This window comes from Photobacterium obscurum (genome assembly GCF_026191635.1).
Lineage (GTDB): Bacteria > Pseudomonadota > Gammaproteobacteria > Enterobacterales > Vibrionaceae > Photobacterium > Photobacterium obscurum.
Map to the genome: position 1 here is coordinate 57,672 of NZ_JAKRRW010000006.1, position 115,343 is coordinate 173,014.

Here is a 115,343-nt window from a genome sequence, read left to right on the forward strand (position 1 = left end):
GTGATTTGGTATACGGCGAGTACCCTTGGACGACTTCATCCAATGTGATTTCAACCTATGCCGGTATCGGTAGTGGATTACCGGCACTTCGTCCTGAGCGGGTGATTGCTGTCGCTAAGGCATTCAGCTCATCAGTCGGCACCGGTACTTTGATCACCGCAATGGAAGAGCAAGATGCATTCCGTGAGTCAGCCAATGAATATGGTGCGGTTACCGGGCGTCCGCGTGATATGGGTTACTTTGATGCGGTAGCGACTCGCAATGGTGTAGAAATTCAGGCGGCAACTGAAATTGCCCTGACCAAGGTTGATTGCCTAAGTGGCATGTCAGACCTGAGAATCTGTGTCGCGTATGATGGCGACCATAGCGAAAACCCAATTTGGCCACAAACGGCAGCACTTGCACCAGTTTACGAGCAAATGGAAGGTTGGAGCGAGGACATCACTGGATGTCGTACGTTTGAAAGCCTGCCGGTTGCAGCGCAGAAGTATGTACTGCGCATTGAAGAACTCATGGGTGTACCGGTCAAGATGATCTCGGTAGGCCCTGAGCGTGAGCAGATGATTAATCGCTAAAGCTGATTGATGTAACTGCTTACATACCCAGGGAAGCAATCAGGCTGGCCAGCAATGGTCAGCCTGTTTGTCATTTACCAATCCACCAGTCAGTTTTTACACATCACCAACTACAGCGAGTATTGCTGCCAGCATATCCTGGCCATAAGCCACGCTGCGCTCTGGTGACCAGCCATAGAAGCTATCCGGCTGAAGGTTGTGATCCTTGAACGGCATTTCTACAGTGTAAGATAGACATTTGAACTGCTCTGCCACCCAACAGGAACCAACGGTAAGGTTGGCCTCGCCCGGTTTCTCTTTGTCATAGCCATGCTCGTCCTGAAACTCGGGGGTAATGGTTAGCAGGGCTTGCTTGAACTTGTACTCAAGGTTGGCCAAGCGCTCATCATATGACGGGATGCCTTCACTGCCTGCGACAAAGTTGTAAGGGATTGCCTCGTCACCGTGAATATCCAGAAACATATCCATTCCCGTCTTTAGCATCCGCTCACGAACCAGATAGACTTCTGGACTTTTCTCTATTGATGGCGTTTGCCACTCACGGTTGAGGTTTACCCCGATCGCATTGGTACGCAGGTGACCGCGAATACTGCCATCCGGGTTCATATTCGGTACGATATGGAATACCGCCTTGTCGAGCAGAGCGCGTCCGACAGTATCGGTTTCGTCCAGCAGGCGTTGTAGCAGGCCCTCGATAAACCATTCCGCCATCGTCTCGCCCGGGTGCTGGCGACCAATGATCCAGATGTTTTTCTTTTCGTCAGATGGCTCGCCAATAGTCAGCAGACTCATGTCATTGCCATCAAGTGTACTGCCTAGCGTTTCCAGTTGGCAGTTAAAGTGGGTTTGAGCTTGATGCAACAAGTCCTGGTGGCGATCGTAGCTATAAGGTGCAAAGTAGGCGAAGTACATCGAACCGTATTCGGGGATCACTTTGAAACTAAGGGTATCGCCGTCAAATTCGGTAGGAATACGGAACCATTCTTCGCGATCGTAAGAGGCGACCACATCATAGTCCTGCCATCCTTCAGGGTAGGCAGACTTGGCTAGATTCAGGAGCTTAATGTGGTGTTCTGTCTGCGCTTGGGTTTCCAGACGGAAGTGAAACCACTGGTAAAACTCAGACTGGTTGTCATTAGGTATTGTGAGCTGGATATCTTCCGGGTTGTTGGCGCTGACAACATGGATGTTGCCACTTTCAAAATTGCTGAATATTTTCATCGTTGTAGTTATCTGTCTGGGGTGAAGGTTCGAGACTAACATAACTATAGCTGCAGCTTACGTTTTCACGTTCATACACTGCTTTCAGCGGCGGTGTTGGCTGTCTCTAACGAACCTCATATTGAATGCTTGTGGAGTAGGTGTGCAAGATAAGTTGTTAGTAGAGCCAATTTAGAACTCTAAGAGTGTGTTATTTTTACTCTTGCCGGGTGCTAATTACTCAGTGCTAAATAAAAATAGGAAAAAAACAAGAAAATGGTTATCTGTTGAGCAGTTAGACGCTTGGCTACTTTACACATCCATAAGAGCTGCGTATTATTCACCGCACTTACGGAGAGATGGCTGAGTGGTTGAAAGCACCGGTCTTGAAAACCGGCATACGTTTGTAGCGTATCTAGGGTTCAAATCCCTATCTCTCCGCCATATTCTAGAAATTGGATGGTTACCATCGGATTTCACAAAGAATTGGAGCGGTAGTTCAGTTGGTTAGAATACCGGCCTGTCACGCCGGGGGTCGCGGGTTCGAGTCCCGTCCGCTCCGCCACTACAATGAAGCCTCGTCAGAAATGACGGGGCTTTTTTGTATGCGTTGAATCTGGTGTTTGCCCTGCGGTCGAATGAGTCCCGGTCGTGTGCGACCCCAGCCGTTCCGCCACTACAATGAAGCCTCGTCAGAAATGACGGGGCTTTTTTGTATGCGTTGAATCTGGTGTTTGCCCTGCGGTCGAATGAGTCCCGGTCGTGTGCGACCCCAGCCGTTCCGCCACTACAATGAAGCCTCGTCAGAAATGATGGGGCTTTTTTGTATGCGTTGAATCTGGTGTTTGCCCTGCGGTCGAATGAGTCCCGGTCGTGTGCGACCCCAGCTGTTCCGCCACTACAATGAAGCCTCGTCAGAAATGACGGGGCTTTTTGTATGCGTTGAATCTGGTGTTCGCCCTGCGGTCGAATGAGTTCTCGAAGAGTCTCGCTTGTGCGCAAATTACCGATTTATCTATCTGTGTGAGCCAGGTTAAGTTTCCTAAAAGAAACCTTTGTCTCAGTTAGTGGAATTTGTCTAATATGTTTTGCAATTGTTAAAGGTTGTGATGGGCTCAGTAGTCCAAGCCCGATAGATAAGCATGGAGACAGGTAAATGCCACATAGTATCTTTGAGCTATTCAAGGTTGGGATGGGTCCTTCCAGCTCCCATACTGTAGGACCGATGGCAGCGGCTGCAGGATTTGCCACTTTTTTAAAAGAGCAGGACCTACTAGAACAAACGTTTAAAGTCAGAGTTGACCTTTATGGTTCTCTGGCCCTGACAGGACTTGGGCATGCGACGGATATTGCCTGTGTGATGGGGCTAATGGGGGAGTTGCCAGAGACCATAGAAGCTGATGATATTCCTACCTTGGTGAGTATGGTGAAAGGCTCTCATGATCTGCCTCTGGCCGGTCAGCGCTTTGTCCCTTTTGATTGGTCTCAAGATATTGTTTTTCATAACGACACCTTTCTCCCCGAGCACCCCAACGGCATGACCTTTACGGTTTATGGCCGCCAGGGCGAAGTCATTGCCGAGAAAACCTACTTCTCTATCGGCGGTGGAGCGATAGTCGCCAAAGGGGAGGCAGAGCAAGAGATGGCTTCGTCATCACCTCTGCCTTATCCGTTTAGCTCGGGAAACCGATTGTTAGCGCTATGTAAGGAACATCAGCTTTCTATTGCCGAAATCATGTTAGCCAATGAACAAGCGCGTAGTGATGAAGACCCGCAAACTAAGTTGGATCATGTCTGGTCGGTAATGGAGCAATGCATTGAACGGGGTATTGCACAAACCGGGGTATTGCCTGGCAGCCTTAAGCTCAAACGGCGTGCGAACAAAATCCAGCAGGATTTGAAAGCAAGACAAGAACGTGGTGAGCAGGTCGACTCACAAGAGTGGGTAAACTTGTATGCCATGGCAGTTAACGAGGAAAATGCCGCTGGAGGCAAAGTGGTGACTGCGCCAACGAACGGAGCTGCTGGGGTGATCCCCGCCGTTCTGGCTTATTACATACGTTTTGTTGCTCAAAACAAGCAGGATAACGTGCAAAAGGGTATATATGATTTTCTGGCAACCGCTGCAGCAATAGGCTCGCTATATAAAGCCAATGCATCGATTTCTGCCGCTGAAGTGGGCTGTCAGGGAGAAATTGGTGTCGCATGCTCTATGGCGGCCGCGGGATTGACTGAAGTGTTGGGAGGGACACCAGAGCAGGTAGAAAATGCGGCTGAAATTGCGATGGAGCATAACCTCGGGTTAACTTGTGATCCGATTGATGGCTTGGTACAGGTACCGTGTATTGAGAGGAATACCATGGGGGCGGTAAAAGCCATTAATGCATGCCGTTTGGCATTGAGTGGTGACGGATCTCACCATGTTTCATTGGATGATGTCATCAAAACAATGCACCAAACCGGGTTGGATATGATGAATCATTATAAGGAAACATCACTTGGCGGGCTGGCAATTAATGTAACAGCTTGCTGAAGTAAATGACTCAGAGTTAAATGACCTCCGACAAAGCCTGAGGTCATTTAACTTCGTTTTACTACAGTGACGCTTTTAGTAGCTCAGCCCACTTGTCGACACGTTGCTGGGTAAGGTTAGCCTGGCGCTCAACATCAATAGCAAGACCTAAAAATTGACCGTCTTCTTCGGCGCGAGACTCACTATGCTCATAGCCTTCGGTTGGCCACTGACCAATAATCTCAGCTCCAGCGTCTTCACACACATCGGCAAGATCGGCCATGGCGTCGACAAACGTATCGGCATATTCCAACTGATCACCTAATCCGAAAATGGCGACTTTGGTCTCCGCTAGATCGAGATCTTCAATCTCATTTAAGGCGTAGTCCCAGTCAGACTGAACTTCCCCATGGTTAACAGTCGGCGTGCCCATGATAACCAGCTCGTACTGGGGCAGGTCATCGACATCAATGTCGGCAATATCCTGGCTGCTGACGTTAAACTTTTCAGCAATCTGAGCGGCTACTTTTTGGGTAGAACCTGAATCACTACCATAGATAACAGCGATATTTTCCATTGTTTTCTCTCTACTTTATTTAACTATTTCCAATCCGCTAGTTGATCTAGCAGTGATTGTTTATGTTCAGCTTGTGCCTGCAGGGAATCGATTCTCTCCAGATAGCTCTGGTGATCCCTTGCGGAAAGTTGTTTAAACCGGTTTTGCTGGCCAACAAAATCACTGATTGGGTGTTTGGCCGGACGGGAATCCAGTTGCAGGGCAGCCTTACCTTTATTTTTGCGGCGAGGGTCGAAGCGATACAGCGGCCATAAGCCACTTTCAACCAATAGCTTTTGTTGCTCGATCCCCTTCGACATGTTGATACCGTGGGTAATGCAGGATGCATAAGCAATGATCAAGGAAGGACCGGGATAGGCTTCCGCCTCCTGAATTGCTTTGAGGCACTGGTTCATATTGGCGCCAAGCGCGACGGTGGCGACATAGGCATTGCCGTTGATCATCGCCGTGATACCAAGATCCTTACCCGCATTGGGTTTACCTTCACTGGCAAATTTGGCGATAGCGCCGGTTGGTGTCGCTTTAGACTGCTGACCGCCGGTATTGGCATATACCTGGTTGTTCAGAACCACAATATTGACGTTTTTATCGCTGGCCAGAACATGGTCCAGGCCACCGAATCCGATATCGAAGGCCCAGCCGTCACCGCCTAAAATCCAGACGCTTTTGGCAACAAGCGCGTCCGCATGTTGCTGGAGAGGGTGAGCTTCACTGACCATTAACTTCAGCTGCTTGACGTTTTCACGTTGGGCACTAATCCCTTTTGTTGAGGAATCTGAAGCGAGTTCGACGAGATCCTTGTAGAGTATTTCCGGGATCTCACTTTTTTCCTTTTCCAGTAGGTGTAGAGCGATTACCTTGTCGCTATCCACTGCCATTCGCATACCCAGGCCAAATTCTGCGTTGTCTTCAAACAGTGAGTTTGCCCATGCCGGACCCTGGCCGTTGGCATTTTGAGCATAAGGGGTGGTCGGTAAATTGCCGCCGTAGATCGATGAGCAGCCCGTGGCGTTGGCGATCAGCATGTGATCACCGTAAAGCTGGGTCAGCAGTTTGATATAGGGTGTCTCACCGCAGCCGGAACAGGCTCCGGAGAACTCCAATAGCGGTTCCAGAAGCTGACTGCTTCTTGCATCAATGCGCTTGATATCTATTGGTTCAAGTTCAGGGAGCTGGGTGAAATACTCGAAGTTTTCTTGTTGCTCGGATGGAATGTTATCTCTGGCAACCATTGCCAGAGCGCTCTGAGTTTGCTCACCTTCACTTTTGGCTGGGCACATCTCGACGCAGAGCTGGCAACCGGTACAGTCTTGTGGGGATATCTGTAGGGTGTACTTTTCACCTTGGAAGTCGCGCAATTTGTAGTCGGTGGTCTTAAATGAGCACGGCGCATCGTCAAGATCGAGCTTGTTGCTGACCATTTTGGCGCGAATCGCCGAATGAGGGCAAACCAGGCTACAGGTGTTGCACTGGGTACAAGCCTCTTCGTTCCACTGCGGAACACTTGATGCGATATCCCGTTTTTCCCATTTGCTGGTTGCGGTCGGCCAGGCTCCGTCAACCGGGAAGGCACTGACGGGCAGCAAATCGCCTCGGCCATGCATCAGTTCTGCCGTGACCTTTTGCACAAACTCAGGCGCCTTGCTCGATACTGCTGGAACGATAATCGGGGCTTTCAGACTGGTTGCCTCAATTGCGACAGGGTGTAGCTTAGCGTCAGTCCCTTTCACGGCGGCAAGGTTTGAACACAAGACCGCTTTGCCTTTATTTTGATAGGTCTTAATGATGGCTTGGTTTTGCAGCTCCAACGCTTTGCCGGAATCCATCAGGTCGGTCAGCAGGAAAAAGGCGCGCTGCATAATGTTGTTGATTCGGCCTTTGATCCCTTTTTCATTCGCCAGCTTACTCGCATCAATGGTGTAAACCTTGAGGCCTTTTTTGATGATATGTTGCTGTTCTCTATAACCGAGTTGATGCCATAGTTCGCTCGCCGAGTAAGTGCTATTGAACAGGACGGTTGCACCTTGTTTGGCAAAGGAAAGCACATCGTTGTTTTTCAGCAGACTGAATTGATGACAGCCAAGAAAGTCCGCGCCTTCGATTAGGTATGGCGCATCAATAGGGGCGTCATCAAAGCGAAGGTGGGACGTGGTCATGCCGCCTGATTTTTTGGAGTCATAGACAAAGTAGCCCTGGGTAAACCAGCTGCTGTTGTTACCGACTATCTTGATGGTATTTTTGTTGGCACCGACTGTACCGTCTGAGCCCAGGCCAAAGAACATTGCATTGAGGTTGAAAGTGTCTTTAACCAGTGATTTTGTCGGTAGTGGCGGTAATGACAGACGGGTGACGTCGTCTTTGATGCCGACAGTAAAGTTGTGACTGAGGCTATTGGTAATGAGCGAGCTGAAAACAGCTTCGGCATGTTGGGGCGTCAACTCTTTTGAAGAGAGGCCATAGCGGCCGCCAAACACTCTTGGCATAGCGGTGTCGTAATACATGTTCCAGCTATGGCTGATTGCTGCCACGATATCCAGATAGAGTGGTTCGCCAATTGCGCCGGGCTCTTTGGTCCGATCCAGTACCGCAATGGTTTTAACACTGTCAGGAATACTCTTGATGCAGTGTTCAATGGCAAACGGCCTGAACAGGTGAACGCAAAGCACACCCACTTTTTCGCCTTGTTTTTGCAGCGCCGAGACCGTCTTTTTCACCGTGCTGCACGCAGAGCCCATTATCACAATTAAATGAGTCGCCGCTTCGTCACCGAAGTACTCGAAAGGCTGATACTGGCGTCCGGTGAGTTGGGTGAATTTATCCATCGCTTCGATAACTGCATCCGGGCAGCTGTCGTAATAAGTATTAACGGCTTCTCGGGCCTGAAAGTAGGTATCCGGATTTTGTGAAGACCCTCTTAGCATCGGTGCGTCAGGCGTTAGCCTTCTTGCATAGCTCTGGTCGACCAGCTGCGGATTGATCATCTGCTTGAGAATATCATCATGCAGGTAGTCAATATGGTTAAGCTCATGGGAGGTTCTGAAGCCATCGAAGAAATGGACAAACGGGATCCGGCTTTTGAGGGTTGCCGCCTGTGCTATCAGGGCAAAGTCATGTGCTTGTTGTACTGAGTTGCTGGCCAGAATGGCAAAACCGGTTTGCCTTACCGCCATCACATCCGAGTGGTCACCGAAGATAGATAGGGCATGGGTGGCGACGGTTCGGGCAGCAACATGGAGCACAAATGGCGTCAGCTCTCCGGCGATTTTGTACATATTCGGGATCATCAACAGCAATCCCTGAGAAGAGGTGAATGATGTCGCTAACGAGCCCGCGCTTAGGGCACCATGCAAAAGACCGGCCGCGCCGCCTTCAGATTGCATTTCATAAATGCTTGGTACTACGCCTCTACAATTTGGCTGCTTGTTATTGCTCCATTCTTCGCAATGTTCAGACATGGCAGAAGAGGGAGTGATAGGGTATATCCCAATCACATCATTGCAGCGATAGGCAACGGATGCTGCTGCTTCATTCCCATCCACGATACGGATATCAGTCTCACATTGCAGAGAGGCAGACTTTTCTCTGTTTAGATTGGTCACACCCTTTCCTTATTGGTATTTATTAGTTACTGAAGAGTCATACTCTTGGGCCCATTGAAGTACATCTTGTCGTAGTTGCTCTTTCTTTTCTTCTTCGCTTAGTTGAACGTCCAGAGAGAAGACATACTGAGGCTCTTGAGAGCGGTTTGCGTAGTAAGCAGCGCTAAGGTCTTCTTTCAGGGTCAGTAGAATTAAGCTGGCAACAACAAAATAGAAGGCGGTTAGGATTTTCTTTCTCATGGTTATGCCTCCTCGATTTTCACGGAGATAGATTGTGCCGCGGCCGGTTGCTTATTGCCGGTGGCCATTCTCTTTTTCTTCTTATTTGGTTTGGTTGCCTGTTTGTACCAATCTTTGAGAAAGACGATGTAATCCGTCATCGCTGTGATCGGGCACAGGGTCTTGCACCAAGGGCGGTGAACGAGCAAAGAAGTGATCAACACCAACAGCGTCAGGATAAATAGGTACAGCGAGCCGACCATGCCAAACATGATGCCGAATGGTTCGTAGCTAAATGCTGACGGGTTTCTGAAATACAGGCCGCACGCAAGCGTGGCGAGTAACAGAAAACGCGGGAACCACTGAAAGGCTTTATGTTTCAGGCTGATTGTCTTTGAGTTGGTAAGCTTGGACAGGCACTGTTGGGTGATCCCCATCGGGCATAGCATCTGGCAGTAGAGGTTTTTATTAAACAGCAAAATATAACCAAGACTCAGTACCAACAGGACGAAGGCGGTATAGTTACCTAAGCCGGATCTCCAAGATCCCGAAATCAAGATCCCCATGGTAGAGGATGAAATCAGCGAGGCAGAATAGAAGCCAAATATTCCCAGTGACGCTATCATCAGTGTCCACTGTATTTTTACTTTATGAATGCTGCCAGAGCGGCTGATAAATACAGCCAGGAAGAACATAACAACGGCCAGCAGATCCAGAAAGCCAACCGTATCTAATGGACTGGTTTGTTCCTTTAGCTGATAATTGAAAAGCTGTTGCCTGACGGGTTCGGCGGCCTCATTCACCCCTTGCAAAATACCGTTAGAAGAGAGAGTCGCACCACTGATACCATCAGCCTGGATCTGCTTGCGGCTGGTTTCACCCAATATTTTGTTAACCAGGCCGTTTTCAATTACTTTATTAACATAAGAAGACGTATCTTTTATCGATAAAATACTGGCTTGTTGAACGGTTCCTTTATTATCGAGTTTTAACGCAATATTCAGCTCTCCACCGTAGCCGATACCGGTCCCGATACCTAACCAGGATTTGATTTCTTCACCTTCAATAATTTGGAACAGGTTTTCTTCAATCTTTACCAGCTGCTGATTTTCCTCAATTAAAGACTCGAGCATCGTAAACTGGCGATCCGATATTTGTATTCCACCGAACCACCAAGCTGCAATAAGAATAAATAGCGACATTACTGAGGCTATTTTTTCAATTACCTGATTAGATTTTCTTTTAGATTTTCTGGCCATAATTTATCTACCAATGGGCTGAGTAGCGATTTCCCCTAGGTTTCGAAGGGAAAATATTTATCATCCATGGTAGTTAGTCGCTGAATGGTGAAAAGGTAAATATGGGACTTTTCCAGATACAAATAATCCTTAGAAAGTCACGGTTGATAAAGATCAATAATAAAGTTCATTGCATGAGTAATAGGGGCCTCAGCCCCTATAAATATTACTTGGCAGCTTTGAGGCCCGGGATGACCAGATGACGCCAGGTCATGATGATTATCAGCAAACCAGAGCCGGTGAAAATAGACAGTCCCATCGCGCCGGATTGCGGATAACCTTCGATGAACGAAGAGCCACTCCAGGCGATACCAAATAGCATATCCAACACCCCGGCCAGCAGCAGCGGAAGGGTATACCATTTAAGCTTGATCACCTGATGGGCATAAACCATGCCGTTGATTGCCAACATGCTGATCACGCCCAGCGAGAACCATTGCAGTGCTTCCATTAGTTATGCTCCTTAGGCTTTACCGGCTGTGCCGATGTTATTTTTCATAGAGGTGTTGGTACGCATACCTTCGCCGGATGCCCAGAATTTCTCTACCTTGACCGGGATCGGGGTACGGCTCTGGCCACCGTAGCCAAATGCCGGGTGCGCTTCTGCCATCAGGGAGTGAATGAATTTCGGCATCAGTGGGTTAACCGACATGATGAACCAGTGATGCCAGAAATCTGGCTCGTTAAAGGTACAGCTGGCCACACAGTTCAGGCATGACGTATCGTTATCCATCCAGAAGTTGAAGCAGCGCTTAGAGTCTGAGTGCCACTTTTTGATCCCGACATGGCTGTTCCAGGTGTAATCGGGTTCGTCGCTGAACTCATAGGTTGGGGTAAAGCTTGGCTCGACATCTTTACTGACGGCACCGGAAGGACAGGCTTCGGCACATTTCATGCAACTCTTACAGAACTCGCGAATCCCCCAGGTATGAGGTTGATCGTAAGCATCTTCAAAGTCGATGTTGGTAAAGACTTTACACAGACGGACACGCGGACCCACCCCCGGCATGATGCAAGAGCCGTTTCGGCCCCCTTCGCCTAAACCAGCCAAAATCGCGTATGCGACAGAGTTAGCCAGATCGTTGCCGGCACCCACAGCGTTGTAACCACAGCCGCGAATAAACTTGGCAACCTGACAGGCGATTTTACCCATGTCGCTATAGCCGTTACCGGTTGAGCCCTCGGAAGTCCATGACGGTGCGGTAGCCACGTTATCGTAGTCCATCGGCGTGGCGATAACGATCACCGATTTTGGTTTGAACGGGAAATCTTTTTCCCAGGAAAGGGTGCGCTCATCAACGGCGTCATACAGCGGATCATAAACAAAACGCTTGTCGAACTTGGCGATACCCACACGGACGGCACCAAACAGGCGAGCGGTAGAGCGGATCATATCAGCGGCACGTTTGCCGCTTCCCCAGTCAAATTTCTCCTCAACCACGTCAGTCTGATCCCAGCTGTGCATCGGGGTGTTTGGCTGGGTAAAGGCCGAAGCCCGTGATTTGGCAACAACCAACGGATACCAGGCGGCGTGGCCGATAGCGCGGTCAGCCTGACCGTAACCGACTTTATTGTTGTCGAAATGATCGCGGTTTTCGAAGGTCTGGATCGCGTCATTAAAATTGAAATCTTTTTTCCACAGACGGGCATATTGCTCGGCACGTTCAGGGTTTCTGACTTTTGACAGATAAGGGCTTGTTGCATGACACAGCATAACGTCACGCTGGTCTTTCGGCTTAAAAATGGATTCGTCAATTTCGATTCCTGGCGTATTGGTCGAGCCCTCAAGGGAGGCTTTCGAAGCACCCAATACGGCCCCGCCAGTCAGCATGGCCGCACCACCGCCCAGCACGGTTTTCTTAAAGAAACCACGGCGGGACATGTTCGGCAGATCGTCATCAATCTGATCGGCTACGTTCTGGTTTTCTACTTGATTTGTCATAAAGCACCATTCTCTTTATAGAAAAGGGAATTAAAAAATGTTGGAAAACAAAGGTTAAACAACTTGGATTAATTCGATATCGAAGATCAGGGCCGCGTTGCCCGGAATTTTCGGTGGCTTACCCATCTCGCCGTAAGCCAGTTCCGCCGGTACATATACGCGCCATTTAGAACCCTCAGGCATCATCTGTAAGACTTCGGTCCAGCCCGGGATCACGCTCTGGATCGGGAATTCAGCTGGTTCGCCTCGCTCATAAGAGCTGTCGAAGACGTCGCCGGTGATCAGCATGCCGTGATAATGGACGATGACGTTGTCGACCAGACCGGCCTGGCGGCCTTCCCCCATTTCCACCACCTTGTATTGCAGGCCGCTGTCAGTGGTAATGATTCCAGGTTTCAGCGCGTTTTCTGCCATAAAGGACTGGCTCTGCCCGGCGAGTTCTGCGGCTTCTTTCTGTCGAGCCACTTCCACTCGGGCGGCAATAGTCTTGAATGCAGTCTCCACTTCCTGCTCGGTGAGCGGGGCCTCTTTCTCATTGAAGCTGTCTAAGACACCGGCGAAAGCGGCTTCCATATCCAAGCCGTCAAAGTTGTGAGTCAGGAGGTGGCGGCCAAATTGCCACCCCATGCCGTAACTGACTTTTTGCTCATTGGTCTCGAGGGATATTGGCTTAATGTCTTTCATGGGAATTGCCTTTGGTTCTAAACGTAGATTTTGATCTCGGTTTTAATCAGCTGGTGATTAGTGTGCTGGTGCAGCATCCTGAGCCGGCAGCGGTAAGATCACTTCAGTACCTGGTTTCATAAAGCTCTGGTGACAGGCATTACAGGCTTGAATGGTAGAAACAAAACCTTTCATGCTGGCTGCAGGATCATGGTTTCGGACTGCCATACGCAGGCCGTAAGTTGCGTTTTGCAGGGCTTTAGACTGACTCTGAAATTCTGTTTTACGTTCAAGCAGATCATCAACGGTATTACTTTGCTCAAATGAACCTTCAACAAAGAAGAAGGCGTTGTACATTTGGGCGACTTGCGCCAGGCCATCGACACGGTTCAGCAGGGTAAAGCCGTTCCATTCTTTTTTCCCTGTCGCGATGGCACCTGCGTCCATTAGGGTGGCGCCCATCAGCTGGTGGATGCCTTGTCGAACTTGTATTGCCGGCCCGGCTTCGGTGTAGGGATCGGGCATTTCCTTTGCCACGGCAGAGCCACAGAATGCGGTGGTCGCCAGGGTAAGAGAAAGAACAGTCTTTTTCATTTTAAGAGTTTCCTCACTGCGTGCTTCCAGGGGAAAGCGTTTGGCCCATAAAATATTGTTGGTGTTGAGAAACGGGTTAACCATCTGCAACTAATCAGGGATAATGGACAAGATCGCTTACTAAATTACTTAAGTACCGCACGGTACATAGTGGGAAGAATATTACCTTTCTATGTACCGGCTGGTACATAGCAAGGTTCAAAAAAACGAGCATTCAATCTGAAAACAGATGTTTTTTTGATTTAGAGCAAAAACCACTTTTGGGGTATGGACATTAAGATGACGGAAAAAGTGAAACGTCAGCGTTTTTCAAAAGAAGAGTGGCTGGAAGCTGGATTGAAGATGCTGGCCGAGCAAGGGGTAGATAAACTCACGATAAGCAGCTTGTCGCGTTCGGTGGGCGTAGCCAAAACCAGCTTCTACTGGCATTTTAAAGATCGGCAAGATCTGCTGGACCATTTACTTGAGTATTGGGCCTCGGAGTTCACCTTTGTGGTGTCTGAAAACCCGCAACTGCCGCAGCTTGAGCCGATAGAGCGCTTGCGGGCTATTAATAATACCGTTATGGGGAATGACCTGCTGAAATATGAGTTGGCAATCGGTGCCTGGGCCAGTCATGATAAGTCAGCAAAAGCGATGTTCGAGAGTATTTACCGTCGGCGGATGGAGGTGTTCCGTCAGGCTTTTTCCGATGCAGGTTTTGATGAAGGGGAGCAGGAAGTACGTGCCCAGGCTTTACTCTGTCATCATGTCTGGGGCGGGGTGATGCAGGGAGATCCCCATGCACATAAAGAAATAGCTGAAAAGTTAATCCCAATCTTACTTAAAAAGTAACGTTATTGGGTATAAAGAGCCGCACTCACAGAGTGCGGCTCTTTGGTTCTGTCTGGCGAGATCGCTCATCACTTTTCTAGCTGAACTTGTTGTTCATAGTTAGCAATAGCCGCTTTGAGCGGATGTTTCTCGGCAATCAGTAAGGCAGACTGGACAAAGTAGAGCAGGATCAGGGTCAAGGTGGCGCCTGCCAATACCTTGACGAACGTTTGCTCGCTCTTTTTCGGTTTGTTCCGGGTGACAGTTGATTTAGCCATTGTTCCTCCGGGTTGTGCGGTTATCTTGGGGGGCTGCCTGGACTTCGATAGGTTCAGCTTTTGCCGTTGGCTTAGCTTTTGTCAGATCGCCGAATTTTGTTATTGCCTGGTTGCGAGTGCGGATCAGGCTATTGAGGCTGTAGCCGACCGGGCAAAATAGGCGACACCAGAAGTCTGGAATAAATAAAGCGCCGAACAAGGATAACGGCAGAACATACCATTGCATTCCCATTCCTTCGAGAGAGAACATCATAGAGAAGGGTTCGTAGGTACCCATGGCCGGATGATGCGACAGAAAGATCAGCATCAAAGAAGCCCAGACCAGGAATAAGATCCCGCGACGTGCATACTTAGTGACACCTCGGCTGATCTTAAATTTAAAACCGCTTATCTTATGCAGCAGCATCTGTACCGTAGAGAACGGACAGAGCTTGCCGCAATAGATATTTTTGCCCAGCAACAAAACGGCCCCCAGAACCGATCCCATCATGATCCACCAGGTAAGTTGTTGCTTCGGGCTTGGGATATACCCCATAACCAGCCCTGCCAGTGAACCAATGCTAAGGGAAGAGTTAATGTAAAAACCAATAAAGCCCAGGCTGGCAAAGGGGATCAGTAACCGGAGTTTGGTGCTGAGCTTGTTATTGGCATAAGTGGTGTAGAGTATCGCGGCAATCAGCAACAGCAGCAGGCCGTCATTGAGTTCCAGCTGCCATTTTTCCTCTTCCCAGCTTGACGATAATCCGAGCCGCTCCATGGCACTCAGGTGCATGGCTTCCTGTACCGCCTTGGTCACCCCCTGGGAAGAAATGGTGGCACCGGAAACGCCATCGATATCATCGCCGAGAATGAAGTTATCGCGGACATCCTTGCTGATAAATTCGCGGTAGAAATTGTGTTTGGCAAGGCGTGCAACGTAAGGCGGCGTTTCACGGTCGGAGAGCAGAATGACCTCGTTGATATAACTGTCGTTGCCTTTTTCGGTGGTTTTCACGGCTAGGGTGAGCGGCCCGCCAAAGCCTTGGCCTTCTGCAATAAGGAGCAACTCAGGCTCGGCCAGCTCTTCATGATGGCGCAGGAAGGCACGCGGGCCATTGTCGCTATTCGGCGCCTTGGAAAATGTAGAATCAGGAAAGTGCTGCGATAACAAGTGGATATAGTTGGTCTTTGCCGCGAAGTGGCCAACCAAGAAGGCGGATAACAAACTTAGCCAGGCTAACAGGGTAATTAGCTTGGAAGTTCTCGAATTAGAGCGTCTCATACTCAATTTCCTAAATAGAACTAATACCTTAGAGCTGTTCAGTGCCAAGTGTTCCTCTCTTATCGGTGACACCAGCAGCCCCATCAATCTATCGTTAAAGTTAAGTACCGATGGGTACATATTTATTTAGTTTAAACCCTATGTACTGATTGGTACATAGGGTTTTATTTTAATCTTAGCGAGTGAGGGCATTAATTCTGGTTGAATTGATCCAGCACAATAAATCACTATCTGATTAGTTAATTTATATGCATCAGTATGAGTTTGAGGCGCGTAAAATCTGCCGTTTGTTGTGTCACTGGGCAAATAATTGTGATGGTGATCACTAATTTGTAAATATCCAAATGTATCGGTGGAGCAATAATTCGACAGCGATAAAAATGGCGCTTACCCCAATGATATAAGGGGTCTATGGGTGTTTTTTCGTTGGGATTAAATGTATCAGTGAATATGAAAACAAGGGGGGTGAAATTTCACCTTTTTAATAAATTTGATATTAATCAAATTTATTTGCAATTCTCTGTGAGAGACTTTTTCACACTATTTAGTGCTCATTCGAGTTAAAAGTGAATTAGGTTAAAAGCCTAAGCTGTACCCGCAACTGTAAGCGGCGCTTCTGTTATTTAATTAACTATAACAGAGCCGTGAGCCAGAACCTGCTAATAGTATATGGCTCCAATAATCTGGGCGGGAACACTCAGAAATTGATAATTGTTGCTTTCATATGCACAGGATTATTGGGGGTTGTTAATGACTCAATTTGAATCGTATTATGAAAAAAACAATATTTTTTTCTGTTGTTGCATCCTTATTCGCCAGCCCTTATAGCTGGGGGCATTTTCTTGCTATTACCCCGCAAAATCAAGTCATTGAGAACGGAGCAGAACGTACTCAAGACTTTGATGTTTATTTTACTCATCCAATGACTCAAGGGCCAATTATGGCTATTGATAAGCCTGAGGAAATAGGCTATTGGCGACTTGGTAAAAAAGAAATTCTTTCCGAAAATTTGAAAGAAATATCTATTGAACAACAAAAGGCATGGTCTTTAAAACATCAGTTTAGACGCCCGGGAACATATACTTTTTACGTTAATCAAAAGCCTTATATCGAAAAAAGTGAAAATATTGCCATTGCCCAATATGCCAAAGTGGTCATGGATACTTTTGCTGCCGGGGAAGAATGGGCTCCTCAGCTAAATACACCGGTGGAAATTATACCGCTAACCAGACCTTTCGGGTTGTGGACAAATAGTGTGTTTACTGGCCGGGTACTTAAAAACGGAAAGCCGGCTGCGGGTGTGAGCGTTGAAGTTGAATATGACAATAAGTCCAATGTTCCAATTATCAAAGATGCTTACGCAAAACATATTACAACCACAAATGCCTATGGCGAATTTTCTGTAACACTACCAAAAGCTGGTTGGTGGGGGATTGCTGCCCTAGTTGAAGCGGATGAGCCTATCGAGATTGATGGTAAATCTTATCCTCTTGAGCAAGCGGGTGTGATTTGGCTGCAAGCGGTGGATTTTGAGTAGGAGCGCAGGATGCATATTGTTGATGGTGTACTGAGTATTCCTGTTTTAGCTATTGGAGCAGTCGTTTCTGTGGTTGGAACTGTATACGGATTGCGTCAGCTAGATGATAACAAAATACCTCAAGCTGCTGTTTTAGCTGCATGTTTTTTTGTTGCCTCATTGGTTCATATTCCGGTTGGACCTTCTAGTGTACACCTGATCTTTAATGGACTGCTTGGGCTGTTACTAGGCTGGTCGGCCTTTCCGGTTGTTGCGGTTGGTTTGGTTCTTCAGGGGGTTTTCCTGGGGTTTGGCGGCATCATTGTTCTAGGTGTGAATCTGGTCAATATTGCCTTGCCCGCGGTGTTAATTCACCTGCTTCTGTCTCCTCATATTCACAAATATTCGGGAAGTGTGATCGGATTTATGGCCGGTTTCGGTGCCGTAGTGCTTACCAGTGTACTGGTTGCATTATCCCTGACTTTTTCAGGAGACGTATTCTGGAACAGTGCCGCCTTGGTATTAACTTCGCACCTGCCGGTTGCACTACTGGAAGGGTTTATCTGCGCATATAGTTTTTCTTTAGTTAAAAAGGTTCGCCCCGAGATTGTGTACAACATGAATAAAGCGGCAGAGCCAGGAAGTGAAGGTTGAGCATTATGAGAGTTGATTTTCGGCTAATGAAGCCGCTTCTGGCCTTGATACTTTTGGGTGTAAGTCAATTTAGCTATGCCCATCAGATGAGGGTGTTTGCTTTCGTTGAAGGCAAGGATGTTATCGGTGAGACCTATTTTGTCGGAGGCGGAAAAGTTGCCAGTGCAACTATCGAGCTGATCCGTAATGATTCCGTTTTGGCGACGGCAACCAGCGATTCTGATGGTAACTTTGTGTTCAAAAATGTTGAGGCGGATTCTTATCAGATAAAAGCTGATGGTGGGCAGGGACACCAAGCCAAATTTGCTATCGACAGTAGTGAGTTTCCTTTTACTGCAACGGAAAATAAACCTTCGAGAGTCTCCAGTGTGGAGGCTAATAATACAGCTGTTAATAACGGAGCATGTAATCAGCCAAATAATGCTGAGCTTCAGCAGGCTATTGCACACGCGATCCGCCCCCTCAGAAGCCAAATCGAACAGTATGAAGCGAAAACACGGTTTCGCGATATTGCTGGCGGTATCGGGTTCATTTTTGGCTTCTTTGGCCTGTTTGTCCTTGTTACCAGGAAAAAGGCGTAACTGATGGATATCACTCTTTCCGGTCGGTCTTTAGTTAGTGATAACCGCTCACTGGCAATACATCACAGGTTATTTGTGGCGTTTGTTGTCGTGGCTGCAACTGTGTTGTCGGAAAGTAGTATCTCTCATCTCGGATATTTTCTGATGGCTCTGTGGTTTTGGAAACAGAGTGCGATGGGAGTGCGAGCAGGATTAAAGCGACTGCTGCTGATTGATAGTGTTGTTATTTTAACGGTGTTGCCTCTTCCGTTTTCCGTTGTCGGAAACGAGGTCATGATTGTCGGGCCATTTGAACTATCGGTTTTCGGCCTGGTAAAGGCCCAGGATATTTTTATTAAGTCGACGGTTTCGTCCATTGTGATGATTAGCCAGTGCCACGGCATATCGGGATTAGAGTTATCCAAGGCTCTGACCCGATTAAAGGTACCGGGTAAATTCATTCTCTTGCTTCAATTTTGCATTCGATACATCAGCGTCATGCAGCAAGAAATCTCCAGCCTGAGAATCGCCATGTTGGCAAGAGGTTTTGGCAACGGCCCAACCCTGCATAATTGGCGCAGCTATGGTTATTTGTTCGGGATGCTTCTGATTCGAGCCTTAGCCAGAGCAGACCGCATCTGGTTTGCAATGAAATGCCGAGGCTACAAAGGACAGTTTCCTGCAGCTTTAGAGCAAGGTAGCAAGGCATCGTTTAACTGGGAGTTAGCAGGCTATTTGCTGCTGACAATAACTATTTTTTGCGCAGAGATTTTGCGCCCGTATATCGAACACTATTTCCTGGCCGGAGGTGCCCTGTGAGTACGCTTATCGAGCTAAGCAATGTCGTCTTTAAAAGACCGAACGGTAGCCAATGCGCCGATGGCCTGAACTTCCGCCTGGAAGCATCGCAAAAAGTATCGGTCACAGGCAGTAATGGCAGTGGCAAGAGCACCTTGCTGCAGCTGATTTTGGGCCTTGTGCAGAATATAGAAGGTGAAATTAAGTTGTTTGGCCAGTCATGCTGCAAAGAAGCTGATTTTGCGGCGGTGCGAACACGTCTGGGATTGGTTTTTCAGGATCCTGATGATCAGCTGTTTTGTCCGACGGTTTTGGAAGATGTTTGTTTCGGGCCTATTAACCAAGGGCTATCTCGCGGTGATGCCGAGAAATTGTCACGACAGACGCTAACACGTTTGGGTATTGAACACTTAGCTAATGAGGTGAGCTACCGGTTGTCTGGCGGGCAAAAAAGGCTGGCCGCTTTGGCGACTGTGTTGGTAATGGAGCCTGATGTACTTCTTCTCGACGAGCCGACAAACGGGTTGGATGACAAAAACTATCAACTCTTAATCGATACCATCAACAGTCTCGACATGCCCTTGATATTAATAAGTCACGATCAGCAGTTGCGAAATGCCCTAACCGACATCGAGTACCGGCTGGAAAACGGCAGGCTGACTCTAGTGTCATCACGTGCCGGTGACTCGATTATTCAGGCTGTGCCGGAGAGTGTTCATTAATGGGTAAGCTAAAGCGCTCTCGTAAGAATTCAGACTTGCGTGGTGGCTATACTACCGGGGCATGCGCTGCAGCCGCTGCCAGGGCGGCGGTTCGCAAGCTGGTCTCCCAAGCGCATTTTTCCGAGATTGAAATAGAGCTGCCAAACCGAGAGCTCGCCACGTTTGAACTTGCGCGGCTAGATGGGATTGACGAAGTTGTCGCAGGCGTTATCAAAGATGCAGGTGATGATCCGGATTGTACTCATGGTTTAGAGATTCAATGTATTGCGCGTTGGAAAAATAGCCCAGGTATTCAACTTATTGGTGGCAAAGGGGTCGCAACCGTGACCTTACCTGGCCTTGAATTAGCAGTCGGTGAGCCGGCGATAAATCCGGTGCCAAGAAAAAATATCTATGAGATGGCGGAGCTTGAATGGTTAAAAGCAAGCGCCTTGCTACGTGAAGAAATTGGAATTGAACTGGAAGTTTGTGTGCCTGGTGGTGAAGAGGCCGCCAAGCAGACGATTAATGATCGTTTAGGCCTTCTTGGTGGCATTTCTATCTTAGGGACCAGGGGAACGGTTAAGCCATTTTCGACCTCGGCTTTTGCGGCATCAGTACGTCAGTCTATTGAGATTGCCAGGGCCAATGGCCGTGAGCACGTTGTATTAACGACAGGGAGCCGCTCCGAAAAAGCCGCCATGAAACTGCTTCCGGAACTATCTGATTTGGCCTTTATTCAGGCGGGAGATTTTATTGGTGTTGGTCTGCGAGCGGCAAAGCGCTATGAGATCCAACAAGTCACCCTGGTTGCCATGATTGGCAAGATGGCGAAGCTGGTCTCCGGGCGAATGATGACCCACGTATCCGGGCATGCAATCGACTTTGGGCAGCTCAGTGCTCTCGCTCGTGAGGAGAATATTCCTCAATCGGTTTGTGAACAAATTTCATCTGCAAATACAGGGCGACATGTTTTAGAGATGGTGCGCAAACTCAACGCTCAATCTTACCTCAATCGTTTGTGTCGCGAAGCACATGAACATGCCAACCAATACACAACAGAAGCGCTGGATATACAGGTTCTCCTTATTGATTTTGATGGCAACTTGCTAGCCAGCTTTCCTCGATTTTCACAGAAGAAAATCCAATAACAGGCGGAATAGAAGTGGACAAAATGAAACAAATGACCCGTCAGGGCCAGGCGATAGAAAGAGATTCATTCTTCATTATTGACCAGGAGATCCACGAATTTCGTGGCGGGCATCACTTTGATGCGATGCAGTGGCCTGTTGTCCGACGCGCCATTCATACAACTGGCGATTTTGAGTTCGCCAAGCTTTTTCAGTTCAGTGAGGGTGCAGTTGAAGCGGGGCTTGAAGCACTGAAACAGGGTTGCCCGATTATCAGTGATGTCACCATGATCACCAGTGGCCTCAGTGCCCAGCGCCTATCTGTTCATGGCAACAAGGCTTATTGCTTTATCAGTGATGAAGATGTGATTGCGACCGCTAAAGAGAAAGGGGATACCCGTGCGATTTGGTCAATGCGTAAGGCGCGGGACTTAGGGCTACTCGATGGCGCGGTTATTGGTGTCGGCAATGCGCCGACGGCACTTTATGAAATCTTAAGAATGGTCGAAGCCGGTGAAGCCAAACCGGCACTGGTTATCGGTATTCCTGTCGGATTTGTGAAAGCGGACGAGTCAAAAGACGCCTTGGTTGAACAGAGCAAAGTTCCTTATATCGCCAGCGTCGGACGCAAAGGCGGTAGCCCGATTGTGGTTTCCACCATCCATGCGCTTCTGGCCCAGACGGTGTGAGCAGTATGAGCAGTATTATCGTAGTCGGTGTACCGGAAGATGGTTGTCTGGGACTGACAAGTCGCGCCGTTAGCGCGGTCAGCCAGGCTCGTGTTGTTGCCGGACACCCAAGGCACCTTGAATGGTTTCCGCAATTTGAAGGCTTGTTTCTGGATATGACCCAGGGTTTCTCGCAGTGGATGAACCAAGTGGTTGATGAAAGCGAAGAAGGCGATGTTGTTGTTCTTGCTTCAGGTGATCCTCTGTTTTTTGGCATTGGCGCAACATTGAACAAGAGAGTGGGAGCGGAAGCCGTTTCGTTTATTCCATCGCTAAGTTCTGCCCAGTTGGCCTTTTCGCGACTTTCACTACCTTGGTCAGAAGCCCGGTTTTTATCTTGCCATGGCAGAGAGCTAAAAGGCTTTGTGAGCCAGATGCAGCAAGGCGATCTCTTTGCCGTATTAACCGATAGCAAAAATACTCCGCAGGCTATCGCCCGGCACATGCAGCAGTACAACGAAACCTGCTGGACGCTCACGGTCTGCGAACAGCTAGGTGGGGTGAACGAACAGCTAACGGTATTTAGCGTGGCAGACCTCGCCAAGTCAGAGGTCGGGTTTGACCCGTTAAACATCCTGGTTGCGCAGAGAACCGAGCAGCAATATTGGGGCGGAAACGGCCAGTTTGCCGACGACGAAAGTTTCCTCAAACGTATGCCGCAAAATGGCTTAATTACCAAGCAGGCAGTACGTAATTTAGCGTTGACGACATTGCGAATTAATCACTTGGATACCGTTTGGGATATTGGCGCGGGTTCTGGTTCTATTGCCATTGAATCGGCGAAACTTGGCTGGAAAGGCCAGGTCTTTGCGGTTGAATGCAACCCGGACTGTTTTGACAGTATTGCAGCCAATATCCAGGCACACGGGACAGACAATGTTCAGCTGGTAAAAGGCAAGGCACCGGATGTACTTTCCGAATTACCTGCACCTAATGCCGTCTTTATCGGCGGCAGCCGTGGAGCAATGGACGCCATCTTGTCCGAGGTTTGGGCACGGTTGGAAATCAACGGCCGATTAGTTGTTTCAGCCGTCACGCTAGACACCGTAGCCGAAATCTATCAGTGGGCAAAAGGACAAGCTCTCGCTTTTGATGTGCAGCTTGTCAACATCTCGCAAACCAAGCCTTTGGCACATTACCTTCGCTATCAGGCGGAGAACCCTATTCATCTATTTACCCTAACTAAGTCAGCATAAACAGCAATATAGGAGTACAACACTATGAACACAATTAAGCAGGGACACCTATATTCGGTTGGGGTCGGCACCGGAGACAGTGAGTTACTGACGCTTAAAGCGGCACGTTTGATCCAACAAGCTGATGTCATTGCGATCCCTGAAAAAAACAAAGGAAAAGCAGACTCGTTTGCGTGGGAAATTGTGACTGGTGCCATTTCTGAAGAGCAGATCCAAGGTGAGCGCTGCTTCCTGCACTTCCCGATGACGCGCGATGCCTCTTTGAATGTCCCGGCCTGGCAGTCGGCGGCAAGACAAATTCTGGACTTTTTGAACCAAGGAAAATCCGTGGTATTTGTGACGGAAGGTGATCCGTCGGTATTTAGTACCTGGGCGTACGTTCAGGAAGAGCTGGCCGAACTCAAACCGGAACTTAAGCCAACAATAGTTCCTGGTGTGACGTCTATTACCGCGGTACCTGCGGCAACTAAGATCCCTCTGGCTGATGGTCAGGAGAGGTTCTGTGTTGTACCGGCAACTTACGGTATTGAATGCTTGTCCGAACTTGTTCATGACTTCGATACCATCATGCTGATCAAAGCCGGTCGTATGATCTCCAAACTTGCCGCGAAGCTGGAAGAGCTTGGCCTGCAAGATTGTGCCACCTATGTTTCTCACGCCAGTACAGACAAAGAAGAGATCTACACCAACCTTAATGATGTCCCGCTGGAGCATCGCTATTTCTCAATGGTTCAGCTTTCTATTCGTTCTCGCAAAGGCATTTTACGAGGCACAGAAGCGACTGTCGCCCAAGCGAGTTGATCGATGATGAAGTTAGCTATTTACGCAATAACCGTGAATGGGGCAAAACAGGCTCAGCGCCTGAAACGTGCCCTGCCGTATGCGGATGTCTTTGTCTCTGAAGTTGGAATCAACGAGTGCGAATTTGCCCAGCCATTGGCGTTTCCGCTTTCTGGGTTTGTCGAAGAAAAATTCAGCCAATATGACGGCCATATCTTTGTTTTTGCCAGCGGCATTGTTAGCCGGGTAATTGCCCCTCTGCTTGGTGATAAACGTACCGATCCGGCTGTCGTATGCCTGGATGAACAGGCAAAGTTTGCTATTTCTCTGCTGTCTGGCCACCGTGGCGGTGCCAACGAGCTGACTGAGCGTGTGGCTTATATCGTTAAAGCCACACCTGTCGTTACCACGGCATCGGATGTCTCTGAAAGTGTGTCTGTCGATATGCTCGGCGCACCGTTTGGCTGGTATCTCGACCCGCAAACAGAAAATGCAATCACACCTGTATCTGCAGCCGTAGTGAATGAACAGCCGGTTGCCATCATCCAGCAAGCCGGTGAGAAGGGCTGGTGGAAGTATGACAAACGCATGCCTGCCCATCTCATCTGTCACGATAGTTTGGATGCGTTTAATGCCGATGACTACCAAGGCGCGATCCTGATCAGCGATGAGAAGCGAATCGAAATTGGGAAGTGGCATAACAAGCTGGTGCTTTGGCACCCCAAGTCGATTGTTCTCGGTATTGGCTGTGACCGCAATACACCTGTATCGGTTCTGAAAGCAGGCTTAGAGTCATTTAGTGATGAATTCAATATCAGTCTGGAGTCGGTTTACGGACTGGCCAGTATAGATCTTAAAGCGGATGAGACAGGGATCATTGAGCTTGCCGAAGAAAATCAGTGGCCATACCAAACCTATGCACCGCAAGTACTGGATAACGTCAAAGGTATCGAGAAACCGTCAGATTACGTTAAGAAAGTGACAGGCAGCTGTTCGGTTGCCGAAGCGGCGGCATTAAAGCTGAGTAATACCGAAAAGCTCATCGTTGCCAAATGGGCATTTAAGCAAGACGGTTTCAATATGACCCTGGCCTGCTGCCGCAGGGCGTTTTCTGAGCCTTTGGCTTGGCAAAACCGAAAGAACTGGCTGGGAAAAAACAAACACGGTAGCCATGGTCGTCACGGTATGACTGATCAACCAGGTGAAGCGCAGCATCAAGCAACGCCAGTCAAGGTTAACGCATACGGCAATGAAGTCGTCGAGGGTTACCAGTGCAAACCTAAGCACCCGGATCTAAACCGTCCCATGCTTTATCACCGTCACCATATTCTGGTGTGCGAAGGCGGTCGTTGTGCCAAAGCTGGCAGCAAAAACCTTGGCCATGAGCTGCGTGGACTGCTTAAAGAGATGGGATTGGCGTCAGGAAGCAAGCGTATCAAAGTGAGCAGGACTATGTGTGCGGGGGCCTGCCGTAACCGCTCGACAATGGTTATTTACCAGCGTGACGCAAGCGAGGCTGCCGCGGTGAACAATGCCCTGTGGTTGCGAAATATTGAAACGCTCTCTGAAACCCAGTGGCGTGAACTATTCCAGGCATTAGCCAATGACAAGCCAATAACTCAAGTACTCGATTCAGATTATTTTGCGCCGATAGCTGCGCCTTCAGGAGATGAACAATGAAAAGGCTACGACATTACACCAAAGGAACCGCGATTGTACTGAGTTGCTTTGGCTCTGTGGTAGAACAAAAACGCTACCTGGAATTGCAGCAAAGCGTTGCCGAGCGCTACCCCCACTGTGAAGTAAGAATCGCCCTTAGTTCACGAATGGTGATTAAAAAATTGAATCAAGGCGGGGAAGCGTATCAGCATCTTCCTGCTGTGCTGGCAAATTTGGATTTGGAAGGCTATCAGCGGATTTTGGTTGTCTCTTGCTACCTGTTCCCAACTGATGAGCATAAGCAACTGGTGCAAATGGTTGAGGGTTTCCGCCAGTTCTCTCTGTCCGATATCGAATATACGCCGGCGATAGTGCATCACACCCATATGGCAAATAAGTTACTGGCCGGGTTAAACAAACGCTTTGAAGATGGCAGTGATCTGAACTTGTTTGTTCATCATGGGGCTCCTTATCTGGACAACGCCGGTCACCAGTCCATTGGCTATTGCGACAGTTTATTAAGCCAGCTATCGGATAAAAACCTGACCTGTTCACTGGAGGGGGCATGGCCGTTTGACCTGCTTGCTCCTGCTATCAAGAAGCGTATTGAGCGAGTCGACACTCCTGAAAAGGCAATGCTGCGGATTGTTCCCTTGCTGCTGGTTTCGGGCAACCACTTTGTCAAAGACATGGTAGATATCAAAGCCAAGCTATCAGAGCTTTGTGATGTACAGCTTGCACAAAGCGAGAACGGCGAATCATTTAGTCTGCTTGAGACCAAAGAAGTGACCGATATTATTTTCCTGCAAATCGCCGAGGGGTTGGTTCGCTTAAAAGTACCTGCTGAGGAGGCCTATCGTGGCTAAGTTATCTCTTGTTGGCCTGGGGCCTGGAAGCCTTGACCTGATGTCTATCCGAGCGCAGGACGTGATCCGTAATGCGGATGTTGTTGTTGGTTACGGATTGTACGTCAAATTGATTGCCCCGCTTATTACTGACCAGGCTCTTGTTCGCAGCGGTATGACCAAAGAGTGGCAGCGCGCTGATTGTGCTATCAAGCATGTTCTGGAAGGGCAAAATGTTGCGCTTGTCTGTTCGGGTGATGCTGGCATGTATGCCATGGCGCCGTTGGTTTTTGAGCTTATCGCCAATCAATCTCTGCAAATGGAAGTTGAGACTATTCCAGGTATCACAGCGGCGAATGCCTGTGCCTCGCTGGTTGGTGCGCCTTTGGGACACGACAGCTGCACGATTTCGTTATCAGATCTGTTAACGCCTTGGGATGTGATCACCAAAAGGATTGAAGCCGCTGCAGTGGCAGACTTTGCTATCACCTTTTACAACCCGCGTTCTAGGAAACGCCAGAATCACATCATTGAGGCCCAGGAAATACTGCTAAAACATCGCGCGCCGGAAACACCGGTTGCCGTGGTTAATGCCGCATATCGAGGCGAACAATCGGTACAGCTTTCTACCCTGGATAAGTTTACCGAGCTGGTATTTGGCATGAACGCCGCCGTTATTGTTGGCAACAGTAGCAGTTACCGATTCGACGATTGGATCGTCACTCCACGTGGCTACAAGAACAAATACACGCTAGAAGATGGAGCGACCCTGGCGGGACAAACTCCGGGACGCTCATTAAAACAAGAAACTGAAAGCAGTAAGGAACGAGTATGACCGTTTATTTCATTGGTGCGGGCCCAGGTGATCCGGATTTAATCACTGTTAAAGGTGCAAAGCTTGTCGAAACTTGCCCGGTCGTTTTATACACAGGCAGCTTGGTGCCGAAGGCTGTGATTGAGCGTGCTCGTCCTGATGCATTGGTTCTGAACTCAGCCGATATGGATCTGGATGCGATCACCGCGGTTTATACCAATGCCCAGGAAAATGGTCATGATGTGGCCCGGGTACAAACGGGGGATCTTTCTATCTACTCTTCGCTTGCCGAGCAGACTCGCAGGCTGAACCAGCTTGGTATCGACTGGAAGGTGATTCCTGGTGTTTCTTCCTTTCAGGCTTCAGCCGCGGCGCTTGGGCAAGAGCTGACACTGCCTGAAGAGTGCCAGACCATTATCTTGTCCCGCGCATCTGGTCGCACGCCGGTACCGGAAAAGGAGAACCTGAAATCGCTGGCTGCCCACGAAGCGACACTTTGCTTGTTCCTGAGCGCGACCTTGATCCGAAAGGTGGTCAGAGAGCTCAGCGATGTTTATCCGCAAAACTGGCCGGTGGCGGTTGTAGAAAAAGCTTCTCATCCGGAGCAGCGGATCCTTCGCGGTACGCTGGCAGATATCGCGGACAAGATGCATGAAGCGAATATCAAATCTACTGCGATGATCATTGTCAGCAAGGTATTTGCCATCGACGATTTTGTCGACTCTAAACTGTACGACCCAAGCTTTTCACATGCTTGCCGTAAAGCGACTGTCGTTGAAGAGGTTGTTGTCGAAGAAAACAGCGTAACTAACCAAGCAACAAAGAGTGAAGACATCCAATGAGTAATGGCAAAGTCTATTTGATCGGTGCTGGCCCGGGCGATCCGGCTTTATTAACCTGTCGAGCCAAACAGTTATTGAGTGAGTGTGATGTTGTCTGTTACGACAAACTGGTTAGTGCCGCGATTCTCGCCAGCGTGCCGGCTCATGTAGAGCTTCATCAAGTGGGTTACCGGGGCTATCAGGGCTGTCATATTGATTACGGCATGCACCCTGATGTGATGGCGTTTGCTCTGGCCGGAAAAAGTGTTGCCCGTTTGAAAGCCGGCGATCCGTGCATTTTCGGACGTACGACGGAAGAGTGTCGTGACCTGATTGCTAATGATGTGCCTTACGAGATCGTACCGGGAATAACAGCTGCCTTGGGGGCGGCGTCATACTCTGGTTTCCCGCTCACAAGTGGCGGTGTGGCTTCCAGTGTGACATTCGTAAGTGGTCACCAACACTCAAAGACGATTGCTTCCTGGGGTGAACTTGGCCGTGCCGGCGGTACTTTGGTTCTGTACATGGGGGCGAAAAAACTGGCCGAGCATGCGAAAAACCTCATTGCCAATGGACGAAGCCCGGAGACATCCGTTGCCTTTATCTCCTCGGCAACAAGTGCCGATCATCACTGCATTACCGGTACTTTGGCGAATATTGGTGAGCGGGTCAATATGCTGGAGCAAACAGGCCCTGCTCTGGTTGTGGTGGGGGATGTGGTTGCTCAGAGTAAAGAGTTTGACTGGCGAAAAGACTTGCCGTTCGCGGGTTCACGTTTTCTGGTTTGCGGTTCGCATGATGACTTGAGCCAAATTAGCAACTGTGGCGGGGAAGTTATCAATATCCCTAAGCTCTCAACTGACTCTTTTATTGATGAAGAAGATTTACACTTCTTTAGTATTCAACAAGAGCTGGCTTTCGATGATCTGGCAACTTTCGAGCTTTGGTGGCAGGCATTAAATGATTACCAATGGGATATCCGCAAGTTCTCAATGCCAATCAGCAGCAACGATAAGTTTGTCCGTCAGGCACTGGCTCAATATGGGATCAGGGCAGAAAAAGCCAGTAAATATGCACTGATCCTGACACTCGATGCCGGCAAAGCCTTTGGTGAGCAAAATAACTTCTATCAAATCGGTCGCAGGATCAGCAAGCCTCTTGGGTATGACCTACCACCTGTTGATTGGGTACTGGTTGAAGATATTGCTGTCGTAGAGTCGATTTTTGAGCATCACCCCGAAGCACTGGCAAACGCCAAGATGGTTTCTCTCAATGAAGAGGTCAATCATTGGGCGCTTGCTAATGGTTATATTTCTGCGGAAGACATTCCATATTCGGAGCTAGTTAGCTATTCAAAGTTGATTGCGTCTAATCACTCGGCAGATAACGAGTGTACTCATGCTGCATGAAGCCTCTTTGACTACCGGTATGAGCTTGCTAATCAGTGCATTTAGTGTGGTCGCCAGTTTGTGGCTGGATAAATGGCTGGGTGAGCCAAAGCGTTTCCATCCTCTGGTGGGTTTTGGCCGACTCGCAAAAAAGTGTGAGTCTTGGTGTCGGGCTATTTCGTTTATCAGCACCAAGCAGCAAGGCATTGTTGCCTGGTGTTTATCTGTAATGCCACTAGTGCTACTTAGCTATTTGCTGCTTTCGCTTATTGCTCAATTTTCTGTCATTGCGTTGGTCGTTGGTAATGTCGTGATTCTCTATCTCACCATTGGTGGCAAGAGCCTGATAGAGCATGCAGAAAATATTTATGACCCGCTTCAGCGTGGCGATATTGAGCAAGCGCGTTACCAGGTTTCAATGATCGTCAGCCGCAATACCGAAAAAATGGGGGAGAAGGAAATCACTTCTTCCACCATCGAATCGGTACTGGAAAACGGCAATGATGCCGTATTCGGTCCCATGATCTGGTTTCTTATTTTTGGTGCGCCGGGAGCCGTGCTGTTTCGTCTTGCCAACACATTGGATGCGATGTGGGGTTACAAGAATGAAAAGTATATCGACTTTGGCTGGTTTAGTGCCAAAACCGATGATGTTCTCGGTTGGTTGCCAGCCCGGGTTACTGCTGTGGTTTACGCACTCCAGGGCAATTTCCAACAAGCATTAGCGTGCTGGCAGCAACAGGCTAAAGAGTGCAAAAGCCCTAACGGCGGCGTGGTGATGACCACAGGTGCTGGAAGCCTGAATATTGAGATAGGGGGGCCGACCTATTACCACGGTGTTTTGCACGATAAGAACCCCATGGGTGCCGGGGCGCCTGCAAGCTGGGATTCAATACCCAAAGCGAATCAGCTTGTCACCCGAGGAAGCTTTGCATTGAGTTATTTGTGGTTAGTTTGCGTAATGGTAGGAGTGAGTTAATGGCAGTAAAACATGGTGGAAACTTGCTGGCAATGGCAGGTAAATACGGCAGTGATCCTGCCGAATGGATAGATCTTTCTACCGGTGTCAGTCCTTTTACCTACCCGGTAGGTGATATTCCACTCGCCGCGTGGAATCAGTTACCACAAGAAAATGACGGCTTAGAGCAGGCTGCAGCAAACTATTACAACGCTTCGGTTGAACCTGTTGTGGTTGCCGGCTCTCAGGCCGCCATTAAGGCCCTGCCAGAGGTCATGACTGAAAAGCTGGGCCGTACAGGTACTGTTGCCTTGCCAAGTGTCGGTTATAAGGAACATCAGCATGCATGGGGGAATTACCGCAAGGATGGATGCTGTTGGCAGATTGAGTTTTATGACGGGCTGCCGAGTAAAGAACAGGTGGCTACGTGCGATGTGGTCCTGGTTATTAACCCCAACAATCCTACTGGCAAGCTGAGTCGAAAAGAGGAACTAACCGATCTCTATGTTGATTTGGCAAAGAGAAAAGCGACCTTAATCATTGATGAGGCCTTTATTGATTGTACCCCAAATGAATCCATGTTAAGCCCTAACAAAGACATGGGTAACTTAGTCGTGTTGCGTTCGGTCGGTAAATTCTTCGGTCTGGCGGGAGCCCGAGTTGGCTTTGTTTTTGCCGAACAGGCGATTAAAGATTCACTCTCAAACCTGATTGGCCCTTGGACGGTGACCGGCCCAAGCCGCTCGGTGGTAAAGCAGGCGCTGAGTGATTCAGCCTGGCAAAGCTCGGCTAGAGTGCTTATCCATAATAACTCGATACGCTTGAGTCGCCTTATCGCTGAAAGGCTCACCGCGAGAACCAGCGGCACCGATCTCTTCATTACCGCTTTTCTCTATGACGCGACTTTCTGTTACGACTTCCTGTGCCGGGAAAAAGTCCTTACCCGCCTCTGTGATGAAAAAAATGCCCTCCGTTTTGGCTTACCCGCCGATGAAAAGCAGTGGCAACACTTAGCCGTTGCCTTGGAGAAATTAGCTGAAATCCGGAATATGTCTGCGAATAAGGAGCTTGTGCATGTTAAATAACAAACCGACTATCGAACTGGTATTAGGCGGCGCCCGCTCAGGCAAAAGCAGTTATGCAGAAAAGCAGGCAAAAGCGTCTGGAAAGCCGGTTATCTATATCGCTACGTCAGAAGTTCGTGATGAGGAGATGGCGGAAAGGGTAAGAAAACATCAAGCGCAGAGACCTGACGAATGGCTGGTTATCGAAGAGCTATTAGCGCTACCCCAAGTGCTGCAAGAATTGAGTAAGCCAGATAACTGCATTTTGGTCGATTGCCTAACGTTATGGCTGAGCAACTGCCTGTTTGGTGAATCGAAAATCGGGTGGAAGGAATATAAAGCCAGCCTGTTATCGACACTGGAACTGCTTCCTGGCCAGGTGATCTTTGTTAGCAATGAAGTGGGTTCCGGTATTGTCCCAATGGGAGAAGTAAGCCGGAAATTTGTTGATGAAGCCGGATGGCTACACCAGGCGATCGCCGCTCGGGTGAACAAGGTGACGCTGGTGGTTGCCGGGCTGCCTTTATCGTTGAAATACGAAACTCAGGGGTAGCACAGATGACATGGCTTAACTTTGTAACCTTAAATGGCGTGGCGCCAATCAAAGATCTCCATCTTGTGAGTGATGCCGGAGCCGGTGAAGGTTTAATGCAGTATCACCCGACACGCGATACCGAGTTGATTGTGTGCGGAAGAGCCAATACTCGCCTTAATGGTGCTTATTTACCTTCCCCTGTACTTGGCAATGGCTCTGTGACTCCTGCGATTTTGGTGCATGGGATATTACGCGCCCTGCAAAAACGCGGATTTAAAATCAGGCTCCATTGCTATCAGCTCGGGCTGGATAATCTTCCCGATTTCTCCGGCTGCAAGTTGGATGATGTTGTCATTCATCAGTGCGAGCTGGGCAAAGAAAAAGCCTTAATAGAGACCCAGTTAATCCCTGAGCTAAAAAGACAAGCAGAGAGCGGCGAAAGACACCTTATTGCAGAATCAGGAATAGGTGGAACCACCTTTGCCATAGTGTGGCTCAAGTGCTGGCTCGGCAAGGAGATTATGTTTTCGGGCAGTACCAAAGATCCTGAAAAGCTGACCAGAAAAGAGCAGGTTATTAAGCAGTTATTGGTGATGTCTGAAACGCTGCCCGTTGAGGTCTCCCATTTTTCTGGCGATTTAGAGCTGTCTGATCCGGTTCAGCGAGCCACTTGCGCCTTATTGGATGCTGAGCTTAAAGAGCTGATATTAGCGGGCGGCACCATGATGTTTGCACCAGTGATAGCGATGGAGCGCGAAATCAGTACAGAGGCGCTGAAAATAGCCACTACTCGCTGGATATTCGATTCGCCCGATGCGACTTATGCGGCGTCAAAGCTGCCAGAACAGTGCAGTGTTTTAACCCCCAATGTGAATTTCAATCACTCCCGCTTTGCTGCTCTCAACAAGTACGAGCAAGGTTACGTTGTGGAGGGATGTGGCCTGGGTGCCAGCCTGGTCTTTGCTGAAGAGCAGGGCATGTCTGGTGAAGAGATTATCGATAGCCTGGACGATGCCGTATCGGCCTGGCTGAGTAAGTAATACTAAATTGTTCAGTTTGGTATTGTAGAGGAATAAAAATGCAGTCTTGTTCTCAAGCATTAATGGTTCAGGGTACTACCTCTGATGCGGGCAAAAGTGTCCTTGTGGCGGGTTTGTGTCGCGTACTGTCGCGAAAAGGCATAAAAGTCGCACCATTCAAGCCGCAAAACATGGCGCTGAACAGCGCCGTGACGGTTGACGGTGGTGAAATTGGCCGGGCGCAAGCCGTACAGGCGTATGCCTGCGGGCTTGAGCCGACCACCGATATGAATCCCATCCTCTTGAAGCCCAATACCGATATCGGTGCGCAGGTGATCATTCATGGCAAAGCTCATCAGGATATGGATGCCAAGGCTTATCACGCCTTTAAACCCAAAGTTATGCGCTATGTGATGGAGTCGTTCAATCGCCTTCAGGCAGAGTACCAAACCGTGATGATTGAAGGGGCTGGCAGTCCGGCTGAAATCAACCTGCGAGATCACGATATCGCGAATATGGGTTTTGCCGAAGAAGCGGACATTCCTGTTATTATCGTCGCCGATATCGACAGAGGCGGCGTATTTGCCCACCTGTATGGAACCCTGGCGTTATTGAGTGAATCCGAGCAGGCTCGGGTTGCCGGTTTTGTGATTAATCGTTTCAGAGGCGATATTGCACTGCTTGAAAATGGCCTTGAATGGCTTGAAGAGAAAACCGGTAAGCCGGTTATTGGTGTGCTGCCTTATCTTCACGGCCTGATGCTGGAAGCTGAAGATGCCATCAATGTGAGTCAGTTAAGTTCTGAGGGCCCCAAACTCAAAGTGGTGGTTCCTGTTGTCCAGCGCATAAGTAACCATACTGATTTCGATCCACTTCGTATGCATCCCAGTGTTGATCTGGTGTTTGTCGGGAAAAATCAGCCATTGCCACCTGCTGATCTCATCATTCTTCCAGGATCAAAGAGTGTCCGAAGCGACTTGGCATTTCTGCGTGCTCAGGAGTGGGACAAACAAATAGAACGTCACCTCCGTTTTGGTGGCAAAGTGATGGGGATTTGTGGTGGCTATCAAATGCTTGGTGAGTTAATTGCTGATCCGCAGGGAATAGAAGGTCCTGCGGGTGAAAGTCGAGGGCTAGGATACCTACCATTGGAAACAGAGCTTAAAAACGATAAGCAACTGAGAAGAGTCAAAGGTACGTTAACCCTGCCGGGACAAGAGATAGTTGATGTTTTCGGCTATGAAATCCACGCGGGTGTTACCAAAGGTATTGGGAGCAATGCGCCGCTAGCGTTGGAGTCCGGTGCAGATGGTTGTCTCGGTATGGAAGACGCAGTCTTTGGGACTTATCTGCACGGTATCTTCGAATCAGAGAAAGCATGTGGTGCGATTTTGCGCTGGGCGGGGTTAATGGGTGCCAAAGGGTGCGATTTCGAGCAGATGCGTGAAGACGGTATCAATCGGGTTGCCGATGCGATTGAGCAACATTTGGATTTGAAAAAGCTTTGGCCCGAGCTGGATCGAGAGGAGGCGTGTTTGTGATTGATGAGCATATCTCCTGTCCCGCACTGGTTGTTGCCGCGCCCAGTTCTGGTAGCGGTAAAACAACGGTAGTGGCGGCATTGGCACGCTACTTTACTAACCTGGGTAAAAAAGTCCGGGTCTTTAAAACGGGACCTGACTTTATTGATCCCAACTTTTTGGCCTTCGCGTCACATCAGCCGGTCTATCAGCTCGATTTCTGGATGTGTGGCGAGCAGCACTGTCGCCGATTAGTTGCCGAAGCGGCCAAAGAGGCCGATCTTATCCTGATCGAAGGTGTGATGGGGATGTTTGACGGCCAGTGTTCGAGTGCGGATATCGCGGCGAAGCTGGGTATTCCTGTCCTGGCCGTGATCAATGCCGGAGCCATGGCACAAACATTCGGTGCTATTGCTTATGGCTTGGCTAATTTCAGGCAAGATATCAGCATGTATGGGGTGGTTGCGAATCGGGTGGGATCCACCGGTCATGCTGAAATGCTCAAAGAAGCCTTGCCGGACACGCTGGAGTTTTGTGGCTATCTGCAAAAAGATATCGGACTGTCGTTGCCCGAGCGTCACTTGGGCCTGGTCCAAGCCCAGGAACTGGACGATCTCGATGATCGGTTAAACCTGGCTGCCGATCTTATCTCGCAGCATGTCAATCTTAAGTTACCGCCTAAAAGCCAGTTTGTGCCGGTAGCAAGTGCAAAGCCGGAGAGGAGACTCGAAGGAATCACCATTGCGATCGCGCAAGACACGGCATTTAGTTTTATCTATCAAGCGAACTTGGATTTGCTTACGGCGCTTGGTGCGAAGCTGAGTTTCTTCTCACCGATCCAGGGTGATGAATTGCCTGACTGTGATGCCCTGTACCTTCCCGGTGGTTATCCGGAACTTTATTTGAAAGAGTTGGCTGAAAATACGATCCTCAAGCAGCAAGTGCATGCCCACGTAAATAACCACAAACCTGTGCTGGCGGAATGTGGGGGAATGCTATATCTCAATAATTCGCTGACCGATATTGAAGGCAAGTCTGGTGAGATGTGTGGCATTTTGAATGCCAACTCAAGGATGCAGGGTTCGTTGGCGGCTCTTGGTCTGGTGGAAGGGGAGCTTTTACCAGGTGAAACGTTACGGGGTCACACCTTCCATTACTCGAAAACGGATTCTAGCGAAGAGATAGCCTGTCACCCGGTTTCGCAACGTGGGCGTAAGCTCGATCCGGTCTGGCGGCATAAACAGGTTATTGCCTCCTATATCCATTGGTATTTTCCGTCGAACCCAGAACTGGTTGCCAATATTTTCAAGGGCGCGCTATGAGGTTGGTGTTAATTCGCCATGGTCAGACCGAGTGGAATCGACAGAAAAGAATTCAGGGCTGGCTGGATAGTCCCTTAACTTCCTCTGCACTAATTGGGCTCCATAACTTGGATCTTCCGTTATTGCAGGCTCCTGTTGTCTACAGCAGCGACCTTGGCAGAGCCTTCAATTCTGCGGCCATTGTTGCGAAATCCCTCGGCACAGAGGTGGTGGTAGATAAAAGACTGCGCGAGCGGCAATTCGGGCTTCTGGAAGGCGAGGTGATTGATCATGATGATGCTCTTAAATCGTACTGGCAGCGTTACCATCAGCGCTATGAAATACAACTGAACGACCTGTTTGGTGCCGAGCCGGAGCAGAAATTTGAGCAAAGAATTGTTTCATTTTTCGATGATCTGCATCGCTTACATGCGATGTCTGATGTTGTCCTTGTTAGTCACGGCGAGTGGCTAAGGGCTTTTTTGAACCTGATGAATGACACCCCCTCCTGGCATAAAGGTGACGGTATCCAGACTAATGCAGCGCCTATTGTGCTGGAATGGTCACCATCAATACCGGCGATTGCATAGTGGATTAGTCGATAAATGGATAAGAGATGACAATAACCCGAGTTGAACTGTTGCGTCATGGTTTGCCTGAGGGGGATGACTGTTTTCGCGGCCATACCGACTTCTTGCTCACAGAGGAGGGGGGCAGCCAAATGCACAAGGCCGTCGCCGGCAGTGATGCCTTCGATCTGGTGGTGACCTCTCCCTTGCAACGCTGTGCGGATTTTGCTTACCGGCATGCAGAGCAATACTGCACCCCTGTGGTTGAGGAGTCTGATTTTATAGAGCTCAATTTTGGTGACTGGGATGGTCGGTCGAGAGATGAGGTATGGAAAAGCGATCAAAAAACCTTAAGTCAGTTTTGGTCAGAGCCATGGAAGACAACTCCGCCCAACGGAGAAAGCCTGGAAGAGTTCGACAGTCGTATCCAAGCTGCTTGGTCGAGCCTGCTTGATGAGTATCAGGGAAAGCGTATTTTGTTGGTGACTCATGGGGGAGTTATCAAACAGATATTGCGGTTGGTCCTTGATATGCCCAAATCAGAAGGCTACTTGCAACGAATCAAAGTGCCTTACGCGGCAAAATTGACTATCACCGTTTATCATGATGACAACGGGCGACAGTGGCCGGAATTGCATTGGCCCACTCTGTAATCCGAATAAATCTTCAGTAGGTTCAGTAGTAACATGAAAAGAACACTCTTGCGTGAGTGGCAGGTATTTCTGCTATCACTGGCTATTTTTTCAAGGATCCCGGTATCTGAATCGGTACCTTATAGTGAAGAGAGGAAGAACGAATCCTATAAATATTGTGGGCTGGTGGGCCTGGTTGTGGGCTCGCTGACTGCTTTGCTCTATTACCTGTCTTCGCAGCTTTGGCCTAATGACGTTGCTGTCGCCTTGGCAATGATCTTCAGTGTTTATATTACAGGGGCATTCCATGAAGATGGCTTTGCCGATACTTGTGATGGCTTTGGCGGTGGCGTGACCCCTGAGAGAAAGTTGGAGATCATGAAAGACTCCAGCGTTGGGGCGTACGGGGTGCTGGGGATTGTTTTGGTCTTGCTGCTGAAATTTACCCTCCTGACCTCATTATCTTCTGTCCCGGTTGCGTTGGTTGTTGCGTATGTCGTCAGTCGCTCGTTAGCGGTGAGCTTTATTTATACCCACGCATATGTGCGCCAGACGGAACAGTCGAAGCTGAAAGTGGCCCAGAGCCCTAGCAGTAAAAATGACGCTATCACCCTGTTGGTAATTGCTCTGGCGATAATTATTGGGTGTCTAAGCGTTAAGGTGGGCTTGACATTGGTAATAACGTTGCTTTTATTCCGTGTGGTTTTTAGCCGCTGGTTGATCAGGCAAGTCGGTGGTTACACCGGTGATGCACTAGGTGCTATTCAGCAAATGTCCGAGGTAATCTGCTATTTCATCCTGCTTTCTTTTTCTTTCTAGACTTCTCGGTTCTGGTCCTGGTAGATAACTACGCCATTTTAATTTATTGATGGAAATCAAGATAAATTAAAGTGGCGTAAATGTATCTATTCTTGGGCAATTTCTACCTTTTGGCCTTTCTATTCTCATATACCCTGTTTTTTATAAGGATATAGAAGGCAAAAGGCTCATGAACAACCCAATAAAAAACAATCAGTGGCTAGAAGAGCTGTTCTTGCTTCTTGGCTTGTCTGACAGGCTTCCTGATTACTACAAAAAATATGAAGAAACTTTAGCCATGTTGAAAAATGAAATTCAATATGTTGTTTCGACATTAAGTAATAATGAACATCAGCTGATTCAGGAATCACAAAAGAGAGCTGCTACTTATTTCATCAATGGCCATAAGATGGATTTAAGCCATGATCTGCGAGTCAGTGCTAGTGAATTACTGTTAAGGCATCGGCAACCTGAAATAGCTCTTTCGGTTTTGCAACCATTAGATATGGAGGCATCGGCGGCTTACTTCATTAACTTTGGCCGGGCTTTAATGCAAATTGGTGTTTTAGGCCAAGCCGAGCAATGCTTTATCAATGCCTGTGAAAAAGAGCAGGACTCAGCCGAGCCGCTGTTCCACCTTGCCTTTCTTTCCGGGTTACAAGGTGAAGTGAAAAAAGCCGAAAAGTATTATCTGGCCAGTCTTAAGAAAGACGAAAAGCATAAAGGAAGCCTACTCAATTTATCCTACCTCTATTTTCAATTGGAACAATTCTGGAAAGCGAAAAAATACGCAGACCAGCTTGTTGTTATTTCGCCAGAACAGGTGGGTGCCTATTTGATTTTAGCCTCTTGTAATAACGCCCAGCGAAATTTTGAAGTTAGTTATACCGTTATCCAACAGGCTAGGAGGTTATTTAACCAGACGGTATCAGAGTTAGATGAATTAGAGGCGATAGCGTGTTTTGAGCTGGGTAAATATGAAGAGGTAGTCATTCTTGTATCCCGATTTATTCAATCTCACCCGATGGCGACAGATTTAAAATACATTCGGGCCAAATCTTATATTGAGCTGAAAAGCTGGGAACAAGCTCTGGATGATATTACAGAACTATTAAGCATCGAACCATTTGATGCCGACAGCCTTGAGATGAGGTTCATTGTTCTATACGCCATGAATAAATGGAGCGAGGCAGAGGTTGCCTATGTGAAGTTAGTCGAAACGGCGCCTCAGCTACGACTGAAATATCAACAACAGCACAAAACAATACTCAGAAATATGGCACTCATCATTAGTTAGAATAGGAAGCAATAGTGATGAAAAAAGAAAAAGATGAAGAGACTCAGAATCCGAGTCGCCGTAACTTCTTAAAAATAGGAGGAGCAGCGGCCGCTGCTGCGACTGTGGGAGTTGGTGCATCAACCGGTTTTGTTCTTGGTCGAGAACCTGATCAGGATACCGGCTGGGGAAGAACGGCTGCGGGTAAGGATATGTTCTTTGATCGGGAACCGTTCCGAGTCGATACTGCACCAACACTGATTAAAGCTGGTAAAACGTCTAGACCTGAACGGGAAGATTTTCTGTTTAAGCGTCTTGATATGATTGGCAAGGCCATCAAGCAAGGGTGGAACCCTGCTGACGGCTGGGAATCATGTCCGGATCTGCGCGTCGTTAACTATTATCGTCAATGGCCAAAACGATGGCCTGAAATGATGGAAGCGCTTAGGCAGCGAAGCCTTTCGGTCAAAATGCAGCACAAATATATCGACCGATATGTCATTGCTCATGCTTATGATCATGCTAACAATGCATCTATGTATGGTCAGAATGGGGTACCGGTAAACTGGCCACTTCCGCCGGAAGGTGAGCCTGATGTCGCTGATTTTAAGAGTATCTACGATCCCATGTATGGCGATCCTGAAGCTGAAGCCCGCTTGAATTTCGGCTCAACGCGCGCGGGAGGAGAGGAGAAAGCGATACCTGTTGTTAAAAAGCGCCACTTTAAGACTCCGGCTCATGCCACAAAACTGATCAAGAAAGTTGCTCACCAGATGGGATGCAGTTTTGTTGGTATTACAAAAATGGATCCGGACTTTGTTTTTAAGAACATCATGCGGGGCACGCCTGATGATGGTGAAAACTGGGGGGATAAAATCCCGGAACACTGGAAATCAGTGATTGTTCTCGGTGTTCCAATGAGCTGGGATGCTATGTACGCTGCACCTGCGTATGGTACGTCTTATGAAGCGTACAGTGTGGTTCGATTTGCGTCAGGAAAGTTAGAAGTCTTCCTGAACCGTTTAGGTTGGGCGGGTCGGGCAATGGTTCCGGGCGGTGACTATGAAATGACGTTGCCTCCGCTTGCGGTTAAGGCGGGTTTGGGAGAATCAGCCCGCAATGGTTGCTTGATCACTCCTGAAGTCGGCCCCAACATCCGTCTTGCTTGTGTGGTCACAGACCTTGAATTTGAATACGACAAGCCGATTGATATCGGTATCCGTGAATTTTGCAAAGAATGTAAGATCTGTGCCACGTCTTGCCCAAGCGGCTCAATCAGTATGGCCGATGAGCCTGATATCGTCGTTCGCGGCTATAAGGTGTTTGAGTTCAACCAGGACAGTTGCTTCCGTATGTGGTCATCACTCCCGTCAAATGGTCAACAGGGCTGCCGGGTATGTGTTTCAGTTTGCCCTTATACTCGACGAAATAACTGGATCCACGCTTTGGTTAAGGAGGCGGATCCACGAGATCCAACGGGGATGACTCGCAAAGCACTGCTCGCTATGCAGCATAACTTCTTCTATTATCCTGACGCAGAAGCTTATGCGGCACCTCATAACGGCGGTAGATTAGCGAACTACCACCAACCACCAGAGTGGTTACGTTCTGAAGAATTCTTTACGGATATTAAGAAAGACTGGGAATATGATGGCAACTGGGAGGGATTCTAAATGTTTCCACAATCAACAGTATTAGATCCGCTGTTTTGGATGATATTAGGTGCGCTACAAGTATTCATTTTTCAGAGTGCAAAAGTATGGGCCGAAGATTTTCAGCTTCGCATGAACTGGTGGAAGTGGTCGCTGGCAGGCGGCTGGTGGTTTTCTTTCATACTCACTATTGCCGGGGCATTTACCCTGCTTGGTGAAAATGAGGGTAATGCCGGTTGGTATTTTTTGGGATTCGTTGGCACGGCAATCATCGTTGGTGGAGCAGTCCTTTTGAAGATACTGCTCGTGTTAAGCGACAGAGAAAAAATGACTCAGCAATAAGATATACAATGCTTAAATAGAAAGAGAGGGCATTTTGCCCTCTTATTTCGTGGGCAATATTAGGCGCAGAAGCAGAATATATAAAATGATAAATACAATACCTTTTGATAACGAAAATTATGTGCAAGGGATCAGGGCGGATTCTGTTAAATACTTGCTTGCGAGAAGGGGAAGTGAAGAGCTCGCTAATCCTCACAGGGTTGATTTTTATGCATTAATACTCGTTACAGAGGGGAGTGGTTTTCATTATATCGATAACAAAATGTACCACTGTCGCCCCGGTACCCTGTTTGTCTTAAGTCCCCAGCAGGTACATTACTTTGAATCTAAGTTTCAGTGGAATGGTTATGTCGTCACTTTTGAAGACTCCCAGGTTTTTCCTATTGATAACCTTGATGCCAACTATGCGATGACGAAAGCGATACGAAGTGTTGACGTAATGACGGAAGTGCTAGATGTTGTCGGTAAGGACTTTGATTCGCTGTATGAAGAATTTCACCAACCTGTAGATATTGCTTCTGGACATATTCAGCGAAATTTGTTGCAAAACATTCTTTTTAAAATCTTTTTTCGAACCAATTACAGCCTGCAGAAAATATCAAAAAGTAAAGAAATGGAAGATTTTCAGTTGTTCAGTGATGAAGTGGAACGTGCTTATATGACAAAGCACAATGTGAGCGAATACACTGAAAAATTACGAATGACGGCTAAGCGACTAAATACTATCTGCAAGAAAGTCAAAGGGATGTCGGCGAAGCAAGTTGTCGATGCCAGGCTGCTACTGGAAGCCAAACGCTTGCTGGGCTATACCTCTACACCAATCTCTGAAGTTGCTTTAATTCTGGGTTTTAATGAGCCGACTAACTTAGCAAAGTTTTTCCGCCGTCATACAGATATTTCACCAACAGAGTTTCGTAACATGTCTAAGTTTTTCGCAGATAATAATTAGGCTGTGAGCATACAAAGCTGTTTTCAAGGTGGAGTTTCTTCACCTTATTTCTTCACTAATGGCGTATTTAGGATTGTTGCCAAAGATATTGTTAACCTCATCACAAAATCTCAGGAAGTATCGTTTTTGCGACTAAATGGTCATGTAGGGATGGTTTGTCAGGCTTTTTGCGCATCATCAAAAAATGACCTAAAAAAATCATTTTTTTAATGAGCAAAATCAATTTACAGTAACCCGTCTGCACGATTCCATACCGACAACTTAGGTATTGTTCCACAATCGGTAATAGTCAATTGCCATTCAATACCTCTTTCATGACAGCTTTCAGGACTATCATCTGCTCACAATCTAACGGCTCGCCAATTATCCCGCGGTAAGCCATTTTTCAGTTTTGATTGCTGACCTGGAATTGCCATGACTACAAAAAATACTTCTCAGAATGATACAACCAATGAGCAGCTTGACGCAGATTTAGATAACCCGTCTCGTCGAACGTTTTTCAAACGTGCAGCAGTCGGAGGGGGGGCCGCATTAGTGGCAGGCCTAGGTAGCTATGCGGCTGGTAAAGGATCTGTTCAGGGACAGGAAGATCCTGACTGGCCTGAAGTTACCGATGATTTCAAGCCTTTTGCGCAGCGCGACACGGTGTGGTCTTATGCGCTCAGCCCACTGATGATGATGAAACATCCAGAGCGCAATGAGCAATTTGGCCGCTTAAACAAAGATAATCCCCGCTATAACTTCCAGTTGCAGGTTCCGGGTTTTGAACAAAAAGACTGGGACAACACCCGTCCGGGGTTTACCCAGCTGGATACCGCCCTGCAACATTCTGCCTGGCTTCCCCCTTACGCATCAGAATTACGCCTGGGCGCCTGTGGTACACCTAATACACGCCTGTTCACATGGGATCAATCTGATGTCGAGCACGAACAGTATCAATTTGGCTCAGAAAAAGAAGCGTCTGATGCGATCCGTTCTGCTGCCCGTCTTTATGGTGCCGTGCGTTGTGGTATCGCTCGGCGTGACAAACGTTGGGATTATGATCCTATTTATGATGCCGGTGTGACGACTGAAATGATGGATATGATGGCGAAAGAAGGCATCGGCAAGATTCGCGATCAAAAAGTACTGGCTGGTGCAATGAAAGATGCGATGGAACACTACAAGGTTCAGGATAGGGAGTTGAGCTGGGAGCATGATTTTCCCTTTGAACCCAAGACAGTCATCGTAATGGCCGTACCGATGGATTACGACAATGTGGCTGCGGCACCGACCAGAACCTCTTGTGCTACCGTCGGTGATGGTTATACCAAGATGGCGACGCTGGCATCGAGTATTGCCAAATTCATCAAAGGGTTGGGGTTTCAGGCCGTGGCCTGCGGAAACGACCTGGGTAACTCTGTTGCTTATGGTATTGCGGCAGGTCTCGGCGAAGGTGGGCGTAACAACCAGCTGCTGGTACCAGGATATGGCCCACGTGTACGTTTGTGCAAAGTGTACACCGATTTTGATTTTGTCCAATATGACGTCCCTCACAGCTGGGGGATCACCGAGTTTTGTAAGAGCTGTAAAAAATGCGGCGAGGCTTGCCCAAGCGGTGCCATCGATATGGCTGATGACACGCACTTTTACTTTGAAGGTGAGCATTCTGAACAACCGGGCTATTCATGGTCCAATCACGAAGGGATTAAAAAGTTCCATACTGATGCCAAAAAGTGTTTTGACTACTGGCTGGAGAGTGATACCGACTGTGCGGCCTGCACTGCCTCCTGTACTTTCAACGAACCGGACTACTGGCACCACTGGTTCATCATGGCGATTAACCCATACACGCCAAGGCTTATTCATAGCCTGATGGCAGAGTTGCACCCGGCTTTCGGCTACGGTTCGACCCAGAATCCAGAAAAAGTGAAGAAATTCTGGAAAACAGGTGAAGGCATGCGGGTAAACGAAACTAACCGTAATGTGTTTGGTGCAGTAGGTAAGGCATAAGAGGAGCAAAAAAATGGAATTAATACAGTGGTTTTTGATGGGGGTCCTGTTCACTTTAGCTGTGCTGGGACTGGCATATCTTTCAGTTAAAGTGAAGCTTCCCTGGTACGGCTGGGCAATGATGATCACAGGTTGTTTGGCTATCTTGTTCGGCATCGGCTGGGCCGGAGCTTCATTCTTTGAAGGCATAGCTCAATCTGGTGCGATGGGGCTGATGTTAATCAGTTTGCCTGGCTTACTGATGATTATTCTGGCCTGGCGTAAGTTCGTCCCGAAAGACGCAATGTTCTAAACACGATAAGAATGCAATCAGCGCAGGCGGTATCTTCTCCAGCGCTGAATTGTTTGATACAGAAACTCGGAGTAGGTAATGCGAGTAACTCATTCCCGAACGACAACTTTTTTAAAAACGCTAGCCTGGCTTAGTCTGCTAGCGGCCTTCGTGATCGGGCAGCTTGCTTCTCAGCCAAATCATAAGGCAATGTTATCTCACTATATGGGGGATTTAGAACTAGAGCGTGCGGATTACCAAAATGAAAAACCGATTGTTTTTAAATTGGTAAAGCAACAACCCGGTGATGCAGACGTGGTGGTACTGGGAGAAGGCGAAGGTTACGGTGGCCTGATGATGGTTGGTATATTTGCGCATCGGACTGATACCGGCCCCCGGATCCAGAAGTTAGCTCTGCTTTCCAACACTGAAACACCTCCCTACATAGAGCGTTTGAAAAAAAAGCATTTTTTCAACCAGTTTAACGATAAGTTGATCACCGATGATTTTCTGATTGACTCAGATATTGATGGATATTCAGGTGCCACAATATCAGCGCGCGGGATCACGTCGGCGGTGCGTCAGGCTGTTCATCTCGGTGCGGTGAACCACTTGAAAATGCCCTCTGTCTGGCAAGAAGAGCAATGGCAGTTTGGCGCTAAAGAAGCCGGCCTGTTGTTATTGGTTGCTTTGGTGGTATTTGCCAACCAGTATCAAAGTAAGCTAAGCCGGAAGCTGAAAGTAATTATTCCATTTTTGTCATTAGCATACGTGGGGATTTACACCAATGCGTCAATCAGTTTTGGTAGCCTCAGTTCAATTCTGCTGGGCTATTTCCCCAGCCCTAAGCATCACCCGATCTGGTGGATTATGATGCTTAGCGTATTTGGCGGTATCGTGTTTCTTCGACGCAACCTATATTGCAATAATCTCTGCCCTTTCAGTACGGTACAGGGGGTATTACATAAGATAAGCGGGATCCGTCTGAATCTGACGCCACAAGTTACTCGTCATGCCAGAAGCATCATTCTGATGCTGATCTGGATGTCATTGATGTTGATTTTCTTATCGCGACATCCGGCGCTTGGATCCTACGAACCTTTCTCCATGATGTTTGCTTTAGAAGGTATGGGGATGCAGTGGTACATCTTGCCTTTCTCGTTACTAGGGGCACTGTTTGTTCCTGATTTCTGGTGCCGACTGTTTTGTCCTGTGGGCTTTACGCTTAATGAGCTAGTGCGCTTGCGCAGCAAAGCGGTGAATATTTTTAAGCGTCTGATCAGCTCAAAAACACAATTCATTCCAATTGCCGATATAACAGGAAATGATGTGCGGCAAAAACAGCGGAGATCTAAATAATGACTACCACTAGAAAGAAAAGGAAGCCGAACACGTTCGCACTCATTATGTTCGTCGCTACCTTGGTGTTGATCATCATTTTTTTCCTTCAGTCAGCATTGAAAATTAAGCAGCAAGGCCTTGTCGGTGGAGCCATCGACCAAGTTCATGCAACAGTACAAATGTATCAAGAGAACCAACAGCAGGAGTCCGGGAAATGACAAACACATGGCAGCTTGAGAGCGATAAAGCACACACTGATTTGGAGTTCGGCACGTCTGAATATAAAGCCTGTACCCATTGTCAAAGTGCTATCGAAATTGTTCCTTTGTTGTCAGGTAATACGCTGGGAGGACAACTTTGGAGTGATGGTTTTTTGGTAGCCGATCAGATGCCAGAGCAGGAATTACTCGGCCGTTGCCGCCACTGTAATGAAATTGTCTGCCTGACTGATCTGCAACCTCATCCACAGCAAGAAGGCTTTGCTGACAACAATGATAATTCCTATCTGTCATTGACCCTGACTGATTACGAAAAGCTATTGCAGCAACTTGGTGATATTGCTGAATACTATCATGCCTATCTGCGGATCAAGTTTTGGCAGCGAAGCAATGATCAGCGTCGTCAATTAGACACAAGGATCCCATTCACCGAGCAAGAACAGCAGAATCTTCAGGCGTTGTTGCTCTTGCTCGACAGCGAAGATGCTAGCCGACTGCTGAAAACGGAAATATATCGCCAACAGGGCGAGTTTGAGCGCGCCCAACGTGAGTTATCGGACCCTTTCGATCATCGTGTTAGTGAAGTTGTGGTGCGTTTAAAGCAACTTGTTCGTGAAAAAAATCGACATCTTGCAATGATCTTTTGCGGTGAGCCCGCAGGCGATTCAATATCTGCTTGTAAAGCGGCGTCAAACTACAGGGGTACAGACTAAGAACTTTCAATAATCAACCTGGTAGTGAGTTTGAAAATCTACTGCCAGGTTGATGCGATTCTCGCTGAAAGAGTTAGCGCACAAGGAGCACGCTCAAAGTTGAACGATATCTTGTTGGGGAGGCAAGGGGACACCAAGCAGCTTGTTATACCGCATAAAATGAATGAAAGCCCTTGTTGAAGATGGGCTGTACTGACTTCTGGGGTAAATGGCATATATTGGAACAGAATCGGCAAACTTGCCGTCAAATAGCGAAACTAAGCGCCCTTCTGCAACATATTGCCTGACCAGAAAATCGGGCAACCAGACAATACCAAAATCATTCAATGCCATATGCATAGCCACTTCCAGCTCATCACACTGCATGCGGCTGTTGATCTTCACCTGATGGGATATTTCATCTTCAAACCACAACCAATAGCCAGGTTCACGCACGCGGGCTGATTCTGAACATTCAATGGTATGGTAGGCACCCAGCTCCCTTGGATGTTGAGGCACGCCATTTTTGGCCAGATAGGCAGGGCTGGCATAAAACCTTCGGTGACAGAGCACCAGGGGTTCACTAATAAACGCCTGCTCATCTAACGGGGAGATATGCAACATCAGATCAGCATCGAATTTTTTAGTTTCTGGCATGCCGTGGGTAGTTAACAGTGTGAGATCGATTTTCGGGTACTGTTCCAAAAATTCGGTTAAACAGAATTGTGCCAGACGTCGGTTAAGCAGATCCAAGCTACATACTTTCAGTTTGCCTGTCGGTTCAGCCTTCTGACTTTGTATTTCTCCAATTGCCTGGACCCACTGTTGTTCCATGGCCACAGTATGTTCAATAAAACGCCTGCCCTCATAGGTTAATTCGAGCTGCCGGGTTGTGCGTTTAAAGAGCAATATTTGCAAACTGTCTTCGACAGACTTTACCCTACGGCTCACACTTGGTCGGGTTAGATTCAACAAGTCTGCGGCTTTGGCGAAGCTGCCTTGGCTGGCAATAAGATTAATAAGTTTGAGATCGTCAACGGAGATGTTGGTCATAGCCTAACAGTAATCCCTTATTGTTTAAGTTCTTCTTTAATGTTGGCACTCGTATCTATTTCAGCCAGAACGAAATCGATAAAAGCCCTGGCAGCTAATGTCAGGTTGGTTCGAGACTGGTATACCATCCATCCCTGGCCGACAAAAGATTCAATATCATCAAAGAGTCTGATTAATTGACCGCTCTCGACATAGCGACTAGCAATTTGCTCGGGCATAAAAGCGATTCCTCTTCCTAGCGAACAGGCTTTAGCGATCAAAGGCATACTGTTAATGATCAGGTTGCCGGAAACTTCCAAAAACTGAGGTTGCTTGCCGATAGGCAGCTGATCGAGGATGTGTCCGTCAGGAAAGCGGAATCGGATGACATTGTGTTTTTTCAGCTCGGCAAGATTTTTTGGTGCGCCGTGTTGCTCGATATATTCAGTACTGGCATAAAAACTAAGATGAGCTGAGACAAACGGTCGAGCTATTAGATTTGGTTCATCGATTTTTTCTCCAATCCTAAATGCCACATCAATATGGTTTTCAATCAAGTTCTTGTCTTCTGTACTGCTGATCACTTCAACAGTGAGCTTGGGGTGGCGATCCATAAACCGGAATATAGTACTGCCTACATCAAGTAGGTTAGGCAGTGGCAGTACCTGAATGCGTAGGTGACCGGAGATCTCTTGTCTTGGTGACGTGGCTTTCTGGATACCGAGCTCAAGCTGATTGAGAGTGGTTTTGGTGTTTTCATACAGGATACTGCCTGCTTCAGTCAGTAGCATTAAGCGATTTTGTCGGTGAAACAGCTGCAAGTTGAGCTCGTCCTCTAGGCCTTTCAAGCGGCGGCTGATGCTGGACTTGGGTTGATTGAGGATCTTGGATGCCTTGCTCATGCTGCCGGTTTCTACGATTTGATGGAATAGCTTGAGGTCTTCCGTTTTCATGAGTTTTTACCTGAGTTGTACGTAGTACCACCATGTCCCGAAAAGCGGAACTGAGTGTCTTTAATTGTTTTGTATTTATGAACACTCTAGCACGATAGAATTGCCAGAGAAATCACAAAAATGGAAAGACTTCTATGAAATCGGCCTCTTTGAGCATTCTTGCTCTTTTTATATCAAGCACTGTCCTCACCGGGTGTGGGTTTGCTGAAAGTGCTGCTCCGCAGCAAGCAAAGGTGCGTCCGGTGAAGCTAATGACTATCGAAGATGTGTCCGGTCATCAGACTCGAATTTTCCCGGCGAAAGTCGCAGCAAACCAGCAGGCGGATTTGGCCTTTCGTATTAACGGTGAGCTGGTCAAGCTTGATTTGATTGAAGGTCAGAAAGTGAAAAAGGGCCAATTATTGGCTCAGCTGGATGATCGTGATGCTAAAAATGCGTTGATGGATGCCGAGGCTAATTATGAGCTGGCTGCTGTCGATTTTAAGCGTAAAGAAGAGATTTATAAACGAAAGCTGATCTCCAAAGCAGAATACGACACCGCCAAAGCAACATTGAAGTCAGCCAAAGCGGCTTTGGCGACAGCGCGTGATCAGCTTGATTATACTCGCCTGACAGCCCCGTTTTCTGGCATTGTCGCCAAGGTTGAGCGAGACAATCACCAGATGATCCAAGCCACTCAGGTAGTTCTGTCCCTTCAGGGCGCTCAGCTGTTAGATGTTGAAATTCAAGTGCCTGAGTCATTCTTGATGACGTTGAATAACAAGAAGCTGGATGAAGAGTACCAGCCTCTGGTTCGCTTCGGATCGCACGGTGCCCTCTATCCTGTGACCTATAAAGAGCATGCTAGTAAGGTCAGTCCTGGCACCCAGACCTATGAGGTGGTATTCAGCCTAAATCGCCCGGAAAGTCTTAATGTATTGCCAGGAATGAGTGCCGAGCTGTTACTTGATATGTCGGTATTGAACCAAGAAACCGCACCGATGATTGCTGTATTGCCCCAGACAGCAATATTCAAGAGCGATGAAGAGCAGCAGACCAAAGTATGGCGCTACGATGCAGATACCCAAAAACTGGAGTCGGTTGAAGTGACATTGGGGCAGGTACGCGCACAGGGAATAGAAGTATTGTCGGGAATAAATAAAGGCGATCAAATTGTTGCTGTTGGTGCGAGTGTTTTGAAGCAGGACATGGATGTCAAACCTCTTCGTTGGGAGCGGGGTGTGTAATCCATGAATGTAGCTCATTATAGTATTAAAAACAAAGTTATCAGCTGGATGTTTGTTCTGCTGATGCTGATCGGCGGGGCCGTTTCATTTACCGGTTTGGGTCAGCTTGAATTTCCAGAGTTTACTCTGAAAAGTGCACTGGTCATTACGCCATATCCTGGGGCGTCACCGGAACAGGTGGAAGAAGAAGTGACTCTGCCGCTGGAAGATGCCATTCAGCAGATGCAGCAGGTAAAGCACATTACATCGATAAACAGTGCCGGTTTGTCACAAATCGAAGTAGAGATGCAGGAGCGTTACGATGTTACCATGCTACCGCAGATCTGGGATGAGTTGCGCCGTAAGGTAAACGATGCCGTTGTAGAGCTGCCCCCGGGCGTTGTTCCCCCAATGGTCATTGATGACTATTCAGATGTGTTCGGCATTCTGATGAATATCAAAGGCGAAGGTTACAGTTACCGAGAACTAGAAAACTATGCCGACTTTTTGCGCCGAGAACTGGTATTGATCGACGGTGTAAAAAAAGTCTCTGTAGTCGGTGCTCCCCAAGAGCAGGTGGTGGTTGAAATCAGCCAGCAGAAATTAGCGGCTCTGGGGTTGGATCAGAATTACATCTACGGCCTTATTCAGACCCAAAACGTCGTTTCAAACGCGGGTAAAATCCGTGTGGGTGATGGTCGTATCCGGATCCACCCGACGGGCGAATTTTTTGACGTGAAAGAGATGGAACGTCTGTTGGTTAGCCCCCCGGGTAACGGTGATCTGGTTTACTTGGGTGATATTGCTAAGGTCTACAAAACCGTAACGGAAACACCAGATTTGCTGTATCACAACATGGGCGAAAGGGCGCTGTCGTTAGGTATTTCGTTTAGCACTGGAGTCAATGTCGTCGATGTCTCTAAGGCGATATCAGATAAAATCGACCAACTTGAAACCCGCCTTCCTATGGGGATGGTGATTAATACCGTCTATGACCAAGGTGCTGTGGTGGATGTTTCGGTAACCGGGTTTCTTATCAACCTTGCCGAGTCTGTAACTATAGTAATTGTGATCCTTTTGGTCTTTATGGGATTGCGTTCAGGCTTGTTGATGGGAGCTGTGTTGTTGCTGACTATTTTGGGCACTTTTATTGTAATGAATGTGCTGGGTATACAGTTGCAGATCATCTCTCTGGGCGCATTGATCATTGCACTCGGGATGCTGGTTGATAATGCCATTGTGGTGACCGAAGGCATTTTGATCGGGATCCAGCGTGGTCAAAGCCGGTTTGAAGCCGCAGGCGAGGTGGTCAAACAGACACAGTGGCCTCTGCTCGGGGCAACGATTATTGCCATTATCGCGTTTGCCCCAATAGGTCTATCGCAAGATGCGACAGGTGAGTTCTGTGCATCACTATTTAAAGTTTTGCTGATTTCACTCTTTATCAGCTGGGTCACCGCTATCACCATTACGCCGTTTTTCTGCCATTTGTTGTTTAAAGACGGTGAAGTCAACGATGAGCCGCAGGAGCTGTATAAAGGTTGGTTCTTTACCGCTTATCGCAGCATTCTGACTTTTGCGATGCGTTTCAGAGTGCTAACGATCGCGACTGTGGTTGCGATGCTGGTGGCTGCGTTGCTTGGTATGGGCTACGTAAAGAATGTTTTCTTTCCGCCGTCCAATACACCAATTTTCTTTGTTGATATCTGGATGCAGGAAGGAACAGATACGCGTGGCACCGAAGCGTTTGTCAGCAAATTAGAAAATGAGCTGATGGCTTATGATCAGCAGCATCAGATGGGGCTGAAGAATCTGACTTCAGTGGTTGGTCAGGGATCGCAGCGTTTTGTCCTGCCTTATACGCCGGAGAAGGGTTATGCAGCCTATGCACAGCTAATCATTGAGATGACGGATAAGGAAGCGCAGGCTAAAGCCATGCCAGGGCTGACAGCGCATCTGAAAGAAAATTATCCTCAAGCCCAATTTCGGGTCAAGATGCTGGAAAATGGGCCGACACCGGCTGCGAAAATTGAAGCCCGTTTTTATGGTGAAGATCCGGCAGTACTGCGCCAGTTAGCCGCCCAGGCGGAAAAGATCATGAGAGATGAACCCGCGATAGCTAACATTCGTCATGACTGGCGCAATCAGGTATCAGTTGTTCGCCCACAGCTTAATCCGGCTCAAGCAAGGGAAGTGGGGATCAGCAAGCAAGATCTCGACAATGCAATGTTGATTAATTTCAGTGGCAAAGCAGTAGGAACCTACCGTGAACAAAGCCACCTGATGCCGATTGTTGCCCGTGCGCCAGTGCAGGAGCGACTGGATGCGGATAGTTTGCTAAAACTTCAGGTATGGAGTGCGGAGAACAATACGTTTGTACCAGTAACTCAATTGGTCAACGATTTTACTACCGAGTGGGAAAACCCCCTCATTATGCGCCGTGACCGCAAGCGTATTATTTCAGTTTTGGCCGATCCGGCATTGGGCAGTGGTGAAACCTCCGACTCGGCTCTGCGCAAGATCCGCAGTGACATTGAAGCTATTGCATTACCGGAAGGCTATGAACTGGAGTGGGGCGGAGAGTATGAAACCTCTCGTGATGCCCAGGCAAGTATTGTTAGCTCGTTGCCGATGGGCTATCTGGCAATGTTCCTGATAACCGTGGTGCTGTTTAACTCGGTGAGAAAACCGCTGGTTATCTGGTTCAATGTGCCGCTAGCAATGATTGGTATTACTTCTGGCTTGTTATTATTTGATGCCCCACTTAGCTTTATGGCTATTTTGGGAATGTTGAGCCTAAGCGGAATGATTATCAAAAATGGTATTGTACTCGTTGATCAGATCAACATCGAGTTAGCAGCAGGCAAGACGATGTATGCGGCAGTATTTGACTCTTCGGTGAGCCGAGTTCGCCCGGTGTGTATGGCTGCAAGCACGACTATGTTGGGAATGATCCCGTTGTTTTTCAATCCCTTCTTTACCGCAATGGCTGTAACCATCGTTTTTGGGTTGGGTTTTGCGACCATACTGACATTAGTGGTGTTACCGGTAAGCTATGCAATGATCTTCCGTATCCCTAATAGGCAATCACCAAATATTAGTACACAGTTAGTTTCTGAGTGCTAATTAATGAGAGGGGCACTGCCCCTCCTATAAGTTTTATAACCGAGGGAAAGATACGTGAAGCAAGTTGTTGTTAATATTGCATTTCGCATTACCGTTTTTACCTTAGTATTTATTATTCCGACTATTGTTGGTCTTTGGTTGTCAGGAATATTGGAACCATATTTGCTTAATGATATCCCACAGGATGGAATAACCATAACTACGCCAAAAATAACCCCGAATTAGGTTGCTTTTAATTGCGTAATGTTAATGTTTTTCCTGCTGATTAACGTCAGTTAACTTTTATATACATTTTCAAGTCTTTATGGTTTGCCACTCAATGGTATATTCGCGTTACTTTAAAGATTAATAATATCAATGATTTATTTGTTGTGCTTTGGGGTTGGTTCCGCTTGGTAAGTTTGTTTTTTATCTTTGCTGATTGATTTGTTGGCTTGGGGTTACTTTTAAATTGGGTCGAGCTTGACCGGACTTTAAATTGAAATAAAGTTATAGTTTAATTTGAACTGTTGGTATTCAGCATTGGTTCAATATATAAAAGGTATTCTTGTTATCAAGGTTTCATGAGAAACCGCTGCTAATTGTTATTGCTGTTTTTTGCTGAGCAAGTTGCTCAGCTTTTTTTTGCCTGTAATTAATATATATAAACATATGGTAGAGGTGAATTTAATAACAATATTTCAAAGTGATGAATAGAATTTCCTTATCCTCGTATTGATTAAGTATCGTTTGTTTTTATTCGCGAACAGTTTAAAGGTGAGGGGAATTTGTTTCGCAAAGTATGGCAACATTGCTGTCAGCACGTAGAAGGAGCTAGCCATCAGGCTAACTCCTTTTTTCGTTATACTCTTAAACTAAGCTGGTTAGCATCTCATCCGAATAGCTGACCAGTTCCGCCCCTTCACGCACTTTGGCGACATAATCCGGGTTTGCGATGAAAGGTCGGCCTATTGCAATCAAGTCAAATTTATCTTCGGCAATTGCTGAGCTTGCGGTTTCAGCGGTGTAGCTACCCACACCGACTAGCGTCTTGCTGTAATTCGCCCGTACATAGCTTGATGCCTTGCCGCCGAGGTAGTCAAACTCCATGCTGTCGTCAAAAATACCAATGTGCAGGAAGGCCAGGTCGCGGTGTTCAAGTTCAGCTAATAGGAAGTCAAAGACGTCACGGTCACGGTTATCGCCAGCTATATTAAAATAGGCGCCGGGACTGACCCGAAGTGCCGTTCTTTCATTGCCGATACGTTCAGCAACAGCATCAACCACAGCCAGTGCAAAGCGTGACATGTTCTCGGCGCTGCCGCCGTATTCATCGCTGCGGCGGTTACTGTCATGATGCAAGAACTGGTCGATCAGGTAACCGTTCGCACCATGGATCTCGACGCCGTCAAATCCGGCATCGATCGCATTGCTGGCGGCCTGCGCATAGTCTTTCACAAGTAGGGCAATATCATCGTGGGTGACCGCTTTCGGAACCTGATAGGTTAATTCTCGCATTCGCGGTACAGTGCCTTCCACAGCAACAGCTGATGGCGCCAACACATCGCCACCACCAAAGAAATGAGGGTGGGCAACACGCCCGGTGTGCCACAGTTGAGCAAAAATCTTACCACCATTGTGATGGACAGCATCGGTCACTTTGCGCCAGCCTGCAATTTGTTCCGGTGTGAATAATCCCGGAGTGTTTGGGTAACCTTGGCCATCGGGACGGATGATAACCGCTTCTGAAATGATCAAACCTGCTTCGGCACGACGACCATAATATTCCGCCATCGCCTGGGTTGGAACGAGAGCGTCGTCGGCCATGCACCGGGTCAGCGGTGCCATCAAGATACGATTGCTAAGGGTAATCGTGCTATTCAGAGCATAAGGTTGAAACAGATTATCAGTCATAACGATGTCCTTTCTTGAATGTTCATTCAAGATGCCTTTTCTTGAGTGATCATTCAAGTGTTATTTTGAACAAACATTCAAAAGTAAGTACACTCAAGGTGAGATAAAGCTGAATAGTATGAAAACCATCAATGAGAAATGCAGAATTTGATAAAGAAAAAGTGCTGAGATCGGCCATGATCGCCTTTATGCATAAAGGTTATGGCAAGACCAGTATGCAAGATCTGACCAAAGCGACAGGCCTACACCCCGGCTCGATCTATTGTGCTTTCGGTAATAAGCGTGGTCTGCTGCTGGCTGCTTTAGAGCAATATCGGCAAGATCGCGGTGTTGAATTTGAACGCTTTTTTTCAGATAGCCAACCGGTATTGGTACAGCTTAAAAATTACTTGAACGATATCGTCCAACAATGCCTAAGCTGTGATGCGTCCCAATCTTGCCTTTTGACAAAAGCGCTTAATGAAATGGCCGAGCAGGATGAGGAAATTCAGGAAATTATTTCTGCAAATTTAGCCAATTGGCAGCAAGCGTTAACCGATAAGTTCGAGCAGGCGAAATCTTCGGGAGAACTGTTAACACAGAGAGATAGCGACCATTTAGCGCGCTACTTTGTGATGGGGATATATGGCCTGAGGACGTTTGCGCATACTCACCCGAAAGAAGATGTACTTCAGCAGTTAGCTGATCAACTGTACCAAGATGTTTGCGCTTGATCTTCGTTAATTCGAAAACCGAATTTCCGTTTTGGGCTGTTGATTAGGCTCAGCAAAACCAATTGCTGCTTGTCTCCTGAATGCATTACTAATTTCTCTGACTTAACATTGAGAGCTTCATGGATCCTTCTGTTTTAATAATTTTTATCCCCACTTTCTTTGCAGTCTCAGCGACGCCGGGGCTTTGTATGACACTGGCGATGACCCTAGGGATGACCATTGGTGTTCGCCGAAGTTTGTGGATGATGGCTGGTGAGTTAGTCGGTGTCGCGCTAGTGTCTGTTTCGGCGCTGGTTGGCGTAGCGACTATTCTGTTGGCCCGTCCCAATCTGTTTTTGGCGTTAAAATACCTAGGCGGTGCTTACTTGCTTTATCTGGGGATTCAGATGTGGCGCTCTCGTGGGAAAATGGCTATTCCGACTGATCTTGAGAGTCAGGTAAAAGTTACGCCAATTGCGTTGGCTACTCAGGGGTTTGTTACCGCGATTGCCAACCCGAAAGCGTGGGCCTTTATGATTTCACTGTTGCCGCCATTTATTGATGCGAGTATGCCGCTGCGCCCGCAGGCCACTATTTTGATCGCTGTGATCCTGTGTTTTGAGCTGATTTGTATGTTGCTGTATGCCGCTGGGGGGAGGACTTTGCGTAGATTGTTGCAACAACGCGGTAATGTGATGCTGATGAATCGGATAGCCGGAAGCCTAATGATGGGAGTCAGCTTGTGGTTGGTTTTGGGGTAGTCATCAAAGCTGATAACTAGCGAGGTCAGTTAATGCCCAATACACAGCTTAATGTCTCACCAGGCTTCCCATCATTCTTAAGCCCTTTGATTCACCTGTTAAATGTGGCCGCTGTATCTTGCTGCGTTGGTGAATAGAAGGCGCTTAAGCTTATTTTATATCTAGTTGATTAATCTTGTTTTTACGGTTTTTATGAAAAAATAGTCTAGCACAGGATTAATGTCTTCTATTATTGTTAGTGTGATCAGCGTATAGCTTTCAACGTAATAGTATTGCCCGTCATGTTTCACTGGAATAATATCACCCCAAGAAAGCGCTTTCTTGGGAGGGGAATCCAAGCAGTTTTTATAAGAATGTCCCAATAAATTGCTGCTTAAAGGTTAAGAAAGCGCTTTCTTTTCTAATAACTCCTAAATGTGAAGGAATATGTGATGCATAACAAAAAGGTTTTAGCTGCCTTAGTATGTGGCTTGATGTTCTCTGCGAATGGTGTGTCGGCTGAAGAGGTTAAGCAGGGGGGAACATTGACGGTGCCTATCATCGGTACTGGCTTTGTTGATAACTTCAATCCGTATACAACTAAAGATCTATTCCATGGTGTGATGTTTGAGCCTCTGCTGGTCTTTAACAACATGTCAGGTAAAACCGAGTATCGTCTTGCAGAGTCTGCTGAATATTCTGATGACCTGAAGATAATCACAGTGAAAATGCGTGAGGATTTGAAGTGGTCTGATGGCTCGCCATTGACGGCTAAAGATGTGGCGTTCAGCTTTAATATGACCAAAGACGCACCGGCATTCGACCAGAAAGGAATTTGGAGTGGGGATAACCTGGTAAGTATCATTGCCAAAGATGCGACCACTGTTGTCTTCGAGTTAAAAGAAGCTGATTCGACATTTATTTGGTCGCTACCTGCCTATCATATTGTTCCTGAAAAAGTTTGGAGCAAGGTAAAAGATCTAACTACGTTTACTAACCCTAATCCTATTGGTAGCGGCCCAATGACGACGGTGAAATACGTCAAGTCGCAGCAAATGGAGCTTTGCCGCAATCCACACTACTACCTTGAAAACCGCCCATATCTCGATTGTCTAACTTACCGTTCATATAACGATAATTCTCAAATTCAACCGGCATTGATGAAGGGTGAAATTGACTGGGGCTCAAACTTTATTGCCGATATCGATAATACCTTTGTGGCTGCCGATCCTGAGAATAATCATTATTGGTATCCTGCCAACGATGCAATTCACCTTTATGTAAATACTAAAGAAAAACCGTTCGATGACCTCAAGGTACGTAAGGCACTATCAATGGCATTAGACCGTGAGGCTATTGTTGATATTGCTGCCTACGGTTATCCGACACCAAATTATAACGTTGGTGGTATTGGTGAACTTTATAGTCGTAACATCAGCAAAGAAGTTAACGATAAATATAAAGATATTACCCAATATAACCCTGAAAAAGCCAAACAGTTGCTTGATGCTGCCGGTTATAAAGATCTAAATGGTGATGGTTTCAGAGACACTGCCGATGGCAAAACTATTGAGTTCGATATTGAAGTCGTTAATGGCTGGACTGACTGGATTCAAGTTGTTCAGATGGTAACTGAATACTATGAAGAAGTCGGTATTAAAGCGAACGTGAAAACTGTTGACTGGTCTGTCTATGACAAGTCTCTGAAAGAAAGCGGTTACAAAATGTCGATTAACTGGTCAATGGTTGCGACTAACCCTATCTTGGCTTACCAAGAGTACTTTTCAACATCGCGTATCGGTAAAACCTGGCATGCTGGACACGGTGTTCATTCAAAAGATATCGACAACTTGATCGATAGCTTCGGAAAGACGAAAGATCCGGTTGAGCAGAAAGCCATTATTGATGAACTGCAGGTATTTACGGCTGACAACCTACCGTTTATTCCACTGTTCTCAAACCCAACGTGGTTCCAATATAACAGCTCAAAAATTACGGGTTGGCCAAATAAAGATAATCCGTATGTTCAACCAGTATGGTATGACGGCGGTAAGCGAGTGTTAATTCTCAATAATCTTCACCTTAAGTAAATTGTAAATAATTTAAAGAGCCATATCTATGGCTCTTTAATTACTGGAATATTTTATGAGCTTTTTAATACGCCGACTCAGTTTTTATTTTGTTGCTTTTATTATAGCAATATCCTTTAATTTTCTATTACCTAGATTAATGCCTGGTGATCCTGTCGAAGCTTTATTTGCTGCGGCCCAAGGGCGAATGGATCCTGCTCAAATGGATGCAGTAAGAGAAATGTATGGTTTTATGGATGGCTCGGTATTTGAGCAATATATTGCATATATTAAAAGTGTTTTTACTCTCGATCTCGGACCATCAGTATTAATGTTTCCTGTGAATGTTACTGATGTTATTGGCCAAGCTCTGCCATGGACAATCTTTCTGGCTTTAGGCTCGCTCATTGTTGCTTTAATTATTGGTGTGACTATCGGGACGTATGCCTCATATCGTCGTGAAGGTCTGTTTGGACAGGTTGTGCCGCCAGTTTTAGCCTTTATTAGTAATTTCCCATACATCGTAACGGCGCTGCTCCTATTTTACTTCTTTGGTTTACAGCTTGAAGTTTTACCCCTTGCCTATACTTATGATCCGGCCCTAGAGCCTGGATTTACAAAGGAATTTATCGGAAGTGTAATAAAGCATGCTGTCTTACCCATGGGCTCCATGATTATTGTCGGTATTTCGACGTGGGTATTCAACATGCGTAACGCGATGATCAATGTGCTGGGTGAAGACTATGTCACCATGGCCGAAGCTAAAGGCCTCAGCAGCTATCGCGTTATGTCCCGTTATGCCGGAAGGAATGCGATTCTCCCTGTAGCAACGGCCATTGCGATGGCGATTGGTTTCTCTTTTGCAGGCTCAATCATGACCGAGGTTGTATTTAATTATCAGGGGTTAGGTAACATTCTTCTTAAAGGTATTGTTGCTCGAGACTATCCGCTCATTCAGGCAATTCTACTTATTCTTGTGTCTGCAGTGCTAACCGCGAACTTCATAGCAGATCTTCTTTATGTCTGGCTTGATCCTCGGATTTCTAAATAAGGTTTGAATATGAATAAGCTAATAGATTCAATCGACAGTAAAAATATGCCGGTTCAACAACCAAATAAGTTTTCGAATAAGTTTCGGGAGATATTATCAACACTACATGCTTTCTTTCATGGTAATCCGCCAGCCATTATTGGTGGCTTGCTTATCTCGATGGTATTGATTGGCGCACTAATGGCTCCGGTGCTAGCCACCCATGAGCCAACTAAACGTGTTGCTAGACCGCATGTTGCACCGAATGCCGAGCATATACTGGGTACAACACGAAGTGGCCGTGATGTGTATAGCCAAGTGCTTTACGGTGCAAGGAAATCACTGACCGTAGCCCTCTCTGCAGGCATTATAGCGATGACTTTGGCCGTAGCTATTGGTGTCACATCGGGTTATATGGGCGGCAAAGTGGATGAGTGGCTTAACTTCATTACCAATGTTTTTTTGGTGTTCCCTCAGCTCCCCTTGCTGATTGTACTGGCAGCATTTTTGGGGCAGGTAGGTTCGCTGGTTATCACAATATTACTCGGGGTAACATCCTGGCCTTGGGGAGCACGGGTAATACGTTCGCAAACTATGGCGATACGAAATAAGGAGTTTATTATTTCCGCGGAAGTTATGGGGGAGTCAAAGTTACGTATCATTCTTGTCGAAATTTTGCCGAATCTTATTTCAATTGTATTTGGTGGCTTTCTTGGTACCGTGATTTACGCAATGGGATCGGAAGCTGGCTTGGGTATTCTCGGCTTGGGTGATGCTACTGAAGTCAGCTGGGGCTCAATGTTGTATTGGGCGCAAACATCATCGGCACTGTATACCGGCGCCTGGTGGGAGATGATTGTTCCTGCGGCTGCACTTGCTATTACAGGTGGTTCATTAGCCCTTATTAATATGTCGATTGATCAGGTAAGCAATCCGAAACTTAAAACAGGTCCGCACATGAAGTTGTGGAAGAAACTTAAAAGAGAAGCAGATCAACGCCGAGGTTTATTATGAGAGACGCACTACTAGAGATTAATAACCTTTGTGTCGACTATGTTTCTCCCAATGGAGTAGCACGTGCTGTCAACAACGTCAGCTTGACTATCGCCCCTGGTGAAACTCTGGGTATCGCCGGTGAATCGGGCTGCGGTAAAAGTACCTTGGCTTTTGCCATATCACGTTTACATAAAGCTCCTGCGCTTATTTCGGAAGGCGAGATCCTATATAAAGGCCGTGACGTTTTAAAAATGTCGGACAAAGAGTTACGAGACTATCGCTGGAAAGATGTCTCTGTGGTGTTCCAGAGCGCAATGAACTCCCTCAACCCGGTGATCACCATTGGTGAGCAGTTGGTTGATGTCATTATTGCGCATAAGAAAGTCCGTTATGACGAAGCCTACCAAAAGGCGGTCGAGCTATTGGCCATTGTCGGTATTCACGGTGACCGAATGGCGAGTTTTCCCCATCAGTTGAGCGGTGGCATGAGGCAGCGCGTGGTTATTGCTGTAGCACTGGCACTTGAGCCTAAGCTGATCATCATGGATGAGCCGACAACTGCACTCGATGTGGTCGTGGAACGGGAGATCCTGAATGAGCTATATGACTTAAAAACTAAGTTTGGTTTCTCAATACTCTTTATCAGTCACGACCTGAGTTTAATGGGAGAGATTGCAGACCGAATTGGTGTGATGTATGCGGGTAACCTGATCGAGATTGGTGACGCTGAAACGGTATTTGGCAAGCCATCACATCCCTATACGCAAGGATTGATCGCCTCGTTTCCGACTATTCATGGGCCGAAAGAGCGCCTATATGGTATACCGGGTAACCCGGTTGATCTGCTTCGGATACCTCAAGGCTGTAATTTCCAAGAGCGTTGTAGCCAGTGTATGGCGGAATGTAAAAAGCGTGAACCTGAACTGATCAAACTCAATGATCGTCATCAAGCGGCCTGTCACCGACTATAAGGAATAAATGATGGATACTATAGAGAAGAAAGAGGTTGTACTCTCTGTACGAAATATGATCAAGGACTTTCCTATTGGTCAGTCAGGTGGAAAAAAACAGTACATGCGAGCCGTGAATGATGTCTCCTTCGATTTATGCAAAGGCGAAGCATTGGCGATTGTTGGCGAGTCTGGTTCGGGCAAAAGTACCGGTGCACGTATATTAACACGCATCTATGATCAGACTGACGGTTCTATCTATTTTAAGGGGCAGCCTCTACACGAATATACCGAAGAGCATGGTAGCCTTGAGTATGCACGCCAGGTTCAAATGATTTTCCAGGACCCATTTGGATCACTAAACCCGGTACACAACATTTATCATCACATTGCCAGGCCGTTACTTATTCATAAACGAGCCGGAAAAGAAGTGGTAACCAAGTTGGTTTATGAGTTACTGGAAATGGTAGGTCTAAACCCGGCGGTAGAAACAGCAGAGAAATACCCGCATCAGTTGAGTGGTGGACAAAGGCAGCGTGTTGCAATCGCACGTGCAATTGCAGTTTCTCCAGAAGTGATTCTGGCGGATGAGCCAATTTCGATGCTCGATGTGTCGGTAAGGCTTGGTATCTTGAATTTGATGTCAGATTTGAAAGACAAGCATGGTATCTCATTCATGTACATTACGCATGATATTGCCACTGCCCGGTATTTTGCTGAGAAGACGGCTGTAATGTATGTCGGGCATATGGTCGAGTGGGGCAACAGCGATAAGGTTACTCAAACGCCACAGCATCCGTATACCCAGCTGTTACTTTCAGCAGTACCCGAGCCTGGAAAGGGGGGCAGGCGTGAGCTGAGTGCCAAGAAAGGTGAAATTCCGTTATGGAAGCCAGATAGCCATGGTTGTCCATTTGCGATGCGCTGCCCTAAGGCAACAGAACGATGCGCCAAGTCTCTGCCAGCAATTACGCAGATTGCAGACGATCACTTTATCCGATGTCATCACATTTAGTTTCATAACCGTTTTGGGTTTTATCGCGCTTTTAAGAAAGCGCTTTCAATAGTTTTGGTTCAATATCATGGCAAAAAAAATTAATAAACCATCGAGCGATATTACAGGTAAATTCGTCACATTGGATGGCGAGAAATACTATGTGATTGAAAATGTCGATCATATGGCTCCTTTTTTCATTAGTGTTGTTTCGGCAAGTGATCACTGGCTCTTTATCTCATCGACAGGCAGTTTATCCGCTGGCCGGGTAAAGCCTGAAAATGCCTTATTTCCATATAAGTCGGTGGATTATATTCATGAGAGTGCTGAAAATACCGGCAGCAAGACCATTATCAGAGTGACTACTGATAATGAGGTGAAATTGTGGGAACCGTTTAATGTTCATCATGATGGCCTTTATCAGATCCAGCGCAATCTCTACAAAAATGCCGCGGGTGATAAAATTATTTTTGAAGAAGTGAATAATGATTTGTCGCTGACTTTCAAATATCAATGGTGCACCTGTGACCAATATGGCTTTGTCAGAACATCGACCTTGAAAAATAATTCATCACAGTCTGTTAATTTAGATCTCATTGACGGTATGCAAAATATCTTACCTTCAGGTGCCCCTTTGTCTGCATTGCAGGATCGCAGTGCGCTGGTGGACGCTTACAAGTGGAATGAATTAGTACCGGAGACTGTACTGGCAACATACAGTATGTATGCAAAGCTCAGTGATCGCGCCGAACCGGCAGAATCATTACGTGCGACGACGGTGTTTAGTATTGCCGATGAGTGCGATGCAATTTTACTTTCGAGTGAGCAGCTGAATACTTTCCGTCATGGCGGAGATATTGAAAATGAAACGTTGCGACGTGGATTACGCGGGGCTTACTTGATTCACAAACAATGTGAGCTGGGTGCCGAAGAAGAGAGCACTTGGCAGATCATTGCTGATATCGATCAGACTCATTCGGATATCGTTGCTCTAAAACAAAGCCTAATGACGGTCAAAGCCGTTGAAAGTGATATCAACCGCTCTATCAAAGAGAACCATAAAGATCTCATGATGCTAATGGCGGGTAGCGATGCCTGGCAGAAAACCGCGGAAGAGGAGACAACGGTTCATCATTATGCCAACGTTCTATTTAATAATATGCGTGGCGGTGTGGTGGCTGATCAGTACTGGGTTGAGAAAAAAGACTTTGTACAGACACTGATAAATTCCAATAAGACCGTTGCATCACGAAATGCTGCTTTCCTTTCTGGTTTGCCCGACCGTATCGGTTATGAGGCACTGATTGCTTTAGCTGTTGAGAAAGGTGACAAGCAGTTGCTGCGCCTTTGCTATGAGTACCTGCCATTAACGTTTGGTCGTCGTCATGGTGATCCGAGTCGACCTTGGAACCATTTCGAAATTAAAGTAAAAGATACCGATGGTGAACGATTACTGTCATACCAGGGAAACTGGCGTGATATTTTCCAGAACTGGGAAGCACTTGCTGTAAGTTATCCTAACTTTATCAAGTCGTTTATCGCTAAGTTTGTCAATGCTTCGACCGTTGATGGTTATAACCCATACCGAATTACCAAAGACGGTGTTGACTGGGAAATTTTAGACCCGGAAGACGCATGGAGTAATATTGGTTATTGGGGCGACCACCAGATTATTTATTTGCTGAAGTTTTTAGAGCTGTCAACGAAATATCAGCCACAGGAGCTGAATACGTTACTGAACAGTGAAATTTTCAGCTATGCGAATGTGCCTTATGAAATTAAGGCTGTGGATAAGTTATTTAATGATCCTAAAAACACGGTTGAATTTAACCAGAATAAACAAGATTTCATTGATGATATGGTTACAGCGTTAGGCAGTGATGGACGATTATTGCTGAATGCTAATAACGATGTTTATTTGGTTAACTTGACTGAAAAGCTCATGGTGCCTTTGCTGGCAAAATTAGGCAACCTTGTTATTGATGGCGGTATTTGGCTCAATACTCAACGTCCAGAGTGGAACGATGCCAACAATGCGATTGTTGGTAATGGGTTGTCGATGGTTACGCTGTATTATATGCGTCGCTATGTTGCCTTCCTGCAAAACTTGTTGAAAGACAATACAGCGAGTATTGAGTTGTCATCGGAATTGGTTGACTGGATTGTTGCGACAACACAGAGCCTCAATGACGCCAAAATCGAACTGAAACAGAAAAGTATTACCCGACAAACCCGAAAATCGTTATTGAGTAAATTGGCCAGTGCCGCGAGTGATTACCGTACGGCTATTTATGAAAATGGCGGATTCTCTGGGAAAACAAATATTGATTGCGAGTTTATCAATAGCCTTCTTGAGGTCAGTTTGACGGTGATTGATGAAGGTATCGGTGCTAACCGACGTAAAGATGGTTTGTATAATGCCTATAACATCATCAACTATTCATCTGAAACAGCAAGTGTAAATGAGTTATATCCGATGCTGGAAGGGCAGGTTGCGGTATTGAGCTCGGGGATCTTAACGCCAGAGCAAGCGGTGGATTTACTCGATAAACTTTATGACAGCGAAATGTTCCGGGCTGACCAACAAAGCTTTATGCTCTACCCCGATCGAGAACTAACGAGCTTCAGCGATAAAAACAAGCTTGATGCTTCACGCATATATGGTAATGCGCTGCTTAGACAAATGGCACACAATGGTGATCACCGTTTGATTGAGCCTGATGCTGATGGTTTTTACCATTTCAATGCAAGCTTTGAGAATGCGGTTTTCTTGTCAGCAGCACTCAGTGATGTTGTGAAGAATTACAAGGGTGTTGATCACGAGACGATTTCGGATGTGTTGAACTGCTACGAAGAAGTTTTTAATCATCAGGCGTTCACTGGGCGTTCTGGAACGATGTTTGGTTATGAAGGACTGGGTTGTATCTACTGGCACATGGTATCCAAGCTATTACTTGCTGTTCAAGAAAATTATTTGGCGGCATGGGAAAAAGCCCCGAACTCTGCAGCAACGAAAAAACTGGCTGAATACTATTACAAAGTGCGAGCAGGGATTGGCTTTAACAAGACGCCGGAGAATTATGGCGCATTCCCGACGGACCCTTATTCGCATACACCGAAACATGCCGGTGCTCAGCAACCGGGCATGACAGGGCAGGTAAAAGAAGAGATCTTAACTCGCTTTGGTGAACTAGGGCTGAATATTGAAGATGGTGTTATATATTTTAAACCATCATTATTAAGAAAATCAGAGTTTTTGTCAGCGACTGCTCGCTTTGATTTCATAAATATTGGAAATGAAAATCAGACAATTATCCTGCCTGAAAAGACACTGGCGTTCACTTACTGTCAGGTACCGATCGTTTATCGAGTTTTGCAAGAGGGTGAAGGTCAGGTTGAAGTAACACTCAGTAATAATGAGGCTGTTCATTTTCCGACGATGGCACTTGATCGTGAATTAACCCGTCATTTGTTTGATAGAACAGGTGTAGTTAAGGAAATTACCGTGTCAATTCCATCAGCTTTGTTAATGGCTTAATTGCTACAGGAGTGAATGTGAATACTCATCTATTAGAGATGTCTGAATATGATGAGGTGGGTTACTCTCCGTTGATTGATTTTCAATCATGGAGAGTAGCGATACTGAATTATATTGATGAGTTAGAAGCTGACAGAATTGATAATTTCCAGTGTCATAACGAAACTGATGAGGTCTTTGTATTATTGTCTGGAAAGTGCATTTTGTTTTGTGCAGAAGTTGATGATAACAACAATATTATTAATATTGCCACTTGGGATATGGAGCCAAACAAAGCCTACAATATTAAGCGTGGTGTCTATCATACACATACACTTAGTGAAGAAGGCAAAGTGCTGATTGTAGAAAACAGTGATACCAGTGATTGTAATTCCCCCAAGATAATTATCGATGACACTATTCGAGATAGGTTAGTGAAATTAACCGCAGGGCTGTGGGTGTAATTTCTTCATTATTAAGTAAAGGCAGTTCAGCTGCCTTTTTTTGGATTTATCTATGTGCAAAAAACTACCATATTATGAAGACTGGCCAGCAGTGAAGTCCTCAGTGCCGTTTGATTCACAGCAAGAGTATGAGATTGATCAAATATTGCAGCAGATGACCCTTGAAGAAAAAGTGGGCCAGATGATCCAGCCAGACCTTCGAGCTATTACAGTTGATGACTTAAAGCAGTATAAGCTAGGTTCAATGCTGAATGGTGGCGGGGCGTGGCCGCAAGAAAACCGATATGCAACCAGTGAGGAATGGGCGGCGGTTGCTGATAGTTTCTGGCAGGCTAGTGAAGAAACCTTCAGTGAACGGCCGTTTAGAATTCCGTTCATGTGGGCTACCGATGCTGTACATGGCCATAACAATGTATTTATGGCGACGGTGTTCCCTCATAATATCGGTTTGGGGGCGGCAAATGACCCAGATCTTGTCAGAAAGATTGGGCATATCACCGCGACAGAGATTGCCTCGACAGGATTGGATTGGACATTTGCACCTACTGTCACGATACCAAGGCATTATAACTGGGGACGCGTTTATGAAGGCTACTCAGAAGACCCCGAAGTGGTATGGCAATATGCAGGAAAAATGATAGAAGGACTTCAGGGAACAGCCAGTGATTTAAGAGGAGATCAAAAGGTTCTGGCAACGGTCAAGCACTGGATTGGTGACGGTGGGACAGAAGAAGGCGTTGATCGCGGCGCCAATAAATACTCGGAACTTGACCTGATAAATATCCACGGCCCGGGTTATTTCAGCGCACTTGAGGCGGGAGCCCAAACGGTAATGGCTTCATTCAATAGTTGGGAAAATCGGGCCAACTACGATCATGGAGAAGGGAAGTGTGCAGGTAGTGGTGAATATAATTATAAAATTCATGGCAGCCGATACCTATTGACCGATGTGCTTAAAGATAAAATGGGCTTCGATGGCCTAGTTGTTACCGACTGGAGCGGGCATGCAGAGGTCACTGGCTGCACGAATAAGAATGCCAATTATGCCGTAAATGCAGGTATTGATATTTTGATGGTGCCGGAAAGAGAGGAATGGCAGGCAGTTTATTATAATTTGATTGGTGGTGTGCAGTCGGACGAGGTTTCCCAAGCACGTGTTGATGATGCTGTTCGTAGGATACTAAGGGTGAAAAAGCGGGCGGGGCTATGGGAAAAACCAAGCCCGTTAGCGCGCTCTTTAGCTGGCGAGCAAAGTATCCTCGGAGCACCAAAGCATCGGGAAGTTGCCCGTGAGGCCGTACGAAAATCGTTGGTCCTGCTAAAGAATAACGCCGGTCTTCTTCCATTGTCACGGCAACAGAAAATCTTACTGGCAGGTAGTGCCGCGGATGATATTCAAAAGCAGGCCGGGGGCTGGAGCTTAACCTGGCAAGGGACCGAAACCACCAAGACAGATTTCCCCGGCTCGACAACATTTAAAGATGCGCTAGAACAGGTAGTCGGTGTCGAAAATGTTAGTCTTTTCAGTGAAGAGTCACATGAAAAAGAAACTGATATTGATACAGCGATTGTTGTTATCGGTGAGTCGCCTTATGCTGAAATGTGTGGTGATTTGAAATACTGGGAGTCTCTGGAGTTTGCGTCACTAAGCCGCGGCTATAAGCAAGATCATGATACAGTGATCAGGCTCAAGCAGCTGGGCTATAAGGTGATCACCGTGTTCTTTTCCGGGCGTCCGCTGTATGTAAATAATGAAATTAACCACTCTGATGCTTTTGTAGCAGCTTGGCTGCCTGGTTCAGAGGCGGTTGGCATTACTGATGTGCTCTTTACTGACGAATTTGGGGCAATCAATTTCGATTTTTCCGGGAGGCTGACCTTCAGCTGGCCAAACAAGAAATACTCGAAGGCTATAAACCGGAGTAGAGCTGGGCAGACTCATCCATACTGTGAGCTGAGTATTACAGGGGAGCATAAACCATTATTTAGTTATGGTTATGGACTTTCTTATAGCGATCAGTCTGAAAGCGTTAATTCAGACTTGAACAATGACTGTGTACCGCTGGATATATCGGAATCATTATTTAAGAAAGACGACTCGGTATCCTCTTTGTTTGGTGTTGATGCTGATACGGAATGTCGGTTATTGGCCTACTGCCCGGTAAGCGGGGAAGAGGTAGAAGTCTCATCTAACTCCCGAACGACTGTTAATGGCGCAACAATAAGCCCAGTCAACTATAAGCATCAACAGGATGCACGACGTTTTCAGGTTGAGCCGGGACACTCACTGACTGTTACAATTGAACTGGGCAGTGATGATGTGTTCAGCCTTTCTGATAATGATTACTTAGAGCTTGATATGTGTGTCCGGCAATATCATCAACAAGCCTCCTTGGCATTTGCTGTAGATACTTTTCATCAATCTGCTCTGGAGAAATGGCATTTCTCTCCGGCAGGGCAATGGAAAACCGTGAAGCTTTATGGCAAGGATGTGCTGAAAGAGCGTAATTGTGGAAATAATATTCGCCGTCCATTTGTTATCCATTGTACAGGCGAGTGTGAACTTGATATTGGCCGAATAGCTTGGGTGCGCGCCTGAACGTAACATTCAATGATTTAAACATACGGTAAGTAATTAGTAATAAGGTAGAGTGTGAGACATATTTCTGATTTTATAGAGCAGCTTCGCATAGCAAAGCTTCCTTTTAGTATATGGGTATACTCCGATGAAGGGCAGTATGAAAAATTTAAAAACTATTCGGTAGGAAAATTTATTACTCAGCTGGATGAAGCGATTGAAAAACATCTAGAAGTGATTATTAAATTGGATTCTGATAGCGATAATGCCTATTTATTAATAGCTGAATCCTCTCTTGCTGTGCCAATTAATTTTAATAACGGTCAGTATCTCTCGATGAAAAGTTTATGATATTTTTCAGTTATAAACTGTAGGTGTGATTTAATGAATGAAACCAAAACATTAATAGCATCAAACCCGGCAGCTTTGAGTGCATTCTTGGAAAATAAACTTGAGCAGGAATATTATATTTACTGCCAATTTAATTCTGATTCCTTTCCATGGACGGTGAGTACTAGAAAGGTGAAGGCGTTAACTTTTCAAGATAAAGTCGTAGGGAGCGAAGCTGATACTGTTTGTTCTTATATAAAAAGTGGCTTAGATGTAAGGAAGCCTTTCTTGAAGTAGACAAGTAAACTGAATGATGGGGAAGAGTATTCCCCATCACTCTATTTTTAGGGGGTAATTTTTTTTACCGAGTCTCTAATGATAAGTTCAGGTGTTAGTTTGTCTTTTAGCAGGTACGAGTCGTTGTTGAGAAGTGATAGCACAGCTTTGGCTGCCTCAATTCCCATCTCCCGCACAGGGAAGTTAATGGTTGTGAGCCTTGGGCGGATATGCTGACTATAGGTATCATTATCGAAACCAACAATCGAGAGATCCTGACCGACGGTGATATTCCTTTCGCTACATACATCATAGGTGGCTAAGGCAATATTATCGTTTTGACAGAATATCGCAGTAATTTCGCTGTCTCGGTCAAGCAAGCGTCTTACCGCTTCGTGATTACCTTCGTGATCAAAGCGCCCTTCAACGATCAAGTTAGCGTCATACTTAATCCCAAACTCTGCAAGGGCGTTTCGGTATCCCTGTAGGCGGTCACGGCTATCAATTTTGCTTAGCTGACCAGTAATACAGGCAATTTTAGTATGCCCGTACTCAAGTAAGTGCTTAGTTGCAAGGTATCCCCCCAGTTCATTATCGATGCAAATGCATTTATCCGATAACTCTGGAATGTAACGGTTGAGGATAATCGTCGATGTTGTTTGCTTAGCTACTTTGATAATTTCATCATCTGATAACTTGTCAGAGTGAATGATTAGTCCATCGACTTGCTTTGACTGAAGAAAACGAATGGAGTCGGCTTCTTTATCATGTGATTCCTGGCCGCTGGTGACGATTAAATGCAGGTTTTTTTTGCGAACTGTGTCTTCAGCTGTATGCATCAGCGGGCCATAGAAAGGGCCGTCAAGAGAGCCGACAAGCATACCAATGCTATTTGAACGGCTGGATGCCAATGCTTGAGCAAAAGCATTCGGCTTATACCCCAGTTCTTCAATCGCGGCAAAGACCTTCGCTTTATTGGATTCTTTGACAGTTGGGTGTCCATTTAAGGCTCTGGAAACTGTTGATTGTGAAACTTGAGCAAGTTCAGATACTTCTTTTATGGTGATCAACGGGACTTCCTTACAATGAATGGATAAGAGGTTGTTGCCTATCTAGTTTAGATACACTCGATACTGAGTTAATTGGGTGGTATTTTACCTCTGCAACTGTTGGGAACATAGGCTCTATATTAGTAATTTTGAGCTATATAACACTTTTAGCAAGCGCTTTCTTTTTTGAGTTCGGTGAACCTGTGATTAAAAGTGTATGTATATCAGCATCTTGATTATATTCGGTTGATAGAGGCTCTTTTAGACTGGCTCATTTACGGATATCGTCCTCGTGCCTGCCAAAGTATTGACTTGACGTTTTCCGTCAGTATTTATTTTTTCTCCTTATATTAATAGCTTAGATTAGATTGTGGTCTGTTTTACGAGCTCGGGCTTACTACGGTACCGGGGTGATAATGTAATGTACACGTTAGAGCGCTTTCTTTATTCTCTTGGTTTAAGTTTCCTGGACGCCGATACAGTAGGTAATTTTTCAGTGTGTTACTCCTTATGACTGCTAGCTTTACCTATTTAGTGTCAAAGTAGAGTGGGTGGCTTATTTGGTGATGATATTTTTATTCTCTGTTATGCATATTCTGGTCGATGTTAATACTCCATGCCTCATTATTAATTTCTTTTAAAATCATAATGTTGATTGCTAATTTTGATTGTTTTGTGATTTTTGTCTCATTTTGTTGTGGATTTATATTCTTGTTGACAGTGTGAGCTTGATCTTGTGAAAGCGCTTCCTTTGGTGATTGTGATCACTTTATCCTCAGAATTTTGCTCTTATAATCGCTTTCAAAGGTGGTTGGCGAGTTAATTAATAAGTTGTGGCTATTAATTTGGCGTTAATGACGGAAAATCCCTACTTAATTTTATCTTTGTGACTATTTTTTTGCCATTTGAAGAAAGCGCTTTCTTTTGGCTGTTTATGGACAATTAATAATAATTCTTGGAGTTAGAATGAAATTATCAAACCTTACGCTTGCATGCCTATTAGCAACATCAACTTTATCTGTATCCCATTTTGCTAATGCTGAAACAGACGATTTCGCATTCACTGGATATGCTCGTTACGGTATGCATTATGCGGATAATGGTAATGATTATGTAAGTGCAGACGGTCAGTTGGCGGGAAATGCTGCAGGTCGTTTAGGTAATGAAACAAATGGTGGTGAATTCCAGTTTTCTAAAGGCTTTGATGGGGCTAATGGTACCAAGTGGGACATTGTTCTGATGATGGAAAACTGGTGGAAGCAAGATGGCGAATACGGTGATATTGCGCTGAAGAAGTTCTATGCTGGTGCCTATAATGTTTTTGCTTCCCAGCCTGACGCCTATATTTGGGCGGGTCGAGATTTTCACCAGCGTCCACAGCAGGGGCTGAATGACTACTTCTTCATGACCCATGATGGTCAGGGCGGTGGTATTAAAAATCTTGACCTTGGCGGGGCTAAACTTAATGTTGCATTTGTTGCTCAAACTGCAGGTGAAGGTACTGGTGATAATGGTGACTATGCACTGACAACAAAATTGCATGATATTCGTTTGGCAGACAGTATCAGTATGGATATCTTTGCAAACTACGGTTTGTCATCTGATAAGTCTGTTGATGCCGATAAAGATGGTGCTTTCCAAGTTGGTACAATCTTTAACTTCAACGGTAATAAATTAAGTCTTCGCTATGCTGACAACACCGATAATTCTGTTTTCAATAAAACAGATGACTTAACAACCCTCTATGCTAGCTTCGAGGGTACTTCGTCTCTAAGCGACCGGACTGCGATTGAGTATCAGGCTGCTTATCATGACTACGACAGTGCTGATGATGCAGTTGACCGTTCTAACTACAGTGTCATTGTGCGTCCGACTCATTCCTGGAATGATATTCACTCTACATGGTTAGAAGCGGGTTACTCATTGGTTGACTATGACAATGCAGATGAAAACTCGGCGTGGAAGGTAACCTTGTCACAAAATATTTCCATTGGTAAAAATACTTGGGATCGTCCAATGCTCCGCTTCTACGCAACAGTAGGTGATGCCGATAATAAAGTTGCAGGCGACGGTTCAGCGAATACTGGTGATACTACTCGTGACACATTTGCCGTTGGCGCAATGTGGGAAGCTTGGTGGTAAGCATTAATTAAATTCTGGTTTATAGCAGTCGTATTTGTACGGCTGCTTATTTTTAATAATTAAATGGATTTATATCATGCTTCATAATAAAAAAATATTGCCATGCTTAATTGCACTTGCACTAATTTCTGGTTGCAATGATTCAGATAATAGTTCTTCAAGTAATCCTGATAACGGAAATAATAGTGGTTCGGATTTAATTCAGTCTAAAGTCCCCTATTTTGGTGACTGGCCCACGATTAAAAGTGCTGTAGAGAAAAACGAGGCCATTGAAAGCAAAATTGTTGAAATTTTGGCTCAGATGACTCTCGAAGAAAAAGTCGGTCAGATGATCCAGCCTAACTTGTTAGAGGTAACGCCGGAAGAGGCAAAACAATATAAATTGGGTTCGTTATTAAATGGTGGCGGTGCCTGGCCCGATGAAAATAAATATTCTACAGCAGAGGACTGGGCAAAAGAGTCAGACAAATACTGGCTCGCACTAGAAGAGGCCTATGCAGACCGAGGCTTCAAAATTCCTTTCATGTGGGCAACCGATGCGGTTCATGGCCACAACAACGTTTACAAGGCTACGGTTTTCCCACATAACATTGGATTAGGTGCGGCCAATAATCCTGATTTGATTTATGAAATTGGTAAGGCTACTGCTGAAGAAATTGCAGCTACCGGGCTTGACTGGACATTTGCTCCAACGGTGGCTTCGCCACGCGATTATCGTTGGGGGCGGGTCTACGAAGGGTATTCGGAAGACCCTGAAATCATTTACCAATACGCCGGCAAGATGGTTGAAGGCATTCAGGGCGGGGCTGAAGGTCTAGCGGGTGAGCGCAATGTTATTTCTAATGTGAAGCACTGGGTTGGTGATGGCGGTACTAAAGATGGTGTTGACCGTGGCGAGAACTACTACACAGAAGAGTACCTGAGAAATATCCATGCGACGGGGTATTTTGCCGGGTTGAATGCTGGTGCGCAGGTAGTGATGTCATCATTTAACTCCTGGCATAACAATGCCAATTATGATCAGAATGAGGGCGGAGATTACAATAAGAAACTGCATGGCAGTAAGTATCTGATCACCGATGTGCTCAAGATCAAAATGGGCTTTGATGGCATTGTTGTTACCGACTGGAACGGCCAGGGTGAGATTAATGGCTGTAGCGCCTCAAATTGTCCGGCGGCGGTTAATGCCGGTAACGATGTGTTTATGGTTACCGCAAATAGCGACTGGAAGGGATTCTACAATAATGTAATAGCTCAGGTTACCGATGGCACGATTCCGATGGCACGAATAGACGATGCTGTTAGCCGTATCCTGCGAGTAAAACTGCGTGCTAATTTGTGGGAAAAACCAATGCCGTCTGAGCGGACATTAGCTGGACAGCAAGAATTGTTAGGTTCTGCTGAGCACCGTGCACTAGCACGAGAAGCGGTTAGCCAGTCACTGGTATTGCTAAAAAATGAAGGCAGTATTTTACCTTTATCCAAAGACCAGAAGATCCTGATTGCGGGTAGTGCTGTTAATGATATTCAGAAGCAGACAGGTGGCTGGTCGCTGACCTGGCAGGGCAATGAAAACACCATTGAAGATGACTTTCCGGGTGCGACAACCATGCAAATGGCACTGGAGGGTGTTGTGGGTGCCGAAAATATCATCACAGATCTTAGTGACGCAACGGAAAATACAGTTGCCGTTGTTGTAATCGGTGAAGATCCTTATGCCGAAATGTTTGGTGATATAAAATCTAACAAGACTCTCGAGTTCTCATCTATTAAAGCGTCATACAAAGATGATTTGGATAAAATCAAAGAGCTTAAGGATGCTGGCCTGAAAGTCGTGACGGTGTTCTATTCCGGCAGACCGCTTTATGTGAACGAAGAAATTAATAATTCGGATAGCTTCATTGCAGCATGGCTACCAGGTACCGAAGCAGGTGGTATTACCGATGTCTTGTTCAATAAGGACGGTAAGGACTTTACCGGCCGCCTGTCTTATTCATGGCCGATGAAAAAATGTTCGACCACCATTAACCGTGTTGCACCGAATATCGCCGATTACGTAACACCTGCAGCGGAGCAAGATATCACCGGCGAGCACAAGCCATTATTCCCTTACGGCTACGGTCTGTCTTACAGCTCACCGGAGACGCCGGAGAATGACTTAAACAGTCTTTCTCTTGATCCTCGAGATTATGGCTGTGGCCAAGACGCCCCGGATAATGGTGTCGCAACATCCAACCTGGAAATTTTTGGTGCGAAGTCGGCCGGAGAGTTTGTCGCTCGTATTGGCGGTGCAGCAAATGGCTGGGCTGGTCTTGATGTCTCAAATGGTAGCGTAACCTCAATCGGCGGTTTAGCAACAACACCAATCAACTATCAGCATCAGCAGGATGCTATTAATGTCTCCTTCGATGGAACGGATGTTGCCCAGGTATATATTCAAACCGAGAACGAGAAAGCAGTTGACAAGAATGCTTATGCTAATGCTGACTCCACACTGCAGTTTGATATAAAAATGATCAAGGCACCAACAGCAGACGTTACGCTGGCGATGCATTGTGAGTGGCCATGTCTTGGTGATATCAAGGTCAACGATGTGCTACCTGCGGTGTCTAGTGAATGGACAACCATGAAGTTTGCGCTCAGTTGCTTTGCCGAGGAAGGGATGGAGTACTCAATGCTCAATACACCTTTCCTGCTGACAACAATGGGTGAAATGGAGTTTGATTTAGGCGAAATTCGTTTTGTACCGCGTAGTTTGGATGCTGCTAGCGATGAAGTTGATTGTGCCGCATTAGCTGTACCTGCTTTGCCGGCTTTAGATGAGGCTGTCTCTTATATCTGGAGCGATACCTGGAACCCGAGTGTTGGCGTGTGGAGCGCACATACAGGCAGTGATTGGAGCCCTGCACCGGAACACGTTTCAACCACAACGGAAGTTGATGGTGATGGGGCGACGGTTGTGAATGTCTCTTATAATGTGGCAAGCCCTGCAGATGACAAAGCGGTTATTTTCTTGGCTGGTGAAACGCAGAATTTAACGAATTATGCCGATGCGGGCAGGCTGGAGTTTGATCTGCTAGTTACCTCCTATGGTGAAAACGTTGATGGTCTAGTGATCAAGATGGAATCTTCGGAGGAAAACGCAGGTAGTCCGGATTATTTCCTTGAAAATATACCTACAGGTACATGGACTGCTATTTCAGTATCAGTCAGTGATTTAGATATTGGTGATATTGTAGAAACGGTAGATAAACCTTTTTCTATTTTACCAGCATGGGGCAACTCGCAAGCGGGTGTGGAATTTAGTTTTAAAAATGTTCGATTAGTTAAGTAAATAACTTGGCGGAAGGAAATTCGCCTCCTTCCGCCTTTTTACTTTGGCCGATCTTTTTATATCTAAACCACCAGATAAGTGTTTTTAACTGACTGGTGGCTTAGTTTTTCATGCCTGCTATCGCTTGATGGAAATCAGAACAAATATGAAAAAGAAACGACAAACCTCGGTAATAAAGCGTATGTATGCCGGGTTTGCATTAATGACGGCACTACTTGTCGCGACAGTCGTATTGATGTTAGACGGTGCTGCCCGTATTCATAACCAATTAGACTCTGTAACTTCGGATGCTTTTCCGCTTGTCTCGCTGGCCAACCAAACCAGTGTCAACCTATTAGCCGCAGATAAACTATTTAAAGATTTTCTTACCAGCCAAAATGTTGAACGAATGCAAGGCTACGAAGAAAAATTTATTTCGGCACATCAAGATTTTAGCTCTGCGCTTAAGCAGCTATCTGTAATATCAAAAGATAATTCAGTGTTAAGTAATCAGCTTACGGCATTGCTTGCGCTGGAAGAGCGTTACTTCTCAGAATCCCATAAAGCAATGGAAAATTATCGTGCCCAGTTAAACGCTCAGCAGGAGAGACAAAAAGCCGTTCGCCGTTTTCAACAGCTACAGACGGAACTTAGGGTGGGCATGAAGGAATATATCAACAAGCAAGATAATGTTGCGGTTAAGTTGATGGCAAAAAGCTACTTTATCAAGCTCAAGCAAACAGAAACGATCACCTCAGATGCACTAGCCAGCAATGATATAGAAATAATCACCAAAGCGCTGAAGGATAATAAGCGAAGTGTTACCCGACTTAACTACGCCTATAAAGGCCTGGTTGCTCAACTACCTTCACTCAAAGAGGCGTTTGATCATTCTGTCGAGCAGTTTACTCGGGATATTGGTAAAAAAGGGGGCGTACTTGATCAGCATTTCAATTACGTTGAAGCTGGCCAGCGCCTATATGCCAATATTTCAAAATTAGCTAGCGAAGTCGACCAAGCCATGCGGATTTTAGATACTTTCCATGATGAAGCTGAGCAGTTGATGGATGAAGCAATTGAAAGCGCAAATGAGAGCTATGAGAATGGGCATACCCAGGCTATTTCAATGGGGATATTGGTTAGTATCTTTGCCGTATTTCTTGGTTTATTACTGGCACGTAATGTTCGGAAGCCATTGGTTTCAATGCTTTCAACGCTTGAGGCGTTAACTGATGGTGATATGACGCAGCGAGTGGACGACAATATGTTTACTGAGTTCAATCAACTTAGTCATCATATCAATACATTAGCATCCAACCTGCAAGATATTTTGCGCAAACTCAGTGTGGCCTCAGGCAATTTGGCTCAGGTTGCGGCGCAGAACCAGACTGCAACTACAGAATCTCAAACCCGCTTGAATGATCAGCGCCAGCAAACTGTATCGGTTGCTACAGCGATGACGGAAATGGAGCAATCAGTCAAGGATGTAGCCAATAGTGCCCAGTGCTCCATGGATAAGGTTCATGATGTAGAAGTCGCAGCGCAAACAGGCAGAGAAGTAATGAGTTGCAATATTTCGACGATTCATCAGCTATCGGATCGTCTCGATGAGTCCGTTAAAGTCGTTTCAAAGGTTCAGGATATGAGCCGCGATATTGGCTCGATCCTCGATGTTATTCGCCATATTGCTGATCAAACTAATTTGCTCGCACTGAATGCTGCGATAGAAGCGGCACGTGCTGGTGAGCAGGGACGAGGTTTTGCGGTTGTTGCCGATGAAGTCAGGGTATTGGCAAAGCGTACTACCGATTCAACCGAAGAAATTGAAAACATGATCCACAATTTGCAGGCTAGTTCTGGGCAAGCCTCTTCGGTCATGCAAGGTTGCGTGAGTGAAATGCACAAAAGCATCTTACAGTCATCGAATGCGAATAGCGCAATGGAAGAAATCCAGTCGATCATTATAGAGATCAGCCAAATGAGCAGCCATATTGCTCAAGCCGCCGAAGAACAAAGTACAACATCGAACTCGATTGCACGGAGCCTTGAGGAAATTAGCCATATTGCTGATGCCAACTATTTGTCGATGGAGCAGGTTGCTGAGGTGAGTGGGAAGTTAGATGAACTGGCTAATCAACAAAATGACCTGGTGCATCGGTTTAAAGTGTCGTGAATCACTATGTCTTGAATGTAGTTATTTCATAGAGAATTGATATTTGGGTTATACCAATTGTTACCTTGGAGTGTTGATGAAATTATATCAGACGGCGAAGGGCACTGATTTTAAATTATCAGAAGTGCCAGTGGATAAATTATGTGAAGGATACCAGCATGAGGCTAATACGACTTATACTGATGCTGGCGAGCTGTTTATCGTCTACTTGGATGATAGAAAAACATTCCAAGAGTGGGAAGGCTTTGGTGGGGCTTTTACCGAAGCGGCAGCTAATGTACTTAATCGCATGGGTGTCGAAAATCAGAAGAAAATGATGGAAGCGTATTTTCATCCGGTGAAGGGGATTGGGTATAACTTCTGCCGCACACATATTAATAGCTGCGATTTTTCGCTTGGAAATTGGGCCTGTTGTGAGACAGAAGATCCTGAACTGAAAGGCTTCAACCTGAAACGTGACAAGCAGCAAATTATCCCGATGATCCACTGGGCTAAGGAACTGGCGAATGAGGATATCACTATCTTTTCCTCTCCTTGGAGTCCGCCGGCGTGGATGAAAACCAATGGTGAGATGAATAACGGCGGTAAACTAAAGCAAGAGCACCGTCAGGCATGGGCCTTGTATTACTGCAAATACATTAAGGCGATGCAAGACGAAGGTGTGACGGTCAGTGCGATTACGATTCAGAATGAACCGGCGGCTACTCAAGTCTGGGATTCTTGTATATATACCGCAGAAGAAGAGCGTGATTTTGTCCGTGATTATCTAGGGCCAACGCTCGAAGACGAAGGCCTGGGGCATATCAAGATAGTTTGCTGGGATCATAATCGTGCCGAAGCCTTTGATCGCGCACGGAAGATGTTCGATGATCTCGAAGCTGCCGAGTATGTTTATGGCATCGGTATTCATTGGTATATGGGTGATAACTACGACAATCTAAAGCTGGTAAATGATATTTACCCAGATAAGAAGATATGGTTTACCGAAGGGTGCCAAGAATTCGGCCCACACATCGGTGAGTGGGGAGTAGGAGAGCGCTATGCGCACTCAATGATCAATGATATTAACCATAATACCAGTGCTTGGTGTGACTGGAATCTATTTCTTGATGAGACTGGCGGGCCAAACCATGTGCAGAACCTATGTAGTGCACCGGTTATCGGTGATACCTTCAATGACGAGGTTATTTTAAATCCGTCTTACTATTACTTTGGCCACTTCTCGAAGTTCATTAAGCGAGGAGCGCGTCGGGTTGCCGTTGCGACTACGACAGATGATCTTGAAGCAACAGCTTTTGTAAACCCAAATGGCGAAAAGGTACTGGTGATAATGAATCGCCTTGACCGAGAAGTGGTCTATGCACTGAATAATCTGGAGCGGGGATGTTATGTAAAAATGCCGGCACGCTCTATTCAGACCCTGATTATTGATTAATAGCGCCTTAAGTGACCAGGAGAGAGCGCAAGACTGATTATTTCACAACCTTCCGCTGCTTTTTACTTGAACATATGATGGTGTTAAGTGATTAAAGTCTTTTATAACAGTGAATTAGTTGTGTGCTGGGTCGTTTGTTTGGACTGAAATAAAGGCGGTTTTAAGTAAGCGCTTTCCGGTAAAAGTAAAAGTTAAGGCTACATCTATAGCCTTAACTTTGACTTCTACTTACTTAAGTTTTTACGTTCAGAGCAGATCAAACCGTACCACTGTGCGTCGATACAAATACCTTTAATGGTTTTATCACTGCTGACAACTTCACAGCGGTGGGTGACTTGCTTTAGTTTACATGCCTGTTGTATGTCTTTTAGACTTGGTTCAGGGCTTTGTGCTGCCATTGCTTGTGGCAACAATAAGAGTAAAGCAACAGACGTTGAAATAAACCACTTCATATGCACCTCTTTTATTATGGTTGCGACTATATTCAATTTTAATTCTAGGCTCAGTTTCGTTAATTGCATAACTATGCAGTCGTTTATTTTTTCTGAGGTCAAAGTAAAATTCATGTACGAGTTGGTTGAGCCTTAACCTTTCTTTTAAAATCAAACTCTAAATAACTTATGTGGACTTCGCCCAGTAAATATCAGACACAGTTAAGATTACTGGGAGTGGTATCTCAGAAGCCGTTAATTACAGTGCAGAGGTAAACAGACGAGTCCAGCATAGAGCTTGACGTTCTGCTGCTATATCGGATGATAGGCATATATTTCCTGAGCGTTGTGAATTCGAGTAAAAATGAAGGTAATTATTATCGTCTATCGCTAGCGTGTTTTCTTAATGGATAACATGAGCCCCTTTGCAATAGGGTGGGGGCGAACTTTACAGGCTCTCATACTGTAGTTTTATTTGTTATTGTGTTGAGGTGGTCAATATTCTCCCTACTAATTTTCAATCAGCTTCTTGTTTCTAGTTTTATTTTTTGATGTCTTCACCAAAAATCATTTGGGTTGCTATTTTGAAGCAAAGTATTTCATCACTATAGGCTTTATTTGATGCTGGGGATTATTAGGTGAACATAATGTAAAATCATATTTATTATGCAGGGGGAGTAATGAATGCATCGCGTTTTATATTTAACTTGAAAATTATTATTTGTTAGTTAAATGTTTTATACGAGAGTTTAAATAATGGACTATCTTATTAAGGATTCTTGTTGTCAATTATCAAGAATCTAAGAGAGGCTATTGTGAGAATTATATTAGGTACATTGGTAGGCTATATGCTGTTTGGCTGTACAGCTTTTTCAGAACAATCGCAGTTCGCTCAGAAAAATGAATGGTATGAAGTTGGAGTGGTTGATGGAAAGAATGGTCATTATCAGCGTTCTGAAACTGAGCTGGATGAGTTTGGTACCCTAGATAATATGGCTTATGATCAGTATAAACAGGGGTATAGTGTTGGGGTTGAAGAGTTCTGCCGTCCTGAAAAAACCTATGAGTATGGAGAGCGCGGTATTAGGTATAAAGGCCAATGTGTTAGCACGTCACAAGGTGATATAGCCATAGAGAAATGGCAGGAAGGTTATGATGCCTATATGCTAGAAATTACGTCTGTTTATATTGATGAATATTCTGATTTCTTTTAATCAACAATAAGTAACAGCCGACCAAGGGATCACCTCCGCACAAGATATTGCCACCAGATTTATTAAATATGGTGCTATTATATCATTTCAATGTTGGTGCTATAAAACGGTTAGCATTGCGATGATTGGAGTAGAGGTTTATTCATTTTTGTATGGAAATAAAAACGATTTCAACATAAGAGGAGAAATCGTTTTTATCATTTTGTATGTCAAAAACTAGTGCCTGTCGGTATATTCTTTATTATTTTAAATTCTCCAGCAATATCAATTCAACCCCGTGTTCAGGTACAGAGCTTTTCACCAAAAGCTCTTCTCCTTCATGATGGAGAGATTGCGTAGAGCGCTTGGGATAGGCCGTGCGCTTGATCTCATCGATATCTTCTTCAGACAATGGAGACGGAGCACCCATCCTGAGCCAGTCATCATACGCAGAGCCATGTTCGCGGTTGAGCATATAACGGGTCAGCCGGTAACTACCGGGAGGGAGGTCGAGCGCAAAATCAAACGATTTTTCAGGCGCGGGATTGAAGGCCGCGTAGGGATCAGACATCTCGATGGCAGAGGTATCCCCGCTGGCATACAGCTCGTCAAAATGGATATAGTTAACCGTCAGGATCTGAATACCCTGTACCGAACGGGTAACGATGTAGTCCTTGCCTCGCTTAAGCAGTTCCGCACCTAGGCGGTTGAGCATGGTCAAGGCATGGAAGTTGGGTTTCTTAATCCCTTCTCGCGTCATCATGCCAAAGCCGCCGTGGAACGTGGAGGCCGACGGCCCTCGTTCCTCAAACAGGTCGCTGAAGGTCCAGATCCCCAGTGAGCTGACTTTGTCATACAGGTTGATGATGTTGTAGGCAACAAAGCTTCCCAGGTAAGCGGTATCTAATACCTTATTGCCCCAGCAGGCACTTAGGTTCCACTCGGTAATGTGCAGCTCGTCAGTGCTTAGTTGCTGCTGGTACGGTTGGCTGCTGTTAAGTAATTCCAGGCTACCGTCGGGACCCAGAGTCTTGCGGCTGACCTTATTGGAATCCATCAGGTTATCAATGTGACCATAGCGCTCGGGATAAATGTGATAGGAGAAAAAGTCGGGTTGAAGCTGGTGCCGGTGACAGAAGCTGACAAAGTTACCCAGCCAGTCGGACTGGTCAAAGGCCATGTGGCTGACAGAAGGGCCGCCAAGTTTGATCAATGGAGAAATGGCTCTCACCGCGTGGTAGGTCGCCAGGTAGAGTTGATGATAGTCTGTCTCGTTGCCAGCCCAGAATACGCCTTCCAAATCAGGTTCGTTCCATACTTCGAAATACCACGTCTGTACCTGTTCAATACCGTAACGGGTGATGAGATGGTCGAAGAACGCAGTAACTAAATCAGTCCAGTCCTCCATGTGTTCCGGTGGGGAGATATTGCCGCGCCAATGGGCGACAGTTTGCTCGCTGCTGGCAAATAGCTCCGGCATGTAGCCAAGACAGAAAAAGGGCTTGAGTCGAATCGACAGCAGGAAGTCAATGAGATTATCGACGTTGCTCCAGTCGTAGATCCCTTTGGCGGCGACAATATTCATCTGCTCGGCAAAAATACCCTGAAAGCGGATGAACTCGAAATGTAGGTTGTCTTGCATTTCTGTCAACTGGGCACGGTGCTGCGCCTTTAGCCCCTCATAGGAGCAACCGAATGTCGTGAGTTTGCGCCAAGTCGGGATAATGCTATCAATGACTTGCTCGGTTTTGATTGAGATTGGACTTGAAGCCGGGAGCGGTGCCACGACTGTGCAGGGTTCTGTGGCAGGTGTATTCATAAATTCAAACAGCGACTTATAGATATCCCGCTCACGAACCGACAAATAGCTGCTGCCACCGTTAGGGTGGTTTGAGGGAGCCGACAGTTGTTTTCTGAGTTCGATGGGGGTCTGGTTATATTTTTGTTTGAACTTTTTATAGAACAATTTGGGGTCATTGAAACCGCAGGAAAAAGCAATATCGGCAATTTTTTCGTCACTGCTAATGATCTGTTTAGCAGCCTGATAAATACGATAGTCGAAGAGGTATTCCTGAAATGAAATACCCATCTGCTCCTTAAAAAAACGGGACAGGTGGTGCATGGTGACGCATTCCCGATCGGCCAGCTCCTGCAGTTGAACTTTGCCCGCATAGTGCTGGCCAATATAGTCGACGATACGTGTAAGCCGCTCTAGTTCGCGTTCATGGAGCTGATGACGGTTGTCTTCTATGACTTCGTGGTGATAGGTGGACAGAAGTGTGGTGATGAGAGCCAGCAGCTCCTGCTCGATAGTAAACTTGAACCATTTGTGCTTTTTGGTAAACGCCCAAACGATACGGGCAAGGTGGCTTCTCAGCGGGTTGAAATAGGTTTGCTCGGCATCACCGTATTGCGCCGAATTACAATGGAAGATGATGTTTTTCAACTCTGGATAGCAATTGCTCAGTAAGTCAGGAGAAAATTGGATCGCCAGCAGGATATTGTCTTCATCGGTTGCCTTGATGCTGTGAAGTTCATTGTGATTGATTAGCAAGACATCATCTTGAACGAGTCTAAACACCTGGTTATTACGGCGGAGCTCAATACTGCCTTTCAATACCATCATTAATTCAATTTCATGGTGCCAATGTGCCGTGACTTCCATGACGGAATGAACATAGATTTTGGCTTTTAGCCCTTCATCAAGACGAACGAGCTCATGGCGGTATTGCATAATCACTCCTGGAGCAGTGCGAGATATCAAACTTCTACTATACGCAGAATAGACGTAGAGTGGATTGTGGGAACTCACACGCTGATCAAAATTATGATACCTCGCCTCGTGATTATGAGGCGAGGGTCAATTGTGCTAGCTGGATGTTGAGCGAAGAAGCTGAAGCTCCTGCTGCATCTGTTCACTGATGCGTTTGTCGATAGGGTAGAGGATCAGTACCAGTGCATTGGCTAAAAATCCCAGGGCTGGCAGCAGGCTCATCATGATCAGAATACCATGCAGGGTATCGGCAGATTGGACGGCTCCGGCTTGGTAGCCATAGCGAGTGAGAATCGCGCCGGTGATCACGCCGCTGATCCCCATGCCGAATTTATGCGAGAAGGTGACAGAGCTGGTTGTCAGGCCGATGACTCTTTTCCCTTGCTTCCACTCACAGTAGTCGGCAGCATCAGCTACCATCGACCACATGATCGGCACACTTACGCCCTGGGCGATCATCACCAGGAAGAACAGCCCGCAGATCATCACGATATTGGAGGTATCCAGCCAGTAGAAGTTGATGATCAGCAGAGCAGCCAGCAGTTGGGCACAGATCATCATTCTTTTTTTGCACTGGGATTTTGATAATACTGCAGTGACCACCACGCCAAGTAGCATGCCAATATTGCCGGAGACAAAGAAGGCCGTTGCCATGTCGGTGTGGCCGACGTTGTACCTGAAGTAATACATACCGACGGCAAACGGCATCATGGTAAAGCTGAAACACAGCACACCCACAATGAGCAGTACCCACCATGCCCGGTTTTGGCTGACCACTTTTAGATCTTGTTTAATCGATGATTGGTGATCGACGGATTTTACTCGCTCATTGGTCGAACGAAAGGTGATGAAGAATAAAAGTACCGCCAGAGTGGCAAACAAGGCAATGGTTAACTGAAAACCTTGTTGTTCGTTATCGCCACCCAGCAGGCGTACCAAAGGCAGCGTGCTGCCTGATACCAACAGCATGGCAAAGAAACCACAGAACATCCGAAAGCTGGCCAGCTGAGTCCTGGCTTTGCTGTCTGAACTCATCATTACCGGCAGGGCTGAGTAGGGAATATTGACAACGGTGTAGCAGACCATCAGCAGGATATAGGTAATATAGGCATAGATCAGCTTGCCGGAATCAGATAGCTCAGGAGTGGTAAAGGTAAGCACTGCAAGAATGCCAAGTGGTACTGCCCCAAACAGCAGGTAAGGGCGAAACTTACCCCAGCGGCTTGCGGTCCGGTCGGCAACCGCCCCCATCAGGGGATCGCTGACCGCATCAATCATCCTGGCGACAAAGAATACACTGCCTACCGCAGCGGCTGACAGACCAAAGATATCGGTATAGAAGTACATCAAGAAGGTGGTCACTGTGGCAAAGATCAGTGTACTACCCAGATCGCCCACGCCATATCCTAGCTTTTCTCTTAATTTAAGTGATTCCATTATTTGTTACCTGTGTAGGGTTTGAATTCATTGTCTTGAAAGCGGCAAAGAACAACTAGCGAGCTTTTTGATGTAGGTGCTGGGGGATGTTTGTGCTGAAAGGCAAACTGTGAATTGCATCATGGTCTATCCGCGGCGGCGGGTAAGGGGTACGTGTCGAGCTAACATGCTCTAATAAAAGATAATTAGTGAACTAAGATTTCTCTATTGTCGGGTGCCACTTAGATCACATTTCTTCTCTGACCACAAAATCCCCCTATAACTTCAGCTAAATCTCTACGAAGTTTGAGCTGGTAAAACATCCTAGACTGATTCTCAACCTATTCACCAACAAGAAAACTGGTGGATATACAGAGAATTGAAAAAAAGACTGAGGTCAAGATGATAGATTTAACGGCAAAACCTTTTTATTTAAACCATGACGATATTGCCTGGGTGGAGGAAACGCTTAATGCAATGACGCTGGAAGAGAAAGTCGGCCACCTGTTCTGTCCGATTGGTTTAAGTGCCGAGCAGGCTGATTTACAGGCGCTATTGGATGAGTTTAAACCGGCAGGGATCATGTTCCGCCCGGGCGATGCCAAAGAAGTTCAGCTGGTCCATCAGTACCTGCAGCAAAACAGTAAGGTACCGATGCTGATCGCAGCCAACCTAGAAAGCGGCGGCAACGGTGCGGTGGCCGAGGGAACCGAGTTTGGCTCGCAAATGCAGGTAGGTGCAACAGCGGATCCGGAAATGGCTGCAAAGCTGGGGGCTGTGGTTGCGGAAGAAGGTCGTGCGGCAGGCTGTAACTGGGCTTTTGCGCCGGTTATTGACCTTGATTACAACTTCCATAATCCGATTACCAATACCCGTACTTACGGCAGTGACCCTGAGCTGGTCGGGGCAATGGGCAAAGCTTATGTCGAAGCCGTTCAGGCACGAGGCATGGCGACATCAATCAAACACTTTCCGGGTGACGGTGTTGATTATCGTGACCAACATCTGGTGCTTTCAGTCAATACGATGAAGCCGCAGCAGTGGGATGAAACATTTGGTCAGGTTTATCAGCAATCGATTGATGCTGGGGCACTGACCGTCATGGCGGGGCACATTGCACTGCCGGAGTACTCTAAGGTGCTGAACCCTGAACTGAGCGATCATGAGATCATGCCTGCGTCACTGGCACCTGAGCTGCTTAACGACCTGCTTCGGGACAAACTCAACTTCAACGGTATGATTGTCAGTGATGCAACGTCGATGGTGGGCTTTACCGTCATGATGAAGCGTGAACAGGCGGTACCATTAACAATTGCCGCGGGTTGTGATCTGTTTTTGTTCAACAAAGATTTGAAAGAAGACTTTGGCTACATGCTAAAGGGTATTGAAACGGGCTTGCTGAGTATGGCGCGTGTCGATGAAGCCATCATCCGTACGCTTGCGACAAAAGCTGCATTGGGGCTGCATAAACGTGATCTGGCGGCTGAGCTTGATCTGTCGCTGATCGGTTGTGATGCGCACAAACAGATGGCGATTGAATGTGCGGACAAAGCGGTGACTCTGGTCAAAAACAACCAGGATATTCTACCGTTGTCACTGGATCAGCATAGCCGGGTGCTTCTGATTGGCTTGGGCGATGAAGCCGATATGTTTGGTCATCAGACTGGCACTGTTGAAAAGTTCCAGAACCAGCTTGAGGCAGAAGGGTTCAAGGTTACCTTATACGATACTTCGCAATTTACGATGCGAGATATGATGCAGCCTGTTGAAGAGTTTGTCGCTGATTATGACGTGGTTGTCTATGCCGCTCAGTTCAAGACAGCGAGTAACAAAACGACTCTGCGGATCAACTGGGCTCGTCCGATGGGCATTGATGCGCCGTGGTTCAGCCAAGAAATTCCAACTGTCTTTATTTCGTTTGGCAATCCATACCACTTGATGGATGTCCCTCGTGTGCCGACATACATCAATGCCTATACTGCTAACGATATCACTATTGAAGCGGTCGTGAATAAGCTTATGGGGCGTTCGGAGTTTAAGGGGCAGAGTCCTGTCGATGCTTTCGTTGGGCAGTGGGATACCCACCTTTAAATTTAACGTGGTAAATAAACAGCATTAGCGGTAAAAGCGTATGACAGAGACAATTAAAGGTGTGATCTTCGACCTCGATGGTGTGTTGGTTGATACAGCCTGCTTGCATTATAAAGCCTGGAAAAAGATGGCTGATAAACTCAATATTCCGTTTAGTGAAAAAGATAATGAAAAACTAAAAGGAGTGAGCAGAAAAGATTCATTAGATATTATATTGAATCATAGTGGCAGGAACTTCAGTGAAACTGAAAAGCACCAGTTACTACTGGATAAAAATAATGACTATTTGAAATTAGTTAATCAACTGAATGAAAATGACGTACTGGGTGGTGTTGTAAAATTAATTGAGGAGTTGAAATACAAAGGAATAAGAATTTCTCTGGGCTCGGCGAGTAAAAATGCCCGTCTGATATTAGAACTCACTGGCTTATATCATTATTTTGATTATATCGTAGATGGCAATATGGTTGTCAAAGCTAAACCTGCGCCGGATGTCTTTCTGACAGGTGCCGAGCTGCTAGGTCTGTCACCATCAGAATGCTTGGTCTTTGAAGATGCGCAATCTGGTGTTCAGGCGGCCTTGACTGCTGGTATGAAGGTTGTTGGTGTCGGCGAGCAAGCTTTATTACACCAGGCGACAGCTGTAGTACCTGACCTGATAGGGTTTAATATCGAAGATTATATAAAGTAAGTAACATCAAATAAAAATATAAATAGCCAGAGTAGAACGATATAAATCTGGCGTGTAGATAACCTCACAAAAATAGCAATAGTAATTTAAGGCACCCGTTTTTATGCGTGAGTGTATTTCTACTGTTATGGCTGTGAATATATTTTCTAAGGAATGAAAATGAATCTTACCTCTACCTTTAAATGTGTCAGGTTAGCTTGTCTGACAGGTTTAATTATTTCTCCAGTTGCTCAGGCAAATGGATTATTTGAAAATAATGAACTTTCATTATCGACCCGAAATATCGCGATGTACCTGGATGAAGATACATCGAACGATGAAAATCAGTTTGCCTGGGCACAGGGCGTTGCGATTGATTATAAGTCGGGATATTTGGCTGATTTTATTGGCTTTGATGCAACCTATTCTGGTGCGATTAAATTGGGTGCTAACGATAACTTTCAGGGCCGTGACTTAGTACGTGATAATAATGGTAAAGCAGAAGGTTTTAATAAAGTCAGTCAGATCTATGCGAAGGTTAAATTGGGTGACGATGAGTTGTACGCAAATGCTTATGGTGGCTGGAAGGAGCTATACAAAACTGGTTCGCTGACTGTTTCACATGGTCGTGCTGTCGTCGCCTCATACCAGGGTATTAGTGGTGAAGTCGGCTATAAGGGGCTACGTCTGCGCGGTGTATATACCGATCGCTTTTCAGACCGAGACTCGCCGACAAAAGTGCGTTTCAAGACTCTTTCAGGCAAACAAATTGACAATATCATTACCGGTGATCTCAGTTATAGCTGGGGTAAAAAGAACGTTGTAAATCTGTTCAGTGGCGAAAGTAAAGATTACCTGCGACGAAGCGGCCTTGAGTTTAAATGGCTGACTCCCGTTTCTGAAACCTCGAAGATAGGACTGAGTGGATATTTCTATCAAAATGACGGTTTGGATAACTGGGAAGGAATGGCGTTTGACGATAAGGCCAGCCACTACAACCTAAACCTGGATTACATGGTCGGTTCATGGGCCCTGACAGGCAGTTATGCCTATACCGAGGCTGAGCTTGAGAATGGCCTGGGTATGTTCTTCTGGGATATGGGAAAAAATACTGATGGTAATTTTAACAGTAAGGCGGATGGAACCGGCACCGACTTTAACAAAGACGGCGAAACCATGATTGCATTCCAGGCTATGTACAATATGGCTAATGCTGGTGTACCCGGTTTGATGGTTGGTGCTCGTGCGACTTACGGTTTTGGTATGGAGTTTCAGGGCGCAGATATAGATGAAGCGGAACTGAACCTTCTGATGATGTATCAATTTCAGGGCAAAGCACTCAAGGGTCTTAGCGTGATGGCCGGTATTGGTCCGGGATACTCTTATGTCGCGGATCGCGCAAGGAATCCTGTTGTTGAAAACGGTGACTGGGAAAAACGTTCTATTCTCGGCGGCGTGTTCGTAATCGATTATAAATTTGATTTGCTTTAAGCCTCTTTGACGTAAGGATATGAAGATGAAAACGACATTGAAAACGGTTGCTGCACTGGTTTCCGGTGCTCTGTTAACTTTACCAACACTGGTTCAGGCGGAAACAGCTAACGCTGCAGATAAGCTGCGTATTCTGCTTGTCAGTGATGACGGTTGCCGTAGTGAGGGCTCTCAGGAATTGTTTAAAGCCCTAACCAAGCAAGGCTATGATGTTTGGCTGTCAGGCCCTGAAAATAATCAAAGCGGCAAGGGCACTGCGGTTACCTTCAAACCGGGCAAAGAGCTAAAGTACGAAAAAATCGGTGAGAAGGCTTACTGTTTTGCCGGTACTCCCGTAGATTCAGTGCTATTTGGCCTTACCGGGCTGATGGCAGAGCAAAAACCGGATCTGGTGATTTCAGGTGTCAATGACGGACCAAATGTCGGGGTCAACCAGTTTAACTCTGGCACCGTTTCGGCAGCCGCCCGTGCTGTACGCCACGGTGTGCCAGCTATTGCAGTCAGCATGGGATTTCGGATTGAAGAAGCCAAAACAGGTTTTCCGAGTTCAATGGAATATATTCCAGCCGGGGTTGAACATACGCTGGCTGTAGTCAACAAACTTAATAGTAATAAAAAGGTTGGTCAGCCTTTGCTACCAAGCGGTACAGGGCTGAGTATCAATTATCCGCCGTATCCCAAAAGTGAGATTAAGGGTATCAAATATATCGAGAATGAAGTCCAGCCCGATTACAACTATACCTTCAAGCTGGTAGATGATGAGACCACGGTGCAAGAGCTTAACTTTAAGCCTTTCCTTGCTGCCAGCGATCCGGCAGTCACCACAGATACAACGGAACTCATGCGCAAATACATCACCTATACCGTATTTAACGCACATTGGAATGAGCCTGAAGCCGTGGAATCGTACCAAGCGTTATTAAATTAAACTTATAGAGAAAGCTCATCATGAGGTTTTATGATGGGCTTTTTATCTTTAAAGCAGAGGCCAAGCTGTTTCTTTCTTTTCTATTCTCAGGCTGGTGGCTCATTTCGCGCTGAACCCATTGCTATCTTATGTCGTAAAAAATCCCACTTTCGTATGTTCAGCGGTTAGGCGGTGCTCACCTGGCAAAAATCAGCTATCCTGCTGCTACTTATGATTTGTATAAGTATTTATTGTGAGAATGCTTCAATAATTAGGATGATATTCGTGAATGATATCAGTTGCAGTGCTCTAATTTAGAGTAAAAGCACAACTGACACGGATGTATCTGCATTTACTCTCTTCGCCCTTTCTGGTGCGGGGAAACTCCTTCACAATAACAAACTATAAGTAGATGATAATGAAAAAAAACATTTTGCTACTCTCTATGCTGCTGCCATTTGCTGCTCAAGCGTCAGATAGTCTTCCCATTACTCCTGAGGCCATCACTGCTGCACAAGTCAGCAGCGTTCAGTCATCAGAAACCTACACTTATGTTCGGTGTTGGTATCGTCCAGCCACTACCCATGATGATTCGGCGACAACATGGGAATGGGCATTAAATGAAGATGGCAGCTATTACACAATTCCTGGCTACTGGTATTCTTCCGTTTCATTTAAAAACATGTTCTATACCAGCGAGTCTCAGGACAATATCAAGCAACGTTGTGATGAAACCTTGGGTGTCACTCACGATACTGCCGATATTACATACTTTGCGTCCGATTACCGTGTCTCATATAACCATTCTATCTGGACTAACGACAATGCCTTTCAGCCATCAGCGATCAATAAGATGGTCGTGTTTGGTGACAGCCTGTCAGACACGGGCAATATGTTTAATGGATCTCAGTGGATTTTCCCTAACAGCAACTCTTGGTTCCTCGGACACTTCACGAACGGATTTGTCTGGACGGAATACATAGCGCAAAACAAGGATATCCCTCTTTATAACTGGGCTGTAGGTGGTGCGGCAGGTACCAACAAGTATGTTGCCCTGACGGGAGTTTATGATCAGGTTACTTCTTATCTGACCTATATGAAGATGGCCAAAAACTACCGCCCGGAAAATACTCTGTTCACCTTAGAGTTTGGTTTGAACGACTTTATGAACTATGACCGTGAAGTGCCGGAGGTTAAGGCTGACTTTAGCGCTGCGATGATCCGCCTCACTGATGCCGGTGCGAAAAACATCCTGTTATTTACTCTACCTGATGCAACCAAAGCGCCTCAGTTTAAGTATTCAACCCAGGAAGAAGCGTTGAAGGTTCGCCAGAAGATCGTCGAATTTAACCAATATATCGCGGAACAAGCCAAGTACTATCAGGACAAAGGCATTAACGTGCAATTGTACGATGCCTATTCTTTGTTTGAGCAAATGACGAGCAACCCACAGGAGCACGGCTTCCAGAATGCCTCAGAGCCTTGTTTGGATATCAACCGTAGCTCGGCGCTGGATTACCTGTACAGCCATAGCCTGACAAACGAGTGTGCCTATTATGGATCTGATTCCTATGTCTTCTGGGGAGTGACTCACCCGACAACGGCAACCCATAAATATATTGCCGACAACATTATTGAAACGGTACTCAAGAAGTTTACCTTCTAAGAAAACCAAGCCACTCGAATAAAAGCCTCAGCCTTTGTGCTGAGGTTTTTTTATTAATGATAAGATGGAAATCCTCAAACACACACAAAAAAGCGTTGTTTTCCGTTTTCAGTACGTTCACCAAACACCAGTAATATTTCCTGTATCTATCTTCGGTTCAGCTCCCATATTTACCATTTGATTTAGGATATCTCTGCCAAATCAACATTTATTGGCTAGTGTTAATTGAAATATATGGAACAAAAGCATGATGTTACGCATCACTTGTAATCATGACTGACTATTAATGAACTTACAGGGTATTTAGGGTGACTTGATTATGGAAATGGATTGGGCCAGTGGGACTTTGAACATCGGGTCTTTTTTTGCGGTAACGATAGGTATTTTAGTGCTTTTTGTCGGTCGTCGTTTGAATAGTATGTTCTCGCCTTTGCGGGAGTTCAGCATTCCTGAGCCGGTGACGGGGGGAATTTTATTTTCGGTTCTGATCGCATTGGTGTACGTCATTACAGGTATTGAAATTGAATTCGATCTGATGGCGCGGGATGTGCTGCTGGTGTATTTCTTTACCACCATCGGGATTAATGCCAGCCTCAAAGATCTGCTAAAAGGCGGTGTTCCTCTGATCATACTGCTGGTGATCACCATTGGTTATATGATTATCCAGAACTTTACCGGGATCAGTGTCGCTGCAATGTTTGACTTGGAATCTGCAGTCGGTATGTTGGGTGGTAGTGTCTCGTTGATCGGTGGACACGGTACTGCAATAGCGTGGGCACCACGTATCTCGGAAGGCTACGGTATTACCAATGCGATGGAAATTGGTATCGCCAGTGCCACCTTTGGCCTGATCCTGGCAAGCTTGATGGGCGGGCCGATCGCAAAGTTTCTGATCACTCGCTATGATCTTAAGCCGGAAAAGAAAGAAGAATTGGATATCGGTGTTGCCGATGAATCACAAGCTGAGGCAATCACCGGCTTTGATTTTCTCGATGCCATTTTTGCTATTCATATCTGCGCAATTCTGGGTTTTATCCTGAACGAGGCGATTGAAGAGGCTGGTTTGCAGTTGCCTTTGTTTGTTACCTGCTTGTTTGCGGGCATAGTGATGACCAACCTGATTCCGAGCTCCTTCCCGCGGATTTCAGGCACCAAATGGCCATCTCGCAAGCCTGCTGTTGCTTTAATTGCCGATGTGTCACTGGGAACTTTTTTGGCAATGTCGCTGATGAGTATGCAGCTCTGGACGCTGGTGGATCTTGCCGGTCCAATTTTTGCCATTCTGGGTGCACAGTTTATCGTGGCAGTGTTGGTTAATCTCCTTATTGTATTTCCAGCTATGGGCAAGAACTATGATGCCGCGGTGGTGTGTTCGGGCTTTGGCGGGATCTCTCTGGGCTCGACACCAACGGCAATGGCTAACATGTCTGCGGTATCGCAGCGTTATGGTAACTCGCATCAGGCGTTTATTATCGTGCCACTGGTTTGCGCTTTCTTTATCGACTTGGCCAATGCGCTGATCATTCCATACTTTTTGGCTAATTTTTAGCGCCGGGCTTAACTGGGCACGATAAGTTAAACGCAACTTACATCATCGACGGCTCCTTGGAGAGCCGTTTTTGCTCGGGGGAGGGAGGTTCATGATAACGTCCTGTAACTTAATTAAGATCAGTTTTGCCGCCCTCATTGCTTGACTATCTCCACCGGATCGAGACAATCAACCTAAACACCGTTATCTATAGAGAATTTATGAGAATTGTTGCGGTTACTGCCTGCCCGACTGGGATTGCCCATACTTACATGGCGGCGGCAGAGCTAAAAAAAGCGGCGCAACCATTGGGTATCCAGATCATTGTTGAAACTCAGGGTGCGATGGGGATAGAAAACCAGTTGAGCTTTCAGGACATTGGCAGAGCCGATGTAGTGTTGATTGCCTCGGATATCGAAATTGAACACCGCGCCCGTTTTACCGGTAGTAAGATCCATTGCGTCACCATAGAAGAAGTGCTGACCGATCCTGCTAGCGTGTTGCGCCGTTGCCAAGAACTTTGATGCTAGCGCTATGATTGAACGCCGCATTACCTTCATCATCGGTGATGAAGGTATCCCCTCCTGGAAACTTAATCAGCTGAAAACGTTGGCGGGGTATTTTCGTGCCGTAGTGGTGATGCAAAATGTTACTCGGCTGGGTCAGGCTCATGTCGAGCAGCCGGTCCGGGTTATGAGCCTTGGCTGTATGCCCGGTGATCTCTGTCAGCTGCTAATTGAAGGGGTCGATGCCGAGCTGGCTTGTATGGTGTTGACTGACTTTTTGGCCGAGCAATTTACGTTAGTCAGAACCAGTGGTAAGAAAAAGAATCGCAATGCTTGCTGTATCGATAGTCATGACAAGGGAAATTGTACCTTCTATTTGCCATTTGAAATGCGCTTTGCCAACAAGGTATTAGAAAAAAAACAGGCGGTAGTTGGTAAGGAGGCCTGTCAAGCCAAGAAAGAGCTGCTTTCTCTGTTGTGTCAGATGCTTGCTCCCGAAAAATCATCCGTGTTGTTGGATTTGATGCTCAAGCGTGAAGAGGTGTCTTCGACATGTATGGGAAATGGTATTGCGCTGCCCCACATCATGTCGCCTGAAATCGAGCAGCCTGCAATAGCGGTGATCCAGTTGCCACAACCAGTAGAGTGGGGTTCGAATCATGGTCCAGTGACGAGGCTGATTGCAATGACGCTGCCAGCACCGCCACAACGCCCACATATTCAGGCGTTTGCCCACTTTTCACAAGCTTTGATCGAGCCTGAGTTCTGTCGCCTGCTAACCGAGAATACGGAGCCCGAAGCACTAAAGGCGGTGATACTCCATACCCTATCTCGTCCTTTTCACCAGTGACATATCTAGAGCTAAAGCGAACTGCGATATTCTGACGGCGTGAGTCCGGTTTTGTTTTTAAATACCCGGTAAAAGTAGTTCACGTCCTGAAACCCGCAACGGGTTGCCACTTCATTTAACCGGAAGGTGTATTTCTTCAGCATAAACTTCGCACGTTCGATTCTGACCCAGGTGATGTAATCAGCCAGTCGCATGTGCCCTTGTTGGCGGAACAGGCGAGAAAGATGGTTGGGGGTAATGTTAAAGCGTTTTGCAATGGAGTCTCGGCTGATGGCTCGGTGAAAGTTTTCCTGAATGTAGATACAGATCCCCTGATAGAGATCCTCGCTGCGCTTTTTGGCTGAGCTGGTCGGTACCGATAGCATACTTTGGCAGTAGCTCATCAGCGCCAGAAGCAGGTGTTCGTCCATCGGTTGCTGCAGGGGCTCTTTTGACAGGGCATTGAGTGCCGACAGGATATGGTCGATAGCGTGACCGGTCCGGGTTTGAATACTGTGTTTTTGGATATCGTGAAAGTTGGTTTGATCTTTGGTTTTGCTGACCAGGCTGAAACCAAGTTGGCGGCGGCCGAATAGCAGGCTCAGTACCGAGCAGTCGGTATCCCAGTTAGGTTTGTTCCAGCTATTGGGCGGAATATAAATTGCGTCTCCCGCCATGATTTTCACTTCACTGATCCCATGATCCGGATCTTCCAGCTCATTGATGTACTCGCCGCTGATCACCAGCTCCAAGCGGGGAAAGTTGACCTGATAGCTAAATGGCGGTGGTGTAAGCTGATCACCGGCAAACCAGATGCGATTGAAGTGCTCCCGTTCAGAAAGCAGGGTATCGATAAGATCATGGAAAACTTGGCTCATGGTGATCGCGCTATCTATTTGTCTAGTAAATACTGGCCTCATTATTCATTGCCCTGCATCAGGATACTAGCTAGGTAGCCTGCGAGGTGAAATATCCGTGAGCTGGGTCACGCAAATAGGCGCGTGCTGGGTGTTTTATTGGTTACTACTGTCTAGCTTTTATATGTTTTTTCTTTGCTGGTTGATTGTTTTTATGGTGTCCTTTATCAAGTTGTGATTGTTTAAGTTGTTGATATTGATGTGTAATTTCTTGTTTCGTTTGAGGTTGAACATGTTGGTATGTATATGAGAATTTGATCACAAAACACCTTGTGGGTTACAAATATCCAGTAAATGCCTCTCTGGTACACTATAAGCGTGGGGCCGGATCGCTGAAAATATCCCCAACGGCAACACAAATGCTGAACTTAAAAAATAAAACAGGGGGAACACTCATGATCACTAATTTGATTAATGAGAAGTTGATTTGCCTGAACCTTCAGGCGACGACTAAAGAAGAGGTTTTTGTCGAGATGATCGACGTGCTTCATCAGCAAGGTCGAGTTCATGACAAGGCACAATTTTTAGCGGATATCCATGCCCGTGAAGAACTGGGTAACACCGGTTTCGAAGATGGTGTGGCACTTCCTCACGCCAAAAGCAGCGCGGTAGTAGAGCCGGCTGTCGCTATTGGTATCAGCCGCAGTGGTATCGAGTACGGTGCGGAAGACGGCTTGCCATCAAAACTCTTTTTCATGATTGCCTCGCCAGATGGCGGTGCGAACCACCATATCGAAGTGTTGGCCGAACTTTCCTCAAAACTGATTGAGGATGGCTTTATTGATGCCTTTATGTCGGCGAAAACCGAACAACAAGCGCTTGGCTTGCTGTTGGAGAAAACAGAAACTAATCAAGCTGCGCCTGCCGCCGATAAGGGCTTGCTCATTGGCGTTACTGGTTGTCCGGCTGGGGTGGCGCATACTTATCTTGCTGCCGAGGCGTTGGAAAAAGCGGCGGCTGAGCTAGGTTATGAGATCAAAGTTGAAACCAATGGTTCTATTGGGGTGAAGAACTGTCCGACCCCTGAAGAGATTGAACGTGCCGAAGCAATCATTGTTAGCTGTGACAAGCAAGTGGATATGGCGCGCTTTGCCGGCAAGAAACTAGTCAAAACCGGTGTAAAAGCCCCAATTAAAGATGGCAAGGGTCTGATTAACCAGGCTCTTCAAGCAGACACCTACCAGGCTTCCGGTGATGATGCTCCGGCGCAGACCGAAAGCAAAGTTTCTCAGGCGCGTTCCGATCTATACCGTTACCTGATGAATGGCGTCTCTCACATGATCCCGTTCGTGGTTACCGGTGGTCTGTTGATTGCGCTGGCACTGGCTCTTGGTGGCCAGCCTTCGGAAGCGGGTATGGCGATACCTGAAGGCAGCATGTGGCAGAAAGTGCTCGATGTCGGTGTTGTTGCCTTTACCCTGATGATCCCAATTTTGGCCGGTTATATTGCCTACGCGATTGCCGACCGTCCTGCACTGGCACCGGGCTTGATTGGTGGCTGGATTGCGAATAATGGTTCGTTTTATGGCGCGGAAGCGGGGACGGGGTTTATCGGTGCAATTATCGCTGGCCTGCTTGTGGGTTACTTCGTTAAGTGGATTGTAAGCCAGAACTACCATAAGTTTATTCAGCCACTGGTGCCAATTATGATTGCACCAATTACCGGTAGCCTGTTTATCTCTAGCTTGTTCATCTTTGTTATCGGTGCGCCGATTGCAAGCCTGATGGATGGTCTGACTGCAATGCTAACCAGCATGAGCACAGGTAACGTGGTTCTGCTGGGTATTGTCTTGGGTGGTATGGCCGGATTTGATATGGGTGGTCCATTTAACAAGGTAGCCTTCCTGTTCTCTGTTGGTATGATTGCCAGCGGTCAGACACAGTTCATGGGTGCAATGGCATGTGCGATTCCTGTTGCTCCTCTGGGTATGGGTCTAGCTACAATTCTAGGCCGTAAGCTGAATATCTTTGAAGAGTCTGAGGTTGAAGCCGGTAAAGCGGCAAGTGCAATGGGCTTGGTGGGTATCTCAGAAGGTGCGATTCCGTTCGCGGCTCAAGATCCAATGTCAGTGATCCCTGCCAACGTACTGGGTTCAATGGTCGCCGCAGTCATGGCATTCTCATTCGGTATCACTAACAGTGTGGCTCACGGTGGTCCGGTTGTAGCACTACTTGGTGCAATGAACAAACCGCTGATGGCTATCGTATGTATGATTGCAGGCTCTCTAGTAACCGCACTGGTTGCAATTTCTCTGAAGAAAATGCGTCAGGCAAAAGCGCAGGCGGCACTGGCATAAGTCACCGTCAAATCAATCACTAACAACTATGCCAGTGACCTGAGTGAAAGACACTTACCCCCACACCGGCATATCTGCTCCCTTCTTCTCTTAAAACCGGAAAGGAGGGAGCTTTTTCTCATACAAATGCCAGAACAAATTGTTGGACTCTGGTACAATTCCTGCGTTTTTGAACAGCGCAAGCTAGCGATTGATACTGATCCCATGAATACAAAGATATTGATGAAATCAGTATTTGAAATAAAAGGTAAAACAATGACCGCCACCACTTCTCCTTGTTTTTTCCGCATGCATAACGTAATTCAAGATTATGCATGGGGTAGTAAGACATCGATTGAATCACTGTTTGGTGTTGCCAATCCTGAAGGCAAGCCACAAGCGGAAATCTGGATGGGAGCCCATCCGAACGGTTGTTCGCAGATTGACGTTGCAGGCAAGGCCACACGCCTGGCTGAATTTATTGAGACGGACAAAGCGGCAATTATTGGCGAGGCGACTGACAAGCAGTTTGGCGAGCTTCCATATTTGTTTAAAGTTCTGGCGGCAGAAAAAGCACTGTCTATTCAGGTTCACCCAAGCAAGACACAGGCTGAAGCCGGTTTTGCCAAAGAGCAGCAAGCAGGCATTCCGCTCAGTGCCGGACACCGTAACTACAAGGATCCAAATCATAAACCAGAATTGGTTTTTGCATTGACGCCATACCAGGCAATGAACGGTTTCCGTGAATTTGCCGATATCGTGACGTTGTTTCGTGCACTGGAAATTGCTGACTTGCATGAGTTGGTGATTGCATTGGAGGAGAACCAGAACGAAGCTGGTCTGCGTCAGTTCTTCGAGGCGATGTTGTCTCTGCAGGGCGAAGTAAAAGATATCGCCGTTAACGGACTATTGACCTATGCTGAGCACCATAAAGGTGATGAGTTGTTTGCACTGATCCTGGATCTTGCCGACCAGTACCCGGGTGATATCGGCCTGTTCTCACCGTTGATGCTGAACGTACTGACTCTGCAGCCGGGTGAAGCGATGTTCCTTGATGCATGTACCCCGCATGCGTATATCAAGGGGACGGGTCTTGAGATCATGGCAAACTCCGATAACGTTCTGCGTGCCGGCTTGACGCCGAAGCACATGGATATCGCCGAGCTGGTGGCAAGCACGCGTTTTGTGCCGATGCCAGCCGATACATTGCTACTTGCACCAGAGCAGTCAGAAGGCGGCCTGCACTACCCAATTCCAGTGCCTGATTTCAAGTTCAGCGTATACCATAACCAGCAAGAAGCGGTACTTAACGTAGCCAGTGCTGAAATTCTGTTGGCAATTGATGCGGCACTGACAGTGAATCACAGCAATGGTGAAACCCTGACAGTCGAAAAGGGCGAGTCGGTGTTTATTCCTACCTATGCTGGCAGCTATACAGCGACTTCAACAGGCCGCTTTGCACGCGCCTATAACTGATTTATTGCGGGCGACTTTGCATAAATCAAAGCCAGCCTCGAATATAACGGTTCGTTCAATAACGAAAAGCCAGTCCTGAGGGCTGGCTTTTCTCTTATACAACTTTAAGTGTTTATTATTGACTTACCCATACCGAGACGGAACCACCGTTGACCGGGAAGTATGCCCAGCCATCGCTGTTGGTCCAGACACTTTCTTCCCTGTTTGATAGGTGATCCTTGAATTCGGTACTTGGCTTGCCTGCATACATCCATTTACCGCCACCTGCCGCATCGGTCATGATAACGGCCATGGATTGAGGGTGCTCGGCATTCCCTTCCCGCGTCCAGCCAATGATGTTTGGATCGTCCATATAGCTGTTTTGCTTGCCGTATGCGTAATTCTTACGTGCGGTGATGAGCTCTTGTAGATGCTTCACCGGCACCATATTAATGTCGTGTCCCTTGTCGCTGTATTGCGCGCCGTAGTAATCGGCATAAAACACATTCGGATAGCCTTCTTTTCTTAACAGGATGAAGGCGTAGGCTAACGGCTTGAACCACCAGTCGACAGTTGATTCCAGTGCTTGCAGAGGCTGCGTATCATGATTCTCGACGATAGTAACGGCTTTCATCGGGTTATCTTTCATCAGGGTGCCGTCCATCAGGCGTCTCATATCGTAGTGACCACCGGATTTTGATGCCTGATAAAAGTTCATGTGAAGCGGTGCATCGAACAGCGACATCGAACCTTGGGTTTTGCTGATGAAGTTATGCAGATTATTAACGTCATAATTCCAATATTCACCCACGGTGAAAAGTTCTTTGCCGGTTTTGTTTCTGAGGTGCTGGATCCATTCCTGAAGGTATTGATACTTAATATGCTTGACCGCATCTAATCGAAAGCCGTCGACACCTGTCATATTCAGATACCATTCGCCCCAGTCTTTGAGCTCTTGCTTAACTTCAGGGTGGTCCATATCTAAATCGGCATACATCAGGTAGTCATAATTGCCTTTCTCCGAGCTGACTTCCCAGTCCCAGGCCTTGCCGTCGCCTTTAAATTTGAAGATGGCTTTCTCTTTACCTGCATCATCCCAGTCAACGCCGTCAAAGTGATACCACGTCCAGTGAAAGTTGGAGTATTTGTCGTTTCTTCCCGGGAAGGAAAAGTCGACCCAGGCCTCGATCCATTTTTCGCCTATTTCTCTATTTCTGTCGTCCCAGTCAACCTTGATGGTGTCGACCCAGCGTTTGTTGTCAGCCCCACCACGGTGATTGAAGACAACATCACCATAAATTTGGATATTGTTGTTGTGAGCTACGTCGATCGCTGCAAGATATTGTTCTTTGGTGCCATACTTGGTTCGAACCGATCCTTTCTGATCGAACTCGCCCAGATCATACATATCGTATACGCCATACCCGACATCGGAATTACCGCCCGCGCCCTTGTATGCCGGCGGGAGCCAAAGTGAGGTAATACCGTTTTCAGAAAGGGCCGGTGCATTGTTTTTGACCTCGTTCCACAGGGTACCGTCATTACTGTTGTACCAGTGGAAGTATTGCATCATGGTACCGTTTTGTGATGCGAAGGTATCATGGGCATTAAGCGATAGCAGCAGGGTAATGGATAGCGTTAGGCCGCGTTTAAGTTTAAAGCATGTCATGTTCTAGTCCCTTGTTTTTTATTATTAACGCGCTTTATAGATCATTGTTATTTTCTTTCACATATCGCCTTGGCTAATGCATGACGAGGCAAACATTCCGTATGGCAATTGAAAGCGAATTTTTGATCTTGCTGCAAACAGTAATCAGGGCATTGTAGGGCTACAGAACGTGATGTCAGTTTTAAATATTGCGATAAGCTAGTCTAAAGCGAACGAGTATTAAGCAGATTTTTTGAATGTGTAAAAATTTCAGTCAAATAGATCTTGATCACACTTTTGGGCTGATATATAGTTGCTGTGTAATTTAATTACGAACTTTGATTACAAAATGACGTTAAATCTCTTGGTGGAGAAAGAAAATGACAAAACTACGCAACTTTATGGCGCTATTCACAACTCAGCTTAACTATGACCGTAAGCAGTTTGCGATCCGCGCGAACATGCAACAACGATAGTCGCTAATAGTGGCTTACTCTGACGCTAGAAATGCGCTCAGGAGAGGCAAACTGTTAAGTTAATGAAAACCTGAACCAGTAAACCCTCAGCATGGCTGCAGCGTGTTTACGGTCAAGGTTTTCATTGAACTCTTTTCTCGAACGTTCCCCGTGGTACCCCGAAGCTCACATCCTTTTGCTATATTCCTTGCCCCAAAATACTATCCCCATTTTTTGTTGATAATACCTAACAAGCCATGTGTTTCGGGTTGGTATAACTTTCAAATTCTGTCATTAATGTGGATAACGGTTTAGTGCTGCACCGCTGTCACGGTAATTGGTAGCCTATTGTTTGCCTTTAGCAAAGGCGTCACCGCGGTAATGTTTCCTTTCAGCCAGAGTGTTGCTTTGCTAACCGGAATGATAACGGGCATCCGGTCATGATAGGGGCGGCAAATAGTGTTGGGCTCTGTGGTCAGGGTAACCAACTGCGGTATTTCGGCTGGGAACCATATCCCCGCCATATAAAATGGCTTGTCGTTACTGTGGCTAAACAGGTATTGCTGTTTACGCGGGCCTCCCTCGTCACGCCATTCGAACCAGCCACTGCATGGCACTAGACAGCGATGATTCTGCATTGCATGATGAAAGGTTTTTTTCTCATTGACTGTTTCAGCTTGGGCGTTGATGATTATCCGTTTAGCCCAGTCAGGCTGGATCCCCCATTCGGTATCTTGCTGCTCTAGTACGCCTTGGTGATAGATAATGGTTGATACGGTTTGGGTTGGCCGTAGGTCCGGGTTTTCTTCGGCCTTGAAATCGCAGCCGATCTCTTGGCTGACTATTTTGTTGAGCGTTCCACCTAATACACTAAATCGTCCGCACATACTGGTCACCTTTTTCAGTTAGTGCCCGCTTGCTGTTTATTGTTTGAGATAATTACTGCAGGTGATGAAAATAAGACTTTGTAAATAAACAGTGTTTTAATTATGAACGTTATCGCTATTTGTGCAAATGCAGTTATGAGAGGCTTTGAAAGTTTCGGTGCAGTGAAAAGTGCTTTGTTATAGAGCCTGTTCGTATCATTGAAGCGCCTCCCCTCGTGTTTACGGGAGGTGAGGCGCTTTGAAACGTCTTATAAGACTTGCAATATATAGTGAGGCTGCAATACATACGACCCTGAACACTCAGCGAGCCGATGAAATCTGTGCCTCAAATCGGGCCATCAGTAGCTTAAGTATAAAGAAGCAGAGATAGGCTACCGAACAGCCAAAGACAAGAATCCCGACCTCAGCGAGGTTGGGCTGGTAGCTTTGCATCATACCCAACCATGTCTGTTTGGGTCCCAGAACATGCTGTTGCCCTTGAATGACAAAAGCCAGTTCAACTAACAACAAGGTCGGTAAGGCCACTATTGTACTTATTGCTGGCTTTGTCTGGTAAGTTATCAACGCCACCAATAGCAGCAGCGGCATCCACAAGCTTACCCAGGGCTGCTCTGCCGGGATGCTGCCTCGAGCGAGATAGATGTAATTGACCAACAGCAACAGGGCAAGGGCACCGAGCACCAATCGGCCAGGCAGAAGTAGCACAGCACGTTTATCCGGACTCAGCAGCAGTGGTGCCAGACTCATTCCACTGGCCAGGGCGCAGAGGAAAGTGAGAATGGATGCATCCACGCCGTAGAAGCCGACCCGCCCAACCACCGTCCCGAATACACTGCCCAATACCAAGGAGGCCGCAACGGCCACGCACAGAGTGCCCGCAGTAAGCCAGCGTTCGAAGCTGAAGGTGCGCTTGATTAGCAATGCGTAGAACTTGATGCCAAGCAGCACTAGCTCGATGGCGTAGAGCGTTCCCATCCACCAGATCGGGGATTTGAGATTGGGAGTCAGAACCAGCCAGAAGAGATGGAATAATGATCCTAACTCAGTGGCAAGGGCTGCAAAAGCACCGATTAGCAGAGACAGAGCTGTAATTAACAACAAGGTCTTGTGGGTCTTAATGGACTCGTTATTAAGCAATTCGCCACATGTCAGAAGGAATGAGATCCCTGTACTGGCCAGTGCCAAAAAGATATAGGTCACCAGTGGCAAGGTCCAAACCAGGCCATCGTTGGTAGCAAAGGAGGGGCCAACGAACCACTCCTCAACAGCAAAGTAGCCTCCGAACAGCAGCCCAGCGGCGGACAGTGCCAAAAACAACAAATTGAAGTTCCCAGTTTTCATGGTGCTGTTCTCCTATGAGCGATGTTGTGGAGTGTAGCGACGGATATAATAGACCTTGGATCCAGTTCCCAGCTCCGGTCTTAGCGGCTTACCATCGTATTTCTTGATCAGCCTTGATATCTCGCTATCGGGATCATCCAGATCACCCACTACACGCGCTTGAGACGGGCAAGCATCCACGCAAGCCGGATTCAGCCCCGCCTTGAGTCGGTGAACACAGAAGTTACACTTCTCTACTGTGCCGCGTGAACGTACCAGCGGATAATCGCTAGCCCCCTCCGGATTGCAATGAGGGCTGCCTTCGCCTCCCGCTTCTTCCAACATGCGGATTGGCGTGAAGGTACCTGCGGCGACTCCGGTGTTATCCTGCCAATTTCTGTGCGGGCGGTCCCAGTTGAAGCTGATCACGCCATAAGGGCAGTTCACCATACAGGCTTTGCAGCCGATGCACTTATCCGGGTCGTGTAGGGTCAGCCCTCTATCTCCTTTGTGCATTGCCTGGGTTGGGCAGCCCTTTACGCAGGGGGCATCATCACAGTGATTGCACATGGTAGATATATATTCAAAGCTTACGTCCGGATATTTGCCGCGGGTCGAGATGATCTTGTCACACCAGTTGATCTCGGGGGGAGTATGGTTCTCCGCCTTGCAGGCGAAGGTACAGCCTGCACATCCCACACATTTCTGTTGATCGATTACCATTCCATAACGCATTGTCTAGCCTCCTATACCTTTTCAACCCGGACACCAATCTGGCCGTAGAAGGCCGAGGATCCAGACAATTGCTCATAGATCGGGGGCAGTAGTTCATTGTTGTTGCCACCGAACGGGGTCTTGCCGAACTGCCGGGAAGCGATTCGGCCATAGGTCCAGTGCCCCTGGCCGAATGCCTTGGCGACGGTTCCGGGGCGTACCCCTTCAAATAGAGCCGCTTCACAGACAATGCTGCCTTGTACTGAAGTGATGCGGATGGTGTCACCATCCTGAATATCCAGTACCTGCGCATCGGTCGGGTTTAATTTGGCCACGTCCGCATACTTGCGTGATCCAGGATCGATATCGAGGTTTTGCTGGTACCAGGTTGTATTGGCTGATCGTCCCTCCCTGCTCAAGCGTGACTTGTGGTCAACGAACAACAGCGGAAACTCCTTCTTATCGCCATACCGATACGGAGGCTCGTAGTGTGGTATGAAAGCCTGCTCACCGCGAGCTAAATAACCGGTGGCCTCCATTACCCGATCTACGTCGGTATGATGTTTCTTGGCGTGTTTCTCTAGCGCCACCTTCATAGTCTCGCTGTAGAACTCAAACTTCTTGGTAGCTGTCTTCATATGGCTCCAACGCTTACGGAACGGATAGGGTTTGGAGTTCCACACCCCCTTATCGATGAACTCCTGCCAGCCACTGAAGCGATCTCCTTCCTTGTATTGGAGCGGGTCCCAGAACTTCTGGGTCAGGAGCTTGGTGGCATACAGTGCCACTTCATCGGCACTTATAGGCTCTTTACCGGATTCTGGATCCTTAAACTCTGCTTTCAGATAGCGCATCGGATCCTTGAATCCACGCCGATCGAGTTCTTCTGCTATCAGCCATGGAATGCCACACTCATCTTCGACACTTTGTCCCAAGCGCTTGATTGTCGGCTGGCTAATCGAGACTTGGGTATAGCGGTTACCTGCAGTTTTTTGAATGCCCCAGCGTTCAAACATGAAGTGCGGCGCCGGCAGGATTAGATCGGCATACCAGCTGAATTCACTGATATTGGTCGTGATGTGAGCAACGAAGGGAACCTTCTTCAGCGCTTCTTCCCATAGCTGACCAGCCGGTGCTGAGAAGGTGAAGTTATTGAAATAACCAAGTACAAAGTCCGGTAGGTAAGGATCTTCCGTCAGGATACTTTCGGCCACAGCATTAGTGACAACACCGCCTCCGCTTTTACCCTTCTTGAGCGCCGGATACTCAAGCCGACCTCGACGGTCTATCTTTTCTTTCTTGAGGCCTTGCTGGCCTATTTCGTCAACGTATGGCTTGGAAGACGGTATTTTCCCCAATGGTACTGAGGCCCACTTGAGCACACCACCTTCCTGATCAATTGCGCCGAGCAGGCCATTTACTGCATGTAAAATCATGGCGGTATAACCCCCACGGTGCTGCATTTGTGCTCCGCGAGATCGCCAGATCTGTACCCGCGGTGCTGCGTCAGCCAGTTTTGTCGCCAGGCGGCGGATCTGCGCCGCCTCTATACCGCACAGCTCAGTAGCCCACTCAGGCGTATTTTCTTTCAGTGCAAGGTTCCACCAACGTACCAGCCCATGAGAGTGCTGCTCCTCGAAGGTCGCAGGATCTACCTCTTGGCCGGCGACAAAGCGGTTCTGTCCATCAGTGAAATCTCCGACAAAGGGACGGTGCCAGCCGCCATCGACCAGTATTTGATGGGCTAAAGCCAAACCGAGAGCCGCGTCCTGTCCTGGCACGACCGGTAGCCATTCATCGGCCTTGGCTGCAGAGGCAGAGAAGCGCGGGTCTACAATCGCAACCTGGGCATTATCTAGCGTATCGCCCCACTGTCTGCAATAGTAGGAAACCTGCCGGTTGGCACTCAGAGGATCTACGCCGAACGAAAGGATATAGCGAGTATCCTTGATATCATATTGGCGGTATCCCCAGTCACCCTCGGTAAAAAAGCTACCCAGCTTATCCGCCTCGGCGCAAAGCGCACTGTGGGTGATAGCATTGGGAGATCCCAGAACCTGGGTAAAATTCTTGATCAGCAGATCACTCAGATAGGAGTAACGCCCGCGAAGGGTGACGTAACGATGAGTTTCGTTGCGCTCACGAAGCATCATCAGGCGATCCGCCATCAACTTGATCGCTTCGTCCCAGCTGATAGGTTTAAATTTCGGGTCGATACCCCGGCCTTTGTCAGAGTTGGTACGCAGCATTGGTGTGCGAACTCGATCCGGGTCATAGAGCTCCTGCAGGGCTAGGTATTGGCGCGGGCAACTGGAAGTACCGTGCACCTTGGAATGTTCGTTGCCACGGATGTGCAGGGCTCGACCATCCTGAATGTAAACTTGCTTGGCACAAAATGAGGTACAACCGTTGCAGGTGGTACCCATCCACTTTCCACTGCCTGGCTCATATACCATGCCAGCCTTGGCCATCGCCATCATGATCGGCGTTGGTGCAAACAATGAAACCAGAGCCAGGCTACCGGTCCCCAGCAGCAGCTGTCGCCTCGATAGCCACAAACCATCCTTCTTGTTCATAGACTCAACTCCATTTCTTCTTGTTAAACCTAGATACCGTGGGTAAAACAAGCGGGGTTCCGTTACTACCCACATTACTGAAATAACTATAGGCAGGATTTAGAGCTGTAATTGATTGAAGAACAGTGGTTTATTGATGAGGATCAACGACTGGTTGAGTATCTTGAATCAACACAATGATGTTGGTTGGTATAAGGTCAAATTGTGTTGATTTTTGTGAGCGAGGCAACTACCCGGGATAGGAAAAGGCATTTAAAAAGATAAAATAAAGCCCGCCAGACGGCGGGCAGTTAGTGAGTAAATCAGATTAAATCAACAAAGATAATATTTGTAATGACTCATCCCTAATAGCGACCTACAGCAGATCAATAGTGATCTCGTCAAAGCGATATAGCTTGCCACCGAACTCCTCGATAAAAACTTCGGCATTGGCTTTCTCGCTAAAGCTGGCAAGGGTTTTTCCCATCGCGCCTTTTTTCTCCGAGCCGAGCACATACCAGGCTTCTCGGCCATCAATAAAGTATTCATCTTCCGGACGCTGCCAAGGTGTTTTGCTCATATCGTGGACGTAGATTTCTTTAATCTGCCGCTTGTTTTCTGGTTGCAGGACAAAGCTGAATAAGTCTCGTGTCGAACAGAACTTGCTGACTGAGTCAGACGTTTTATTGTAGGTCTCGCCCTTGGGGCCGGGGAAGTTACTGATGATCATACCGCATAGATGGCATTCATCGGCCTGCTCGATGGCGACTGCTTGTCGTATCATGGCTTGGTCTGCTGTTTCTTGCTCGCTACAGGCAACGCCTAAGACAAGCATCAAGGCAACACTGATCGTTTTTAGTGGGTGTAATTGGCGCATTTTGTGTCCTTTCTTAAGGGTAACTACCCAGCACATTGCCATTTCGCACAATTTCAGTGTCGAAAGTGCTCATTTATGCTTATAAACTCCGCGCTTTCTTCTTGAACTTGCACAAAATGGCTGCGTTCTGAATGGTTACAGCTAGTTGTTTTTATTTTTAAAGGTTCTTACTGAAGAGCTCTTGCTTAAGGGCTCAGAATTTAAAGCTTTTTGTTCTTGAAGACGAAAGAAGCAACGGCCAAGGGGGAAGCTATCCACCCTCCCATGATCAGCAATAAGGTTGCAGGTGAGTGACTGCCGTCGATCGCAACGGCCAGTACACCACTGACATCCCCGGTATCTAATGCCGCTAGGTTAATTAGTCGGAACAAGTCCGCGGGATTGAACATCATCACCTGTACCAAATGCTGCTGGGTTAATCCTTCTTCAACACCGACCAAAATGGCCAGCAACGCCAGATCGAACACCAGTACAAAGAAGAACCAGACAATGAGTGCAATACCTGCCGCTTTGGACTTTTCAGCCACAGACAGGCTGATCACATAGGCAATGGCAATGAAGCACAGTCCCAATAGGGTGGCGGTAAGGATAAACAGGCTAAATGCCGGTACTACAGCGGTAAAATCGGACTGTATCGCCAGCAAGAAAGCGGCACTGCCAAAACCTAGGCTGGTGGCAAGAGTAATGATGGCTCCCTGTCCTAAGAACTTGCCGAATAACAGCTGGCTATGGCTGATAGGGTAGGTGAGTAGCAGCAGTAAGGTGCCAGATTCCTGCTCACCGACAAAACTGTCATAGCTAAGTAACAACGCAATCAGCGGGATCAGAAATACCGCAAGGCTGGACAGGCTGGCGATGGTTGATGATAGTGATGCGACGCCTAGTTGTCCGGAGGCCACTGAACCGTAATAGCTCAGCCCCACTGACAGCACGGCAAAAATCAGCGTGATGGAAATCAGCCAGCGGTTTCTGAGTCCATCCTGAAACTCTTTTATCGCGACAGCAAAAACGGGATTCATGAGTTTACGGCCTCCGATTGGCTTGAGGGATCTGGTTGGCGTGAAGTGTCGGGCTGACCCGATGCTTCGGATTTAAAAGCGCGACTATCGCTTAGGTAGTATTGATAGAGTTGATCCAGATTGGCCGGTTCAACATGGAGATCACGGATATGCTCATCACTGAGCAGCTTGCGCATCACCGCTAATTTCTTGTTTTCCGGAACCAGTAAATGATGATCATTGACCCACAATGGAGTGAGCTCTGGATCATTGCGCAGTGCAGTACTAAGCCCCTCGGTATGGATCGCGACGGGCAGGCTGGCCTGTTCGCGTAACTGTGCCAGTGTCCCTATTGCCCGCGACTCGCCACCCGATAGGATCATTGCTCTGTCGATATGCTGCTCGACGCCCGGTAGGATATGGGAACACAGGATAATACTGGCGCCGTTACATTTAAGCGCGTCGACCGTCTGGTAGAACTCTTTAGTCGCCATGGGGTCAAGGCCGACAGTTGGCTCATCAAGTAGCAACAACTTTGGCTCTCCCAAAAAAGCTTGGGCCAGTCCCAGCCTTTGTCGCATACCTTTGGAATAGGTTTTTACTTTGCGGTTCATGGCTGCAGTTAAGCCCACTTGTTCCAGTAAGGCGACCACCTGCTTTTTGTTGACTGATTTTAGACGGGCGAAATAGGTCAAGACCTCCAGTCCGGTTAGGTGATCGTAAAAGCTAACATTCTCTGGCAGATAACCGACGTGCCGGCGACTGTGCCAAGCTTGCTTAGATTGCGGATCAACGCCGAAGACTTTGACATCGCCGTGGCTGGCCTTAATAACGCCGAGGATTAGCTTCATCATCGTTGTTTTGCCGGCTCCGTTATGGCCGAACAGACCGAGCACTTCACCGGGAGCCAGTTGCAGGTTGATATTTTTCAAGGCTTCAACTTGCTGGTAGTGCTTACTTGTATTGTGTATAGACACAATAGGAGAGGTCGCTTTGTTTGAGGTGGTCGCTGTGTTTGAAAAGATCATTGTATTGCGTTACCCCGTAGCCTGGTTGTTTGTTGGTAACCTGTCTTCAGGCCGTTCATTATTTTGTTGATGGTTGTCAGATAGCTGAGAGCCTTGCTTAGGCGGGACACTCATAAGCGGATAGCTGTCTTTTACCCCTGCCGGTTTAAGAACCGGAAACTGTTTCTGGATCCAGCGCAACATCAGAATAGCCGGGCTATCTAGTAAGACCTTGGCCTCCGGGTACTGCCAGACCAGCTTGTCGATCCCGTCATTAGGCTCGAAGGGGGTATCCCCGCGGCCATCGTTGTTTAGATCCCAGCCAAGGTAGTTGCTCCAGAAATTACCAATCCCGTCCTGGCTCCACTCTTGCGCTCGGTTAGACACGTATTTCACTTGCACTGGATTATCGATAAAGCTATTGCCGAAGACTTTGACATTTTCCGAGCCCGCCGTGAGGTGAATACCAATTTCAGCGGTATCAATAGTGTTATAGCTGATGGTGTTGTAGCCCGAGTTATAGACAAACAGTCCTTTGCCGTCTCGCCCCATGACCTTGTTTTCAGGTTTGGTCCAGACATTCTCGATTTGATTATGGCTGATATCGGAATAGGTAATAAAATTCATCAAAAAGCCGTAATCTTCGCTGTCGCGGCTTTCATTCCCACGTACTGTCAGTTTACGGGAACTCATCAGGGCATATCCTGCTCGCGTGTTATACGCCAGGTTGTTCAGTACTTGGTTGCTGTGGGAATACATATAATGGATCCCATAGCGAAGGTCGTGCATGGTGTTGTTTTTCAATACATTGTGTTGGCTGGCAATTATGTATAGGCCATCACGGGTTTTGCTCACGGTATTTCCGGTAACTTCGACATCCTCAACTTTAGATAGCTGAATCCCGTTACCTCTGTCAGCTGAGCGTAATTTAGGGTTACCTTCAACCTCATTGCCTTCTACTTTGATATGTTTCCCGCCCTGAAGCCAGATACCGAAACCGTCACCTTGTAGTTTGTTGTTGCGAATGATTAGGTTGTTGGCTTGTTTATCGGAATAGATCCCCGAGTTTTGCTCGGTTAAGTCACTGCCCCAGTTAACGATAGTGAGATCTTCAATTTGGATATTAGAGCTTTTCAGCAGCAAGGCATGCCCTTGTCCGCCAGCGTTGATAACGGCTTCACCATTGTCTGTCAGGGTGACGGCATGGCGCAGGACAAAGTTGCCCAGATATTCACCTGTGGCCAGAGATATCACATCGCCATCCGATGCCGAGTCCAGCACGTCCTGCAAATTGTCATCCACCGTCACCTGGTAAGTTTTGGCAAACGTTATGGGTGACAGGAATGATAAAATTATCGATGTAATTAATGGTTTAATCATGAACTAGTTAGTTTCTCGCTTCGTCTTTAAAGATCATGGCTCAAATAATGAAGGCTCAACAATGAAGGTATGGTGATGATTGAGCTGATAAAGACTGGTAACAAAGTGCCAGTTTGACTGGCACTTTGTCGGTTAGGTTAGCGGTTTATACCGGGTTTGCCGATTAGGCTTCAACCAGCATACGTCCCCGCATCTCCATATGAAGCGCATGGCAGAACCAGTTACAGTAGTACCACTGAACGCCTGGCTTATTGGCAATAAAGGTAATGGATGCCGTTGCCTGCGGACCGATTTCCATCTGCACGCCATGATTGGTCATACAGAAGCCGTGGGTTACGTCTTCTACCATGTCCAGGTTAGTAACGACTATAGTGACTTCATCGCCTAACTTGACCTTAAACTCTGTCATCCCGAAATTTGGTGCAACTGAGGTCATGTAAACTCGTACCTTGTTGCCATCACGGATCACTTTGTTCTGGGTCATTACGTCGACACCGTCTTTTTTCGCCATTGCCAGTGTTTCTGCGAAGATAGGATCATCTCGCGTCCAGAGCTTCTGCGGCTTGACTTTGCTACGGTGAACAATCATACAGTCATGGGGTTCCGCATAGGTGGGACCGTCATGAACCAGCTTCATCTCATCACCGGATATATCAATCAGCTGATCATTTTCAGGGCGTAGCGGTCCGACTGGCAAGAAACGGTCTTTCGAGAATTTACATAGAGAGATCAGCCATTTACCATCAGCGTCACGAGTTTCACCCTGTGAGGTATGGTTATGACCCGGTTGGTAATGGACATCTAGCTTCTGGCGGATATAGTTAACTTTTTCGCCGTTGTAGGCTTTGATTGCATCTTCGACATTCCACTTTGCAATCTGGCTATCTAGGAACAAGGTCGTATAAGCATTGCCCTTATTATCAAAGGCAGTATGAAGCGGACCTAAGCCTAGTTCAGGTTCAGCGACGATAGCGTCACGTGGTTTTATTTTGTCGCTGAATAGGTCATCAAGCTTGTCGATTGCAATAACAGAAACCGTTGGCGATAGTTTACCGTTGGCAACAAAGTACTTACCGTCCGACGATGTATTCAGTCCATGCGGGGATTTGGGAACCGGGACGTAGCGTGTAAGATCGGACCCTTTGCGGCCATCTAGAACGGGAACATTATTGCCATTGTAAGTTTTGAAATTGCCGGCTTTCAGCGCGGCTTCACAACGGGCTAGATTGAAGATAACCACATGATCACGCTCGGCGGTGATCATTTCGCCCAGCGTCATTCCCATCTCGGAGTTATAGCAGGTTGACGCGAAGTACTTACCGTCGTAGTCAGCATCGGTATTATCCAGGTTACCATCAACCATCACCTGGAATGCAACTTCCATTTTTTCGGCATCAACCACGTTAAACAACGAACGGTAGGTACTGATGTCTTCGAGTGACGACTTGCCGTCGTTGTTCATCGGTATTTCAAATTCGCCATTACAGATCACGTATTTGGTTTCAGGGACTTTTTGTACCCGTAAGCCGTGGATGGCTTGTACATTCGGGATCGTCAGCATTTTGTCCGTTTTCATGACATTACAGCGAATACGGGCAACCCGGCTGTTGGCCTTGTCGTTAATGAATACGTACTTACCGTTGTATCTTCCGTCTGTCATGCTCATGTGCGGGTGATGTGAGTCACCGACCAAAATATCGGCACTGTCGCCTTTGATACGCTTACTTTCGTTGGTGAGGCCCCAGCCTGTTGCACTGTCGGTGTTAAATACCGGGATTCGCATCAGTTCACGCATTGACGGCAGGCCCAAAATACGGACTTCGCCAGAATGGCCGCCACTCCAGAACCCGTAGTATTCGTCGAGGTCACCGGGGTGAACAAACGGGCTGTTAGCCGCTTCTGCAGCCTTGGCTTGCGCCATTGAGGCAAACATGGCAGCTGACATCGGAGCGACCGCGGCACCGAGGCCGATAGCGGCAGTCTTTCCGAAAAATTTGCGCCGTTCTTCGTTTGGCAATGTCTCTTGGTTAGCTTGCTCTATCAGATCATTGTTCTTGTTATCACTCATGTTTGGCTCTCCATACCGTCGTATTTAGGTGACCACAGCAGTTAATATTTATAGGGTTAATAACGTTATCTGTTGTTTTAAGTTGTCTCAGTTTCCTTTTTCTTGGTAGATAACAAGTACCTACTCTGTAACAACTACTGGAATATCCAGTTCCTTGTCACGGCGTTTCTTACGTGCCATTTTTTTCAGTGGCGGACATTTTTCTTCGTTGTAATAGGTGATTTGACAGTCGAGGCAGTAATGGCACTCTCGCATATTGATTACGCCATCGGGCTGGATTGCTTGGATCTCACACTCTTTCGCGCATGTTTTGCACGGGGTGCCACACTCCGGACGGCGCTTTAACCAGTTAAATAACCGTACGTTACTGGTGACCGACAATGCGGCGCCGAGTGGACACAGGTAGCGGCAGAAGGTTTTGCGGTTAAACAGGTTCAGCAAAATCAGGAATGCTGCCCAGGCGATAAACGGCCACTCACGATCAAATTTCAGTAAGAAGGTGGTTTTAAATGGCTCGATTTCGGCAAATTGTTCGGCCATTGCCAGAGAATCCAGAGAGAGGCCGAATAGGCCCAGAAGAATCAGGTATTTGATGGCCCATAAGCGCTCATGTACGGCATATGGTAATTCGAGCTGGGGGATCCGGAAGTGGCGGGCAAATTGATTGACCAGCTCCTGTAAGGCGCCAAACGGACAGAGCCAGCCACAGTAAACTGCGCGTCCCCACAGGATGATGGTGACCGCAGCGGCACACCACAGAATAAAAATAATCGGATCCAGCAAGAACAGATCCCAGGAAAAATCACCCATTAATGCCTGTAAGAAGGTGAATACATTCACCACTGACAGCTGACCGCCCCAAGCCCAACCGATAAACACCACGGTCACGATCAGGAAGCCATGACGTAAGTTATGCATAAAGGTAGGGTGACGAACCAATATATCCTGGAAGAACAGAATCAGCAGCAATACCCCCAGCAGAATAAGAATTATCACGACTTCAACCTGACGTTCTTTCCAGACTTGCTGGGTCAGAGAAAGTTCGGGTTCGGGAACAATCGCAGGCGGGGTATCGACATATTTTTCCAGCATGTCATAGCTGCCTTTGAAACTGGTAAAAATACTATCAACCGGACCGGTCTGGCGTCGTACCAGCAGTTCAAGTTGCCAGCTAGCGCCGGGATCCAGCTCATGGTGCGCCTGTACCCGGAATACCGACATCTCTTTAAAGCTTGGTGCGCCAGCAATGTATAGATCTGTAATACGGTTGTGGTCGAGATCTCGGAAAGAAACTTCGTTCTCATTTTGGTGGATCTGGATGCGATCAAAGATCCCGCCACGGACATAGCCGGAGCCCTTAAATGAGTAGCCGTTACCGAATACAGCCACTAAGTGTTCGCCTGGTTTCAGTGACTTAGTCAACCACTCATAGTCGGCGTCACCGAAAAGGTTACGACCGATGGTAGGAACGTCGGCCAATGCAAAGTAGATTTCGGCAAACATTTCCTGTTTTTCATCGGCAGGCGCGTTATCGATATGCTCGGCTTCTGTACCAACAAAGGCTTCATCGATTTTTTCATTGGTCAGGTAGAGCTTACGAATTGAGCCGTCACCGGTTAGCTGAAGCCAGTCTGCTTTTTCAAATTTGTCCTGATAAATGGTCGATGGCGGCTGAATGATTGTTTGCTGATTTTTAACAATCCCCAGAGACTGAGCCACCTTGGTAGCGGCTTTAGTCACCGCGACATTCATTACCATAACGGTTACAGTGGCACCGGACAGACCGTCTACGGCGACATAACCCTGGTTTTCGTTGCCACCGACTTTGATCCTGTCTTTGACTGATAACCCTGCGTACTGATCGGCAAATGCCCACAATTTCTGCTCTGGAATACCGGCCAGAATGATCGGTTCATGGTGTTCCAATACCTTGGCGGTGAGGTAGTTACCTTGCGGATCGATGGCAACCAGCATATTGACCGGTTCGCCGGAATAAGCAGGAATTTTAGCGACATCATTGGTTTCAAAGGCATAGCCGATGATGTCCTGATCTTGATAAACATACCAGACCGGGATCT

Annotated in this window: 94 protein-coding genes, 2 tRNA genes and 1 riboswitch (2 of these 97 cut by a window edge); of the genes, 66 read left to right on the forward strand and 30 right to left on the reverse strand. The window is 46.9% G+C overall.

Annotated elements, in window-relative coordinates:
• On the forward strand, positions 1–575 hold the 3' portion of the coding sequence (locus MD588_RS09845) for an adenylosuccinate synthase (protein ID WP_265696985.1). It extends 682 nt beyond the left edge of the window; the window shows 575 of its 1,257 coding nt (coding positions 683–1,257); its start codon lies off the left edge, out of view; its stop codon occupies positions 573–575.
• A 96-nt stretch (positions 576–671) separates the two neighbouring features.
• Here MD588_RS09845 and MD588_RS09850 read toward each other — a convergent pair whose 3' ends face one another.
• Complete coding sequence (locus tag MD588_RS09850; protein ID WP_265696987.1) at positions 672–1,796, reverse strand: M14 family metallopeptidase; 1,125 nt, start codon at positions 1,794–1,796, stop codon at positions 672–674.
• A gap of 332 nt (positions 1,797–2,128) precedes the next feature.
• On the opposite strand from MD588_RS09850, the gene MD588_RS09855 reads away from it, so the two are divergent.
• From MD588_RS09855 to MD588_RS09865, 3 genes are all read left to right on the forward strand, one after another.
• A tRNA-Ser gene (locus MD588_RS09855) sits at positions 2,129–2,219 on the forward strand.
• A gap of 44 nt (positions 2,220–2,263) precedes the next feature.
• Positions 2,264–2,340: transfer RNA gene (locus MD588_RS09860), tRNA-Asp, on the forward strand.
• 591 nt (positions 2,341–2,931) lie between these two features.
• On the forward strand, positions 2,932–4,308 hold the full coding sequence (locus tag MD588_RS09865; RefSeq protein WP_265696989.1) for an L-serine ammonia-lyase: 1,377 nt from the start codon (positions 2,932–2,934) through the stop codon (positions 4,306–4,308).
• Between the two features lie 61 nt (positions 4,309–4,369).
• Here MD588_RS09865 and MD588_RS09870 read toward each other — a convergent pair whose 3' ends face one another.
• The 8 genes from MD588_RS09870 to MD588_RS09905 all read right to left on the reverse strand — a co-directional run bounded on the left by MD588_RS09870 (position 4,370) and on the right by MD588_RS09905 (position 13,179).
• The gene (locus tag MD588_RS09870; RefSeq protein WP_265696991.1) at positions 4,370–4,864 is read right to left on the reverse strand and encodes a flavodoxin; all 495 of its coding nucleotides are present in this window, start codon (positions 4,862–4,864) and stop codon (positions 4,370–4,372) included.
• A gap of 23 nt (positions 4,865–4,887) precedes the next feature.
• Positions 4,888–8,463, reverse strand: a complete 3,576-nt coding sequence (gene nifJ, locus MD588_RS09875; RefSeq protein WP_265696993.1) for a pyruvate:ferredoxin (flavodoxin) oxidoreductase — start codon at positions 8,461–8,463, stop codon at positions 4,888–4,890.
• Between the two features lie 9 nt (positions 8,464–8,472).
• Positions 8,473–8,703: a hypothetical protein gene (locus tag MD588_RS09880; RefSeq protein ID WP_265696995.1), complete on the reverse strand. Its 231-nt coding sequence runs from the start codon at positions 8,701–8,703 to the stop codon at positions 8,473–8,475.
• A gap of 2 nt (positions 8,704–8,705) precedes the next feature.
• Positions 8,706–9,941: an FMN-binding protein gene (locus MD588_RS09885; protein ID WP_265696996.1), complete on the reverse strand. Its 1,236-nt coding sequence runs from the start codon at positions 9,939–9,941 to the stop codon at positions 8,706–8,708.
• Positions 9,942–10,146: 205 nt separating this feature from the next.
• On the reverse strand, positions 10,147–10,431 hold the full coding sequence (locus tag MD588_RS09890) for a hypothetical protein (RefSeq protein ID WP_265696997.1): 285 nt from the start codon (positions 10,429–10,431) through the stop codon (positions 10,147–10,149).
• 12 nt (positions 10,432–10,443) lie between these two features.
• Positions 10,444–11,922, reverse strand: a complete 1,479-nt coding sequence (locus MD588_RS09895; protein ID WP_265696998.1) for a reductive dehalogenase — start codon at positions 11,920–11,922, stop codon at positions 10,444–10,446.
• A 54-nt stretch (positions 11,923–11,976) separates the two neighbouring features.
• Positions 11,977–12,606, reverse strand: coding sequence for an FKBP-type peptidyl-prolyl cis-trans isomerase (locus MD588_RS09900; RefSeq protein WP_265696999.1), 630 nt, complete (start codon positions 12,604–12,606; stop codon positions 11,977–11,979).
• Between the two features lie 57 nt (positions 12,607–12,663).
• Positions 12,664–13,179 carry a cytochrome c gene (locus MD588_RS09905; RefSeq protein ID WP_265697001.1) on the reverse strand — a complete coding sequence of 172 codons (516 nt, stop codon included), beginning with the start codon at positions 13,177–13,179 and terminating at the stop codon, positions 12,664–12,666.
• 279 nt (positions 13,180–13,458) lie between these two features.
• Here MD588_RS09905 and MD588_RS09910 point away from each other — a divergent pair, with 279 nt between their 5' ends.
• Positions 13,459–14,013, forward strand: coding sequence for a TetR/AcrR family transcriptional regulator (locus MD588_RS09910; RefSeq protein WP_265697003.1), 555 nt, complete (start codon positions 13,459–13,461; stop codon positions 14,011–14,013).
• 68 nt (positions 14,014–14,081) lie between these two features.
• On the opposite strand, the gene MD588_RS09915 is transcribed toward MD588_RS09910, so the two are convergent.
• Positions 14,082–14,270, reverse strand: a complete 189-nt coding sequence (locus MD588_RS09915; protein ID WP_265697005.1) for a hypothetical protein — start codon at positions 14,268–14,270, stop codon at positions 14,082–14,084.
• A complete protein-coding gene (locus MD588_RS09920; protein WP_265697007.1) occupies positions 14,263–15,531 on the reverse strand; it encodes an FMN-binding protein in 1,269 nt (422 codons plus the stop codon). The genes MD588_RS09915 and MD588_RS09920 overlap by 8 nt, the downstream gene beginning before the upstream one ends.
• Before the next feature lie 527 nt (positions 15,532–16,058).
• A riboswitch (cobalamin riboswitch) is annotated at positions 16,059–16,209 on the forward strand.
• Between the two features lie 94 nt (positions 16,210–16,303).
• On the opposite strand from MD588_RS09920, the gene MD588_RS09925 reads away from it, so the two are divergent.
• From MD588_RS09925 to MD588_RS10080, 32 genes are all read left to right on the forward strand, one after another.
• The gene (locus tag MD588_RS09925; protein ID WP_265697009.1) at positions 16,304–17,068 is read left to right on the forward strand and encodes a DUF4198 domain-containing protein; all 765 of its coding nucleotides are present in this window, start codon (positions 16,304–16,306) and stop codon (positions 17,066–17,068) included.
• A 9-nt stretch (positions 17,069–17,077) separates the two neighbouring features.
• Positions 17,078–17,701, forward strand: a complete 624-nt coding sequence (gene cbiM, locus MD588_RS09930) for a cobalt transporter CbiM (protein ID WP_265697010.1) — start codon at positions 17,078–17,080, stop codon at positions 17,699–17,701.
• 5 nt (positions 17,702–17,706) lie between these two features.
• The gene (locus MD588_RS09935) at positions 17,707–18,282 is read left to right on the forward strand and encodes an MSCRAMM family protein (RefSeq protein ID WP_265697011.1); all 576 of its coding nucleotides are present in this window, start codon (positions 17,707–17,709) and stop codon (positions 18,280–18,282) included.
• A gap of 3 nt (positions 18,283–18,285) precedes the next feature.
• Positions 18,286–19,080, forward strand: a complete 795-nt coding sequence (locus MD588_RS09940; RefSeq protein WP_265697013.1) for an energy-coupling factor transporter transmembrane component T family protein — start codon at positions 18,286–18,288, stop codon at positions 19,078–19,080.
• The gene (locus MD588_RS09945; RefSeq protein WP_265697014.1) at positions 19,077–19,781 is read left to right on the forward strand and encodes an energy-coupling factor ABC transporter ATP-binding protein; all 705 of its coding nucleotides are present in this window, start codon (positions 19,077–19,079) and stop codon (positions 19,779–19,781) included. The genes MD588_RS09940 and MD588_RS09945 overlap by 4 nt, the downstream gene beginning before the upstream one ends.
• Entirely contained in the window at positions 19,781–20,911 is a 1,131-nt protein-coding gene (locus MD588_RS09950) for a cobalt-precorrin-5B (C(1))-methyltransferase (RefSeq protein WP_265697015.1), read from the forward strand. Before MD588_RS09945 ends, MD588_RS09950 begins: the two co-directional genes overlap by 1 nt.
• Positions 20,912–20,934: 23 nt before the next feature.
• Complete coding sequence (locus MD588_RS09955; RefSeq protein WP_265697016.1) at positions 20,935–21,579, forward strand: precorrin-8X methylmutase; 645 nt, start codon at positions 20,935–20,937, stop codon at positions 21,577–21,579.
• A 5-nt stretch (positions 21,580–21,584) separates the two neighbouring features.
• Entirely contained in the window at positions 21,585–22,814 is a 1,230-nt protein-coding gene (gene cbiE / locus MD588_RS09960; RefSeq protein WP_265697017.1) for a precorrin-6y C5,15-methyltransferase (decarboxylating) subunit CbiE, read from the forward strand.
• A 24-nt stretch (positions 22,815–22,838) separates the two neighbouring features.
• Complete coding sequence (cobI, locus tag MD588_RS09965) at positions 22,839–23,615, forward strand: precorrin-2 C(20)-methyltransferase (RefSeq protein WP_265697018.1); 777 nt, start codon at positions 22,839–22,841, stop codon at positions 23,613–23,615.
• Between the two features lie 3 nt (positions 23,616–23,618).
• Positions 23,619–25,274: a cobalamin biosynthesis protein gene (locus MD588_RS09970; RefSeq protein WP_265697019.1), complete on the forward strand. Its 1,656-nt coding sequence runs from the start codon at positions 23,619–23,621 to the stop codon at positions 25,272–25,274.
• Complete coding sequence (locus MD588_RS09975; protein WP_265697020.1) at positions 25,271–26,119, forward strand: sirohydrochlorin cobaltochelatase; 849 nt, start codon at positions 25,271–25,273, stop codon at positions 26,117–26,119. Before MD588_RS09970 ends, MD588_RS09975 begins: the two co-directional genes overlap by 4 nt.
• Positions 26,112–26,933, forward strand: coding sequence for a precorrin-3B C(17)-methyltransferase (cobJ, locus tag MD588_RS09980; protein WP_265697021.1), 822 nt, complete (start codon positions 26,112–26,114; stop codon positions 26,931–26,933). Before MD588_RS09975 ends, cobJ begins: the two co-directional genes overlap by 8 nt.
• Entirely contained in the window at positions 26,930–27,754 is an 825-nt protein-coding gene (gene cobM / locus MD588_RS09985; RefSeq protein ID WP_265697022.1) for a precorrin-4 C(11)-methyltransferase, read from the forward strand. Before cobJ ends, cobM begins: the two co-directional genes overlap by 4 nt.
• Entirely contained in the window at positions 27,751–29,142 is a 1,392-nt protein-coding gene (gene cobA, locus MD588_RS09990; RefSeq protein WP_265697024.1) for a uroporphyrinogen-III C-methyltransferase, read from the forward strand. Before cobM ends, cobA begins: the two co-directional genes overlap by 4 nt.
• Positions 29,132–30,100 carry an adenosylcobinamide-phosphate synthase CbiB gene (gene cbiB, locus MD588_RS09995; RefSeq protein ID WP_265697025.1) on the forward strand — a complete coding sequence of 323 codons (969 nt, stop codon included), beginning with the start codon at positions 29,132–29,134 and terminating at the stop codon, positions 30,098–30,100. The genes cobA and cbiB overlap by 11 nt, the downstream gene beginning before the upstream one ends.
• Complete coding sequence (locus MD588_RS10000; protein ID WP_265697026.1) at positions 30,100–31,164, forward strand: threonine-phosphate decarboxylase; 1,065 nt, start codon at positions 30,100–30,102, stop codon at positions 31,162–31,164. Before cbiB ends, MD588_RS10000 begins: the two co-directional genes overlap by 1 nt.
• Positions 31,154–31,696: a bifunctional adenosylcobinamide kinase/adenosylcobinamide-phosphate guanylyltransferase gene (gene cobU, locus MD588_RS10005; RefSeq protein WP_265697027.1), complete on the forward strand. Its 543-nt coding sequence runs from the start codon at positions 31,154–31,156 to the stop codon at positions 31,694–31,696. The genes MD588_RS10000 and cobU overlap by 11 nt, the downstream gene beginning before the upstream one ends.
• On the forward strand, positions 31,603–32,718 hold the full coding sequence (locus tag MD588_RS10010; protein WP_265697028.1) for a nicotinate-nucleotide--dimethylbenzimidazole phosphoribosyltransferase family protein: 1,116 nt from the start codon (positions 31,603–31,605) through the stop codon (positions 32,716–32,718). The genes cobU and MD588_RS10010 overlap by 94 nt, the downstream gene beginning before the upstream one ends.
• 38 nt (positions 32,719–32,756) lie before the next feature.
• Complete coding sequence (locus tag MD588_RS10015; RefSeq protein ID WP_265697029.1) at positions 32,757–34,238, forward strand: cobyric acid synthase; 1,482 nt, start codon at positions 32,757–32,759, stop codon at positions 34,236–34,238.
• The gene (locus tag MD588_RS10020) at positions 34,235–35,539 is read left to right on the forward strand and encodes a cobyrinate a,c-diamide synthase (RefSeq protein ID WP_265697030.1); all 1,305 of its coding nucleotides are present in this window, start codon (positions 34,235–34,237) and stop codon (positions 35,537–35,539) included. Before MD588_RS10015 ends, MD588_RS10020 begins: the two co-directional genes overlap by 4 nt.
• A complete protein-coding gene (locus MD588_RS10025; protein WP_265697031.1) occupies positions 35,536–36,108 on the forward strand; it encodes a histidine phosphatase family protein in 573 nt (190 codons plus the stop codon). The genes MD588_RS10020 and MD588_RS10025 overlap by 4 nt, the downstream gene beginning before the upstream one ends.
• Positions 36,109–36,134: 26 nt before the next feature.
• Positions 36,135–36,740: a histidine phosphatase family protein gene (locus tag MD588_RS10030; protein WP_265697032.1), complete on the forward strand. Its 606-nt coding sequence runs from the start codon at positions 36,135–36,137 to the stop codon at positions 36,738–36,740.
• Positions 36,741–36,773: 33 nt separating this feature from the next.
• Positions 36,774–37,538 (forward strand): adenosylcobinamide-GDP ribazoletransferase, encoded by a 765-nt coding sequence (locus tag MD588_RS10035; RefSeq protein WP_265697033.1) that lies wholly within the window; start codon positions 36,774–36,776, stop codon positions 37,536–37,538.
• A 169-nt stretch (positions 37,539–37,707) separates the two neighbouring features.
• Positions 37,708–38,814: a tetratricopeptide repeat protein gene (locus MD588_RS10040; protein WP_265697035.1), complete on the forward strand. Its 1,107-nt coding sequence runs from the start codon at positions 37,708–37,710 to the stop codon at positions 38,812–38,814.
• A gap of 17 nt (positions 38,815–38,831) precedes the next feature.
• Positions 38,832–40,466 (forward strand): 4Fe-4S dicluster domain-containing protein, encoded by a 1,635-nt coding sequence (locus MD588_RS10045; protein WP_265697036.1) that lies wholly within the window; start codon positions 38,832–38,834, stop codon positions 40,464–40,466.
• Positions 40,467–40,787, forward strand: coding sequence for a hypothetical protein (locus MD588_RS10050; protein WP_265697038.1), 321 nt, complete (start codon positions 40,467–40,469; stop codon positions 40,785–40,787).
• 85 nt (positions 40,788–40,872) lie between these two features.
• The gene (locus tag MD588_RS10055) at positions 40,873–41,736 is read left to right on the forward strand and encodes an AraC family transcriptional regulator (protein ID WP_265697039.1); all 864 of its coding nucleotides are present in this window, start codon (positions 40,873–40,875) and stop codon (positions 41,734–41,736) included.
• A gap of 414 nt (positions 41,737–42,150) precedes the next feature.
• On the forward strand, positions 42,151–43,728 hold the full coding sequence (locus MD588_RS10060) for a reductive dehalogenase (protein ID WP_265697040.1): 1,578 nt from the start codon (positions 42,151–42,153) through the stop codon (positions 43,726–43,728).
• A 13-nt stretch (positions 43,729–43,741) separates the two neighbouring features.
• Entirely contained in the window at positions 43,742–44,020 is a 279-nt protein-coding gene (locus MD588_RS10065; RefSeq protein ID WP_265697042.1) for a hypothetical protein, read from the forward strand.
• 78 nt (positions 44,021–44,098) lie between these two features.
• Positions 44,099–45,358 (forward strand): FMN-binding protein, encoded by a 1,260-nt coding sequence (locus tag MD588_RS10070; RefSeq protein WP_265697043.1) that lies wholly within the window; start codon positions 44,099–44,101, stop codon positions 45,356–45,358.
• Entirely contained in the window at positions 45,358–45,558 is a 201-nt protein-coding gene (locus MD588_RS10075) for a hypothetical protein (protein WP_265697044.1), read from the forward strand. Before MD588_RS10070 ends, MD588_RS10075 begins: the two co-directional genes overlap by 1 nt.
• Positions 45,555–46,271, forward strand: coding sequence for a hypothetical protein (locus MD588_RS10080; protein WP_265697046.1), 717 nt, complete (start codon positions 45,555–45,557; stop codon positions 46,269–46,271). Before MD588_RS10075 ends, MD588_RS10080 begins: the two co-directional genes overlap by 4 nt.
• A 93-nt stretch (positions 46,272–46,364) precedes the next feature.
• On the opposite strand, the gene MD588_RS10085 is transcribed toward MD588_RS10080, so the two are convergent.
• Positions 46,365–47,303, reverse strand: a complete 939-nt coding sequence (locus MD588_RS10085) for a LysR family transcriptional regulator (protein ID WP_265697047.1) — start codon at positions 47,301–47,303, stop codon at positions 46,365–46,367.
• Positions 47,304–47,320: 17 nt separating this feature from the next.
• Entirely contained in the window at positions 47,321–48,235 is a 915-nt protein-coding gene (locus MD588_RS10090; protein WP_265697048.1) for a LysR family transcriptional regulator, read from the reverse strand.
• A 134-nt stretch (positions 48,236–48,369) separates the two neighbouring features.
• On the opposite strand from MD588_RS10090, the gene MD588_RS10095 reads away from it, so the two are divergent.
• Together MD588_RS10095 and MD588_RS10100 are read left to right on the forward strand one after the other, a co-directional pair.
• A complete protein-coding gene (locus MD588_RS10095) occupies positions 48,370–49,461 on the forward strand; it encodes an efflux RND transporter periplasmic adaptor subunit (protein ID WP_265697050.1) in 1,092 nt (363 codons plus the stop codon).
• Between the two features lie 3 nt (positions 49,462–49,464).
• Positions 49,465–52,566, forward strand: coding sequence for an efflux RND transporter permease subunit (locus MD588_RS10100; RefSeq protein ID WP_265697051.1), 3,102 nt, complete (start codon positions 49,465–49,467; stop codon positions 52,564–52,566).
• A gap of 849 nt (positions 52,567–53,415) precedes the next feature.
• Here the strand turns inward: MD588_RS10100 and MD588_RS10105 are convergent.
• Positions 53,416–54,459, reverse strand: coding sequence for an alkene reductase (locus MD588_RS10105; protein ID WP_265697052.1), 1,044 nt, complete (start codon positions 54,457–54,459; stop codon positions 53,416–53,418).
• Positions 54,460–54,590: 131 nt separating this feature from the next.
• On the opposite strand from MD588_RS10105, the gene MD588_RS10110 reads away from it, so the two are divergent.
• From MD588_RS10110 to MD588_RS10165, 12 genes are all read left to right on the forward strand, one after another.
• Positions 54,591–55,172, forward strand: coding sequence for a TetR/AcrR family transcriptional regulator (locus MD588_RS10110; protein ID WP_265697053.1), 582 nt, complete (start codon positions 54,591–54,593; stop codon positions 55,170–55,172).
• 119 nt (positions 55,173–55,291) lie between these two features.
• Positions 55,292–55,912 (forward strand): LysE family translocator, encoded by a 621-nt coding sequence (locus tag MD588_RS10115; RefSeq protein ID WP_265697055.1) that lies wholly within the window; start codon positions 55,292–55,294, stop codon positions 55,910–55,912.
• 431 nt (positions 55,913–56,343) lie between these two features.
• Positions 56,344–57,981: an ABC transporter substrate-binding protein gene (locus tag MD588_RS10120; RefSeq protein WP_265697057.1), complete on the forward strand. Its 1,638-nt coding sequence runs from the start codon at positions 56,344–56,346 to the stop codon at positions 57,979–57,981.
• A 55-nt stretch (positions 57,982–58,036) separates the two neighbouring features.
• The gene (locus MD588_RS10125) at positions 58,037–59,011 is read left to right on the forward strand and encodes an ABC transporter permease (protein ID WP_265697058.1); all 975 of its coding nucleotides are present in this window, start codon (positions 58,037–58,039) and stop codon (positions 59,009–59,011) included.
• 45 nt (positions 59,012–59,056) lie between these two features.
• On the forward strand, positions 59,057–60,004 hold the full coding sequence (locus MD588_RS10130) for an ABC transporter permease (RefSeq protein WP_265697188.1): 948 nt from the start codon (positions 59,057–59,059) through the stop codon (positions 60,002–60,004).
• Positions 60,001–60,957 carry an ABC transporter ATP-binding protein gene (locus MD588_RS10135; RefSeq protein WP_265697060.1) on the forward strand — a complete coding sequence of 319 codons (957 nt, stop codon included), beginning with the start codon at positions 60,001–60,003 and terminating at the stop codon, positions 60,955–60,957. The genes MD588_RS10130 and MD588_RS10135 overlap by 4 nt, the downstream gene beginning before the upstream one ends.
• Before the next feature lie 10 nt (positions 60,958–60,967).
• The gene (locus MD588_RS10140; protein WP_265697061.1) at positions 60,968–61,951 is read left to right on the forward strand and encodes an ABC transporter ATP-binding protein; all 984 of its coding nucleotides are present in this window, start codon (positions 60,968–60,970) and stop codon (positions 61,949–61,951) included.
• A gap of 67 nt (positions 61,952–62,018) precedes the next feature.
• Complete coding sequence (locus MD588_RS10145) at positions 62,019–65,468, forward strand: hypothetical protein (protein WP_265697062.1); 3,450 nt, start codon at positions 62,019–62,021, stop codon at positions 65,466–65,468.
• Between the two features lie 17 nt (positions 65,469–65,485).
• Entirely contained in the window at positions 65,486–65,911 is a 426-nt protein-coding gene (locus MD588_RS10150) for a hypothetical protein (protein ID WP_265697064.1), read from the forward strand.
• A 52-nt stretch (positions 65,912–65,963) separates the two neighbouring features.
• Positions 65,964–68,510, forward strand: a complete 2,547-nt coding sequence (locus MD588_RS10155; protein ID WP_265697066.1) for a glycoside hydrolase family 3 protein — start codon at positions 65,964–65,966, stop codon at positions 68,508–68,510.
• A 54-nt stretch (positions 68,511–68,564) separates the two neighbouring features.
• Entirely contained in the window at positions 68,565–68,840 is a 276-nt protein-coding gene (locus MD588_RS10160) for a hypothetical protein (protein WP_265697067.1), read from the forward strand.
• 33 nt (positions 68,841–68,873) lie between these two features.
• Positions 68,874–69,116 (forward strand): hypothetical protein, encoded by a 243-nt coding sequence (locus tag MD588_RS10165; protein WP_265697068.1) that lies wholly within the window; start codon positions 68,874–68,876, stop codon positions 69,114–69,116.
• Between the two features lie 47 nt (positions 69,117–69,163).
• Here the strand turns inward: MD588_RS10165 and MD588_RS10170 are convergent, their stop codons facing one another.
• On the reverse strand, positions 69,164–70,165 hold the full coding sequence (locus tag MD588_RS10170; protein ID WP_265697069.1) for a LacI family DNA-binding transcriptional regulator: 1,002 nt from the start codon (positions 70,163–70,165) through the stop codon (positions 69,164–69,166).
• Between the two features lie 945 nt (positions 70,166–71,110).
• Between MD588_RS10170 and MD588_RS10175 the strand changes: the two genes are divergently transcribed.
• The 4 genes from MD588_RS10175 (at position 71,111) to MD588_RS10190 (ending at position 79,207) form a co-directional block, all read left to right on the forward strand.
• Positions 71,111–72,286 carry a carbohydrate porin gene (locus MD588_RS10175; protein WP_265697070.1) on the forward strand — a complete coding sequence of 392 codons (1,176 nt, stop codon included), beginning with the start codon at positions 71,111–71,113 and terminating at the stop codon, positions 72,284–72,286.
• A gap of 76 nt (positions 72,287–72,362) precedes the next feature.
• Entirely contained in the window at positions 72,363–75,620 is a 3,258-nt protein-coding gene (locus tag MD588_RS10180) for a glycoside hydrolase family 3 protein (RefSeq protein ID WP_265697071.1), read from the forward strand.
• Between the two features lie 145 nt (positions 75,621–75,765).
• Positions 75,766–77,772 (forward strand): methyl-accepting chemotaxis protein, encoded by a 2,007-nt coding sequence (locus MD588_RS10185; protein WP_265697072.1) that lies wholly within the window; start codon positions 75,766–75,768, stop codon positions 77,770–77,772.
• Positions 77,773–77,848: 76 nt separating this feature from the next.
• Positions 77,849–79,207 carry a glycoside hydrolase family 30 protein gene (locus MD588_RS10190; RefSeq protein ID WP_265697074.1) on the forward strand — a complete coding sequence of 453 codons (1,359 nt, stop codon included), beginning with the start codon at positions 77,849–77,851 and terminating at the stop codon, positions 79,205–79,207.
• A 224-nt stretch (positions 79,208–79,431) separates the two neighbouring features.
• Here the strand turns inward: MD588_RS10190 and MD588_RS10195 are convergent, their stop codons facing one another.
• Complete coding sequence (locus tag MD588_RS10195) at positions 79,432–79,659, reverse strand: hypothetical protein (protein WP_265697075.1); 228 nt, start codon at positions 79,657–79,659, stop codon at positions 79,432–79,434.
• A 761-nt stretch (positions 79,660–80,420) separates the two neighbouring features.
• Here MD588_RS10195 and MD588_RS10200 point away from each other — a divergent pair.
• Positions 80,421–80,852, forward strand: a complete 432-nt coding sequence (locus tag MD588_RS10200) for a DUF2799 domain-containing protein (RefSeq protein WP_265697076.1) — start codon at positions 80,421–80,423, stop codon at positions 80,850–80,852.
• A gap of 241 nt (positions 80,853–81,093) precedes the next feature.
• Here the strand turns inward: MD588_RS10200 and MD588_RS10205 are convergent, their stop codons facing one another.
• A complete protein-coding gene (locus MD588_RS10205) occupies positions 81,094–83,565 on the reverse strand; it encodes a GH39 family glycosyl hydrolase (protein ID WP_265697078.1) in 2,472 nt (823 codons plus the stop codon).
• Positions 83,566–83,700: 135 nt separating this feature from the next.
• Complete coding sequence (locus tag MD588_RS10210) at positions 83,701–85,041, reverse strand: MFS transporter (protein WP_265697080.1); 1,341 nt, start codon at positions 85,039–85,041, stop codon at positions 83,701–83,703.
• Between the two features lie 381 nt (positions 85,042–85,422).
• On the opposite strand from MD588_RS10210, the gene MD588_RS10215 reads away from it, so the two are divergent.
• The 8 genes from MD588_RS10215 (at position 85,423) to MD588_RS10250 (ending at position 94,729) form a co-directional block, all read left to right on the forward strand.
• Positions 85,423–87,111 (forward strand): glycoside hydrolase family 3 protein, encoded by a 1,689-nt coding sequence (locus MD588_RS10215; RefSeq protein ID WP_265697081.1) that lies wholly within the window; start codon positions 85,423–85,425, stop codon positions 87,109–87,111.
• A 40-nt stretch (positions 87,112–87,151) separates the two neighbouring features.
• Entirely contained in the window at positions 87,152–87,802 is a 651-nt protein-coding gene (pgmB, locus tag MD588_RS10220) for a beta-phosphoglucomutase (RefSeq protein ID WP_265697083.1), read from the forward strand.
• A gap of 159 nt (positions 87,803–87,961) precedes the next feature.
• On the forward strand, positions 87,962–89,272 hold the full coding sequence (locus MD588_RS10225; protein ID WP_265697084.1) for an OprD family outer membrane porin: 1,311 nt from the start codon (positions 87,962–87,964) through the stop codon (positions 89,270–89,272).
• A 25-nt stretch (positions 89,273–89,297) separates the two neighbouring features.
• Positions 89,298–90,200, forward strand: coding sequence for a 5'/3'-nucleotidase SurE (surE, locus tag MD588_RS10230; RefSeq protein ID WP_265697086.1), 903 nt, complete (start codon positions 89,298–89,300; stop codon positions 90,198–90,200).
• Between the two features lie 397 nt (positions 90,201–90,597).
• Complete coding sequence (locus MD588_RS10235) at positions 90,598–91,845, forward strand: SGNH/GDSL hydrolase family protein (protein WP_265697087.1); 1,248 nt, start codon at positions 90,598–90,600, stop codon at positions 91,843–91,845.
• A 325-nt stretch (positions 91,846–92,170) separates the two neighbouring features.
• Positions 92,171–93,394 (forward strand): sodium/glutamate symporter, encoded by a 1,224-nt coding sequence (gltS, locus tag MD588_RS10240; RefSeq protein WP_265697189.1) that lies wholly within the window; start codon positions 92,171–92,173, stop codon positions 93,392–93,394.
• 200 nt (positions 93,395–93,594) lie between these two features.
• Positions 93,595–93,897: a PTS fructose transporter subunit IIB gene (locus tag MD588_RS10245; RefSeq protein ID WP_265697088.1), complete on the forward strand. Its 303-nt coding sequence runs from the start codon at positions 93,595–93,597 to the stop codon at positions 93,895–93,897.
• Positions 93,898–93,907: 10 nt separating this feature from the next.
• Positions 93,908–94,729, forward strand: coding sequence for a PTS sugar transporter subunit IIA (locus tag MD588_RS10250; RefSeq protein ID WP_265697089.1), 822 nt, complete (start codon positions 93,908–93,910; stop codon positions 94,727–94,729).
• A gap of 11 nt (positions 94,730–94,740) precedes the next feature.
• Here the strand turns inward: MD588_RS10250 and MD588_RS10255 are convergent, their stop codons facing one another.
• The gene (locus MD588_RS10255) at positions 94,741–95,586 is read right to left on the reverse strand and encodes a helix-turn-helix domain-containing protein (protein WP_265697090.1); all 846 of its coding nucleotides are present in this window, start codon (positions 95,584–95,586) and stop codon (positions 94,741–94,743) included.
• A gap of 434 nt (positions 95,587–96,020) precedes the next feature.
• On the opposite strand from MD588_RS10255, the gene MD588_RS10260 reads away from it, so the two are divergent.
• The gene (locus MD588_RS10260; protein WP_265697092.1) at positions 96,021–97,922 is read left to right on the forward strand and encodes a PTS fructose transporter subunit IIABC; all 1,902 of its coding nucleotides are present in this window, start codon (positions 96,021–96,023) and stop codon (positions 97,920–97,922) included.
• A 255-nt stretch (positions 97,923–98,177) separates the two neighbouring features.
• Positions 98,178–99,377, forward strand: coding sequence for a mannose-6-phosphate isomerase, class I (gene manA, locus MD588_RS10265; RefSeq protein WP_265697190.1), 1,200 nt, complete (start codon positions 98,178–98,180; stop codon positions 99,375–99,377).
• Between the two features lie 115 nt (positions 99,378–99,492).
• On the opposite strand, the gene amyS is transcribed toward manA, so the two are convergent.
• The 11 genes from amyS to nosR all read right to left on the reverse strand — a co-directional run.
• On the reverse strand, positions 99,493–101,025 hold the full coding sequence (amyS, locus tag MD588_RS10270) for an alpha-amylase (RefSeq protein WP_265697094.1): 1,533 nt from the start codon (positions 101,023–101,025) through the stop codon (positions 99,493–99,495).
• A gap of 745 nt (positions 101,026–101,770) precedes the next feature.
• On the reverse strand, positions 101,771–102,346 hold the full coding sequence (locus MD588_RS10275) for an SOS response-associated peptidase (protein ID WP_265697095.1): 576 nt from the start codon (positions 102,344–102,346) through the stop codon (positions 101,771–101,773).
• A gap of 300 nt (positions 102,347–102,646) precedes the next feature.
• Positions 102,647–103,687, reverse strand: a complete 1,041-nt coding sequence (locus MD588_RS10280) for a hypothetical protein (protein ID WP_265697096.1) — start codon at positions 103,685–103,687, stop codon at positions 102,647–102,649.
• 12 nt (positions 103,688–103,699) lie between these two features.
• Positions 103,700–104,401, reverse strand: a complete 702-nt coding sequence (locus MD588_RS10285; RefSeq protein ID WP_265697098.1) for a 4Fe-4S dicluster domain-containing protein — start codon at positions 104,399–104,401, stop codon at positions 103,700–103,702.
• Between the two features lie 11 nt (positions 104,402–104,412).
• Positions 104,413–106,956: a molybdopterin-dependent oxidoreductase gene (locus MD588_RS10290; protein ID WP_265697099.1), complete on the reverse strand. Its 2,544-nt coding sequence runs from the start codon at positions 106,954–106,956 to the stop codon at positions 104,413–104,415.
• Positions 106,957–107,311: 355 nt separating this feature from the next.
• Positions 107,312–107,812, reverse strand: coding sequence for a nitrous oxide reductase accessory protein NosL (locus tag MD588_RS10295; RefSeq protein WP_265697100.1), 501 nt, complete (start codon positions 107,810–107,812; stop codon positions 107,312–107,314).
• 200 nt (positions 107,813–108,012) lie between these two features.
• Entirely contained in the window at positions 108,013–108,831 is an 819-nt protein-coding gene (locus MD588_RS10300) for an ABC transporter permease (protein WP_265697102.1), read from the reverse strand.
• Positions 108,828–109,838, reverse strand: coding sequence for an ABC transporter ATP-binding protein (locus tag MD588_RS10305; RefSeq protein ID WP_265697104.1), 1,011 nt, complete (start codon positions 109,836–109,838; stop codon positions 108,828–108,830). The genes MD588_RS10300 and MD588_RS10305 overlap by 4 nt, the downstream gene beginning before the upstream one ends.
• A gap of 9 nt (positions 109,839–109,847) precedes the next feature.
• Positions 109,848–111,197 carry a nitrous oxide reductase family maturation protein NosD gene (locus MD588_RS10310; RefSeq protein ID WP_265697105.1) on the reverse strand — a complete coding sequence of 450 codons (1,350 nt, stop codon included), beginning with the start codon at positions 111,195–111,197 and terminating at the stop codon, positions 109,848–109,850.
• Positions 111,198–111,360: 163 nt separating this feature from the next.
• The gene (gene nosZ / locus MD588_RS10315) at positions 111,361–113,265 is read right to left on the reverse strand and encodes a TAT-dependent nitrous-oxide reductase (RefSeq protein ID WP_265697106.1); all 1,905 of its coding nucleotides are present in this window, start codon (positions 113,263–113,265) and stop codon (positions 111,361–111,363) included.
• Between the two features lie 120 nt (positions 113,266–113,385).
• Positions 113,386–115,343, reverse strand: the 3' portion of a protein-coding gene (gene nosR, locus MD588_RS10320) for a transcriptional regulator NosR (protein ID WP_265697108.1). Its footprint extends 175 nt past the window's final position; the window shows 1,958 of its 2,133 coding nt (coding positions 176–2,133); its start codon lies beyond the right edge, outside the window — the gene reads right to left on this strand; the stop codon is at positions 113,386–113,388.

Coding starts and splice junctions, on each gene's coding strand:
- MD588_RS09850 (WP_265696987.1), bottom strand. CDS start 1,796: ATGAAAATATTCAGCAATTTTGAAAGTGGCAACATCCATGTTGTCAGC.
- MD588_RS09865 (WP_265696989.1), top strand. CDS start 2,932: ATGCCACATAGTATCTTTGAGCTATTCAAGGTTGGGATGGGTCCTTCC.
- MD588_RS09870 (WP_265696991.1), bottom strand. CDS start 4,864: ATGGAAAATATCGCTGTTATCTATGGTAGTGATTCAGGTTCTACCCAA.
- MD588_RS09880 (WP_265696995.1), bottom strand. CDS start 8,703: ATGAGAAAGAAAATCCTAACCGCCTTCTATTTTGTTGTTGCCAGCTTA.
- MD588_RS09885 (WP_265696996.1), bottom strand. CDS start 9,941: ATGGCCAGAAAATCTAAAAGAAAATCTAATCAGGTAATTGAAAAAATA.
- MD588_RS09890 (WP_265696997.1), bottom strand. CDS start 10,431: ATGGAAGCACTGCAATGGTTCTCGCTGGGCGTGATCAGCATGTTGGCA.
- MD588_RS09895 (WP_265696998.1), bottom strand. CDS start 11,922: ATGACAAATCAAGTAGAAAACCAGAACGTAGCCGATCAGATTGATGAC.
- MD588_RS09900 (WP_265696999.1), bottom strand. CDS start 12,606: ATGAAAGACATTAAGCCAATATCCCTCGAGACCAATGAGCAAAAAGTC.
- MD588_RS09905 (WP_265697001.1), bottom strand. CDS start 13,179: ATGAAAAAGACTGTTCTTTCTCTTACCCTGGCGACCACCGCATTCTGT.
- MD588_RS09910 (WP_265697003.1), top strand. CDS start 13,459: ATGACGGAAAAAGTGAAACGTCAGCGTTTTTCAAAAGAAGAGTGGCTG.
- MD588_RS09915 (WP_265697005.1), bottom strand. CDS start 14,270: ATGGCTAAATCAACTGTCACCCGGAACAAACCGAAAAAGAGCGAGCAA.
- MD588_RS09920 (WP_265697007.1), bottom strand. CDS start 15,531: ATGAGACGCTCTAATTCGAGAACTTCCAAGCTAATTACCCTGTTAGCC.
- MD588_RS09925 (WP_265697009.1), top strand. CDS start 16,304: ATGAAAAAAACAATATTTTTTTCTGTTGTTGCATCCTTATTCGCCAGC.
- cbiM (WP_265697010.1), top strand. CDS start 17,078: ATGCATATTGTTGATGGTGTACTGAGTATTCCTGTTTTAGCTATTGGA.
- MD588_RS09935 (WP_265697011.1), top strand. CDS start 17,707: ATGAGAGTTGATTTTCGGCTAATGAAGCCGCTTCTGGCCTTGATACTT.
- MD588_RS09940 (WP_265697013.1), top strand. CDS start 18,286: ATGGATATCACTCTTTCCGGTCGGTCTTTAGTTAGTGATAACCGCTCA.
- MD588_RS09950 (WP_265697015.1), top strand. CDS start 19,781: ATGGGTAAGCTAAAGCGCTCTCGTAAGAATTCAGACTTGCGTGGTGGC.
- MD588_RS09955 (WP_265697016.1), top strand. CDS start 20,935: ATGAAACAAATGACCCGTCAGGGCCAGGCGATAGAAAGAGATTCATTC.
- cbiE (WP_265697017.1), top strand. CDS start 21,585: ATGAGCAGTATTATCGTAGTCGGTGTACCGGAAGATGGTTGTCTGGGA.
- cobI (WP_265697018.1), top strand. CDS start 22,839: ATGAACACAATTAAGCAGGGACACCTATATTCGGTTGGGGTCGGCACC.
- MD588_RS09970 (WP_265697019.1), top strand. CDS start 23,619: ATGATGAAGTTAGCTATTTACGCAATAACCGTGAATGGGGCAAAACAG.
- MD588_RS09975 (WP_265697020.1), top strand. CDS start 25,271: ATGAAAAGGCTACGACATTACACCAAAGGAACCGCGATTGTACTGAGT.
- cobM (WP_265697022.1), top strand. CDS start 26,930: ATGACCGTTTATTTCATTGGTGCGGGCCCAGGTGATCCGGATTTAATC.
- cobA (WP_265697024.1), top strand. CDS start 27,751: ATGAGTAATGGCAAAGTCTATTTGATCGGTGCTGGCCCGGGCGATCCG.
- cbiB (WP_265697025.1), top strand. CDS start 29,132: ATGCTGCATGAAGCCTCTTTGACTACCGGTATGAGCTTGCTAATCAGT.
- MD588_RS10000 (WP_265697026.1), top strand. CDS start 30,100: ATGGCAGTAAAACATGGTGGAAACTTGCTGGCAATGGCAGGTAAATAC.
- cobU (WP_265697027.1), top strand. CDS start 31,154: ATGTTAAATAACAAACCGACTATCGAACTGGTATTAGGCGGCGCCCGC.
- MD588_RS10010 (WP_265697028.1), top strand. CDS start 31,603: ATGGCTACACCAGGCGATCGCCGCTCGGGTGAACAAGGTGACGCTGGT.
- MD588_RS10015 (WP_265697029.1), top strand. CDS start 32,757: ATGCAGTCTTGTTCTCAAGCATTAATGGTTCAGGGTACTACCTCTGAT.
- MD588_RS10025 (WP_265697031.1), top strand. CDS start 35,536: ATGAGGTTGGTGTTAATTCGCCATGGTCAGACCGAGTGGAATCGACAG.
- MD588_RS10030 (WP_265697032.1), top strand. CDS start 36,135: ATGACAATAACCCGAGTTGAACTGTTGCGTCATGGTTTGCCTGAGGGG.
- MD588_RS10035 (WP_265697033.1), top strand. CDS start 36,774: ATGAAAAGAACACTCTTGCGTGAGTGGCAGGTATTTCTGCTATCACTG.
- MD588_RS10040 (WP_265697035.1), top strand. CDS start 37,708: ATGAACAACCCAATAAAAAACAATCAGTGGCTAGAAGAGCTGTTCTTG.
- MD588_RS10045 (WP_265697036.1), top strand. CDS start 38,832: ATGAAAAAAGAAAAAGATGAAGAGACTCAGAATCCGAGTCGCCGTAAC.
- MD588_RS10050 (WP_265697038.1), top strand. CDS start 40,467: ATGTTTCCACAATCAACAGTATTAGATCCGCTGTTTTGGATGATATTA.
- MD588_RS10055 (WP_265697039.1), top strand. CDS start 40,873: ATGATAAATACAATACCTTTTGATAACGAAAATTATGTGCAAGGGATC.
- MD588_RS10060 (WP_265697040.1), top strand. CDS start 42,151: ATGACTACAAAAAATACTTCTCAGAATGATACAACCAATGAGCAGCTT.
- MD588_RS10065 (WP_265697042.1), top strand. CDS start 43,742: ATGGAATTAATACAGTGGTTTTTGATGGGGGTCCTGTTCACTTTAGCT.
- MD588_RS10070 (WP_265697043.1), top strand. CDS start 44,099: ATGCGAGTAACTCATTCCCGAACGACAACTTTTTTAAAAACGCTAGCC.
- MD588_RS10075 (WP_265697044.1), top strand. CDS start 45,358: ATGACTACCACTAGAAAGAAAAGGAAGCCGAACACGTTCGCACTCATT.
- MD588_RS10080 (WP_265697046.1), top strand. CDS start 45,555: ATGACAAACACATGGCAGCTTGAGAGCGATAAAGCACACACTGATTTG.
- MD588_RS10085 (WP_265697047.1), bottom strand. CDS start 47,303: ATGACCAACATCTCCGTTGACGATCTCAAACTTATTAATCTTATTGCC.
- MD588_RS10090 (WP_265697048.1), bottom strand. CDS start 48,235: ATGAAAACGGAAGACCTCAAGCTATTCCATCAAATCGTAGAAACCGGC.
- MD588_RS10095 (WP_265697050.1), top strand. CDS start 48,370: ATGAAATCGGCCTCTTTGAGCATTCTTGCTCTTTTTATATCAAGCACT.
- MD588_RS10100 (WP_265697051.1), top strand. CDS start 49,465: ATGAATGTAGCTCATTATAGTATTAAAAACAAAGTTATCAGCTGGATG.
- MD588_RS10105 (WP_265697052.1), bottom strand. CDS start 54,459: ATGACTGATAATCTGTTTCAACCTTATGCTCTGAATAGCACGATTACC.
- MD588_RS10110 (WP_265697053.1), top strand. CDS start 54,591: ATGAGAAATGCAGAATTTGATAAAGAAAAAGTGCTGAGATCGGCCATG.
- MD588_RS10115 (WP_265697055.1), top strand. CDS start 55,292: ATGGATCCTTCTGTTTTAATAATTTTTATCCCCACTTTCTTTGCAGTC.
- MD588_RS10120 (WP_265697057.1), top strand. CDS start 56,344: ATGCATAACAAAAAGGTTTTAGCTGCCTTAGTATGTGGCTTGATGTTC.
- MD588_RS10125 (WP_265697058.1), top strand. CDS start 58,037: ATGAGCTTTTTAATACGCCGACTCAGTTTTTATTTTGTTGCTTTTATT.
- MD588_RS10130 (WP_265697188.1), top strand. CDS start 59,057: ATGCCGGTTCAACAACCAAATAAGTTTTCGAATAAGTTTCGGGAGATA.
- MD588_RS10135 (WP_265697060.1), top strand. CDS start 60,001: ATGAGAGACGCACTACTAGAGATTAATAACCTTTGTGTCGACTATGTT.
- MD588_RS10140 (WP_265697061.1), top strand. CDS start 60,968: ATGGATACTATAGAGAAGAAAGAGGTTGTACTCTCTGTACGAAATATG.
- MD588_RS10145 (WP_265697062.1), top strand. CDS start 62,019: ATGGCAAAAAAAATTAATAAACCATCGAGCGATATTACAGGTAAATTC.
- MD588_RS10155 (WP_265697066.1), top strand. CDS start 65,964: ATGTGCAAAAAACTACCATATTATGAAGACTGGCCAGCAGTGAAGTCC.
- MD588_RS10165 (WP_265697068.1), top strand. CDS start 68,874: ATGAATGAAACCAAAACATTAATAGCATCAAACCCGGCAGCTTTGAGT.
- MD588_RS10175 (WP_265697070.1), top strand. CDS start 71,111: ATGAAATTATCAAACCTTACGCTTGCATGCCTATTAGCAACATCAACT.
- MD588_RS10180 (WP_265697071.1), top strand. CDS start 72,363: ATGCTTCATAATAAAAAAATATTGCCATGCTTAATTGCACTTGCACTA.
- MD588_RS10185 (WP_265697072.1), top strand. CDS start 75,766: ATGAAAAAGAAACGACAAACCTCGGTAATAAAGCGTATGTATGCCGGG.
- MD588_RS10190 (WP_265697074.1), top strand. CDS start 77,849: ATGAAATTATATCAGACGGCGAAGGGCACTGATTTTAAATTATCAGAA.
- MD588_RS10195 (WP_265697075.1), bottom strand. CDS start 79,659: ATGAAGTGGTTTATTTCAACGTCTGTTGCTTTACTCTTATTGTTGCCA.
- MD588_RS10205 (WP_265697078.1), bottom strand. CDS start 83,565: ATGCAATACCGCCATGAGCTCGTTCGTCTTGATGAAGGGCTAAAAGCC.
- MD588_RS10210 (WP_265697080.1), bottom strand. CDS start 85,041: ATGGAATCACTTAAATTAAGAGAAAAGCTAGGATATGGCGTGGGCGAT.
- MD588_RS10215 (WP_265697081.1), top strand. CDS start 85,423: ATGATAGATTTAACGGCAAAACCTTTTTATTTAAACCATGACGATATT.
- pgmB (WP_265697083.1), top strand. CDS start 87,152: ATGACAGAGACAATTAAAGGTGTGATCTTCGACCTCGATGGTGTGTTG.
- MD588_RS10225 (WP_265697084.1), top strand. CDS start 87,962: ATGAATCTTACCTCTACCTTTAAATGTGTCAGGTTAGCTTGTCTGACA.
- surE (WP_265697086.1), top strand. CDS start 89,298: ATGAAAACGACATTGAAAACGGTTGCTGCACTGGTTTCCGGTGCTCTG.
- MD588_RS10235 (WP_265697087.1), top strand. CDS start 90,598: ATGAAAAAAAACATTTTGCTACTCTCTATGCTGCTGCCATTTGCTGCT.
- gltS (WP_265697189.1), top strand. CDS start 92,171: ATGGATTGGGCCAGTGGGACTTTGAACATCGGGTCTTTTTTTGCGGTA.
- MD588_RS10245 (WP_265697088.1), top strand. CDS start 93,595: ATGAGAATTGTTGCGGTTACTGCCTGCCCGACTGGGATTGCCCATACT.
- MD588_RS10250 (WP_265697089.1), top strand. CDS start 93,908: ATGATTGAACGCCGCATTACCTTCATCATCGGTGATGAAGGTATCCCC.
- MD588_RS10255 (WP_265697090.1), bottom strand. CDS start 95,586: ATGAGCCAAGTTTTCCATGATCTTATCGATACCCTGCTTTCTGAACGG.
- MD588_RS10260 (WP_265697092.1), top strand. CDS start 96,021: ATGATCACTAATTTGATTAATGAGAAGTTGATTTGCCTGAACCTTCAG.
- manA (WP_265697190.1), top strand. CDS start 98,178: ATGACCGCCACCACTTCTCCTTGTTTTTTCCGCATGCATAACGTAATT.
- amyS (WP_265697094.1), bottom strand. CDS start 101,025: ATGACATGCTTTAAACTTAAACGCGGCCTAACGCTATCCATTACCCTG.
- MD588_RS10275 (WP_265697095.1), bottom strand. CDS start 102,346: ATGTGCGGACGATTTAGTGTATTAGGTGGAACGCTCAACAAAATAGTC.
- MD588_RS10280 (WP_265697096.1), bottom strand. CDS start 103,687: ATGAAAACTGGGAACTTCAATTTGTTGTTTTTGGCACTGTCCGCCGCT.
- MD588_RS10285 (WP_265697098.1), bottom strand. CDS start 104,401: ATGCGTTATGGAATGGTAATCGATCAACAGAAATGTGTGGGATGTGCA.
- MD588_RS10290 (WP_265697099.1), bottom strand. CDS start 106,956: ATGAACAAGAAGGATGGTTTGTGGCTATCGAGGCGACAGCTGCTGCTG.
- MD588_RS10295 (WP_265697100.1), bottom strand. CDS start 107,812: ATGCGCCAATTACACCCACTAAAAACGATCAGTGTTGCCTTGATGCTT.
- MD588_RS10300 (WP_265697102.1), bottom strand. CDS start 108,831: ATGAATCCCGTTTTTGCTGTCGCGATAAAAGAGTTTCAGGATGGACTC.
- MD588_RS10305 (WP_265697104.1), bottom strand. CDS start 109,838: ATGATCTTTTCAAACACAGCGACCACCTCAAACAAAGCGACCTCTCCT.
- MD588_RS10310 (WP_265697105.1), bottom strand. CDS start 111,197: ATGATTAAACCATTAATTACATCGATAATTTTATCATTCCTGTCACCC.
- nosZ (WP_265697106.1), bottom strand. CDS start 113,265: ATGAGTGATAACAAGAACAATGATCTGATAGAGCAAGCTAACCAAGAG.